The organism is Luteimonas wenzhouensis, from assembly GCF_007859305.1.
GTDB classification, from domain to species: domain Bacteria; phylum Pseudomonadota; class Gammaproteobacteria; order Xanthomonadales; family Xanthomonadaceae; genus Luteimonas; species Luteimonas wenzhouensis.
Genome location: NZ_VOHE01000001.1, coordinates 283,446 through 398,788 on the forward strand (window position 1 = coordinate 283,446; position 115,343 = coordinate 398,788).

The 115,343-nt window shown below is 72.0% G+C and carries 87 protein-coding genes, 3 tRNA genes and 1 pseudogene (1 of these 91 only partly in view); 41 read left to right on the forward strand and 50 right to left on the reverse strand.

Annotated features, from left to right (window positions below; all coding sequences use genetic code 11):
• The 3 genes from FQY79_RS01270 to FQY79_RS01280 form a co-directional block, all read left to right on the forward strand.
• Positions 1–776: the 3' portion of a mechanosensitive ion channel family protein gene (locus FQY79_RS01270; RefSeq protein ID WP_146310016.1), read on the forward strand. 412 nt of this gene lie to the left of the window's left edge; only the last 776 of its 1,188 coding nucleotides appear in the window; its start codon lies beyond the left edge, outside the window; the stop codon is at positions 774–776.
• Positions 773–1,936 (forward strand): phospholipase A, encoded by a 1,164-nt coding sequence (locus tag FQY79_RS01275; protein WP_027071794.1) that lies wholly within the window; start codon positions 773–775, stop codon positions 1,934–1,936. The genes FQY79_RS01270 and FQY79_RS01275 overlap by 4 nt, the downstream gene beginning before the upstream one ends.
• Before the next feature lie 162 nt (positions 1,937–2,098).
• Entirely contained in the window at positions 2,099–3,364 is a 1,266-nt protein-coding gene (locus FQY79_RS01280; RefSeq protein ID WP_146310018.1) for a phospholipase D-like domain-containing protein, read from the forward strand.
• A gap of 20 nt (positions 3,365–3,384) precedes the next feature.
• Here the strand turns inward: FQY79_RS01280 and FQY79_RS01285 are convergent, their stop codons facing one another.
• The 3 genes from FQY79_RS01285 to FQY79_RS01295 all read right to left on the reverse strand — a co-directional run bounded on the left by FQY79_RS01285 (position 3,385) and on the right by FQY79_RS01295 (position 6,786).
• Positions 3,385–4,020: a glutathione S-transferase family protein gene (locus FQY79_RS01285; RefSeq protein ID WP_146310020.1), complete on the reverse strand. Its 636-nt coding sequence runs from the start codon at positions 4,018–4,020 to the stop codon at positions 3,385–3,387.
• Positions 4,021–4,122: 102 nt separating this feature from the next.
• Positions 4,123–5,643, reverse strand: a complete 1,521-nt coding sequence (locus tag FQY79_RS01290) for a fumarate hydratase (RefSeq protein WP_146310022.1) — start codon at positions 5,641–5,643, stop codon at positions 4,123–4,125.
• A gap of 33 nt (positions 5,644–5,676) precedes the next feature.
• Complete coding sequence (locus FQY79_RS01295) at positions 5,677–6,786, reverse strand: LacI family DNA-binding transcriptional regulator (protein WP_146310024.1); 1,110 nt, start codon at positions 6,784–6,786, stop codon at positions 5,677–5,679.
• A gap of 93 nt (positions 6,787–6,879) precedes the next feature.
• Here FQY79_RS01295 and FQY79_RS01300 point away from each other — a divergent pair, with 93 nt between their 5' ends.
• From FQY79_RS01300 to FQY79_RS01330, 7 genes are all read left to right on the forward strand, one after another.
• Positions 6,880–7,932 carry a sugar phosphate isomerase/epimerase family protein gene (locus FQY79_RS01300; protein WP_146310026.1) on the forward strand — a complete coding sequence of 351 codons (1,053 nt, stop codon included), beginning with the start codon at positions 6,880–6,882 and terminating at the stop codon, positions 7,930–7,932.
• Positions 7,933–7,975: 43 nt separating this feature from the next.
• Positions 7,976–9,199 carry an MFS transporter gene (locus tag FQY79_RS01305; protein ID WP_146310028.1) on the forward strand — a complete coding sequence of 408 codons (1,224 nt, stop codon included), beginning with the start codon at positions 7,976–7,978 and terminating at the stop codon, positions 9,197–9,199.
• Between the two features lie 10 nt (positions 9,200–9,209).
• A complete protein-coding gene (locus FQY79_RS01310) occupies positions 9,210–10,334 on the forward strand; it encodes a Gfo/Idh/MocA family protein (protein WP_146310030.1) in 1,125 nt (374 codons plus the stop codon).
• 115 nt (positions 10,335–10,449) lie between these two features.
• On the forward strand, positions 10,450–11,304 hold the full coding sequence (locus tag FQY79_RS01315) for a sugar phosphate isomerase/epimerase family protein (RefSeq protein ID WP_146310032.1): 855 nt from the start codon (positions 10,450–10,452) through the stop codon (positions 11,302–11,304).
• A 37-nt stretch (positions 11,305–11,341) separates the two neighbouring features.
• Entirely contained in the window at positions 11,342–12,040 is a 699-nt protein-coding gene (locus FQY79_RS01320) for a 3-keto-disaccharide hydrolase (protein ID WP_146310033.1), read from the forward strand.
• Positions 12,037–13,716 carry a GMC family oxidoreductase gene (locus tag FQY79_RS01325; protein WP_146310035.1) on the forward strand — a complete coding sequence of 560 codons (1,680 nt, stop codon included), beginning with the start codon at positions 12,037–12,039 and terminating at the stop codon, positions 13,714–13,716. The genes FQY79_RS01320 and FQY79_RS01325 overlap by 4 nt, the downstream gene beginning before the upstream one ends.
• Positions 13,716–14,486 carry a gluconate 2-dehydrogenase subunit 3 family protein gene (locus FQY79_RS01330; RefSeq protein ID WP_222434228.1) on the forward strand — a complete coding sequence of 257 codons (771 nt, stop codon included), beginning with the start codon at positions 13,716–13,718 and terminating at the stop codon, positions 14,484–14,486. The genes FQY79_RS01325 and FQY79_RS01330 overlap by 1 nt, the downstream gene beginning before the upstream one ends.
• Positions 14,487–14,544: 58 nt before the next feature.
• On the opposite strand, the gene FQY79_RS01335 is transcribed toward FQY79_RS01330, so the two are convergent.
• The 4 genes from FQY79_RS01335 to FQY79_RS01350 are packed head-to-tail and all read right to left on the reverse strand — an operon-like array spanning position 14,545 to position 18,437.
• Positions 14,545–15,327: a 3-keto-disaccharide hydrolase gene (locus tag FQY79_RS01335; protein WP_146310037.1), complete on the reverse strand. Its 783-nt coding sequence runs from the start codon at positions 15,325–15,327 to the stop codon at positions 14,545–14,547.
• A complete protein-coding gene (locus FQY79_RS01340) occupies positions 15,327–15,902 on the reverse strand; it encodes a gluconate 2-dehydrogenase subunit 3 family protein (protein WP_027071804.1) in 576 nt (191 codons plus the stop codon). Before FQY79_RS01340 ends, FQY79_RS01335 begins: the two co-directional genes overlap by 1 nt.
• Positions 15,902–17,587, reverse strand: a complete 1,686-nt coding sequence (locus FQY79_RS01345; protein ID WP_146310039.1) for a GMC family oxidoreductase — start codon at positions 17,585–17,587, stop codon at positions 15,902–15,904. Before FQY79_RS01345 ends, FQY79_RS01340 begins: the two co-directional genes overlap by 1 nt.
• 31 nt (positions 17,588–17,618) lie before the next feature.
• Positions 17,619–18,437 (reverse strand): hydroxypyruvate isomerase family protein, encoded by an 819-nt coding sequence (locus FQY79_RS01350; RefSeq protein WP_246122982.1) that lies wholly within the window; start codon positions 18,435–18,437, stop codon positions 17,619–17,621.
• Positions 18,438–19,029: 592 nt separating this feature from the next.
• Here FQY79_RS01350 and FQY79_RS01355 point away from each other — a divergent pair.
• From FQY79_RS01355 to FQY79_RS01370, 4 genes are read left to right on the forward strand one after another with little or no spacing between them, the layout of a single operon-like run.
• Entirely contained in the window at positions 19,030–19,287 is a 258-nt protein-coding gene (locus tag FQY79_RS01355; RefSeq protein ID WP_146310040.1) for a helix-turn-helix domain-containing protein, read from the forward strand.
• A gap of 3 nt (positions 19,288–19,290) precedes the next feature.
• Complete coding sequence (locus FQY79_RS01360; RefSeq protein WP_146310042.1) at positions 19,291–21,000, forward strand: SulP family inorganic anion transporter; 1,710 nt, start codon at positions 19,291–19,293, stop codon at positions 20,998–21,000.
• Positions 21,001–21,048: 48 nt separating this feature from the next.
• Complete coding sequence (gene thiD / locus FQY79_RS01365; protein ID WP_146310044.1) at positions 21,049–21,870, forward strand: bifunctional hydroxymethylpyrimidine kinase/phosphomethylpyrimidine kinase; 822 nt, start codon at positions 21,049–21,051, stop codon at positions 21,868–21,870.
• Positions 21,867–22,721, forward strand: coding sequence for an alpha/beta hydrolase family protein (locus FQY79_RS01370; RefSeq protein WP_146310046.1), 855 nt, complete (start codon positions 21,867–21,869; stop codon positions 22,719–22,721). The genes thiD and FQY79_RS01370 overlap by 4 nt, the downstream gene beginning before the upstream one ends.
• Here FQY79_RS01370 and galE read toward each other — a convergent pair.
• Complete coding sequence (gene galE / locus FQY79_RS01375) at positions 22,709–23,722, reverse strand: UDP-glucose 4-epimerase GalE (protein ID WP_146310048.1); 1,014 nt, start codon at positions 23,720–23,722, stop codon at positions 22,709–22,711. The genes FQY79_RS01370 and galE overlap by 13 nt on opposite strands.
• A gap of 189 nt (positions 23,723–23,911) precedes the next feature.
• Between galE and FQY79_RS01380 the strand changes: the two genes are divergently transcribed.
• The 7 genes from FQY79_RS01380 (at position 23,912) to FQY79_RS01410 (ending at position 31,470) form a co-directional block, all read left to right on the forward strand.
• Positions 23,912–25,201 (forward strand): nucleotide sugar dehydrogenase, encoded by a 1,290-nt coding sequence (locus FQY79_RS01380; protein ID WP_146310050.1) that lies wholly within the window; start codon positions 23,912–23,914, stop codon positions 25,199–25,201.
• Between the two features lie 20 nt (positions 25,202–25,221).
• Complete coding sequence (locus FQY79_RS01385; RefSeq protein WP_146310052.1) at positions 25,222–26,229, forward strand: NAD-dependent epimerase; 1,008 nt, start codon at positions 25,222–25,224, stop codon at positions 26,227–26,229.
• Between the two features lie 92 nt (positions 26,230–26,321).
• The gene (locus FQY79_RS01390) at positions 26,322–26,942 is read left to right on the forward strand and encodes an XrtA/PEP-CTERM system exopolysaccharide export protein (protein ID WP_146310054.1); all 621 of its coding nucleotides are present in this window, start codon (positions 26,322–26,324) and stop codon (positions 26,940–26,942) included.
• Positions 26,942–28,525 carry an XrtA system polysaccharide chain length determinant gene (locus FQY79_RS01395; RefSeq protein WP_146310056.1) on the forward strand — a complete coding sequence of 528 codons (1,584 nt, stop codon included), beginning with the start codon at positions 26,942–26,944 and terminating at the stop codon, positions 28,523–28,525. Before FQY79_RS01390 ends, FQY79_RS01395 begins: the two co-directional genes overlap by 1 nt.
• Positions 28,526–28,563: 38 nt before the next feature.
• The gene (locus FQY79_RS01400) at positions 28,564–29,298 is read left to right on the forward strand and encodes a P-loop NTPase family protein (protein WP_146310057.1); all 735 of its coding nucleotides are present in this window, start codon (positions 28,564–28,566) and stop codon (positions 29,296–29,298) included.
• Positions 29,299–29,314: 16 nt separating this feature from the next.
• Complete coding sequence (locus FQY79_RS01405; protein ID WP_146310059.1) at positions 29,315–30,619, forward strand: porin family protein; 1,305 nt, start codon at positions 29,315–29,317, stop codon at positions 30,617–30,619.
• The gene (locus FQY79_RS01410; RefSeq protein ID WP_146310060.1) at positions 30,616–31,470 is read left to right on the forward strand and encodes an acyltransferase; all 855 of its coding nucleotides are present in this window, start codon (positions 30,616–30,618) and stop codon (positions 31,468–31,470) included. Before FQY79_RS01405 ends, FQY79_RS01410 begins: the two co-directional genes overlap by 4 nt.
• A gap of 142 nt (positions 31,471–31,612) precedes the next feature.
• Here the strand turns inward: FQY79_RS01410 and FQY79_RS01415 are convergent, their stop codons facing one another.
• The 3 genes from FQY79_RS01415 to FQY79_RS01425 form a co-directional block, all read right to left on the reverse strand.
• Positions 31,613–32,839 (reverse strand): pyridoxal-dependent decarboxylase, exosortase A system-associated, encoded by a 1,227-nt coding sequence (locus FQY79_RS01415; protein WP_146310062.1) that lies wholly within the window; start codon positions 32,837–32,839, stop codon positions 31,613–31,615.
• Positions 32,840–32,927: 88 nt separating this feature from the next.
• Positions 32,928–34,205, reverse strand: a complete 1,278-nt coding sequence (locus tag FQY79_RS01420) for an O-antigen ligase family protein (RefSeq protein ID WP_246122965.1) — start codon at positions 34,203–34,205, stop codon at positions 32,928–32,930.
• A 60-nt stretch (positions 34,206–34,265) separates the two neighbouring features.
• Positions 34,266–35,810, reverse strand: coding sequence for an oligosaccharide flippase family protein (locus FQY79_RS01425; RefSeq protein WP_146310064.1), 1,545 nt, complete (start codon positions 35,808–35,810; stop codon positions 34,266–34,268).
• Positions 35,811–36,010: 200 nt separating this feature from the next.
• Here FQY79_RS01425 and FQY79_RS01430 point away from each other — a divergent pair, with 200 nt between their 5' ends.
• Positions 36,011–37,135, forward strand: coding sequence for a glycosyltransferase (locus tag FQY79_RS01430; protein ID WP_146310066.1), 1,125 nt, complete (start codon positions 36,011–36,013; stop codon positions 37,133–37,135).
• 13 nt (positions 37,136–37,148) lie between these two features.
• On the opposite strand, the gene FQY79_RS01435 is transcribed toward FQY79_RS01430, so the two are convergent.
• Positions 37,149–39,929, reverse strand: a complete 2,781-nt coding sequence (locus FQY79_RS01435) for a right-handed parallel beta-helix repeat-containing protein (protein WP_146310068.1) — start codon at positions 39,927–39,929, stop codon at positions 37,149–37,151.
• 192 nt (positions 39,930–40,121) lie between these two features.
• Here FQY79_RS01435 and FQY79_RS01440 point away from each other — a divergent pair, with 192 nt between their 5' ends.
• Entirely contained in the window at positions 40,122–41,117 is a 996-nt protein-coding gene (locus tag FQY79_RS01440; RefSeq protein ID WP_186759680.1) for a polysaccharide deacetylase family protein, read from the forward strand.
• Positions 41,118–41,133: 16 nt separating this feature from the next.
• Positions 41,134–41,910 (forward strand): J domain-containing protein, encoded by a 777-nt coding sequence (locus FQY79_RS01445; protein WP_146310071.1) that lies wholly within the window; start codon positions 41,134–41,136, stop codon positions 41,908–41,910.
• A 44-nt stretch (positions 41,911–41,954) separates the two neighbouring features.
• Here the strand turns inward: FQY79_RS01445 and FQY79_RS01450 are convergent, their stop codons facing one another.
• The 5 genes from FQY79_RS01450 to FQY79_RS01470 form a co-directional block, all read right to left on the reverse strand.
• The gene (locus FQY79_RS01450; RefSeq protein ID WP_146310073.1) at positions 41,955–43,541 is read right to left on the reverse strand and encodes a class I adenylate-forming enzyme family protein; all 1,587 of its coding nucleotides are present in this window, start codon (positions 43,539–43,541) and stop codon (positions 41,955–41,957) included.
• Complete coding sequence (locus FQY79_RS01455; RefSeq protein WP_146310075.1) at positions 43,538–43,798, reverse strand: acyl carrier protein; 261 nt, start codon at positions 43,796–43,798, stop codon at positions 43,538–43,540. The genes FQY79_RS01450 and FQY79_RS01455 overlap by 4 nt, the downstream gene beginning before the upstream one ends.
• Before the next feature lie 110 nt (positions 43,799–43,908).
• Positions 43,909–45,306: a TIGR03013 family XrtA/PEP-CTERM system glycosyltransferase gene (locus FQY79_RS01460; RefSeq protein ID WP_146310077.1), complete on the reverse strand. Its 1,398-nt coding sequence runs from the start codon at positions 45,304–45,306 to the stop codon at positions 43,909–43,911.
• 215 nt (positions 45,307–45,521) lie between these two features.
• On the reverse strand, positions 45,522–47,156 hold the full coding sequence (locus FQY79_RS01465; protein ID WP_146310079.1) for a right-handed parallel beta-helix repeat-containing protein: 1,635 nt from the start codon (positions 47,154–47,156) through the stop codon (positions 45,522–45,524).
• A 233-nt stretch (positions 47,157–47,389) separates the two neighbouring features.
• Positions 47,390–48,166: a glycosyltransferase family 2 protein gene (locus FQY79_RS01470; protein ID WP_146310080.1), complete on the reverse strand. Its 777-nt coding sequence runs from the start codon at positions 48,164–48,166 to the stop codon at positions 47,390–47,392.
• A 110-nt stretch (positions 48,167–48,276) separates the two neighbouring features.
• Between FQY79_RS01470 and FQY79_RS01475 the strand changes: the two genes are divergently transcribed.
• From FQY79_RS01475 to FQY79_RS01490, 4 genes are all read left to right on the forward strand, one after another.
• On the forward strand, positions 48,277–48,810 hold the full coding sequence (locus tag FQY79_RS01475) for a serine O-acetyltransferase (RefSeq protein ID WP_146310082.1): 534 nt from the start codon (positions 48,277–48,279) through the stop codon (positions 48,808–48,810).
• 185 nt (positions 48,811–48,995) lie between these two features.
• A complete protein-coding gene (locus FQY79_RS01480; RefSeq protein WP_146310084.1) occupies positions 48,996–50,192 on the forward strand; it encodes a glycosyltransferase in 1,197 nt (398 codons plus the stop codon).
• Positions 50,193–50,254: 62 nt separating this feature from the next.
• On the forward strand, positions 50,255–51,553 hold the full coding sequence (locus FQY79_RS01485) for a glycosyltransferase (RefSeq protein WP_146310086.1): 1,299 nt from the start codon (positions 50,255–50,257) through the stop codon (positions 51,551–51,553).
• A complete protein-coding gene (locus FQY79_RS01490; protein ID WP_146310088.1) occupies positions 51,550–52,875 on the forward strand; it encodes a nucleotide sugar dehydrogenase in 1,326 nt (441 codons plus the stop codon). Before FQY79_RS01485 ends, FQY79_RS01490 begins: the two co-directional genes overlap by 4 nt.
• A 357-nt stretch (positions 52,876–53,232) precedes the next feature.
• Here the strand turns inward: FQY79_RS01490 and FQY79_RS01495 are convergent, their stop codons facing one another.
• From FQY79_RS01495 to FQY79_RS01510, 4 genes are all read right to left on the reverse strand, one after another.
• A complete protein-coding gene (locus FQY79_RS01495) occupies positions 53,233–54,105 on the reverse strand; it encodes a serine aminopeptidase domain-containing protein (RefSeq protein ID WP_051322772.1) in 873 nt (290 codons plus the stop codon).
• Entirely contained in the window at positions 54,102–61,367 is a 7,266-nt protein-coding gene (locus FQY79_RS01500; RefSeq protein ID WP_186759682.1) for a non-ribosomal peptide synthetase, read from the reverse strand. Before FQY79_RS01500 ends, FQY79_RS01495 begins: the two co-directional genes overlap by 4 nt.
• 29 nt (positions 61,368–61,396) lie before the next feature.
• Positions 61,397–68,821, reverse strand: a complete 7,425-nt coding sequence (locus tag FQY79_RS01505; protein WP_146310091.1) for a polyketide synthase — start codon at positions 68,819–68,821, stop codon at positions 61,397–61,399.
• Positions 68,822–68,914: 93 nt separating this feature from the next.
• Positions 68,915–69,676 carry a 4'-phosphopantetheinyl transferase family protein gene (locus FQY79_RS01510; RefSeq protein WP_146310093.1) on the reverse strand — a complete coding sequence of 254 codons (762 nt, stop codon included), beginning with the start codon at positions 69,674–69,676 and terminating at the stop codon, positions 68,915–68,917.
• 115 nt (positions 69,677–69,791) lie between these two features.
• Between FQY79_RS01510 and FQY79_RS01515 the strand changes: the two genes are divergently transcribed.
• Complete coding sequence (locus FQY79_RS01515; protein ID WP_146310095.1) at positions 69,792–70,487, forward strand: class I SAM-dependent methyltransferase; 696 nt, start codon at positions 69,792–69,794, stop codon at positions 70,485–70,487.
• A gap of 81 nt (positions 70,488–70,568) precedes the next feature.
• Here FQY79_RS01515 and FQY79_RS01520 read toward each other — a convergent pair.
• From FQY79_RS01520 to FQY79_RS01570, 11 genes are all read right to left on the reverse strand, one after another.
• Positions 70,569–70,645, reverse strand: a tRNA-Arg gene (locus FQY79_RS01520).
• Between the two features lie 78 nt (positions 70,646–70,723).
• Positions 70,724–70,816: transfer RNA gene (locus FQY79_RS01525), tRNA-Ser, on the reverse strand.
• Positions 70,817–70,896: 80 nt separating this feature from the next.
• Positions 70,897–71,106, reverse strand: coding sequence for a carbon storage regulator CsrA (gene csrA, locus FQY79_RS01530; protein ID WP_146310097.1), 210 nt, complete (start codon positions 71,104–71,106; stop codon positions 70,897–70,899).
• 155 nt (positions 71,107–71,261) lie between these two features.
• Positions 71,262–73,916, reverse strand: coding sequence for an alanine--tRNA ligase (gene alaS / locus FQY79_RS01535; RefSeq protein WP_146310099.1), 2,655 nt, complete (start codon positions 73,914–73,916; stop codon positions 71,262–71,264).
• Between the two features lie 195 nt (positions 73,917–74,111).
• Complete coding sequence (gene recX / locus FQY79_RS01540; RefSeq protein WP_146310101.1) at positions 74,112–74,603, reverse strand: recombination regulator RecX; 492 nt, start codon at positions 74,601–74,603, stop codon at positions 74,112–74,114.
• Positions 74,600–74,848 carry an antibiotic biosynthesis monooxygenase gene (locus FQY79_RS01545; protein ID WP_246122966.1) on the reverse strand — a complete coding sequence of 83 codons (249 nt, stop codon included), beginning with the start codon at positions 74,846–74,848 and terminating at the stop codon, positions 74,600–74,602. Before FQY79_RS01545 ends, recX begins: the two co-directional genes overlap by 4 nt.
• Before the next feature lie 253 nt (positions 74,849–75,101).
• Positions 75,102–76,142 carry a recombinase RecA gene (gene recA, locus FQY79_RS01550; RefSeq protein ID WP_186759732.1) on the reverse strand — a complete coding sequence of 347 codons (1,041 nt, stop codon included), beginning with the start codon at positions 76,140–76,142 and terminating at the stop codon, positions 75,102–75,104.
• 160 nt (positions 76,143–76,302) lie between these two features.
• Positions 76,303–76,944, reverse strand: coding sequence for a transcriptional repressor LexA (lexA, locus tag FQY79_RS01555; protein WP_146310107.1), 642 nt, complete (start codon positions 76,942–76,944; stop codon positions 76,303–76,305).
• A gap of 47 nt (positions 76,945–76,991) precedes the next feature.
• Positions 76,992–78,677, reverse strand: a complete 1,686-nt coding sequence (locus FQY79_RS01560) for an ABC1 kinase family protein (protein ID WP_146310109.1) — start codon at positions 78,675–78,677, stop codon at positions 76,992–76,994.
• A 28-nt stretch (positions 78,678–78,705) separates the two neighbouring features.
• Positions 78,706–79,209, reverse strand: coding sequence for a CinA family protein (locus FQY79_RS01565; protein ID WP_425463163.1), 504 nt, complete (start codon positions 79,207–79,209; stop codon positions 78,706–78,708).
• A gap of 201 nt (positions 79,210–79,410) precedes the next feature.
• Positions 79,411–82,080 (reverse strand): TonB-dependent receptor, encoded by a 2,670-nt coding sequence (locus tag FQY79_RS01570; RefSeq protein ID WP_146310112.1) that lies wholly within the window; start codon positions 82,078–82,080, stop codon positions 79,411–79,413.
• 290 nt (positions 82,081–82,370) lie between these two features.
• Here FQY79_RS01570 and FQY79_RS01575 point away from each other — a divergent pair, with 290 nt between their 5' ends.
• From FQY79_RS01575 to katG, 5 genes are all read left to right on the forward strand, one after another.
• The gene (locus tag FQY79_RS01575) at positions 82,371–83,819 is read left to right on the forward strand and encodes a GGDEF domain-containing protein (RefSeq protein ID WP_246122967.1); all 1,449 of its coding nucleotides are present in this window, start codon (positions 82,371–82,373) and stop codon (positions 83,817–83,819) included.
• 131 nt (positions 83,820–83,950) lie between these two features.
• Complete coding sequence (mutS, locus tag FQY79_RS01580; RefSeq protein WP_146310803.1) at positions 83,951–86,506, forward strand: DNA mismatch repair protein MutS; 2,556 nt, start codon at positions 83,951–83,953, stop codon at positions 86,504–86,506.
• A gap of 198 nt (positions 86,507–86,704) precedes the next feature.
• Complete coding sequence (locus FQY79_RS01585; RefSeq protein ID WP_146310116.1) at positions 86,705–87,328, forward strand: DUF937 domain-containing protein; 624 nt, start codon at positions 86,705–86,707, stop codon at positions 87,326–87,328.
• A gap of 103 nt (positions 87,329–87,431) precedes the next feature.
• Entirely contained in the window at positions 87,432–88,628 is a 1,197-nt protein-coding gene (locus FQY79_RS01590) for a BaiN/RdsA family NAD(P)/FAD-dependent oxidoreductase (protein WP_146310118.1), read from the forward strand.
• A 145-nt stretch (positions 88,629–88,773) separates the two neighbouring features.
• A complete protein-coding gene (katG, locus tag FQY79_RS01595; RefSeq protein WP_146310120.1) occupies positions 88,774–90,990 on the forward strand; it encodes a catalase/peroxidase HPI in 2,217 nt (738 codons plus the stop codon).
• Positions 90,991–91,068: 78 nt separating this feature from the next.
• On the opposite strand, the gene FQY79_RS01600 is transcribed toward katG, so the two are convergent.
• The 7 genes from FQY79_RS01600 to ffh form a co-directional block, all read right to left on the reverse strand.
• The gene (locus FQY79_RS01600; RefSeq protein WP_146310122.1) at positions 91,069–91,485 is read right to left on the reverse strand and encodes an RNA-binding S4 domain-containing protein; all 417 of its coding nucleotides are present in this window, start codon (positions 91,483–91,485) and stop codon (positions 91,069–91,071) included.
• Positions 91,486–91,580: 95 nt separating this feature from the next.
• Positions 91,581–92,000, reverse strand: a complete 420-nt coding sequence (gene rplS, locus FQY79_RS01605; RefSeq protein ID WP_146310124.1) for a 50S ribosomal protein L19 — start codon at positions 91,998–92,000, stop codon at positions 91,581–91,583.
• Between the two features lie 144 nt (positions 92,001–92,144).
• Positions 92,145–92,894 carry a tRNA (guanosine(37)-N1)-methyltransferase TrmD gene (trmD, locus tag FQY79_RS01610; protein ID WP_146310126.1) on the reverse strand — a complete coding sequence of 250 codons (750 nt, stop codon included), beginning with the start codon at positions 92,892–92,894 and terminating at the stop codon, positions 92,145–92,147.
• Positions 92,895–92,985: 91 nt separating this feature from the next.
• On the reverse strand, positions 92,986–93,498 hold the full coding sequence (gene rimM, locus FQY79_RS01615) for a ribosome maturation factor RimM (protein WP_146310128.1): 513 nt from the start codon (positions 93,496–93,498) through the stop codon (positions 92,986–92,988).
• 33 nt (positions 93,499–93,531) lie between these two features.
• Positions 93,532–93,789 carry a 30S ribosomal protein S16 gene (gene rpsP, locus FQY79_RS01620; RefSeq protein ID WP_146310130.1) on the reverse strand — a complete coding sequence of 86 codons (258 nt, stop codon included), beginning with the start codon at positions 93,787–93,789 and terminating at the stop codon, positions 93,532–93,534.
• Positions 93,790–93,885: 96 nt separating this feature from the next.
• The gene (locus tag FQY79_RS01625; protein WP_146310132.1) at positions 93,886–94,689 is read right to left on the reverse strand and encodes an aminotransferase class IV family protein; all 804 of its coding nucleotides are present in this window, start codon (positions 94,687–94,689) and stop codon (positions 93,886–93,888) included.
• A 47-nt stretch (positions 94,690–94,736) separates the two neighbouring features.
• Entirely contained in the window at positions 94,737–96,107 is a 1,371-nt protein-coding gene (gene ffh / locus FQY79_RS01630; protein WP_146310133.1) for a signal recognition particle protein, read from the reverse strand.
• Positions 96,108–96,192: 85 nt separating this feature from the next.
• Here ffh and FQY79_RS01635 point away from each other — a divergent pair, with 85 nt between their 5' ends.
• Positions 96,193–96,981 (forward strand): cytochrome C assembly family protein, encoded by a 789-nt coding sequence (locus FQY79_RS01635; protein ID WP_146310135.1) that lies wholly within the window; start codon positions 96,193–96,195, stop codon positions 96,979–96,981.
• A gap of 16 nt (positions 96,982–96,997) precedes the next feature.
• On the opposite strand, the gene FQY79_RS01640 is transcribed toward FQY79_RS01635, so the two are convergent.
• A complete protein-coding gene (locus FQY79_RS01640) occupies positions 96,998–97,618 on the reverse strand; it encodes a hypothetical protein (protein ID WP_146310137.1) in 621 nt (206 codons plus the stop codon).
• 129 nt (positions 97,619–97,747) lie between these two features.
• On the opposite strand from FQY79_RS01640, the gene FQY79_RS01645 reads away from it, so the two are divergent.
• Complete coding sequence (locus tag FQY79_RS01645) at positions 97,748–98,899, forward strand: PLP-dependent cysteine synthase family protein (protein WP_146310139.1); 1,152 nt, start codon at positions 97,748–97,750, stop codon at positions 98,897–98,899.
• 11 nt (positions 98,900–98,910) lie between these two features.
• Here the strand turns inward: FQY79_RS01645 and radA are convergent, their stop codons facing one another.
• Complete coding sequence (radA, locus tag FQY79_RS01650; RefSeq protein ID WP_146310141.1) at positions 98,911–100,287, reverse strand: DNA repair protein RadA; 1,377 nt, start codon at positions 100,285–100,287, stop codon at positions 98,911–98,913.
• 100 nt (positions 100,288–100,387) lie between these two features.
• Here radA and FQY79_RS01655 point away from each other — a divergent pair, with 100 nt between their 5' ends.
• Both FQY79_RS01655 and FQY79_RS01660 read left to right on the forward strand, forming a co-directional pair.
• Complete coding sequence (locus FQY79_RS01655; RefSeq protein ID WP_246122968.1) at positions 100,388–102,076, forward strand: GMC oxidoreductase; 1,689 nt, start codon at positions 100,388–100,390, stop codon at positions 102,074–102,076.
• An 88-nt stretch (positions 102,077–102,164) separates the two neighbouring features.
• Positions 102,165–102,240: transfer RNA gene (locus FQY79_RS01660), tRNA-Thr, on the forward strand.
• A 124-nt stretch (positions 102,241–102,364) separates the two neighbouring features.
• Here the strand turns inward: FQY79_RS01660 and ispH are convergent.
• The 5 genes from ispH to murJ all read right to left on the reverse strand — a co-directional run bounded on the left by ispH (position 102,365) and on the right by murJ (position 109,538).
• Entirely contained in the window at positions 102,365–103,315 is a 951-nt protein-coding gene (ispH, locus tag FQY79_RS01665) for a 4-hydroxy-3-methylbut-2-enyl diphosphate reductase (RefSeq protein ID WP_146310143.1), read from the reverse strand.
• Between the two features lie 129 nt (positions 103,316–103,444).
• Positions 103,445–103,948: a signal peptidase II gene (gene lspA, locus FQY79_RS01670; RefSeq protein WP_146310145.1), complete on the reverse strand. Its 504-nt coding sequence runs from the start codon at positions 103,946–103,948 to the stop codon at positions 103,445–103,447.
• A gap of 73 nt (positions 103,949–104,021) precedes the next feature.
• Positions 104,022–106,814, reverse strand: coding sequence for an isoleucine--tRNA ligase (ileS, locus tag FQY79_RS01675; protein WP_222434235.1), 2,793 nt, complete (start codon positions 106,812–106,814; stop codon positions 104,022–104,024).
• 56 nt (positions 106,815–106,870) lie between these two features.
• Positions 106,871–107,824 (reverse strand): bifunctional riboflavin kinase/FAD synthetase, encoded by a 954-nt coding sequence (locus tag FQY79_RS01680; RefSeq protein ID WP_146310150.1) that lies wholly within the window; start codon positions 107,822–107,824, stop codon positions 106,871–106,873.
• 112 nt (positions 107,825–107,936) lie between these two features.
• Positions 107,937–109,538, reverse strand: a complete 1,602-nt coding sequence (murJ, locus tag FQY79_RS01685; RefSeq protein WP_281289282.1) for a murein biosynthesis integral membrane protein MurJ — start codon at positions 109,536–109,538, stop codon at positions 107,937–107,939.
• 197 nt (positions 109,539–109,735) lie between these two features.
• Here murJ and rpsT point away from each other — a divergent pair, with 197 nt between their 5' ends.
• Complete coding sequence (gene rpsT / locus FQY79_RS01690; protein WP_146310152.1) at positions 109,736–110,008, forward strand: 30S ribosomal protein S20; 273 nt, start codon at positions 109,736–109,738, stop codon at positions 110,006–110,008.
• Between the two features lie 103 nt (positions 110,009–110,111).
• Here rpsT and cgtA read toward each other — a convergent pair whose 3' ends face one another.
• The 4 genes from cgtA to FQY79_RS01710 form a co-directional block, all read right to left on the reverse strand.
• Positions 110,112–111,185: an Obg family GTPase CgtA gene (cgtA, locus tag FQY79_RS01695; protein ID WP_146310154.1), complete on the reverse strand. Its 1,074-nt coding sequence runs from the start codon at positions 111,183–111,185 to the stop codon at positions 110,112–110,114.
• A gap of 166 nt (positions 111,186–111,351) precedes the next feature.
• Entirely contained in the window at positions 111,352–111,612 is a 261-nt protein-coding gene (gene rpmA, locus FQY79_RS01700; RefSeq protein WP_146310156.1) for a 50S ribosomal protein L27, read from the reverse strand.
• A gap of 12 nt (positions 111,613–111,624) precedes the next feature.
• Positions 111,625–111,933 (reverse strand): 50S ribosomal protein L21, encoded by a 309-nt coding sequence (gene rplU, locus FQY79_RS01705; RefSeq protein WP_146310158.1) that lies wholly within the window; start codon positions 111,931–111,933, stop codon positions 111,625–111,627.
• 77 nt (positions 111,934–112,010) lie between these two features.
• The gene (locus FQY79_RS01710) at positions 112,011–112,976 is read right to left on the reverse strand and encodes a LysR family transcriptional regulator (RefSeq protein ID WP_146310160.1); all 966 of its coding nucleotides are present in this window, start codon (positions 112,974–112,976) and stop codon (positions 112,011–112,013) included.
• Between the two features lie 104 nt (positions 112,977–113,080).
• On the opposite strand from FQY79_RS01710, the pseudogene FQY79_RS01715 reads away from it, so the two are divergent.
• Positions 113,081–114,109, forward strand: a pseudogene (locus FQY79_RS01715) (aldo/keto reductase); the annotation flags it as partial.
• A 134-nt stretch (positions 114,110–114,243) separates the two neighbouring features.
• Entirely contained in the window at positions 114,244–115,260 is a 1,017-nt protein-coding gene (locus FQY79_RS01720; protein ID WP_146310809.1) for a zinc-binding alcohol dehydrogenase family protein, read from the forward strand.
• The last annotated feature ends 83 nt before the right edge of the window (positions 115,261–115,343 follow it).

The window sequence follows — 115,343 nt, forward strand, 5'->3', positions numbered from 1 at the left end:
TCCTGTGCGGCGTCCTGATCGCGCTGGACCTGCTCAACGCCACCGCGCTGGTCACCGCGGTGCTCGGCTCGGCCGGCGTGGTTGGCCTGGTGGTGGGCTTTGCGTTCAAGGACATCGCCGAGAACTACATCGCCGGGATCCTGCTGAGCCTGCGCCAGCCCTTCTCGCCCGGCGACCTGGTGGTGATCGACGGCAACGAGGGCCGGGTGGTCGCCCTGCACTCGCGCGCCACCATGCTCATGACCCTGGACGGAAACGAACTGCGGCTGCCCAACGCGCTGGTGTTCAAGGCCATCATCCTCAACTACACCCGCAACCCCAAGCGCCGCTTCGACTTCAGCGTGACCATCGATCCGGCGCAGTCGATCCGCCAGGCGCAGGCGCTGGCCCTGGAACAGATCCGGACCGTCGACGGACTGCTGTCCGACCCCGGTCCGTCCTGGAGCGTGCGGGAGTTCGCCCCCACCGGCACCGTGCTGCAGTTCTTCGGCTGGGTCGACCAGCGCCACAGCGACCTGGGCAAGGTGCGCAGCGAAGCGATCCGCCTGGTCAAGGCCGCCTTCGCGCGCGCCGGGATCGAGCAGCCGCGCGTCGTGTACCACGTGCGCATGGCGCGCGAGGATGCGCGCGACGGAGCCGCCGCACTGCACGAGCCGGCGCATTCGGCCGGCGCCGACACCTCGGTCAACCGCGACATCGACCAGCAGCTCGCCCAGGCCCGCCAGGCCGCCGAGGCCGGCGACGACCTCCTGGAACCAGGATCCGACCCCCGATGAACACCACCACGCTCCGAATCGTCCTGGCGCTGGCGCTGGCTCCGGCCGCTGCGCCGGCCTCCGCCCAGGAAGGCGGCGCCGAGCCGACCCTGGCCAGCTGCGCCGCGGTCGAGGCCGCCGCCGCGCGCCTGGCCTGCTACGACCGGCTCGCCCAGCGCACCGCCGAAAGCACGGAGGAAGCCGACCTGGCCGCCGCCCGCGCGCGGGAAGCGCTGCAGGCCACCACCGCCGCGGAAGCCGCGCCCGGGCGAGATCCTGACGCCCGCACCGACGACCTGTTCGTGCAGGACGAGGCGATCGGCCGTGCCCTGGCCAATGCCGGCCGCGGCTCGCTGCTCGACAGCCGCTGGGAGCTGGCGCGCGACTCCAAGCTCGGGATCTTCAACTTCCGCGTCTACAAGCCGGTGTACCTCATGCCGGCGTTCTGGACCTCGCGGGTCAACGACATGCCCACGTCGGAGAACCCGCGCAACACCGTGACCGAGCCGATGCAGCTCGACGCGCTCGAGACCAAGTACCAGCTCAGCTTCAAGACCAAGGCGGTCGAGAACCTGTTCGGCGACAACGGCGACATCTGGCTCGGCTACACCCAGTCCTCGCGCTGGCAGGTGTACAACGCCGAGCAGTCGCGCCCGTTCCGCGAGACCAATTACGAACCGGAAGTGCTGCTGGTGTTCCGCAACGCCTACCACCTGCTGGGCTGGAGCGGGCGCATGGCGGCGGTGGGAATCAACCACCAGTCCAACGGCCGCGGCGAGCCGCTGTCGCGCAGCTGGAACCGGATCATGTTCAACATCGGCCTGGACCGCGACAACTGGGCGCTGATGCTGCGGCCCTGGATCCGCGTCTCGGACGGCGACGACGACGACAACCCCGACATCGAAGACTACATCGGACGTGGCGACGCCACGCTGACCTACGTGCGCGGGCGCAACGAGTTCTCGCTGATGGCGCGTCATTCGCTGCGCGGCGGGGACCGCTCGCACGGGGCGCTGCAGTTCGACTGGGGCTTCCCGATCCACCGTTCGCTGCCGATGCGCGGCCGGCTTCAGCTGTTCCATGGCTACGGCGAGAGCATGATCGACTACAACCACAAGGCGACCTACGTCGGCCTGGGCGTGTCGCTGCAGGAGTGGTTCGACCCGCGCTGGGGCCTGTAGGAGCGGCTTGAGCCGCGACCGAAGGGCCACGCATCCATGTCAGCCGGCTCCCAGGGTCGCGGCTGAAGCCGCTCCTACAGCGGGGGTCTGGGGTTTCACGCGGCCGAGAGGGGCGGGGCCGCAGACTGCCGGGGCATCCTCCCGCGCCCTGCCCGGAGCCCCATGTTCTGGACCATCGCCGTGACCGTCGTGCTCACGGTCCTTGCCGTGGTGCTGGCGATGAACTTCGCCACGCCCGAAAAGAAGATCGACCGCAAGGTCGTGCACCGCCACGCCGTGGCCGACCCGCAGTTCCGGCGCGAGATGTCGGTGCTGCTGGGTCCGGCGATCGCGCCGGGCAACCGGGTCACCGCGTTCCAGAACGGCGACCAGATCTTCCCGGCGATGCTCGAGGCGATCCGCGGCGCGCGGCGCACGATCAACATGGAGACCTACATCTACTGGTCTGGCGACACCGGCCAGACGTTCGCCGACGCGCTGTGCGAACGCGCCCGCGCCGGCGTGGCCGTGCACCTGGTGGTGGACTGGGCCGGCAGCATCCGCATGGACGACGACCTGCTCGGGACGATGCAGGACGCCGGGGTGCGGGTGGAACATTACCGCCCGTTGCGCTGGTACAACCTGGGCCGGCTCAACAACCGGACCCACCGCAAGCTGCTGGTGGTGGACGGCCGGGTCGGCTTTACCGGCGGCGTCGGCATCGCCGACCAGTGGAGCGGCCATGCCCAGGATCCCGACCACTGGCGCGAGACCCATTTCCGGGTCGAGGGCCCGGTGGTGGCGCAGCTGCAGTCGGCCTTCAACGACAACTGGATCAAGACCACCGGCGAACTGCTCAACGGACCCGACCACTTCCCACCGCTGGAGCGCGCCGGCGACATGGACGCGCACCTGTTCATCGCCTCGCCCGCCGGCGGCAGCGAAAGCATGCACCTGATGTACCTGCAGGCGGTGGCGGCCGCGGTGCGCAGCATCGACCTGTGCGCGGCCTACTTCGTGCCCGACCACCTGATCGCCCAGGCGCTGCTGGCGGCGCGCCAGCGCGGGGTCCGCGTGCGCGTGCTGCTGCCCGGGCCGCACATCGATTCGGAAACCGTGCGCCTGAGTTCCCGCGCCTCGTGGGGGCCGCTGCTCGAGGGCGGCGTCGGAATCCACATCTACCAGCCGACCATGATCCACGTGAAGCTGCTGGTCGTGGACGAGGAGCTGGTGTCGGTGGGGTCGACCAACTTCGACATCCGCTCGTTCCGGCTCAACGACGAGGCCAGCCTCAACGTGTACGACCGCGGATTCGCCGAAGCGATGACCCGCGTGTTCGAGGAGGATCTTGCGAGGTCGACCCGCTACACCCTGGACGACTGGAACGCCCGCACGGCCAGGGAACGCTTCGCGGAGGCCGTGGTGCGCCCGCTGCGCTCGCAGCTGTAAGCGCCGGCCACGGCCGCCGCTCAGGTCCAGTCGGTCAGTCCTTCGCGCCGGTAGACCTCGGCGAACGAGGGCAGCGCCTTCATCCGCGACGCATGCGCCGCGAGCGCCGGCCAGGTATCGGTGGGCCGTGGCATGTTGCGCGACCAGCGCATCAGCATGGTGAGCACGAAGTCGGCGGCGCTGCGCCGGGCGCCCAGCAGGTACGGCCCGTTGGCCGCCAGGTGCGCGTCGACCTGCTGCCAGGCCGCTTCGATCTCCGCCATCGCCCTGGCCTGCACCGCCGCCACCTGGTCCTCGCCGGCCGGTTCGTGCGGATAGAACCAGCGGCGGTACGCCGGCATCAGGGTGTAGGCGCAGAACAGCATCCAGCGGTACCAGGCGCCGCGCTCCGGCGTGCCGGCGGGCGGCGCCAGGCCGGCCCCGGGGTGCAGGTCGGCCAGGTGCATGGCGATCGCCACCGATTCGGTCAGCACCAGGCCGTCCATGACCAGGGTGGGCACCCTGCCCTGCGGATTGATCGCGAGGTACTCCGGCGACTTCTGTTCGCCACGGTCGAAGTCAAGCAGGCGCAGCTCGTGCGGCACGCCGAGTTCGACCAGCAGCCAGTGCACCACCAGCGAGGCGGTGCTCCTGGATCCGTAGAGGATGGTGGACATGCGGGATCTCGCCGGAAAGGAGCGGCCGAGTATGAACCCGTGCCGCGGTCGCCGCATGTCCCGGAGGGTGGGCGCGGAACCGGCCGGCCCCGCACGCGCCGATCAGGCGATTTCCACCACCGGGATCTTGCCGATCCGTGCCTGCCACTGGCGCGGGCCGCTGCGGTGCACCGACTCGCCGCTGGCATCCACCGCCACGGTGACCGGCATGTCCTTGACCTCGAACTCGTAGATCGCCTCCATGCCCAGGTCCTCGAACGCGACCACGCGGCTGGCGCGGATCGCCTTGGAGACCAGGTAGGCCGAGCCGCCGACCGCCATCAGGTACACCGCCTTGTTGTCGCGGATCGCATCGATCGCCGCCTGGCCGCGCTCGGCCTTGCCGACCATGCCCAGCAGGCCGGTCTGCTCCAGCATCTGCCGGGTGAACTTGTCCATGCGGGTGGCGGTGGTCGGGCCGGCCGGGCCGACGACCTCGCCCTGCACCGGATCGACCGGGCCGACGTAGTAGATGAAGCGGTTGGTGAAGTCCACCGGCAGCGTCTCGCCGCGGCCCAGCATGTCGACCATGCGCTTGTGCGCGGCGTCGCGGCCGGTCAGCAGCCTGCCGTTGAGCAGCAGCACCTCGCCCGGCTTCCAGCCCGCCACTTCCTCGCGGGTGACCGTGTCCAGGTCCACGCGCCGCGCGTTCTGCGGGCTGTAGGTCAGCTTCGGCCAGTCCTCCAGCGAGGGCGGGTCGAGCGCCACCGGGCCGCTGCCGTCGAGGGTGAAGTGGGCGTGGCGGGTGGCGGCGCAGTTGGGGATCATGGCCACCGGCAGGTTGGCCGCGTGGGTCGGGTAGTCCTTGATCTTGATGTCCAGCACCGTGGTCAGGCCGCCCAGGCCCTGGGCGCCGATGCCCAGCGCGTTGACCTTCTCGTACAGTTCCAGGCGCAGCTCCTCGATCCGGTTGGACGGGCCGCGGGCGACCAGGTCCTGGATGTCGATCGGCTCCATCAGCGCTTCCTTGGCCAGCAGCATCGCCTTCTCGGCGGTGCCGCCGATGCCGATGCCGAGCATGCCCGGCGGGCACCAGCCGGCGCCCATGGTCGGCACGGTCTTGAGCACCCACTCGACGATGGAGTCGGACGGATTGAGCATGGCGAACTTCGATTTCGCCTCCGAACCGCCGCCCTTGGCGGCGACGGTCACGTCGACCTTGTCGCCGGCGACGATCTTCACGTTCACCACGGCCGGCGTGTTGTCGCGCGTGTTGAGGCGCTTGCCGGCCGGATCGGCCAGCACCGAGGCGCGCAGCTTGTTGTCCGGATGGTTGTAGGCGCGGCGCACGCCTTCGTTGATCGCGTCCTCGATCGAGCCGGTGAAGCCCTCCCAGCGCACGTCCATGCCCACTTCCAGGAACACGGTGACGATGCCGGTGTCCTGGCAGATCGGACGATGCCCTTCGGCGCACATGCGCGAGTTGATCAGGATCTGCGCCATCGCGTCCCTGGCCGCCGGGGATTCCTCGCGCTCGTACGCGGCGGCGAGGTTGCGGATGTAGTCGACCGGGTGGTAGTAGCTGATGTACTGGAGCGCGTCGGCGATCGACTGGATCAGGTCGTCCTGCTTGATGACGGTCACGGCTGGCTCGCGGATGGCGGGGAAACGCCCATTTTAGCCGCGCGGCGTCCCCCGGCCGCCCCCGCCGCCGGGCCTGGCGCGGATCGAAGCGTTCCGCCGCCCGGATGCCGGCGACGACGCGCGGCGCCGGGCGTCGGCACGGCCGGCAGGCGACGCGGTCGAGCCGCGCACCACCAGGCGGAAGTCCAGGGTCTGCTGGTACGGCACTTCGGACGCATCGAGGATCGCGAGCAGCAGCTTGACGGCACGCGCGCCGATCTCGTGCATGGGCTGGCTGATGGTGGTCAGCGGCGGGCTCAGGTAGCGCGAGGAGGCCAGGTCGTCGAAACCGACGATCGAGAAGTCCTCGGGCACCCGGATGCCCCGCTCCCTGCACGCGGCCAGCATGCCCAGCGCCATCTGGTCGCTGAAGCAGAACGCCGCGGTGGCCACCGGCGCCGGGTCCAGCAGGGCCGTGGCGGCGACATGGCCGGACTCCACCGAGAAGTCGCCCGGCGCGACCACCAGCTCGTGCAGGCAAGCGTGCGCGCGGGCCGCGGCGCGGGCGCCCTCCAGCCGCTGCCGGTGCAGGGGATTGTCGGGCGGCCCGCCCACCACCGCGACGCGCCGGTGCCCCAGCCCGTACAGGTGCTCCATCGCGGCGCGCGCCGCCGCGGCGTTGTCGATGTGGACGCTGGGGATACCCAGGGCCGGGTCGAATTCGCAGCCGTTGACCACCGGGGCGCCCGGCCCGCGGCGGCCGACGATCGCCCGCGCCGTCGGCGGCAGCCGGTGTCCCAGGACGATCATGCCGTCGGCCTCGTTGCGCGGCAGCATCTGCGCGTAGCGCTCCTCGCGCTCGGGCTGGTGCTGGGTGTCGCCGAGCAGGACGGCGTAGCCGGCCGCCTGTGCGGCCTCCTCGGCGCCCTTGAGGATCCGGGCAAAAAACGGGTTGCCGATGTCCGGGACCGTGATCAGGATCCGGCCGCTGCGCTGGGTCTTGAGGGTCCTGGCCACTGCGTTGGGCACATAGCCCAGCGCGGCGGCGGCCTGCTCGATGCGCTCGCGGGTCGCCGGCAGGACCTTCTCCGGCCGCGACAGCGCGCGCGACACCGTGCCGGCCGAGACGCCGACGTGCCTGGCGATGTCATAGATGGTTGCCATCGATCCTGTCCGGCCGCTCCCTGCAGTGCACAACGCCTCCTCCGATCATCGCATGCTAGGATGATGCAATCGATTGCATCGTGGGCGGATCGCATGCGGACACTCCAGGGCCCGGCGCTGTTCCTGGCGCAGTTCATCGGCGACGAAGCCCCGTTCGATCGCCTCGACACGATGGCCGCCTGGGCCGCCGGACTCGGCTACCGCGGCGTGCAGGTGCCGACCAGCGTGGCCCGTATCTTCGACCTGGAACGGGCCGCGCAGAGCCAGGACTACTGCGACGAGGTGACCGGCATGCTGGCCGCGCACGGGGTCCGGATCACCGAGCTGTCCACCCACCTGCAGGGCCAGCTGGTGGCCGTGCACCCGGCCTACGACGCCCTGTTCGACGGCTTCGCCCCCGAAGCCAGGCGCGGCAACCCGGCCGCGCGCCAGGCCTGGGCGGTGCAACAGCTGAAGCTGGCGGCCCGGGCCAGCCAGCGCTTGGGCCTCAGCGCCCACGCCACCTTCTCCGGCGCCCTGGCCTGGCCCTACTTCTATCCCTGGCCGCAGCGCCCGGCCGGGCTGGTCGATGAAGCCTTCGCCGAGCTGGGCCGCCGCTGGCGCCCGATCCTCGACGCCTTCGAGGAGTGCGGGGTGGACCTGTGCTACGAGATCCACCCCGGCGAGGACCTGCACGACGGCGCCACCTTCGAGCGCTTCCTCGACGCGGTCGACCACCACCCGCGGGCCAAGATCCTCTACGACCCCAGCCACCTGCTGCTGCAGCAGATGGACTACCTGGGCTTCATCGACCGCTACCACGAGCGCATCGGCATGTTCCACGTCAAGGACGCCGAGTACCGCGCCGATGCGCGCAGCGGAGTCTACGGTGGCTACCAGGACTGGATCGACCGGCCCGGGCGCTTCCGCTCGCTGGGCGACGGCCAGATCGACTTCAAGGCGGTCTTCTCCAAGCTGGCCCAGTACGACTTCCCGGGCTGGGCGGTCGTGGAGTGGGAGTGCTGCCTCAAACACCCGGAGGACGGCGCGCGCGAGGGTGCAGCCTTCGTCCGCGAACACCTGATCCGCGTGACCGGACAGGCATTCGACGACTTCGCCGGCAGCGGCGCCGACCGGCAGGCGCTGCGCGGCATGCTGGGGCTTTGAATCAACGCCGCCTGGTCCGGACGGCGAGCTTGGAGGGGAAGTGATGACGGCCACGATGCCGCGCCTGGGCGCGATGATGTTCCTGCAGTTCTTCATCTGGGGCGCGTGGTTCGTGACCCTGGGCACGTACCTGGTCAGCGGCCCGCTCCAGGCGAGCGCCAGCCAGGTCGCCACCGCCTTCCTCAGCCAGTCGGTCGGCGCGATCGTGGCGCCGTTCCTGGTGGGGCTGATCGCCGACCGCTACTTCGCCGCGCAGCGCATTCTCGCCCTGCTGCACCTGGCCGGCGCGGCACTGATGTGGGGCGCGTCGACGGCCACCAGCTTCCCCGCGTTCGCCGGCTTCGTGTTCGGCTACATGCTGCTGTTCATGCCCACCCTGGCCTTGGCCAACAGCGTGGCGATGCGGCACATGCAGTCGCCGGAGAAGCAGTTCCCGCCGGTGCGGGTGGCCGGCAGCATCGGCTGGATCGTGGCCGGGCTGCTGATCGGCTGGCTGGGCTGGGAACAGACCCGCAGCCTGGAGCTCACCTTCCGGATGGCCGCCATCGCCTCGGCGGTGCTGGGCCTGTACGCGCTCACCCTGCCCCATACCCCGCCGCTGGCGCGCGAGCGTGACGCGAAGCTGGGCGAGATCCTCGGCCTGGACGCGGCGCTGCACCTGCTCAGGTCGCGCGCCTATCTGGTGTTCTTCCTGGCCTCGATCGCGATCTGCATCCCGTTGTCGTTCTACTACAACTTCACCAACCCCTTCCTCAACGACGTCGGCGTGCGCGGCGCGGCCGGGCTGCAGTCCCTGGGCCAGATGTCGGAAGTGCTGCTGATGCTGGCCATGCCGTTCCTGTTCGTGCGCCTTGGGGTGAAGGTCATGCTGGCGGTGGGCATGGCCGCGTGGGTGCTGCGCTACGTGATGTTCGCCTTCGGCGACGCGGACGCCGGTTTCGCCCTGCTGGTCATCGGCATCGTGCTGCACGGCATCTGCTACGACTTCTTCTTCGTCACCGGCCAGATCTACACCGACGCGCGCGCCGGCCAGGCGTTCCGCAGCAGCGCGCAGGGCTTCATCACCCTGGCCACCTACGGCGTGGGCATGCTGATCGGCACCTTCCTGTCGGGCGCGGTCGTGGAGCACTACACCACCGAGGCGGGCCCGGACTGGCAGCAGATCTGGCTGTTCCCGGCTGGCGTCGCCTTCGTGGTGCTGGTCGCCTTCCTGTTCCTGTTCCACGACCGTCCGGCGGCTCCGCCCGCCGCGGCGGCGCCGCATTGAGGGCTATCGCATGGGCACGCTGGGAGTCGCGATCGTCGGCGCCGGAATGATCGGCGCCGTCCACCGCCGCGCCGCGGTGCTGGCAGGGGCGGTGGTGCGCGGCGTGGCCGCGTCCTCGCCGGAGCGCGCGCGCGAGGTCGCGCAAGCCTGGGGCGCGGGCCGCGGCTACGCCGGCATCGAGGAGGTGGTGGCCGATCCGCAGGTGCAGGTGGTGCACATCTGCACCCCCAACCACCTGCACCGGGCGATGGCCGAGGCCGCCCTGGGCGCCGGCAAGCACGTGGTCTGCGAGAAGCCGCTGGCGACCACCCTGGAAGATGCACGTGCGCTCGCCGCGCTGGCTGCGTCCTCCGGGCTCGTGGCCACCGTGCCCTTCGTCTACCGCTACCACCCGGTGGTGCGCGAGGCGCGGGCGCGCATCGCCGCGGGCGACCTGGGGCCGCTGCGCCTGATCCACGGCAGCTACCTGCAGGACTGGCTGCTGGACCCGGCCAGCAACAACTGGCGGGTAGACCCGGCCCTGGGCGGCGCTTCGCGCGTGTTCGCCGACATCGGCTCGCACTGGTGCGACCTGGTGGAGTGGGTGGGCGGCGAGCGCTTCGCCGAGGTCAGCGCGGTGTTCGAGACCGTGATCCCCGAGCGCGGGGCGGCCACCGGCAAGAGCTTCGCCACGCCCGCGGCCGGCGGCGAGACCCGCGCGGTGTCGAGCGAGGACGTGGCCGCGGCCATGTTCAAGACCCGCGAGGGCACCCTGGCGACGCTGACGGTGAGCCAGGTGTCGGCCGGGCGCCGCAACCGGCTGTGGTTCGAGATCGACGGCGCGAAGGCCAGCGTGGCTTTCGACCAGGAAGACTGCGAACGGCTGTGGATGGGGTTCCCCGACCAGCGCGAGCAGGTATTCGTGCGCGGCCCCGGCGCCGGCAGCGCCGAGCAGCGGCGGCTGTCGATCCTGCCCGCCGGCCATGCCCAGGGCTACGCCAACTGTTTCGAGGCCTTCGTCGCCGACACCTACCGCGCCATCGCGGGCGAACGGCCCGAGGGCCTGCCGACGTTCGAAGACGGCCTGCGTTCGGCCCTGATCGTCGACCGCGTCATCGCATCGGCCGGCACGCGCGCGTGGACGCCGATCGCCTGACCTGCCGCGGCGCGCCGGGCTCCCGCCCGGCCGCGGCGATGCCGCCCGGACGTGGCGCCCCATGCACCGCGCGCCGGATTCCATCCAACGCCACTGCAGTCTCCGGAGGACCACCATGACGATCCATCTCCTGCGCCGGATCGCGGCCGCCGCACTCCTGCTCTGCGCCGCCCTGCCCGCCTGCGCCCAGCAGGCCGGTGCCGCTGCCCCCATCGCCGTGCAGATGTACACGCTGCGCAACATCGAGTCGCTGGAGGAACGGGTGCGGATCGTCCATGGCGCCGGCGTCCGGGCCGTGGAGACGGTCGGCACCCAGGACGTGTCCGCCAGCGAGCTCAAGCAGCTGCTCGACCGCTACTCGATCCGGCCCATTGCCGCCCACGTGGCGCTGTCCGAACTGCGCCGCGACCTCGATGGCGCGGCGGATTTCCACGCCGCGATCGGCAACACGGTCCTGGTGGTGCCATGGCTGGAAGAGGCCGACCGCCCGGCCGATGCCGAAGGCTGGCGTGCGCTGGGCGCCGAGCTGGGCGGGTACGCCGCGCGACTGGCGGCCCGCGGCATGCGCCTGGCCTACCACAACCACGATTTCGAACTGGCCGAGTTCGACGGCAGGACCGCGCTCGACCTGATCTTCGAAGGGGCCGGCCCCGCCCTGCTGCTGGAACTGGACCTGGCATGGGTGGCGCGCGCGGACCGCGACCCGGTCGCGCTGCTCGAGCAGTACCAGGGGCGCGTGTTCGCGGTGCACGCCAAGGACAACGCAGCGCCCGGAGAGGGCGCCGAGGAATGGGGATTCGCGGCCCTGGGCCAGGGCGTGCTGGACTGGGAAGCGATCCTCCCCGCGGCGGCGCGCGCCGGCACCCAGTGGTACATCATCGAACACGACCATCCCCTCGATCCCGCCGCCGTCGTCGCGACCGGCGCGGCCTACCTCGGGGAACGCCTCGCCGCGGGCGAGGGCCTGTAGGCCTGCTCCCGGACCCGCAGCCGGAAGGAGAACCACCATGGACACCAGGCACCGGCTGTATGCCCTGCTGCTGGCGCTCGCCGGCTTCGGCGCATCCGCCGCCGACAACCAGTTGACCGCGGAAGAGCGCGACCAGGGCTGGCAGCTCCTGTTCGATGGCGAGGACCTGTCGCAGTGGCGCAACTTCAAAGGCGAGGGGCTGAGCGACAAATGGGTGGTCGAGGACGGCGCCATCAAGCTCAGCGGCCCGGGCGGCGGCGACATCCTCACCAGGGCCCGCTACCGGGATTTCGACCTCAGGCTGGACTGGAAGATCTCCGAGGGCGGCAACAGCGGCATCTTCATCCTGGCCGACGAAACCGGCGAGCGCATCTACTCGCACGCGCCTGAAATCCAGATCCTGGACAACGAGCGCCACCCGGACAACCAGCTCGACACCCACCTGTCCGGCTCCCTGTACGACATGATCGCCTCGCCACCGGCCTCGCACAGGCCGGCAGGCGAGTGGAACCAGGTGCGCATCCTGCTCGACCGCGGGCAGCTCACGGTCTGGCAGAACGGGGTGCAGACGGTCTCGGTGCGGATCCATGGCCCGGAGTGGCAGCGGCTGGTGGCCGCCAGCAAGTTCGCCAACTGGCCGGGGTTCGCCGCCAACGACAGCGGCCATATCGGCCTGCAGGACCACGGCGACGTGGTGTGGTTCAAGAACCTCAAGATCCGGGAGCTGGAGCGATGAGCGACCCTGTCTACCCGGTGCTGGTGGTCGGGTCGGGCGCCGGCGGCGCGATGGCGGCATACGAGTTGACCCGGCACGGCCACGAGGTGCTCATGCTCGAGGCCGGCCGCGATTACGATCCGGTCACGGAAACACCGATGTTCCGGCGCAATGCCGACGCACCGCTGATGGGCGCCGCCACGCCGGACAAGCACTTCGGCTTCTACGACGCCACCGTCGACGGCGGTTGGCAGGTGCCGGGCGAGCCCTACACCACCGCCGAAGGCAGCGAGTTCCTGTGGTGGCGCTCGCGCATGCTGGGAGGCCGCACCAACCACTGGGGCCGCTATTCGCTGCGCTTCAGCACACACGACTTCAAGGGGAAAAGCCGCGACGGACTTGGCGCCGACTGGCCTTTCGACTACGACGAGATCGCACCCTGGTACGACCGGACCGAGGCCCTGATCGGCGTGTGCGGGACCAATACCGGCCTGGACGACATGCCGCCCTCGTCGGAAGGCGTCCTGCAGCCGCCGCCCAGGCCGCGGATCCCGGAACTGCTGATCGCCGCCGCGGCGAAGAAGCTCGGCATCCCGGCGGTGCCGATGCACCGGGCGGTCCTGACCAGGCCGCTGGACGATCGCGCGCCCTGCTTCTACGCCACCCCCTGCGGCTACGGCTGCTCGATCGGGGCCGCGTTCCAGACCACCACCTCGCTGCTGCCGATGGCCCGGGCCACCGGCCGCCTGCGCATCGTCACCGACGCGATGGTGAACACCGTGACCACCGATGCCGACGGCCAGGTGACGGGCGTGGCCTACATCGACAAGAAGACCGGCACCGAACGGCAGGTGGCTGCGAAGGTGGTGGTCCTGGCCGCCAGCGCCTGCGAGTCGGCACGCATCCTGCTCAATTCGAAGAGCGCCAGGCACCCCAATGGACTGGCCAACTCCAGCGGCCAGGTCGGCCGCAACCTGATGGACTCGACCGGCGCCAGCCTGTCGGCGCTGGTCCCCGCGCTGATGAACCGGCCTCGCTACAACGAGGATGGCCACACCGCCAACCACCTGTTCATCCCCTGGTGGGGACACGAGGCGCAGGCCAGGGGCGAGCTGGACTTCCCGCGTGGCTACCACTTCGAACTGGGCGGGCGCTTCGGCGAGCCGGGCGCCCATGCCATCGGCGGCCTGCAGGGCTATGGCACCGCGCTGAAGCAGGAGGTACGCGCCTACTACGGCGCTTTCGTGTCGCTTGTGCTGCGCGGCGAGATGCTTCCAAACGAGCACTGCTACATGGACATCGACCCGCAGGTCACCGACCAGTGGGGCATCCCGGTGCCGCGTTTCCACTGGCGATGGTCGGAGCATGAACTCAGGCAGGTCGCGCACGGCCTGAAGACCGCCAAGGCCATCCTGGAAACCATGGGTGCGAACGTCGGCGAACTGCCCGCTCCGGAAGAAGCGATCGCCAGGGGCGGCGAGATCATCCACGAAGTCGGCACCACGCGGATGGGCGAATCGCCCAGGGATTCGGTGACCAACCAGTGGGGCCAGACCTGGGACTGCCCCAACCTGTTCGTGATGGATGGCGGCGTGTTCGCCTCCAATCCGCACAAGAACTGCACCCTGACCATCATGACCCTCGCGATGCGCAACAGCGCCTGGCTGGCGGGCCAACTCAAGGCGGGGAGGCTGTGATGCGAACACCACGCGAGGACCGGCCCATGCCGGCCGATACCCACGACGGCGCGGCCGCCTACGCGAACCGGCTGACCCGGCGCGAGTCGCTGAAGCTGCTGGCCGCACTGGCGGCGAGCGCGATGCTGCCCGCGGCACCCGCGGAAGGGACCGCAGGCGCGCTGGCGGACGACGGGCATTGGCCGGAGCTCGACCTGCCGCCCGTGACGGCCGCGGGGTACGGCACCGATCCGGACCTGATGACGCCGGAGGCGCCATGGCCGCTGACGCTGACGCCGCCCCAGCTCTCGCTGCTGGCAGTGCTGTCGGACATCATCGTGCCGGCGGAGGGCCAGTCGCCGTCGGCGTCCGCGGTGCAGGTCCCGACGGTGATCGACGAATGGGTGAGCGCGCCCTACCCCGACCAGCAGCGCGACCGCGTCACCATCCTGTCGGCCCTGGCCTGGATCGACGACGAAGCCGCGCTGCGCTTCTCGCGGCCATTCGCGTCGCTGGACACTGCGCGGCAGCTGGCGATCATCGACGACATCGCCTACGACAACCACCAGACCCCGCGGCGGTTCCAGCGCATCGCCAGGGCCTTCGCCCGGCTGCGCGAGCTGGTCCTGGCCGCCTACTTCTGCACGCCCGAAGGCATGGAGGACATCGGCTACCTGGGCAACGTCGCCATCGCCGGGGACTACCCCGGACCGACGCCGGACGCGTATCGCCATCTGGAGATGGTGCTGTCGGAACTGGGACTGAGCGAGTTCGCCTATCCCGTGGACTAGCCGTCGCCGCGCGCGCCGGTCCGGCGGCCTGCCCGGCCGCCGGCCCCCGCGCGGGGCTTCAGCGCGCCTGGAGTTCCCGCACCCAGATGTTGCGGAAGCTGACTTCGGAGCCGTGATCCTGGAGGTAGATCGGCGCGCAGCCGTGCGGGGCGTAGCTCGGCGCGCCGCGGTACTCCGTGGTGCCGGCGATGACGGTGTCGTCCTGCACCAGCACGCCGTTGTGCAGCACGGTGATGCGCGCCGGGGCCAGTAGCCCGCCGCCGTCGGAAAAGCGCGGCGCCTTCCAGATGATGTCGTAGGCCTGCCACTCGCCCGGCGGGCGCGAGGCGTTCACCAGCGGGATCGCCTGCTTGTAGATCGAGGCCGCCTGGCCGTTGGCGTAGGTGGGGTTGTCGTAGCTGTCGAGCACCTGCAGTTCGTAGCGTTCCTGCAGGAAGATGCCGCTGTTGCCGCGGTCCTGTCCGTCGAATCCGCGGGTCCCGGCCGGCGTGCGCCACTCGATGTGCAGCTGGATGTCGCAGAAGTCCCGGCGGGTGCGGATGCCCCCGGTGCCGGGCACGACGGTCATCGCGCCGTCGGCCACCTTCCACGGGGCGTCGCCGCCCCGCTCCGATTCCCACGCCGCCAGGCCGGAGCCGTCGAACAGCACCACCGCGTCCGAGGGCGCCGCCCCGACGGGCGTGGCCACGACCGGCGGCACCGGCGTCCAGGCCTCGGTCTTTTCCGGATCGGCGGACGGGTCGTGGGCCAGTGCCACCGCGGCCGCCAGCACGCCGCCGGCCAGCACGCCGGCGCGCACGGCCGCGGCCCTGCGGCACGGATGGAAAGAGGCCGCGCGCATCACCGCGTCGCCCATGCCGGCGTGCCCGGCTCGTAGGGCAGGTCGCCGTCGTAGTGGCCCGGCACCGGGTCGTAGCGCAGCACCTGGGTCGCGCCGACCTCCGAGGTGAAGAAGCTGAAGATCACCAGCTGCTTGATCATCGTGAACCAGTGCACCCCGCCCGCGCTGCCCGACCCGTCGGCGGACACCCAGGCCCCGCGGGCACGCTCGGCGGCCTCGCGGTCCGCTTCGGTGAGCAGCTGCAGGCGGTCGGCCTGCGGCAGGGACAGGAAGCTGCCGCCGGCGCGCCGGTCCAGCTCGACCAGTCCTGCGCGGAACGCGGCCTGGTCCTCGGGGCCGTAGCAGTCGGTGACGAAGCGCGCCATGAACGCGCCCACCTCCGCGTCCTTCGCCCCGGGCGTGTCGGTGCGCGGGATGATCGCCTCGGCGATCTCGTCGAGCAGCGCCACGTCCCGTGCGCCGAAGGCGGTGGCGCCCGGTTCCGCCGGCGCCTGCGCCACGAGGAGGGCCGGATTGCCCACCATCGCCACGCCGGTGGCGGCCGCGATCATCTTCAGCAGTTCACGACGTTCCATCACAGGTTCCCCGCCTTGAGTTCGCGCACCGCATGGTCGGCGGCGCGCGCGGTCAGCGCCATGTAGGTGAGCGACGGATTGACGCAGCTGGCCGAGGTCATGCAGGCGCCGTCGGTCACGTACACGTTCGGCGCGTCCCACACCTGGTTGTGCGCGTTGAGCACCGAGGTCTTCGGGTCGCGGCCCATGCGCGCGGTGCCCATCTCATGGATGCCCCGGCCGGGGGCGTAGTTGCCCTCGTAGGTCCGCACGTCGCGCACGCCCGCCGCCTCCAGCATCTCGGCGGCATCGGCGGCCATGTCCTTGCGCATGGCGCGCTCGTTGTCGCGGATCGAGACGTCCATCGCCAGCACCGGCAGGCCCCACTTGTCGCGCACGCTGTGGTCCAGGCGGATGGTGTTGTCGTGGTAGGGCAGCATCTCGCCGAAGGCAGTCATGCCGATGGTCCAGGCGCCCGGGGTGCTCAGCGCCTCCTTGAGCCCGGTGCCGATCCCCAGTTCGGCCACGGCCCGCGACCAGCCCTCGCGGCCCGCCCCGCCCTGGTAGCCGAACCCGCGCAGGTACTCGCGCCGGTCGTTGCCGACGTTGCGGAAGCGCGGGATGTAGAAGCCGCACGGCCGGCGTCCGGAGTAGTACCGGTCCTCGTAGCCGTCGACCACACCCTGAGCGCCGACCTCGAAATGGTGGTCCATGACGTTGTGGCCCAGTTCCCCCGACGAGGAGCCCAGCCCGCCTTCCCACACGTCGGTGGCAGAGTTCATCAGGATCCAGGTCGAGTTGAACGCCGACGCGTTGAGGAAGATGACCCTGGCCGTGTACTGGTAGGTCAGGCCGGTCTCGGCGTCGATGATCTCCACCCCTCGGGCACGCTTGCGGTCCTTGTCGTACAGCACTTCCTTGACGATCGAGAACGGCCGCAGGGTCAGGTTGCCGGTCTTCATCGCCGCCGGCAACGTGGCCGACTGGGTCGAGAAATAGGCCCCGAACGGGCAGCCCAGGATGCACTTGTTGCGATACTGGCAGTTGGCCCTGCCCTGCTCCGGCCGCGGCTCGGTGATGTTGGCGGTGCGCGAATGGATCAGGCGGCGGCTGCCGCCGAAGGCCTTGAGGATGCGCGCGGCCACGTCCTTCTCGACCACGTTGAGCGGGACCGGCGGCAGGAACTTGCCGTCCGGCAGCACGTCCAGCCCCTCTACCGTGCCGGCGATGCCGGCGAAGGTCTCCACGTAGTCGTACCAGGGCGCCAGGTCCTCGTAGCGGATCGGCCAGTCGACGGCGATGCCCTCGCGCGCGTTGGCCTCGAAGTCCATCGGCGAGAAGCGGTAGCTCTGGCGTCCCCACAGCAGCGAGCGGCCGCCGACGTGGTAGCCGCGGAACCAGTCGAAGCGCTTGACCTCCACGTAGGGGCAGTCGGTTTCGTCGGCCCACATGCCGTCGGTGCTCTCCGACAGCGGGTAGTCCCGGCGCAGCACCGGGTGCGCTTCCTTCATCGCCTGCGTGGGCACGTTGCGGTGCGGATAGTCCCAGACCTCCTTGTGCGCGTTGACGTAGTCCTTGATGTGCTCGATGTTGCGGCCACGCTCGAGCATGAGCACCTTGAGTCCCTTCTCGGCCAGTTCCTTGGCGGCCCAGCCGCCGCTGATGCCCGAGCCGACGACGATCGCGTCGTAATGGTTGTTCGCCATGTATGACTGATTCCTGGAAGTGGGCCGATGGTTACACGTCGCAGAGGCCGATGGCTTCGCGCAGGGAGGCGACCGGATCGGGTGCCGAGGGCATGAACTCCTGCGCGATGTATCCGTCGAAGCCGGTGTCGCGGATCGCGCGGCAGATCGCGGGGTAGTTGAGCTCCTGGTCCGGCCCGATCTCGTGCCGGCCCGGCACGCCCGCGGTGTGGTAGTGCACGAACCAGCGGTGGTGGCGGCGGATGGTGGCGATGATGTCGCCCTCCATGATCTGCATGTGGTAGATGTCGTAGAGCAGGCCGAAGTGGTCCGACCCCAACATCTCGCACAGCGCCACGCCCCAGGCCGAGCGGTCGCAGAGATAGTCGGGATGGTCGACCCGCGAGTTCAGCAGTTCCATCACCAGCCTGACGCCGCGCTTCTCGGCATGGCCGAGGATGCGCTTGAGGCCGGCGGCCGCGTTGGCCATGCCCTCGTCCGGGTCCATGCCGGCGCGGTTGCCGGAGAAGCAGATCAGGTTGCGGTAGCCGGCGTCGGCCACCAGGTCGATGTGGCGGGTGTAGCGCGCCACCAGTTCATCGTGGAAGCGCGTGTCCGCGAACCCCTTCTCCAGCCCGAGTTCGGCGCCGTTGCACATCGAGCTGTCCACGCCGTGCGCCTTGAGCACGGGCCAGTCGTCCGGGCCGACCAGGTCGATGGCGGCAAAGCCGATCTGCCTCACCGTGCGGCACAGCGCGTCGATGGGCATCCGGGCGAACGTCCAGCGCGCCACGGAGTGCCTGAGATTGCCCTTCAGCGGCTGCCCGGCCGTGGCGGGCGACGCGGCGAGCGCGGGTGTCGCCAGCCCCACGGCGCCGGCCGTCGCGGCGCGCAGCACCTCGCGCCTGGTGAATCGATCACTCAAGGCAGCCTCTCCCGAATGGCCCGCGGCGCCCACCAGGCGCGGCTGCGTCGCGCCGCGCGCCGGACCCCAGGACCGGCCCGGCACGATACGGCTTGCGGCAACGATGCCCAAGCCGGCGGCCGACAGGTTCGTGAAGCCCGGCGCCGACGGACGCGCTTGGATTCCGCGTGCGGCGGGCGGGCGGGTTTGCGGGGGTCCCGATCATCCACCGGCCTCCCAACCAGTGACGCGATTCTGCGCGGATGCAATCGATTGCACGATAACAACCACGACACTGATTGCAAGCCTTCGCGGCCCCGCGGCGCAGCCTGTCCGGGCCCGGCCGACGGTGCGGCACCGCAGCATGCGCGGGCGGCCATTGCGGGATCGCGTGGACACGCCGGGCGAAGGGTCCGGCCTGATCCACCATCAGCGGCCCGATGCGCCGTTGCGGCGGGCGGCGGCGGATCCAGTGATGCCTGAGACATCAATAATAACATTTGATAATTGACTTGAACCTGCTTAACCTCTATCATTGCGGCGTGAGACCCCTGCTGCCATGATGACGTCCGCCCAACTCCGCGCCGCACGTGCCCTGCTCGGCATCGACCAGCGCCGCCTGGCCGAACTGTCGGGGGTGTCGCTGCCCACGATCCAGCGCATGGAGGCCAGCGAGGGCACCGTGCGCGGCGTGGTGTCCAGCCTGACCAAGGTGGTCGAGGCGCTGGACGCGGCAGGGGTGGAACTGATCGGCGACGACCAGCCCAGCAGCGGCCGCGGACGCGGCGTGCGACTCAAGCAACGCACGGGCGCCTGAGCGATGTCGCGGTTCGACCTCCCCCGCTACCTGCGCCAGTTCGAGCCCAAGCTGCTCACCGTCATGCGCGAGGGCTACGGACTGGCGGCGCTGCGCGCGGACGCCGTGGCCGGCCTCACCGTGGCGATCGTCGCCCTGCCGCTGGCGATGGCGCTGGCGATCGCGTCGGGTACCACGCCCGCCGTGGGCCTGCACACCGCGATCGTCGCCGGTTTCCTGATCTCGGCGCTGGGCGGATCGCGGGTCCAGATCGGCGGGCCCACCGCCGCGTTCATCCCGGTCGTGTTCGTGGTCATCCAGCAGCACGGGATGGGCGGCCTGATCCTGTCCACGCTGATGGCGGGCCTGATGCTGGTCGCCGCCGGTCTGCTGCGCCTGGGCACGCTGATGCGGTACATGCCGCAGCCGGTGATCACCGGCTTCACCGCGGGCATCGCCGTGAGCATCTTCTCCAGCCAGGTCAAGGACGCCCTTGGGCTGGAGATGGGCGAGGTGCCGGCGGAGTTCGTGGCGCGGTGGCAGGCTTATGCCGCGCACGCCGGCACCCTGGAGCCGGCCGCGCTCGTGCTGACCGTGCTGGGGCTGGCGATGATCCTGGGCCTGCGGCGCTGGCGTCCGTCCTGGCCGGGGTTCCTGATCGCGCTGGCCGTGTGCACCGTGGCCGCCGGCGCGCTGGCGCTGCCGGCCGAGACCATCGGCAGCCGCTTCGGCGACCTGCCGGCCACCCTGCCGCAGTTCCAGCTCCCGCGGATCCCGTTCGAGCGCACCCACGAACTGCTGCCCAGCGCCTTCACCATCGCGTTCCTGGCCGGGGTGGAGTCGCTGCTGTCGGCGGTGGTCGCCGATGGCATGACCGGCGGGCGCCATCGTTCCAACGCCGAACTGGTCGCACAGGGCGTGGCCAATGTCGGCTCGGCGCTGATCGGCGGCCTGCCCGCGACCGGTGCGCTGGCACGCACCGCCACCAACGTGCGCGCCGGCGGGCGCACCCCGGTGGCCGGCATGCTCCACGCCGGCTTCCTGCTGCTGTTCATGCTGCTGCTCGCGCCGCTGATGCGCTACGTGCCGCTGGCGGCGCTGGCCGCGGTGCTGCTGGTGGTGGCCTGGAACATGGCCGAGGTGGAGCAGTTCCGCAACACGCTGTCGGCGCCCTGGGGCGACCGCATCGTGCTGCTGGCGACCTTCTTCCTGACGGTGCTGTTCGACCTCACCGTCGCGATCCAGGTCGGCGTGGTCCTGGCTGCCCTGGTGTTCATGGTGCGGATGGCGGACGCGGTGGAGATGCGCACCGAAGCCGAGGTGCCGCCGGACGACGAAGCCGCCGGCGAGGAAGGCTTCGCCCAGCGCGCCCACCTGCCCGACGGGGTGGAGGTCTACCGCATCGGCGGCCCGCTGTTCTTCGGCGTGGCCGACCGGATCGGCAACCTGCTTGACGGCCTGCCGCAGAAGCCGCGGGTGCTGATCCTGCGCATGCGCCAGGTGCCGGTGATCGACGCCAGCGGCGTGCACGCACTGCGTTCGCTGGCCGCGCGCTGCCACCGCAAGGGCATCGCGCTGATCATCTCCGGCCTGCAGGCGCAGCCGAACCGGGTGATCGCGGGCATGCGCCTGGAAAAGGCGCCGGGCGAGGTGTATTTCGCCTCTTCCTTCGAACCGGCGCTGGCCAAGGCCCGCGCCCTGCTGGCCGAGCGGCCGCGCGACGCGGCGCGCTGAGGCGCCGCGCGCCTCCACGCGCGGCGCGCGGCGCGGCACAATGGCGCCATGGATCCAGCGGCTACCCCCTCCCCTTCCCCCGCCTCCGCGCTGACCATCGCCGGCTCCGACTCCGGCGGCGGCGCCGGCATCCAGGCCGACCTGCGCACCTTCGCCGCGCACGGCGTGCACGGGCTGTGCGCGATCACCGCCCTCACCGCCCAGCACACCCGCGGCGTGACCGCGGTGCACGTGCCTCCGGCCGGCTTCCTGCGCGCCCAGATCGACGCCTGCTTCGACGACTTCCGGGTCGGCGCGGTGAAGCTGGGCATGCTGGCCAGCACCGACGTGATCCACGCAGTGGCCGACGCGCTCGAGGCGCATGCGCCGGCCTACGTGGTGCTCGATCCGGTGATGGTGGCCACCTCCGGCGCGAAGCTGCTCGAGGACGAGGCGCTGGAGGCGCTGCGTACGCGGCTGGTCCCGCGCGCCCACCTGCTGACGCCGAACATCCCCGAGGCCGAACTGCTCACCGGCATGCGCATCGGCGACGCCGCCGCGGCCGAACGCGCGCTCGAGGCGCTGCGCGCGATGGGCGGCGGCGCGGTGCTGCTCAAGGGCGGGCACCTGGACGAGGGCGGAGAGGTGGTGGACCGCTACGCCGACGGCGCGGGCCAGGCCACCCTGCGCCATCCGCGCCTGGACCTGGAGGGCCACGGCACCGGCTGCACCCTGGCCGCCGCCGTGGCGGCGGGCCTGTGCCTGGGGAAGGCGATGCCGGTGGCGGTGGCCGACGCCGTGGACTACGTCGGCCGCGCGCTGCGTGGCGGCATCCGGCCGGGCCGCGGCCCGATCCTGGTGCTGGACCACTTCGGGGCCGCCGCCCGATGACCGGGGCGCCGCCGCTCCTGGAGCGGCCGGTCCGCGCCCGCGACGACCACCGCTGGACCCTGTTCGCGCGCATCCCGCCGGCACCGCGCCAGGCGCTGCTGTGGCTGCCGGCGCTGGGCGTGGCCGCGCGCCATTACCTGCCCTTCGCAGATGCCCTGGCCGGGCACGGCGTCGCGGTATTCCTGCACGAATGGCGCGGCAACGGCTCGAGCAGCCTGCGCGCCCGGCGCGGCAGTGACTGGGGCTACCGCGAACTGCTGGTACAGGACATCCCCGCCAGCCAGGCCGAGATGGACCGCCTGCTGCCATCGGCCACGCCCCTCGTGCTCGGCGGCCACAGCCTGGGTGGCCAGCTCGCCTGCTGCCGCCTGGCGCTGGCGCCAGGCACGGCGGACGCGCTGTGGCTGGTGGCCAGCGGCGCGCCCTACTGGCGTACTTTCCCGATGCCCACGCGGGCCTGGTTGCCCTTCGCCTACCGCTTCCTGCCGTGGCTGGCGCGGATGCACGGACACCTGCCGGGGCGGCGGATCGGCTTCGGTGGCAACGAGGCGGCGGGCGTCATCGCCGACTGGGCGCGGACTGCGATCAGCGGCCGCTACGCCGCTACCGGGCTGGCGCGGGACCTGGACGCGGACCTGGGGCTTCTGGCCCATCCGGTGCGCGCGGTGGTGCTCGCGCGCGACTGGCTCGCCCCGCGCGGCTCGCTCGACTTCCTGCTCGGCAAGCTGGGCCGGCCGAAGGCCGAGGTCGCCTGCTTCGACGACCGGCGCCTGGGCGCGCGCGCCGACCACTACGCCTGGATGAAGACCCCCGGCGCGGTCGCCGGCTGGTTGGCGGCTCAGCCGGCGTAGCCGCGCGGATTCATCTGCTGCCAGCGCCAGGCGTCGCGGCACATCGCGTCGACGTCCAGCGCGGCCTTCCAGCCCAGCAGCGCCTGCGCGCGCGAGGGATCGGCGTACACCTCGGCCACGTCGCCGTCCCGGCGGCCGACGATTTCGTACGGCACCTCGCGCCCCGAGGCGCGCTCGAAGGCGCGCACCAGCTGCAGCACGCTGACCCCCGCGCCGGTGCCGAGGTTGACGGTGAAGCCGCGGCCGGTGCGTTCCAGCGCGTCGAGCGCATCGGCGTGGGCACGGGCCAGGTCGACCACGTGGATGTAGTCGCGCACGCCGGTGCCGTCGACCGTGGGCCAGTCGCCGCCGAAGATGCGCAGGCGCTCCCGCCGGCCCACCGCGACCTGGCAGATGTAGGGCATCAGGTTGTTGGGAACACCGGCCGGGTCCTCGCCGATCAGGCCCGAAGCGTGCGCCCCGACCGGGTTGAAGTAGCGCAGCACCGCGGCCTGGAAGCCGGGGTCGGCGGCGCACAGGTCGGCGATGAGCTGCTCCATCACCAGCTTGGTGCGGCCATAGGGGTTGGTGACGCGCAGCGGCGCGTCCTCGGTCACCGGCACCCGGTCGGGGTCGCCGTAGACGGTGGCCGACGAACTGAACACCAGCCGCTGCGTGCCCGCCTCCTGCATCGCCCGCAGCAGGTTGAGGGTGCCGGTGATGTTGTTGTCGAAGTAGTCCAGCGGCCGCTCGCAGGATTCGCCCACGGCTTTGAGCGCGGCGAAGTGCAGCACCGCGTCGAAACCGCCGCCCGCCAGCAGCGCGGCGGTGGCCGCGCGGTCGCGCAGGTCCACCTCGTGGAAGGGCAGCGACTTGCCGGTGATCCGCTCGAGCCGCTCGAGCACCGCCGGCGAGCTGTTGCACAGGTTGTCGGCCACGACCAGGTCGTGGCCGCGGGCGGCCAGTTCCACGCAGGTATGGCTGCCGATGTAGCCGGCGCCGCCGAACACCAGGATGCGCATGCGAAGGGTCCTTGCTGGGTCGCGCCCATTATCGCCATGCCGGGAGGCGGCCGTCGCGGCGGCGCGCGCTGGCCTGTCGCGGCCGCATCCTGCGTTGTGCAAGGTCACACGCAGGGATCGGGGAATCCGCGGCCGGATGGCCGGGGCCGGTCCGCTAGACTTGGCCCGCCACCCACTTCCGGACCCCGGATGACCGCACCCCTCCCCGACCGCAACGACATCCGCATCGCCGTCATCGGGCTGGGCTACGTCGGCCTGCCGCTCGCTGCCGCCTTCGGCCGCCGCTACCCGACGGTCGGCTTCGACATCGATGCCACCCGGATCGAGCAGCTGCGCCGCCACCACGACCACACCCTGGAGATGGACGAGGAGGAACTGCGCGCCTCGGTCCACCTCCAGTGCACCAGCGACCCGGCCGACCTGGCCGGCTGCGACGTGTTCATCGTGACCGTGCCCACCCCGATCGACGAGTTCAAGCGCCCCGACCTGCGCCCGCTCGAATCGGCCAGCCGCACCGTCGGCGCGGCCATCGCCCGCGGCGGGGTCGCGATCTTCGAGTCGACCGTGTACCCCGGCGCGACCGAGGAAGTCTGCGTGCCGATCATCGAGCGCGAGTCCGGCCTGCGCTACAACGAGGACTTCTACGCCGGCTACAGCCCCGAGCGCATCAACCCGGGCGACAAGGAGCACCGGCTGGAGAACATCCTCAAGGTGACCTCCGGCTCCACCCCCGAGGCCGCCTACTTCATCGACGCACTGTACGCCAGCGTGGTCACCGCCGGCACCCACAAGGCCTCGAGCATCCGCGTGGCCGAGGCGGCCAAGGTGATCGAGAACACCCAGCGCGACGTCAACATCGCCCTGATCAACGAACTGGCGCTGATCTTCGCCCGGCTAGGCATCGACACCCACGAGGTGCTCGAGGCCGCGGGCACGAAGTGGAACTTCCTGCCGTTCCGGCCCGGCCTGGTCGGCGGCCACTGCATCGGCGTGGACCCCTACTACCTCACCCACAAGGCGCAGCAGATCGGCTACCACCCGGAGGTGATCCTGGCCGGGCGCCGGATCAACGACAGCATGGGCGCGCACGTGGCCCAGCGCGTGGTCAAGCTGATGCAGCAGCGCGGCCTGCGCACCACGGGGGCGCGGGTGCTGGTGCTGGGGCTGGCGTTCAAGGAGAACTGCCCGGACCTGCGCAACACCCGGGTGACCGACATCATCGACGAACTGCGCAGCTACAGCGTCGAGGTCGAGGTGCACGATCCCTGGGTCTCGCCGGCGCAGGCGCGGCACGAGTACGGCATCTCGCCGGTCGCCGAGCCGGCGCCCGGCAGCTACGATGCGGTCATCCTGGCGGTCGCCCACCGCGAGTTCGTGGCCATGGGTGCCGAGGGCGTGCGCGCCCTGTGCCGGCCCGGCGCGGTGGTGTTCGACGTCAAGCGCGTCCTGCCCCGCGGCTGCGCCGACGACTGCCTCTGACACCCCACGGAGTTCCCCGCATGCGCGTGCTCGTCACCGGCGCCGCCGGCTTCATCGGCTCCCACCTCAGCCAGCGCCTGGTCGCGCGCGGCGACGAGGTGCTCGGCTTCGACAACCTCAACAACTACTACGACCCTGCGCTCAAGCAGGCGCGGCTGGACCGGCTGCTGCCGCTGCCGGGGTTCTCCTTCGTCAAGGGGTCGCTCGAGGACCGGGGCACGGTCGAGCGCGCGTTCGCCAACTTCCGCCCGCAGCGGGTGGTGAACCTGGCCGCGCAGGCCGGGGTGCGCTATTCGCTGGAGAACCCGCACGCCTACATCGACAGCAACATCGTCGGCTTCACCAACATCCTCGAGGCCTGCCGCCACGGCGGCGTCGAGCACCTGGTGTACGCCTCCTCGAGCTCGGTCTACGGCGCCAACCGCAAGCTGCCGTTCGCGGTCGAGGACAGCGTCGACCACCCGGTGAGCCTGTACGCGGCGACCAAGAAGGCCAACGAGCTGATGGCGCACACCTACAGCCACCTGTTCGGCCTGCCGACCACCGGCCTGCGCTTCTTCACCGTGTACGGCCCCTGGGGCCGGCCGGACATGGCCCTGTTCCTGTTCACCCGGAACATCCTCGAGGGCAAGCCAATCGACGTGTTCAACCACGGCCGGCACACGCGCGACTTCACCTACATCGACGACATCGTCGAGGGCGTGGTCCGGACCCTGGACCGGGTCCCGGGCCCGGACCCCGACTACGACCCGCTGGCCCCCCATCCGGGCTCGTCGAGCGCGCCGTGGCGGGTCTACAACATCGGCAACCACCAGCCGGTCGAGCTGCTGCGCTACATCGAGGTGCTGGAGGAATGCCTGGGCCGCAAGGCCGAGCGCAACCTGCTGCCGATGCAGCCGGGCGACGTGCCCGACACCTGCGCCGACGTCAGCGCCCTGGAGCGCGATACCGGCTACCGGCCGTCCACCCCGATCGAGACCGGGGTGCGCAACTTCGTGGACTGGTACCGGGCCTACCACAGGATCTGAGCGCGCCCGCGGGGGACTCGCCCGCCGATGTCCGCGCCCGGGGCGTTCCTGCGTTTGTCTGCGTATCGGAAACACACCCGGGGGACCCACCCATGCGCACGCTCCGCCTCGTCGCGGCCATCCTGTTCCTGTCCGTCCTCGCCGCCTGCGCCACCGGCGCGCGGCAGTCCTCCGCCCCGCCGCCGCCGGTCCCGACCCTGGTCGACGACTACCTGATCGGGGTCGACGACGAAGTCCAGGTCTCGGTCTGGCGCAACCCCGAACTCGGCATCACCGTGCCGGTGCGCCCCGACGGCAAGATCTCGGTGCCGCTGGTCGGCGACGTGGTCGCCGGCGGGCGCACGCCCAACGAGGTCGCCGCCGACATCCAGGAGAAGCTGGGCGCCTACGTGCGCGACCCGCAGGTGGCGGTGATCCTCACCCAGCTGCGCAGCCACGAGTACCTGTCGCGGGTGCGCGTGACCGGCGCGGTCCGCCAGCCGGTGTCGATCCCCTACCGCCAGGGCATGACCGTGCTCGACGCGGTCCTGGCCGCCGGCGGCGTGACCGAGTTCGCCGCGCCCGATCGCGCCGACCTGTTCCGCCGCAACGACGACGCCAGCACCACCACCTACGCGGTGCGGCTCGACCGGATCCTGAACCGCGGCGACCTGTCGACCAATTACTCCGTCGCCCCGGGCGACGTCATCACCGTTCCGGAGCGCACGTTCTGATGTCATCCACTTCGCTCCCCGCGCCCCGCGCGCCGCTCCAGGCGCGCAAGGTCGATGCCCCGCAGCCCGACGAGCTGCTCGTCATCCTGTTCAAGGAGGCGCGCAAGCGGGTGGTCGCGATCGCGGCCACCTTCGCCGCGGTGATGCTGCTGACGCTGTTCGTGGGGCTGCAGATCATCCCCCGCAACTACACCTCCTCGATCACGATCCTCGCCCAGGACAGCGACATCATCCAGCCGCTGCTCGAGGGCCGCGCCGTGCCCACCGGCGTGTCCGACCGCGCCGGCCGGGCGCGCCAGATCCTCTACAGCAAGCGCGTGCTCGACCGGATCATCGAGGTCGGCGGCTGGGACGAGCAGAAGATGAGCGCGATCCAGCGCGACAAGCTGATGGAGGACATCCGCAACAACACCGTCATCAGCATCCCGCGCGGCGACCTGGTGCAGATCGACTACCGCGACACCGACCCGGAACGCGCGTTCCTCGTCGCCGACGCCTTCGGCACCCTGTTCATCGAGGAGACCCTCGCGGCCAAGGCGCGGGAAAGCCGCGAGGCCTACGAGTTCATCGACAAGCAGGTCAACGAGTACCACGCCAAGCTGACCGAAGCCGAGCGGAACCTGCAGGATTACCGCTCGCGCAACGCCGACGCCCAGCCGGGGAGCGCCGCGGACGTCAATGCCCGCATCACCTCGCTGCGCAGCCAGGTCGAGCAGGCGCGGATGGAGCTGCTCGAGCAGCAGTCGCGGGAGGCCTCGATCGCGGCGCAGCTGTCGGGCGAGTCCGCGGTGACCGCCGCGCACACCCGCGAGAACCTCTACAACACCCAGCTGATCGAACTGCGCGCCGAGCTCGACCGGCTGATGCTGACCTACACCGAGCGCCATCCCGACGTGGTCCGGGTGCGCCACCAGATCGAGGACGTGCAGCGCGCGCTGGCCGCCGAGCAGCAGCGGCGCTCCCAGGGCGGCGGCGGCCTGCAGTCCGAGGACGCCCAGCTCAACCCGCTGTACAACGAGCTGCGCAGCCAGCTGGCGCAGGCACGGCGCGAGGCGGCGGCAATCCGTTCGCGCATGGGCGTGGCCCAGTCCCTGCTCGACCAGGAGCTCGACCGCAGCCGCCGCATCGCCGCGTCCGAGAGCGTGCTGGCCGAGCTGACCCGTGACTACGAAGTGAACCGCGAGATCTACCAGGACCTGCTGCGCCGGCGCGAGAACGCGCGCGTGTCGATGGGCCTGGACCAGGAAAACCGCGGCCTGACCCTGCGCGTGCAGGATCCGGCGACGATGCCGCTGCGGCCGAGCGGGCTGCGCTTCATGCACATCGCCGCCGCGGGCGCGGTGCTCGCGGTCGGGCTGCCGATCGGGCTGCTGGTGCTGCTGGCCCGCTTCGACCCCAGGGTGCGCTCGCCGCGCCAGATCCCGCAGCGCACCGGCTACCCGCTGCTGACCGTGATCCCGGCCTACCCGACCCCGGGCGAGCGCAGGCGGCAGTCGTTCCGGCTGGTGCTGAGCGGGGCCATGGTCTGCAGCGTGTTCGTGGTCTACGCGCTGGTCTTCGCCCTCAAGGTCGCTACCTCGTGAGGGCCCGCATGCAACTCGATTCCCGCCAGGACAGCCAGATGAATGCAATCCCAGACGACGCGGCCGAGCCCCGCGGCCCCGCGACGTCGCGGTCGATCGTCCGCGCCACGGAGCCGCAGGCACTGACCACCCGCGCCCTCGAAGAGCGGCGCCTGATCCACCGCAACGATTCGGCACGGGTCCAGGCCGATGCGTTCCGCGACCTGCGCACGCGCCTGCTGGCCCTGCGCGGCGACACCAACTTCGTGACCCTGGTGGCGCCGGTCGCCGCCGGCTGCGGCGCCAGCTTCGTGGCCCGCAACCTGGCCGCGGCCTTCGCCTTCGACGAGACCAAGATCGCGACCCTCGTCGACTGCGACGCGCTGCACCCCGCGCAGCACACGGCTCTCGGCCTGGACGCGGCCGGCGGCGGGCTGATGGACTACATCGAAGGCACCGCCAGCGACCTGCAGCAGGTGCACTACCGGACCGGCCTGCCGCGCCTGTACCTGGTGCCCGGCGGCAGCGTGCGCGAGATCACCGGCGAGTCGTTCTCGTCGCTGCGCATGCGCACCCTGATCGATTCGCTGCGCAGCAGCCACTCCAACCGCTACGTGGTCCTGGACAGCCCGCCGGTGCTGCGCTCGCCGGACGCGCGGATCCTGTCCGACCTCGCCGACCTGGTCGTGCTGGTGGCCGGTTACGGGCGCGTGACCACCGACCAGATCGAGAAGGCCGCCTCCAACTTCGACCCGGAGAAGCTGGCGGGCGTCGTCTTCAACGACATCCACTGACGCCACGGACAGTCCCATGAAGACCCGCCCCATCCGCACGACCCTGCTCGCCGTCGCGATGGTGGGTACCGTTCCCGGGACCGCGCACGCGGTCCGGATCGACTACACCATCGAGGCCGGCGTTGAACGCGACGACAACGTGACCCTCGCGGCCCAGGACCAGGTCGAGGAGACGATCGCCCGCGCCGGCTTCGGCTTCGCGCTCGAGGAGGAAACCTCGGTCCTGCACGCCAGCGTGGTCGGGCGGGCCGACCATCGCCGCTATGGCGACGCCTACGGCAGCATGACCGACCGCATGCTGGAAGGCCGCCTGGCCTGGCACGCGGTGCCCGAGCGCCTGACCCTGGTGGCCGAGGATTCCTACGGCGTCGAGACCATCGACCGCACCGCACCCGGCTCGCCGGACAACCGGCAGCAGGTGAACGTGTTCGCGATCGGCCCCGACCTGCACTTCGGGCTGGGCCCGGCGCAGCGCGGTATCGCGGAGTTCCGCTACATCAACAGCAATGCCGAGGTCACCGACCAGTTCAACTCCGACCGGCTGCTGGCCTCGGTGGCCATGGTCCGCGCGCTCGACCCGACTCGCGAGCTGTCCTGGAACGTGCGTGCGCAGGAGGTCGACTTCGACGACGACTTCGTGGCCCGCGACCACCGCCGCTACGAAGCCTTCGTGGGATACGCCCACCGGCTGCGCCGCTTCGACATGCAGGTGGACGCCGGCTGGGCCCACCTCGACTATGACGACGGCCAGACCCGCAGCGAACCCCTGCTGCGCGCGGAGTTCGGCTGGGCCGGGAGCGAACGCAGCCGGGTGTCGCTGGCGCTCGCGAACCAGTTCTCCGACGCCGCCGCCGCCGCGCTCGACCGCATCGGCGAGGGCGGCGGGATCCCCGGTTCGGTCGGCACGGGCACCTCGACCATCAACCCCTATGCGTACCGGGAACGGTCGGCGGCGCTGCGCTACGAGTTTACCGGGGTGCGCCTGAGCGCCTCGCTCGGCGGCTTCGTGCAGCGGCTCGACTACGTGGACCAGGCCGGCGCCAACGAGGAGGGCCGCGGCATCGCCGCCGGACTGCGCTACCGGCTGCGCCCCGACCTGGTGTTCAGCACGGCGGCCAGCGTGAGCCGGATCGAGTTCGGCGCGCCCGAGATCCGGACCGAGACCGACCGGCTGTACACGATCGGCCTCGACAAGGCGTGGAACCGCCACTGGCACAGCAGCCTCACCGTCTCGCACTACCAGCGCGACTCCAGCCTGGCCGGGGTCGACGAGTTCGACCAGAACGTCGTCTATCTCAACCTGAGCTACCGCAACCGATGACCGTGGCCACGGACAAGCCGCGCGCCTCGCTGCGGCACTGGCTGGCCACCTCGCCGCACCCGTCCGCGGCGCTGGCGAGGCGCTTGCGCGGCGGCCTGCGCGGGTTCACGCTGCCGGCGCCGCGGCTCGTGGTGCGACCCTACCTGTGGCTGTTCCTGGGACTGCGCGCGCTGGTGTTCGGGTTCCGCCGGCTGTTTATCGCCGAACCGTTGTTCAAGGCCTATTGCACCCGGCTCGGCCGCAACGTCACCACCGGCATCTACGTGCCCTGGATCCAGGGCAAGGGCGACCTGGAGGTCGGCGACGGGGTCCACGTCAGCGGCAAGCTGTCGGTGGCCTTCGCCGCCCGATTCGCCGCCCGCCCGCGGCTGGTGATCGGCGCCGGCACCGACATCGCCCACGACTGCCGGATCGTGGTCGGCAAGGAAGTGCGGATCGGCGCGGGGGTGGAGCTGGCCGGCGGCGTCACCATCCGCGACTCGGGCGGCCATCCGGCCGATCCGGCGCGCCGCGCGGCGGGGGCCCCGCCCGACGAATCCGACGTCAAGCCGGTGGAGATCCAGGACAACGCCTGGATCGGCTCCAATGTGCTGATCCTGCCCGGCAGCGTGGTCGGCGAAGGCAGCATCGTGTCGGCGCATTCGGTGGTGGCCGGGACGGTCGCGCCCTACACCATCGTGGCCGGCAACCCGGCGCGCCGCGTCGGCACCCTCGTTCCGCCGCCCGGCCGGGCCCACCTGGCGCCGCCGGCACCGCCGACGCTGCGCGCGGCCGGCGCCAGGCCGGCACCGGCCGCGGCAGACGCGGACGCCGCCGCCCCGGGCAAGCGGAGCCAGGCCACCGGGGCCTGACCCACGCCGTCCACCGCGTCGCCAGCCCCGAACGTCGCGCCGGTGTGCCCGGCCTGCACGGCCCGGTCGCCGGCGCCGACTGCAGGCCGAGGAATGCCCCGCGTCCGGGGGCAGGTTCCTTCGGGCCTGTCTGGCTTCCGGTTCAGACCAGCGCTTCGGCCACGTCGGGATGGCTGAGGAACCCGCGCGGGCTGGCGCTGCGGCCGTAGGCGCCCGACTGGAAGACCACCACCAGGTCGCCGGCCTCCGCCCGGTGCAGTTCCATGCGGTCGGCCAGCAGGTCCATCGGCGTGCACAGCGGGCCGACCACGCTCGCGGTTTCGGTGCCCAGGTCGGTGCGGTTGATCGCGACCGGGTAGTTGCGCCGGATCACCTGGCCGAAGTTGCCGGTCGCCGCCAGATGGTGGTGCATGCCGCCATCGACGACAAGGAACACCTGCCCGCGCGAAACCTTGCGGTCGACCACCCGGCTGACGTAGAGCCCGGCCTCGCCCACCAGGTAGCGGCCGAGTTCGATCACGATGTGCGCGCCCGGCCAGTCGGACGGCAGCCGCTGCGCCAGTCCGCCCAGGTTGTCGATCACGGGCCCGAGGTCGAGCGCCGCCTCGCCCGGCGTGTACGGGATGCCGAAACCGCCGCCGAGGTTGAGGCTGCGCACCGGGGCCGGCAGCAGGTCCTGCCACTCCAGCGCCTGCTCGTAGCACCTGCGCTGGGCCTCGACGATTGCGGCGTGGCGCAGGTTCTGCGAGCCGGCGAACATGTGGAAGCCTTCGAAACCGAGGCCCGCGACCGCGATCTCGCGCAGCAGCTCCGGCACCAGTTCGGCATCGACGCCGAACTGGCGCGCGCCGCCGCTCATCTTCATCCCCGAGGCCTTGAGCTCGAACGGCAGGTTCACCCGCACTGCGACCCGTGGCTTCAGGCCGAGGCGTTCGCCGGCACGCGCAAGCACGCCGATCTCGCGGAACGACTCGACGTTGACCAGGATCCCGGCGGCGACCGCCTGCGCGAGTTCGGCATCGGACTTGCCGGGCCCGGCGAAACTGACGCGCTCCGGGGCCATTCCGCTGTCGAGCGCGACCCGCAGTTCGCCGGCCGAGGCCACGTCCAGTCCGTCGACGAGACCGGCGACGTGGCACACCAGCGCCGGCATCGGGTTGGCCTTCATCGCGTAATGCAGTTGCACCCCGGACGGCAAGCGCTCGCGCAGCCCGCGCACGCGCGCGGTGACGCGGGCGCGGTCATACAGGTAGCACGGCGTGCCGCCGACCGCCGCCACCACCCGCGACAGTGGTTGCCCTGCGACCAGCAGTTCGCCGTCCGCATCGCGCTGCCACGCCCCCGCGGGGTCTCCCGTCTCCGCTTTCACGTCCACACCACTCCGTCAGGCGACGGCGCCGGGCGCCGCCGCGGTTGTACACCGATGCCGCCGCGCGGCGCGCGGCGGCGACCGGCCCTCAGACCAGGGCCAGCAGCACCTTGACCACCACGAACAGCCCCGCCGCCGTGGCCACGCCGATGACCGGCCAACGCCCCAGGTGTTCGCGCAGTTCCAGCGCGGGCAGCTGCGGATGGCGGTCGCGCACGCCGCAGAAGTGGGCCACCACCACCGCCGCCAGCAGGTACAGCAGGATCACGTAGCTGCGGCTGAGGAAGAAGGCCGCGGTGAAGAAACCGACCAGCGAGGCCAGCAGCGTCAGCGCGATGCGCCAGTCCTCGTACCACTCCCACGCCTGCTCCTCCTCGCCCTCCACGTAGCCCGGGTCGTGGCGCAGGATCCGGACCATCATCCAGAAGCAGTAGCCCACAAAGGCCAGCCACACGGTGAGCCCGACGATCCCGTTCTCGGCCAGTACCAGGACCAGCGAGTTGTGGGCGGTGAGGTAATGGTACTCGGTGAACCGGCCGGTGCCGACCCCGAACACCGGGCTCGACTGGAACATCAGCAGGCCCTCGTACCAGGCCTCCACGCGCCCCAGCGCGGATTCTTCCTGGACGTCGATCTCGCTCACCCGCGAGGGCATCAGCAGCAGGCCCACCAGCGCGGCCCCGGCCAGGGTCCCGGCCGCGAACACGCCCCGGCGCACCAGCACCCAGATCCCGATCATCGCGATCACCGACAGCAGCGCGCCGCGCGAATGGGTCAGGTACACGCCATACAGCAGCAGCAGGCACAGCGACCACCAGAACAGCCGGCGCAGGCCCATCAGCCCGCCGCGCGAACCCAGGTAGGCGGCCATCGGCATGCACAGCACGAACAGCATGCCCAGGTCGTTGGGATCGCTGAAGATGCCCAGGTACTGGATACGGCCGTCGCCCACCAGTTCGGCGCCGGTCCAGCCGACCCCGGTCGCGGCCTGGCCGGCGCCGTGCAGGGCCAGGACCGAGGCCGACAGCGTGAACACCGCCATCGCCGCCACCACCCGTTCGCGCGAGTCGAGCGCATTGGCCAGCAGGAAGAACGAGACCACGATCGCCGCGAACTCGCTGAACTGCTGCAGCGCCCCGCCGCTCCAGCCGGTGAGCAGCACCGACAGGCAGGTCACCGCCAGGAACGCCAGCAGCAGCAGGTACTGCGGCGCGTCGAAGCGCTTGTTGCGCGAGAGCAGCCACACCCCCAGCCCCAGCACCAGCGCCAGCGGCAGCAGCGGCACTCCGGCCAGCGGCCATTGCGGGTACTCCTGGGGCCGGATCAGCACCAGCAGCAGGTAGACCATGATCAGGACGAAGAGCACGGCCTCAGCTCCTCCCCGGACCGGCAGGCCGGCGCGACGCCGGCACGGACATGGCGACCATCACTGCAGCCCCGTGGCCCAGCGCCGCAGCGGTCCGGACACGCGTCCGTGGACCGCGGGATAGCGCTCCAGGAACTCGAGCAGGTGGGCCACGTCGGACGCGCGCCAGGCGTCGAACACGACCGTGGCGGCGAGGAACAGCAGCGCGAACACGACCCCCGCCACCAGTTCGGTCCACATCCCGGGCATCGCCAGCACCAGCGCGCACGCGAGCGCGCCAGCCAGCAGCGCGCAGCCGCCCAGCCGCAGGAATTCGCGCCATGGGATGCGCAGCGCCAGGCGCCGCGAGATCAATGCCGCGACCAGCGCGAAGACCAGCAGCCGCGAGGCGGCGTGCGACGCGATCGCGCCTGCCAGGCCCCACCGTGGCACCAGCGCGAACGCGAAGCCCGCGGTGATCACCAGCGACAGCACCGCGAACACCACCCGCATGCGCTGGTTGTCGGTGGTCGAGAGCAGCGAGTTGAAGGCGGCCTCGCCCAGGGTCAGCCCGCCAACCACCACCATCACCCGCAGCGCGAACACGACCGCCTCGTACTGTTCGCCGTACATCAGCAGCACGCCCGGGCGCGCGACCAGCACCCCGACCCCGATCAGCAGCAGCCCCATGAACAGGCAGTAGCGCAGGCAGTTGGCCATGATCTCGTTCACCCGCGCAGTCCCGCCCTCGCCGAACCCGTGGGCCATGACCGGCATCATCACCGTCACCAACCCCGAGGCCAGCAGGTCCACGCCACCGCGGCTGAGCGCGGCCGCGATCGCGAAGAAGCCCACCTCCGCGGTGCCGACGGTGGCGTTGAGGAGGTAGGTCTCGATCGACATGTGGCTGAAGGTGTAGGCCAGCACCAGCACCACCGTCCACAGCAGGTGGCGCCGCACCTGGGCCTCGAGGGCCGGATCGGGCGGATCCATCCGCGCGCGCATGCCGCCCTTGCGCAGCATGGTGCGCGAGATCGCCATGTGCCCGGCGCTGACCAGCACGAACGCGCACAGGTAGGCGATGAGCGGCGCGCGCAGCGCCACCAGCACCAGCACCAGCACCAGGTTCAGGAAACTCATCGCCACCGTGGCCCGCGCCTCGACGTCGAAGCGGCCGTAGCCCTTGGCGATGGAGGCATCGAAGATGTAGACCGCCTTGGACAGCCCCGCGGCCAGCGCCACCAGCACGAACCAGGCCAGCGGCCCCTCCCAGCCGTCGGGCGCCAGCCAGCGCGCGGCGACGATGAACCCGAGCGCCACCAGCACCATGCACGCGACCTGGCGCCGCAACAGCCAGCCGTGCACCCGCCGCGCCGCGTCGGGCGACTTGCGCCCGAGCGATTCGGACACGAAGCGGATCGAGGTGGAAGTGAGGCCGTTGTTGGCGATTGCCAGCAGGATGCCCGCCATCCACACCACGTAGGCGTAACGCCCGAAATCGTCCGGCCCCAGGTGGCGCGCGATGACGATGCTGACCAGCAGGCCGACCGCGTAGGTGACGTAGGTCGATCCCATGATCATCACCGCCGCGCGGATCGCCGCGGCACCGCTGAACTGCTGACTCATGAAGCGCCCTGTTTGGATGGCTCCGCCCCCCGTTGGCGCCAAGCGCCCGCGACCGCGGCCTGATCACAACAACGAGATCCACGCGCGCCTGCGGCCACCCCGGGGGGCCCCGTGGCCGGTCGGCCGCGCGTCCTGCGTAACAAGGGCTGGCCACGACCCGCGCGCGGCCGACGCCCTCCATCCCTGGCAACCCGGTTCGCATGGATCGTCCCCGGCTCCACGGCATCGTGCATGTCGTCAATTCGCTCGACTTCGGCGGCCTGGAACGCGTGGTGGCCGACCTCGCGATCGAGCAGCGCACGCGCGGGATGGCGGTGAGCGTGTTCAGCATCTGCGAGACCGGGGGCTTCCGCGACGCGCTGGAGGCGGCCGGGGTGCCGGTGCTGGTGGGCGGCAAGCGCCGGACCCTGGACCTGGGCGTGCTGCACCGGCTGCGCCGCGCGACGGCCGACGCCGACCTGGTCCACAGCCACAACTTCGTGCCCAACTACTACGCGGCCACCGCGCTGTTCGGGCGCCGGTCCCCGCCCGTGCTGGTCAACACCTGCCACAACATGGGCACCCGCCTGGACAACCGGCGCCTGCGCACGCTCTACCGCTGGTCGCTGCGCCACACCGCGCGCGTGGCGATGGTCGGAGAACAGGTGCGGCGGCGGTTCGTCGACGACGCGATCGTGCCGCCAACGCTGGCGGCGACGGTGCTCAACGGCATCCCGGTGCAGCGCTTCGACGGCGGGGGCCAGGCGCGCGAACGCGCCCGTGCCCGGCTCGGGATCGAGCCCGGGGTGCCACTGCTCGGCTGCGTCGGCCGGCTGGTGGGGCTGAAGAACCACCGCCTGCTGCTGGGCTGCCTGCCGGCCCTGGCGGCCACCCACCCCGGGGTGCGCCTGGTCCTGGTCGGCGACGGGCCGCTGGAGGCGGCGCTGCGGATCGAGGCCCGCGCGCTCGGCGTGGCCGACCGGGTACTGTTCGCGGGCGCCCGCGACGACGTGCCGGCCCTGCTGCCGGCGCTGGACGTGTTCGTGCTGCCCTCGCTGACCGAAGGCCTGTCGATCGCCCTGCTCGAGGCCTGCGCCGCGGGCCTGGCGGTGGTGGCATCGGACGTGGGCGGGAACCCCGAGATCGTGCGCGACGCACAGACCGGGCGGCTGTTCGCCAGCGGCGACGGCGACGGCCTGCGCAACCTGCTCGACGAGCTGCTCGCCGACGCAACGCAACGCGCCCGCCTGGGCGCGGCCGCGCGCGACTGGGTGCTCGGCCACGCCTCGGTCGGGGCGATGGCCGACGGCTACGAGCGCCTGTACCGCGAGGCGCTCGCCGCCTGACCGGTGACCCGCCTCAGCCGTTGGCCACCCGCCGCTGCGCGGCGTCCGCCACGCCATAGCCCGGGCGCGGCACCAGGTAGTCGCGGTACTGCCCGGGATCTCCGTCCAGCCCTGCCTCGGCGGCCTTGGCGATGTTGTAGGCCTCGCGCGCACTCACGTAGTGCAGCTTCCACTCGCGGCCGTCGTTGTAGCGGGTCTCGAGGTAGGTGTGGGCCTCGTCCATCGCCTTGCCGAGCAGCGCGTCCATGTCCTCGTCCTCGGCGCCGTGGGTGTGGATCTTGACGAAGATCCATTCCGGCCGGCCCTCGACGTGGATGCCGGTCTGGACCCAGGCATCGATGCGGTCGCGGGTGGCCGGCGCCACCGCGCGGATGTCCGAGTTCTCGATCCGCGGCAGCAGCCCCCACTTGCGCGACTTCCAGCGGAAGCCCAGCGGCCCCTGGATGATCATCAGGTCGCCCTCGCTCCGGCCGCCCACCTTCACCCGCGGCCCGGTCTCGTGCGACCTCGGCCGCGCCGGGTCGTCCTTGGCGTAGTAGATCCGGTTCACCGTCCGGGTCTGGCAGGGGTCGGGCGCGGCCGGCAGGGTGAAGTCGGCGTAGCAGCCGGTTTCGCGCAGCACGGTCAGTTCGTTGTCCACGCCGCAGTGGCGGCCCGTCGGATGGCTGTTGTCCAGCGCCCAGTTGCCGTGGATGAACGCCCAGCGCGGCTGGCCGGTGGCCGGATCGCGTGGCAGCGCGTCGTGGCGCGTGGCCAGCAGTTCGGTGAATCGGGCAAGCGTCTGGCGCAGGTTGTCCTCGGTGTCGTTGTCGTGGTGGAGGTGGATCTCGATCTCCCCCAGTCCCTGCCGGCACAGCTCCACCAGCGCGTCCAGGTGCTCCTCCCGGTATTCCTCCTCGGGGTAGAAGAAGGTGTGGACGGGGGGCCGGCCGTCGGCGTCGCGGTGCCCTTCGCACAGCTTCGGCAGGTCGCGGCGCCAGCGCTCCACCCGCGCGCGCTCGCGCTCCAGGCCCGGCGTGCCCCAGCCCGGCTCGTAGTGGTCGACGAAGCAGAACAGCAGGTGCCGGGTGGTGCCCGGCGGCACCGGCGCGCGCCAGTCCTGGCGCATCCAGGCGAACAGCCAGCCGGTCACGTTGCGCCTGCGCGCCACCACCAGGGCGGGAACGAGGACGGCCAGGGCGAGCAGGCCCGCCCCCAGCAACGCCAGCCGCATCGGCGTGATCCAGCCGGCGGCGCGTGGCCATGCGTTTCCAAGCCGGGCCAGTCCCGACAGCGTGACGATGGCGGTGTCGTCCGCCAGCTCGCGCAGCCCGTCGCGGGATGCCGGATGGCCCGGCGGGATCCTGTGCGCGACCGGGGCGGCCGCGGCGGCCGCCCCGGCGCCCGCCTCGTATGCGCCGATGGTGGGCGCGGTCGGCGAACGCCCCTCGCCCTCGATGTCCTCGCCCAGGCCCGGCAGCGGCGTGCCGGCGCCGACCACGGCGCTCCCGTCCAGCGGACGGCCGCGCGCGTCGACCTCGACCGCCGCCTGCACGCTGTGCACGTCCACGCCCATGGCCTGGCGCCAGCGCTCCAGGCTGGAGACCGGCAGCGCCAGCGGCGAGTCCGGCCGGTGGTCGAAGAAGCGGCACGGGCGCGACCCGCGCGGGTAGGCGTTGTAGTCCATCCGCGGCGCGCCGGCCAGCGCCGACAGCCCGCCCAGCTCGGGCGACCAGCGGATCTCCACGCAGTTGCCGCCGTCCTGCACCACCAGGTTGTTCACCACGGTGGCCCCGGTGTTCGGCGGCCGCCCGGCCTCGCCGTGCCAGTCCTGGAAGACGATGCCGAAGAACAGCGCCGCCTGGCCCTCGCGCGCGGCGTCGATGATGGTGTTGTGCGCGACCACCGTGTCGAGGGTGGCGTACAGGCCGATGCCGGCGTAGCGGGTATTGCGCACCACGTTGTTGCGGACCACGCCGCGGATCGCCTCGTGGTAGCCCGGGTTGGCCTCGAGGTCGAAGAAGTCGACGCTGGTGTCGAAGCCGGCGAGGATGCCGGCGTCGCCGGTGTTCTCGATCCGGTTGCGCTGGACCACCACGTCGCGCGCGCCGCCCTTGAAGTACAGGCCGGTGGTGGCGGTGTCGTGGATGTAGCTGTCCTCGACCACCATGCCGTCGCCGTTGACGTTGTCGATGCCGTCGGCGTTGCTCGGGTCGCGACGGCCGGTGCCGTGGATCTCGACGCGACGGATGGTCACGCGGCGCGAGCGCGGGGTGATCTTGATCCCGTCGCGGCCGGTGTCGCGGACCAGCAGATCCTCCAGCACCACGTCCGAGGCACCGGCATCGCTGTCGGGGCCGCCCTGGTACCAGTTGGTCTGCAGCATCACGCCGTAGTAGTGGCCACCGCTGATCTCGAGGTTGGACAGCACGCTGCCGGAGGCGTCCGGGTCGATCTGCACGGTGACCGAGTCGGGTGTGTCCAGGTCGCAATGGATGTGGGCCCGCCCGCCGCCGGGCGCCGAGCGCAGGGTCAGCCGCACCCGCAGCCGCACGTCGCACTCGTCGTAGCGCCCCTGTCCCGGGCGCGCGTCCAGTTCGACCACGTCCCCGGGCGAGACCAGCCCCCACTCGGGGTCGATCACGCGCCGGATGGTCCGGAACGGGCGTTCGGCCGAACCGTTCCCGTGGGTGTCGCTGCCGGCGCCCGAGACGTGCCAGGTGCGGGCCGCGGCGGGAGCGGCCCAGGCGGCGGCGCACGCCACCAGGCAGGCGAGCAGCAGGCGGCGGGATCGGTGGTGTGTTGGCGTGGTCATGCGGCGCGGGTGCTCCGGAGGGTTGCGCGTGGATGCCGGCACCCGTGGCGCCGCTTCCCTGGGAACTGGAACGCGATCGGGTGGCGCCGGCGGACACGGCGTCCGCCCATGCGGGCTTTCCGCGTATACCCCGGACGGACGACACGCCCCGGCGACCGGCGCCGGCGCACCGCAGGGGGACGGAGGACGGCCTTGAAAAAGCGCATCGCGGCCAGGATCCTGGCGCTCAGCGGCCTCGGCCGCCTGCTCGCGGCGGTGGCACCGCCGTCGGGGATCCTGATCCTCAACTACCACCGCATCGGCGACGGCAGCAGCTCGCCCTACGACCGCGAGCTGTGGAGCGCGGACGCCGAGGCCTTCGACGCGCAGATGGCGCGCCTGGCGCGGGACTGCGACGTGATCTCGCCCGCCGACATCGACACGGTGGCCGGGCGTCGCGGTCGCCACGTGCTGGTCACCTTCGACGACGGCTACCTGGACAACTACGAGGTGGCCTACCCGATCCTGCGCCGGCACGGCCTGCCCGCCACCTTCTTCATCGCCACCGGCTTCATCGACCGCCCGCGCCTGCCCTGGTGGGACGAGATCGCCTGGCGCATCCGCACCACCGCGGCCGCGCGGCTGGACCTGCGGCCATGGCTGCCCGAACCGCTGGCCCCGACACGCGGCCCCGACGCCGCCATCGGCGCGATCCTTCGAGCCTACAAGGCGCTTCCGGCCGACGAGGCCGCCCGCATGCTCGAACGCCTGCGCGCCGAAACCGGCCAGGAGACGCCCGAACGCGTCGACGGCCTGTGGATGGACTGGAACCAGATCCGGGAAATGGCCGCCGGCGGGATGACCATCGGCGGCCACACCGTCGACCACCCGGTGCTCTCGCGCCTGCCGCTCGAACGCCAGCGCGATGAGATCGAGACCTGCGCGGCGCGGATCCTTGCCGAGACCGGCCGGCCGATGCACTACTTCGCCTATCCGGTAGGCAGCACCTGGGCGTTCGACGAGGGCACCCGCGCATGCCTGGAGGCGGTGGGCGTCAAGCGCGCGTTCTCGTACTACGGCGGCCACGCGGCCGTGGACTCGCCGCGCTTCGATACCCCGCGCATGGCGATGGAGCGCTACGTCGGCATGCACGACCTGGGCGCCATGCTCTGGATGCCGCGCCTGTTCTGCAAGTTCGATCCCGCCTGAAGCGCTGGCGGCGGGCATGAGCGCGCAGATCGACTTCCTCGCCCTGTACCGCGAGCTCGGGATCGACCCGACCTGCTCGCCCGAGGCGTTCAAGCATGCCTACCGGCGGCGCGTGTCCGAACTGCACCCCGACCGCGGCAGCGAAGGCCACGCCGGCGAGGAGGCGTTGAAAGTACTCAACCTGGGCTACGCGGCGGCGCTCGAGTTCTTCCAGGCCCACGGCCGCTTCCCCGGCGCACCACCCGCCCCGGCCGCGGCCCGCCGCCCGGCGCCCGCGCCGTCGGCGGGCGCCGCAGCGACGGCGCGTCCGCCCCGCCGCGACGCCGGGACCGCCCCGCCGGCCGGGGTGGCGGCCTCCGCAACCACGGCGCCGGGCCAGCGGCGCTGGCTGAGTGGCGTGCTGGTGGCCCTGGTCGCGCTGGTGCTGGCCGCCCAGCTGGCCGGTCGCGGCGACGAAGGGACCGCCGCGCCCGCGGACGCCGCACGCGCGGGCGCCGCGGCCCCGGACGCGGATGACACGGCCGCCGGCGCCGTTCCGGCCCTGTGGATCGGCATGAGCGCGCGGGAGGCGCTGGACGCCCTGGGCACGCCCACCGACACCACCGAGGACGGCAGGCTGTGGCACTACGGCCCTTCGTGGATCCGCCTGTCCTGCCGCGAGGTGGTGGACTGGTACAGCTCCCCGCTCAAGCCGCTCGGCCACTCGCCCATGCATCCGGACGGCGATCCGGACCCGCTGGACGCGGAACGCGGCATCGCCTGCCTGGAGCTCGATCCGGCGGCGCATCGCTGACGCCGGGGCCACGCGACGGATGGCCGGCGCGGGGACCCGGACCGTCAGGCCGGCGCCTCGTCCTCCTCCGGCAGCGCGCGCCCCTCGGCCTCGGCCTGGAGCACGCTGCGGCGGATCTTCCCGGTGCTGGTCTTGGGCAGCGAGTCGCGGAACTCCACCGTGCGCGGGACCATGAACTCCTCCAGGTGCGCGCGGCAGTGGGCGAGGATCGCGCGCGCGTCGGGCGCATCGCCATCGCGCACCACGATCGCCTTGAGCGCGTGGCCCATCACCGGGTCGGGCACGCCCACCAGCGCCGCCTCGCGCACGCCGGGCAGCGCGTACAGCACGTTCTCGACTTCCTTGGGGCTGACCTTCTCGCCGCGGGTCTTGAGGATGTCGTCCTTGCGGCCGACGAAGTACAGGAAGCCCTCCTCGTCCATCCGGAACAGGTCGCCGGTGTGCAGCACCTTCTCCCAGGGATAGCGGCCCGGGCGCAGGGTCTTGGCCGTGGCCTCCTCGTTGCGCCAGTAGCCCTGCATCACGTGGCCGCCGCGCACCACCAGCTCGCCGATCGTGCCGGGCGGCACCGGACGGCCCTCGTCGTCGGCCACCCACACCTCGGTCCCCGGGATCGCGATGCCGACGCTGTCCGGGCGCCTGGCCAGCTGCTCGGGCGGCAGCCAGGTGCAGCGCTTGGACTCGGTCATGCCGTACATCGAGTACACCTTCGCGTTCGGGAACAGTTCCTGCAGCTTGAAGATGTGGGCAGGCGGCAGCGCCGCGGCGGTGTTGGTGATGTAGCGCACGCTCTGCGCCCAGGCCGGGTCGAAATTGCGGATCTGCACGATCAGGGCGGCCATGGTCGGGACCAGCGGGAATCCGGTCACTTTCTCCGCGGCCAGCAGCGGCAGCACCTTCTGCGGGAACGCGAACGACTTCTCCAGCACCAGGGTGGCGCCCATCTTCACGCACATCAGCAGCTGGTACAGGCCGTAGTCGAACGACAGCGGCAGCACGCTCAGCACCACGTCGTCCTCGTTCGACTCGAGGTAGGTGGTGATCGAGCTGGCGGCGTGCTCGATGTTCTTGTGCGTCATCATGACGCCCTTGGGGTTGCCGGTGGACCCCGAGGTGTAGACCAGCATGGCCAGGTCGATGTCGATCCCGGCCGGGCGCGCCGCGGCGCAGCCCGGGGCGGCCACGGCATTGAACGCGTCCCACGGCACCGCCGCCGCCGGCGCATCGCCCGGCAGGCCGTCCACCACCACCACCTTGCGCACGCTCGGCGCGCGCGCGGCGGCGGCGAACGCCACCGCGGCCAGGCTGGCCTGGGTCACCAGCACCGAGGCCTCGCAGTTGTTGAGCACGAAGGCCAGCTTGTCGGTCTTGGTGGTCGGGTTGATCACGCTGAACACGCCGCCGGCGCGCAGCGTGCCGAAGATCGCCACCGCGGTCTCGACGCGGTTGTCGAGGAACACCACGCAGCGCTCGCCGTTGGCGAACGCGGCGTGTTCCACCAGTCCGTCGGCAAAGCGGCTGGCCGCGGCGTCGAACTGGGCGTAGCTGGTCCTCGCCCCGGCCTGGACGATCGCGGGATGGTCCGGCCGCCGGGCCGCCGCCAGGCTCAGGTGGTGCTCGTAGCGGTTCATGCGGCGGTCCCGGCCCCGTCGAGCTTGCGCTCGGCATAGGCGGCGATGCCGGCGATGCTGCCCAGGTTCTCCGGCAGCACGTCCTCGTCGTCGACCACGAAGCCGAACGTCTCCTCCAGCCAGGTCACCAGGGTCAGGACCCCGATCGAGTCGATGATGCCCGCTTCGAGCAGGTCCATCTCGGGGGTCGGGTCGGTCCCGTCGCCGGGGAAGTTGGCGACGATGAATTCATGGATGAGCTCTTGCGTGGAGGCCATGCGGATGTCTGGTCTGGGAGGGAGGGCACGGGCGGCACGCCGGCGGGCGGATGCGCCGAGCCCGGATTGGAACAGATTGTGGGCGGGGACGGAACCGCGGGCGGGCGCGCTCAGCGCGCGCCGCGCCTGAACAACACGACCTCGACCGTCTGCAGCAGGATCATGAAGTCGAACACCAGGCCGTGGTTCTTGACGTAGAACAGGTCGAACTTCAGCTTCTCCCGCGCATCGTCCACCGAGGCCCCGTAGGGATAGCGCAGCTGGGCCCAGCCGGTCAGCCCCGGCTTCACCGAGTGGCGGACGTTGTAGTAGCGGATCTGCCCGTTGAGCTGGTCGACGAACTGCGGCCGCTCCGGCCGCGGGCCGACGAAGCTCATGTCCCCGGCCAGGACGTTGAACAGCTGCGGCAGCTCGTCAAGCCGGGTCATGCGGATGAAGCGGCCCACGCGGGTGGTGCGGTCGTCGTTGCTCTTGGCCCAGACCGGCACCCCGTCCTTCTCGGCGTCGGTGCGCATGCTGCGGAACTTGACCAGGTCGAAGGTGCGCCCGCCCTCGCCCACCCGGGTCTGGCGGTAGAGGATCGGCGATCCGGATTCGAGCCAGACCGCCAGCGCCACGGCCAGCATCACCGGCCAGGCCACCAGCAGCAGCACCAGTGCGGCGGCGATGTCGAAGGCGCGCTTGGTGATCCGGCGCGGGAAGGAGTGGTCGAAGCCGCCGGAGAACACCAGCGTGGACGGGTCCGCGATCTCGAGCTTGATCAGCCCCGCTTCGCGCTCGAAGAACGCGGGGAGGTCGACGATCGACACGCCCATCTGCGCACACTGCAGGATCTGCTCCATCGGCAGGCCGCCACGACGCTCGTCCGGCGCGACCACGATCTCGTGGGCGTGGTGGTGCAGCGCGGCCTGGTACAGGGTGCGGCCTTCCAGCGGCACCAGCAGCCCGGGCGCGACCACCTGCGGCTGGCCCTCGATCGGGATGAAGCCGATCACGGTGAACGCCTTGCGGTCGCTGCGCCGCCGCAGCCGGCGGTTGATCAGGTCGGCGTTGTTGCCGGCGCCCAGGATCAGGATCCGGCGCTTGAACGCCTCGACCCCGAACAGCCCGTACACCAGCAGGCGCAGGGTGCAGATCAGGACGAAGCCGATCGCCAGCGAGATCGCCAGCACGCCGCGGCCGATGTAGGTGGCCGGTACCAGGTAGTACAGCACCAGCAGGCCGACGCCGCCGAAGGCGAAGCCCAGGCCGATGCGCAGCATCAGGTCGATGCGGTTGTGCCGCACGTGCGGCTGGTAGAGGCCGAACGCCGCCATGGCGCCGGTGACGAACAGCGCCACCAGCAACGTACGCACCGGCGCGGTCTCGACGAACAGGCCGCGGCTGGCGGGATCGTCGATGAAACGCAGCCAGACGGCCACCGTCACCGACAGCAGCAGCACCGCCAGTTCGAGCAGCCACAGCAGCCGGACGGTGCGGTTGGCCCGGCTCGCGAACGCGCCCCTCATGGGGCCTCCCCACGGCGGTCGATCCGCCGATTTCCGGTCCCGCAGCGATGGTGTCCTGGGTACATGCCTGCCTCGCCCCCCGTTGCGTAGCTTCCAGCGACCCACGGGCCGGCCGGGCCGTTCCGTGGTCGCAGGATCCAACGCATTCCGCGCCACCGGCAGGACACGCCGGCGGACGCGGGCGGGGGCGCAGGCGCAGGCGGCGCGGCGCCGGGTCAGTGGCGGGCGCGGTGCTCGCGCGGTCGCGACTGGCGCTCGTACCAGTCGCGCAGCCGGGACCACAGGCCCAGGACCGGTGGCGCGATCCGCACTGTGGCCGGCAGCGCCGCGGCCGGGCGCGCGGGTGCCGGCGCGGCGGCGGCGGCCGGGGCGGGCGTGGCCGCAACCGGCCTCGCCGGAGCCGCCGCCGACCGCGGCGCGGCCGCCTGCGCGATGGACGGCGGCGCCAGCGGTTGCGAGCCGGTGCTGCGACGCCCCGATGGCGGCGAGGTAGGCGGCGGCGGCGATCCACCGCCCACCTCGTCGGCGCCCAGGTCGTACGGGGCCCTGCGGGCCTGACCGTCGATGTCGTCGGTCACCTCGGCCAGCACGGTCCCGGCATCGATCGCCGGGCTGCCTGCGGGCAGGTGGCCGTCGGCGGTCACGCTGTAGTTCGCCTGCTTGCTGTTGGCATCGACGTTCAGCGCATTGCGCCACTGCGACAGGTTGCCCTGGCTGAAGGCCGTGGCCGGCCGGTTGTCGCGGAAGACGCAGCCGTTGCCGTAGCCGTTCCAGTCGGTGCCCGGGGAACCGCTCAGGCCCGACAGCCCGCCCAGCTCGTTCGAGTACCGGATCTCCACGCAGCGGTTGTTGCTCTGGATGATCAGGTTGTTGACGACCTTGGGATTGACGTTGGCAGGCCGCTTGGCTTGGGGTTCCCAGTCCTGGAAGGTGACGCCGAAGTAGATCGCCGAGTGCCCGCCGCTCGCCGCGTTGACGATCGTGTTGTTGGCCACGACGGTGTTCTTCGAGGCATACAGGCCGATGCCCGCGTAGCGCGTGTTGCGCACGACGTTGTTGCGCACGATGCCGTCGATGGCCTCGTAGTAGTCCGGGTTCACCCGCAGGTCGAAGTACTCCGGGCTGGTGTCGAAGCCGGCGAGGATGCCGGCGTCGCCGGTGTTCTCGATCCGGTTGCGCTGGATCACCACGTTGCGGGCGCCGCCCTTGAAGTACAGGCCGGTGGTGGCGGTGTTGTGGATATAGCTGTCCTCGACCACCATGCCGTCGCCGTTGACGTTGTCGATGCCGTCGGCGTTGCTGTCGTCGCGACGGCCGGTGTTGCGGATCTCGACCCGGCGGATGATGGCGCGGTTCGACTTGGGCGTGATCTTGATGCCGTCGCGGCCGGTATCGCGGATCAGCAGGTCCTCCATCACCACGTCCGAGGCGCCGGTCGCCGACGCGGGGCCGCCCTGGTACCAGTCGGTCTGGAGCATGATTCCGTAGTAGTAGCCGCCGCTGATCTCCAGGTTGGCGATGCGACTGCCGGAGGCGCCCGGATCCACCTGGATGCCGACCGAGTTGGCGGTCGACGTGCTGCAGGCAATGTGGGCCCGCTGGCCCGACGGCGAGCGCAGGGTCAGCCGGTGGCGCAGGCGCACGCACTCGTTGTAGGTGCCGTTGAGGACGGTGACGGTGTCGCCGGCGCGCGATGCCGAGATGGCGCGGCCGATGGTCCGGTAGGGACGCGCGCTGCTGCCGTCGGCGCTGGAATCGTTGCCGGAGGTGGAGACGAAGAGTTCGGCCGACCACGCCGGGGCGCTGGCCAGAGCCAGGACCAGGGCGGTCGTCAGGGTGCTGCGTGGCATCGGGGGAATCCCTCGGGCTGTGGCTGTTGCGAGTGCGTTTTCCCCCTGGTTTCCGCGCACCGGCCTCTCGCCCGGCGCACGGCCCGGCGAAATGTGTCACGGCAAAGCTGAACGCGCGAGCCACGGGCGCAAAAGGCCGCCTGCAGCCGCCAGCGCGTACCGGGCTCACGACCCGGGTGTGACCGGGCTCACGCGGCTGCGCAGGCGCCCGGCCGGCCCGGACGGCGGACCCGTCAGATCCGCTTGCGCACCGCCTGGGCCGCGTAGTGGGCGAAGTACCAGCCCGCGCGCACGATCCCCAGCCGCTCGCTCTCGCGGTAGATCCGCCACTGCCAGCGCGCCGCGCGCAGCTTGTTGGCCGACAGCGACCCCGGGCGCACCAGGTACGAGGCGAGGATCCGTTCGGGCGGCGCGCACACCGCCTGTCCCGCCATCCGCACCACCTGCAGCCAGAACGCGTAGTCCTCGTGGCCCATCCGGCTGAAGCGCGGCTCGCCGATCGCGCGGTCGTAGATCCCGGTCAGGTTGCCGATGCAGTTGCCCTTGAGCATCCGCGCGTAGCCCGCCCGTGGCGGCGGCCGGACCCGCGACAGGACCCGTCCCGCCGCGTCCACGCGTTCGTACGCCGCGTAGCCGACCGCGGCCCCTTCCGTGCGCATGGCCGCCAGCTGGATGGCGAGCTTGTCCGGGTACCAGCGGTCGTCACTGTCGAGGAAGGCGATGTAGCGTCCCGTGGCGGCCTCGATGCCGGCGTTGCGGGCGGCGGCGACGCCGGCGTTGCGCGGCTGCCGGATCGGCACCACCCGCGGGTCCTCCGCGGCCAGGCGCTGGACCACGTCCCAGGTGCCGTCGGTGGAACAGTCGTCGACCACCAGCAGTTCGACGTCGGCGTGGGTCTGCGCCAGCGCCGAGCGCATGGAGGCCTCCAGCGTCGCGGTCGCGTTGTAGGCGGGCATCACCACGCTCACCCGGTCCATCCGCAGCTTCCCCTGTCCGGTCGTCCACCTCATGAACGCGGAATGCGGGCGGAACCGGGCACGCGCACGGCGCCCGCGGCCGGAAACCGCGGCGCGATGCGTTCACTGGGGGACGCGTTCCGGCCACCGCCGGCGGGAGAAGCATGCTGTTCGTCGACGATCTCAAGGCCAAGTCCAGGTGGTGCTACGGCGACGACCGTCCGCGCAACCTGCTCAAGACGCTGCTCACCGACGGCACCTTCGCCATGGCCTGCTACCGCGCCATGCAGTGGTCGCAGCGGCACCGGCTGGCGCCGCTGGCGATGCTGTTCAACAAGCTCAACGCCTTCTTCGGCCAGTGCATCATCGGCCGCGGCGCCGAGTTCGGGCCCTGCTTCGTGCTGATCCACAGCCAGGGCGTGGTGATCAACGGCAGCGTGCGCGGCGGCGCGCACGTCTACGTCGAGCACCAGGTGACGATCGGCGCGGAGAAGCAGGCCTCGCCGGTGCTGGGCAGCCACGTGTTCCTCGGCGCGGGCGCCAAGGTGGTGGGCGCGGTCGCGCTGGGCGACTACTGCCGCGTCGGCGCCAACGCCGTGGTGGTGCACGACGTCCCGGCGGGGGCGACGGTCGGCGGGATCCCGGCCCGCGTCCTGCGCCAGCGCGAGCCCGGCCCGGGCGTCGGCGAACCGGGCTGACCGCCGCGCCGCGCTGTCCGGATCCCGCGCATGGCGACGTTGTCCGGAGACAGCGATGCCGTTGGCGTGGACACGCGCCAGCGTCGCGGCGGCACCGCCATCGCGCACCACGCCGCGCCGCCCCGGCCGGAACCCGCCCACCCTGCGCCGCCGCGCCCCGGCGCGGCGTCCACACCCCGCACCGCATGAGAATCCTCGCCCTCACCAACCTCTACCCGAACCCGCTGCAGCCGCACCGGGCCGCGTTCAACCGCCACCGCTTCCGGTTCCTCGCCGAAACGAACGAACTGCGGCTGGTCGCGCCGGTGTCCTGGCGCGAGGAATGGGCGCTGCGCGGACGCGGCGCGAAGATCCCCCGGGGGCGCCGCACCACCTGCGACGGCATCCCGGTCGAACATCCGCGCTACTGGTACACGCCCGGCGTGCTGCGCAGCCAGTACGGGCGCTTCTTCCAGGCCAGCGTCGCCGGGGCGTTCGCGCGCGCGGTGCACGAGCTGGCACCGGACGTGGTGCTCGCGACCTGGGCCTATCCCGACGGCTGGGCCGCGGTGCGACTGGCGCGCCGCCATGGGCTGCCGGTGGTGGTGCTGGTGCACGGCAGCGACGTGCGGCGGATGGACGAATTCCCGGCCCGCGCCCGCGGCACCCGCGAGGCGCTGCGCTCGGCCGACGGGGTGATCGCGGTATCGGCCGACCTGGCCGCGCGCGTGGTCGCGCTGGGCGCCGAGCCGGACCGGGTCGCGACCATCCTCGACGGCGTCGACCGCAGCCTGTTCCACCCGGGCGACCGCGACGCGGCCCGGCGCGGCGTCGGTTTCGACGACGGCCGGCGCCACCTGCTGTTCATCGGCAACCTGCTTCCGGTCAAGGGCGTCGACGTCCTGTTGCAGGCCTGCCAGGCGCTCGCCGCGCAGCGCGACGACTGGTGCCTGCACCTGGTGGGCGACGGCGCCGAGCGCGCGCGCCTGGAGGCGCAGGCGCAGTCCCTGGGGCTCTCCGGGCGCGTGCGCTTCCACGGCAGCCGCGCCCACGCCGAGCTGCCGGCGTGGCTGCGCGCGGCCGACCTGTTCGTGCTGCCCAGCCGTTCGGAGGGCATTCCCAACGTGCTGCTGGAAGCATCGGCCTGCGGGACGCCCTACGTGGCCAGCGACGTCGGCGGCATTCCCGAGATCGCCTCGCTGGGCGCCGGCATCCTGGTCCCGCCCGAGCAGCCCGCGGCGCTGGCCGAGGCGATCGGCCGCGGCCTCGACGCGCCGCCGCCGGCACCGGCCACCGGGCCGCGCGACCGCCGCGAGGCCGTGGCCGAGATCGCGCGTTTCCTCCGCCACAGCGCCGACCGCGCGCGCGTCTCGCGCCTGCTGTCCCCATCCGCCGCCGGTTGACGTTCGAACGGACAGACCCTTCGGCAAGGGCGCACCGCGCCCGCGCATCCGCGAGCACACCCATGCCCGACACCAGCGGCCAGCCGCGCCTGAAGATCCTGTTCCTGCACAAGCAGATCCTGTTCCCGCGCGACACCGGCGGGAAGATCCGCGTGCTGAACCTGCTCAAGCACCTGGCGCGCTGGCACGACGTGACCTACGTATGCAACCTGCGCCGGGGCGAGGAAGCGTTCCTGCCCGAGATGGAGGCGCTCGGCATGAAGGTCGAGGCGGTGCCGGGCGAGGTCTCCCCGCACGGCAGCGCCGGCTTCTACCTCGGCGCGCTCGCCAACCTCGCCTCCTCGCGTCCCTACGCCGTCGACCGCAACTACGATCCCGCGCTGCGGCGCCGGATCGCGGACCTGCTGCGCCGCGAGGCCTTCGATCTGGTGATCTGCGACACCGTGCAGATGGTGCGCCACCTCGCCGGGCTCGAACTGCCGCCCTCGATCCTGTTCCAGCACAACGTGGAGGCGCAGATCCTCGAGCGCCACGCGGAGGTCACCAGCGGCGCCCTGATGCGCGCCTACATGCGCAACCAGTACCGCCGCATGGCCGCGTTCGAGGCCGCGTGCGGCAACCACTTCGACCACGTGATCGCGGTCAGCCGCCAGGACGCGCGGATCTTCGCCGAGCGTTATGGCTGGCGCGACGTCGACGCGATCGACACCGCGGTCGACACCGAACTGTTCGAGCCGCGTCCCGGGGACGAGGTCGAGGGCCGGGTGATGTTCCTCGGCTCGATGGACTGGCTGCCCAACCAGGACGGCATGCGCTGGTTCTGCGAGGAGGTCTGGCCGCGCGTGCGCGAACGCCGTCCCGACGCGACCTTCCAGATCGTCGGCCGCAACCCGCCGCCGTCGGTGCGCGCGCTGGCCGAGCGCCCCGGGATCGAGGTCACCGGTTCGGTGCCGGACGTGCGCCCCTACCTGGCCGCGGCCTCGGTGGTGGTGGTGCCGCTGCTCGTCGGCGGCGGCACCCGGCTGAAGATCTACGAGGCGATGGCGATGGCACGGGCCACGGTCAGCACCACGATCGGCGCCGAGGGCCTGCCGGTCGAGCCCGGCACCCATTACCTGCAGGCCGACGATCCGGAGGCGTTCGCCGCCGACGTGCTGCGCCTTCTCGACGACGCGGATCTGCGGCGCCGGATCGGCGACGCCGCCGACGCCTTCGTCCGCGCGCACTACGGCAGCGAGCCGATCGCCCGCCAGTTCGAGGCGATCTGCCTGGACGTGCTCGCGCGCGTCCGCGAGCGCGGCAGCGTGCGCCGGGCCACGCCCCACCCTTTCCTTTCCAGTAGCGAGCCACTGAAATCATGAGCAATGTTGCGGTGTTCGGCCTGGGCTACGTCGGTTGCGTGACCGGCGCCTGCCTGGCCAGGGACGGTCACTCCGTCATCGGCGTCGACATCGACGCGGACAAGGTGGCCGAGATCAACGCCGGCCAGGCCCCGATCCGGGAAAACGGCCTGGACGAGCTGGTCGCCGGGCAGGTGGCCGCCGGCCGCCTGGCCGCCACCACCGACACCGCCGAAGCGGTGGCGAAGTCCGAGATCGCGATGATCGCGGTCGGCACGCCGTCGATGGACGACGGCAGCGTGACCACCCACGTGCTCGAGGCCGTCATCCGCTCGATCGGCAAGGCGCTGCGCGCCGCGCCCAAGTCCTACCACGTGGTGATCCGCTCGACCCTGCTGCCGGGCCTGCTGGAGACCCAGATGCGGCCGGCGCTGGACGAGGAGCTGGGCCCCGGCTTCCCGGCCGAAGTGGTCCTGTGCAACAACCCCGAGTTCCTGCGCGAGGGCTCGGCGCTCAAGGACTACTACCACCCGCCGTACGTGCTGGTCGGCGCGGAGGACGAGGCGCACGCCCGGCCGGTGCTGGACCTGTACGCCGCGGTTGAGGCCGGCAAGCACGTCACCGACCCGCGCACCGCGGCGCTGGTGAAGTACGCCTGCAACAACTTCCACGCGGTCAAGGTGGCGTTCGCCAACGAGATCGGCGCGGTCGCCAAGGCGATGGGGGCCGACGGCCACGCGGTGATGCGCCTGGTCTGCGAGGACACCAAGCTCAACATCTCGCCGGCCTACATGCGCCCGGGCTTCGCCTTCGGCGGCTCCTGCCTGCCCAAGGACCTGCGCGCGATCAACCGTTTCGCCGAGCACGCGGCGCTGCGCCTGAACCTGCTGCCTTCGGTGATGGCCTCGAACGAGAACCAGCTCAAGCGCGCGCTGAAGATGGTGCGCGACGAGGGCAGCCGCAAGATCGGCCTGGTCGGCCTGAGCTTCAAGAACGGCACCGACGACCTGCGCGAGAGCCCGATGGTCGAGATGGTGGAGACGCTCACCGGCTGGGGCTACTCGGTGAAGATCTACGATCCCAACGTCAGCCTCGGCCGCCTGCGCGGCCGCAACCTGAGCTACATCGACCGCCACCTGCCGCACCTGGCGCAGATGCTGGTGTCGGAACCGGAGGAAGTCCTCGAGCACGCCGAGCTGCTGCTGCTGTGCACCGACGTGGCCAACGCCCACGACTGGCGCGGGCAGGCGAAAGGCCGGGTGTTCGACCTGCGCACCGACCTCGCCCGTCCGGTCGAGCCGGCGCCCGAGGCGCCACGACAGCGGGCCGTCGCTGCCGCCTGAGCCGCGGCGCACAGACCGGTCCCACCTTGCGCGCCCCCGGAACGGGGGCGCGCCGGCATCCGGCCAGGCGATTCCGGGGCCGGCACCGGGTCCTGGCCGCAGGCGGTCAAGCGCCTGAGACCGCACCGATCGCCGTCGCGCGTCGATGCACGACGCATCCGGGCGTCCCCGCCGGGCGGCGGTTTGCTGCCGCGCGGGGCTGGCTCCACCAGCAGACGGCTGCCCGGTCGCACGGCGATGCGGGCCGCCCCGGGCCGTCCACCCGTTCGATCCGGAACCTCGTGGCGCGGGATCGCGGATGTCCGCCGGGAGCAGGCCGCGCCCGACGCGGGGCGCTCGCGGATCAATCGCCGCGGATCAATCAGGGAAGCGCGCCTGCATCCAGTCCTGCAGGCAGGCGAACAGCTTCTCGCGGTGCCTGCGCACGTAGAAGGTGTGGTCGCACTCGGGCCAGTACTCGGTGGCCATGTTCGACGAGCGCATCACCGGGCCGAAAGCCTCCAGCGCCTGGCGGCGGTGGTTGTGGTACGAGGCCACCCCGCCGGTATACAGCAGCAGGACCTGGCAGCCGCGCGCGTCCAGCGCCAGCAGCCGCCTGCTCGCCTCGTCGCGCGTGGGGAAGTCGCGCAGGTCGTCGTTGCCGACCGCGCGCGGCGGCTCGCGCCGCGGCACCAGGCGCCGCCACAGCGCCCGCAGTACGCGCAAGGGATTGAGCAGGCGCGGCAGGTAGTGGCGCAACTTGTGCCCGCGGGTGCGGTAGCTGACCCCGTCGAGCAGGACCAGTCCGGCGACCCGGGGCTCGAGCGGCGCGATGTTGAAGCTGTCGTCGGCGCCCGAGCAGATGCCGCCGAGCACGAACCGGCGCACGCCGGCCTCGCGTTCGAGCAGGGCCATCGCCGCGCGCACCTCGTCGCGCTTGCGGTTGTCGCTGTGCTGGCTCGACAGCGGGCTGTCGCCCAGCCCCGACTGGTCGAAGCGCAGCACCACGTAGCCCTCCGCGGCCAGGCGGCGCGCCATCTGCACGTAGAGCCGGAACGGCCCCATGCGGTGCACCAGGCCGGCGTTGAGCAGGATCAGCGCGGTCGCGCGCGGGGCGCGGCCGGCCGGGAGCGTCGCGACGCCGACCAGGCCGTCGCCGAAGCGGTGGACGCGCTCCTCGTAGCCGCGGTCGGACGGCGCGGACGTGTCGTGCGCCGCTGCGGGCAAGGGCACGGCGGCATGGAGGTTCATGCGGGCATCTCCTGGATCAGGGCGGCGACCTCGGCCACGCTGCGCCGCGGGAACACCTGCGCCTCGAACCGCGAGGCATCGTCCCAGTCGGGCATGTCGGAGGCCTGCAGCACCACGTGCGTGGCCTCGAGGCCGGCCTCGCGCTGGGCGGCGACGAAGGCCTCCGCCCCGTCCATGGCCTCGGCCCAGGTCACCACGGTCACACGGCTGCCGGCCGGCAGCACGGCCTGGCGGAAATCGAGCGCTTCCAGCGCGGCCGGCAGCCCGGGCGACAGGTCGAAGCCCAGCAGTTCGTCCGCGGCCACCGGAGCCCGGCCTTCGCGCAGGTAGCGCCCTGCCGCGGTCAGCTGGACGCGGTGCTGGCCGCGCCATCGCGCCAGCAGCCGCGCGCCCGACAGGCACGGATCCCACAGCACCAGGTCCACGGCCTGGCCGCGCGCCAGCGCCGCGTGCAGCACCGGCAGGCTGGCGCTGCGCAGGGCGAGGATCCTGGGGTCGCCGCCGATGAACGCCTGCGCCCGGCCCAGGTCGCCGGCCATCCCCTCGAGGGTCAGCTCGGCCGAATCGCCCGCGGACTCGCCGCTGCCGTACCAGTCGAAGCGCAGCGCCTGCCCGCCGGACGCGGCCAGCGCGTCGCACACCGTCCACAGGGCGCGCTGGCAGACCACGCCTTCCTGCAGCAGGGGCGCGGGCACCAGCAGCGGACGCCCGGCGCGGGCGTCGGCCCTGGCATGGTGCATGCCGAACAGCCGCCGCGGCGCGTCGCCGAAGTACAGCGCGCGCTCGCCGCGCACGACCTGGGCGACGGACGGGGGCGGCACCGCAGCGGGCGCCGGCACGGCCGGCGCCGGCGCACCGGGCAGCGACTGCAGTGGCAGTTCGGCGGCGAGGTGGGCCAGGGTCTGGGTCGCCAGCGGCATCAGCCGGATGCGGTGTCCGGTCTCGCGCGCCACGCGGCTGGCCATCTTCGCCGCCAGCATCGAGTGGCCGCCCAGGTCGAAGAAGTTGTCCTGCGGGCCGGCTTCCACGCCGAGCAGCGCGGTCCACAGCTCGGCCAGGTACTGCACGCGCGGGTCGGCATGGCGGCCGCCACCCGTGGCCGCCGCGGCCGGCGTGGCCTGCGCCGGCGCCGGCAGCGACTTGCGGTCGACCTTGCCGTTGGGCAGCAGCGGCAGTGCGTCCATCGCCACCACGTGCTGCGGGACCATGTAGGCCGGCAGCGTGCGCCGGAGCGCGGCCTGCAGCGCGGCCTCGTCGGGGCCGGCACCGGCACGCGCCAGGTACACCACCAGGCGCTGGTCGCCCGGTTGGTCTTCGCGCACCACGGCCACCGCGCGCGACACCCCCGGCTGCGCCTCCACCACCGCCTCGATCTCGCCGAGCTCGATGCGGTGGCCGCGCAGCTTGACCTGGAAGTCCATCCGGCCCAGGTGCTCGATCACGCCGTCCTGGCGCCAGCGGGCGCGGTCGCCGGTGCGGTACAGGCGCGGCGGCAGGCCGGTGTCGTGGTCGACCGGGGCGACGTGGTCGGGAATGAACTTCTCGGCGGTCAGTTCCTCGCGGCCGAGGTAGCCCAGGGTCACGCCGGCGCCGCCGATGCACAGTTCGCCCGCCACGCCCGGCGGGCAGACCTGGCCGCGCGCGTCCAGGACCCACACGGTGGTGTTGGCGATCGGCCGCCCGACGTGGATGTCGGGGGCGTCGCCCGGCGCGGCCTCGATCCGGGCGCAGGTGGACCACACCGTGGTCTCGGTGGGGCCGTACACGTTCCACAGTTCCGCCCCCGCCGCAAGCAGGCGCGAGGCCAGTTCGGCCGACATCGGCTCGCCGCCGCACAGCGCGCGGAACTTCCCCTGCGCACGCCAGCCCGCGTCCAGCAGCAGGTGCCAGGTGGACGGCGTGGCCTGCAGCACGGTGACCGATTCACGTGCGAGCAGCGCGGCGAGCTCGTCGCCCTCGAGCGCCTGTTCGCGCGCGGCCAGCACGATCGTCGCGCCCACCGCCAGCGGCAGGAACAGCTCCAGCACCGAGATGTCGAACGAGGTCGTGGTGACCGCGAGCAGCACGTCGTCCGCGTCCAGGCCGGGCGCCTCGCGCATGCTGTCGAGGAAGTTGAGCACCGCGCCGTGCGGCACCGCCACGCCCTTGGGCTTGCCGGTGGAGCCGGAGGTGTAGATCACATAGGCGGCCGCCTCGCGCCCGACCGGGTCGGCGGCGTCGTGCACGGCCGCGGCCGCGTCGATCACCGCCGCATCCGCGTCGAGCAGCACCAGCCGCCCGCGCTCCAGCCCCAGCGGATCGGCCAGCGCGCCCTCGGCCACCACCTGGGCCAGGCCGGCGTCGCTGGCCATGTAGGCCAGGCGGTCGGCCGGATAGGCCGGGTCGAGCGGCACGTAGGCCGCGCCGCAGCGCCATGTCGCCAGCAGCGTGGCGAGCAGGTCGGGCGAGCGCTCCAGGCACACGCCGACCCGGTCTCCCGGCCGCACGCCGCGCGCGCGCAGGGCGCCGGCGATGCGCGCGGCGCGCGCGTGCAGCTGCGCGTAGGTCAGCGCCGTCGTGCCGAAGCGCAGCGCCACCTGGTCCGGCGTGCGCGCCGCCTGCGCGGCGAGCAGGCCATGGGCCGAGCGGTAGGGCGGCAGCGGCCGGGTGGTGGAGTTCCACTCGGCCAGGCGCGCGCGGTCGGACGGGGACAGCAGGTTGGCATCGCCGATGGCCTGGGCCGGGTCCTGGCACAGCGAGCGCAGCAGCGCCTCGAAGCGCTCGGCGATCGCACGCGCCCCCGCGGCGGTGATGATGTCGGCGTTGTAGCCCATCGCCCCCGACAGCCCGGCCGGATGCTCCAGAAACCAGATGCCCAGGTCGTTGGCCATCCCCTTCTGGAACATCAGCAGGTGTTCGTGGGACAGGTCGCCCCAGTTGAGGTTCCTCGCGCGCACGTCCTGGAACGAGAACACCGCCTGGTACACCGGCGAGCGCGAGGGATCACGCGGCACCTGGAGTTCGCGCACCAGCCGTTCGAACGGCAGGTCGGGATACTCGAACGCCTCCACCACGCCGGCCTTGACCTCCTCGACCAGGCGCAGGAACGGCATCGACGGGTCGAGCCTGCGGCGCAGCGGCAGCAGGTTGACGAAGAAGCCCATCACCTTCTCGAGGGCCTCGGTGGGGCGGTTGCGGAACGGCAGTCCCACCACCAGGTCGTCCTGGCCGCTGAGCCGGTGCAGCAGCACGTAGTAGGCCGCCAGCAGGGTCATGAACAGCGTGGCGCCGGCCCGGGTTCCGACCTGGCGCAGGGCCTCGGTGGTGGCCAGGTCCACGTGCACCCAGTCGGTGCCGCCGGTGCCGCTGGCCTTGGCCGGCCGCGGCAGATCCTCGGGCAGGCGCAGCGGTTCTGTCGCACCGTCCAGGTGCCGCTTCCAGAACTCCAGGTGGCGGTCCACCGCCCCGCCCGCGAGCGCGTCCGCGCGCCAGGCCGCATATTCGGTGTAGGTGGTCTCCAGCGGCGGCAGCGGCGAGGGCCGGCCGGCGGCGAAGGCCTCGTACAGCGCCGACATCTCGGTGTAGAGGATGTCGAACGACCACCCGTCCCAGATCACGTGGTGGGTCATGAAGTACAGGACGTGGTCGTCCTCGGCCAGCCGGTACAGCCGGGCCCGGAACAGCGGCGCGCGGTCGAGCTGGAACGGCACCGCGGTCTGCGCCTCGAGGTCGTCGTACAGCGCACGCATGCGCGCGTCCTCGGGCAGGTGCGACAGGTCGAGCGGTGGCAGCAGCGGCACGTCGACCTCGTCGAGCACCTTCTGCCGGGGGCCATCGTCGTCCTCGACGATGATGGTGCGCAGCGCCGGCTGGCGACGCACCATCTCGGCGAAGGCGCGGGCGAAGGCCTGCTCGTCCATCGGCCCGCGCAGGCGGTGCGCCGACGGGGTGTTCCAGGTCACGCCGCCCGGCTCGATCTGCTCGAGGATCCACAGCCGCTCCTGCATCGGGGTGAGTGGCGCGGTGGATGGATCGGCGAGCTTCGGGATCGTCGGCGCGGCGGCCTGCGCGACGCCGGCGCGGGCGCGCAGCAGCTCGCTGAGCTGGCGCGCGGTCGGCGCGTCGAACAGCTGGCGCAGTGACACCGTGGTCGCCAGTTCGCGCCCCAGGCGCGCGCACAGCTGCGCGGCCAGCAGCGAGTGCCCGCCTGATTCGAAGAACCCGTCGTCCATGCCCAGCTGCGGGCGGCCGAGGATCTGCCGCATCGCGCCGAGCACCTGCGCCTGCAGCGCATCCTCGGGCGGCGTGACCGCCGCCGGCACTTCGGGCTGGGCCGCGGCGATGGGCGCCGGCAGCGACTTGCGGTCGACCTTGCCGTTGGGCAGCAGCGGGATCGCGTCCAGGCGCACGAAGTGTTGCGGCACCATGTAGTCGGGCAGGCTTGCCCTGAGGTGCGCGACCAGATCGGCGTCGGACGCCCCATGCCCCGGTGCCGGCACGACATAGGCCACCAGGCGCACGTCGCCCGGCCGGTCCTCGCGCGCCATCGCCACCGCCCGCGCCACGCCCGGGTGGACGAGCAGCTGGCTCTCGATCTCGCCCAGTTCGATGCGGTAGCCGCGCACCTTGACCTGGAAGTCGAGCCGGCCCATGTGCTCGAGCTGGCCGTCCGTGCGCCAGCGGCCGCGGTCACCGGTGCGGTACAGCAGCGGCTGCGCGATGCCGGTGCCGAAGCCACGGCTGGCGTCGGCGAAGGCGTCGGGCAGGAAGCGTTCGGCGGTCAGCTCCGGGCGCGCCAGGTAGCCCAGGGTGACGCCTTCGCCACCGATGCAGATCTCGCCCGGCACGCCCAGCGGGCATGGCTGGCCGTGCTCGTCGAGGATCCAGACCTGGGTGTTGGCGATCGGGCGGCCGATGTGGATGTCCGGCAGCGCGCCGGCGGCGGCCGGCTGCACGCAGGTGGCGGTCGACCAGACCGTGGTCTCGGTCGGCCCGTACAGGTTCCACAGCTCGCCGCAACGCGCCAGCAGCGCCTGGGCCAGGTCCGGCGGCAGCGGTTCGCCTCCGCACATCGCCTTGAAGCCGGCGCTACCCTGCCAGCCGGCCTCGAGCAGCAGGCGCCAGGTGGCGGGCGTGGCCTGCATCGCCGTGATGCCGGCCTCGCGCAGCAGGTCGACCAGGGCCAGGCCGTCGATCGCGCTCTCACGCCCGGCAAGCACGATCTCGCCACCCACGCTCAGCGGCAGCATCAGTTCCAGCACCGCGATGTCGAACGACAGCGTGGTCACCGCCAGCAGGCGGTCCTGCGCGTCCAGCCCGGGCTCGGACTGCATCGAGGCGATGAAGTTCGATACCGCCCGGTGCGGCACCACCACGCCCTTCGGGCGGCCGGTGGAGCCGGAGGTGTAGATGACGTAGGCCGGGGACTCGGGATCGGCCGCGCCGGCGTCGCGGCCCAGCCGCGTGGCCGGCAGCGCCTCGAGCTCGTCGGCCAGGGCATCGAGCGCCAGCACCGGCCGCCCGCGCAGGTCGAAGCGCGCGGCATGGGCCTGCTGGGTGACCAGCGCGGCCAGGCCGGCATCGCCGGCCATGTAGGCCAGGCGGTCCGCGGGGAAGCCGGGGTCGAGCGGCACGTAGCCGGCGCCGGACTTCAGGATGCCCAGCAGTGCGGCAACCATGTCGGTGCCGCGGTCCATGGCCAGACCGACCAGGGCGCCCTTCTGCACGCCGTGCCCGCGCAGCAGGCGGGCGATCCGGTTGGCACGCGCTTCGAGTGCGGCGTAGTCCAGGCAGCCGTCCGGAGCGCTCAGGGCGAGGCGCGACGGTTCCCGGTCGCACTGCCGTTCGAACAGCTCGTGCATCCGGCACTCGCGGTCGAACGGCGTCGGCGCCGGCTGCAGCGCGGCCAGCTCGGCGAACAGTGCGCAATCCACCAGCGGCAGCCGCGCGATGGGCTCGTCGGGCGCCTCGCAGGCCTTGCGCAGCAGGCACTCGAACGCCGACAGCCAGCGGCGCACGGTCGCGGCATCGAACAGGTCGGTGTTGTACTGGGTTTCCAGCCGCAGCCGCCCTTCCACCTGCACCGCGTTGATCGACAGCTCGAAGTTCTCGTAGCTGCGCGGGTTGGTGGTGAAGTCGAGCTCCAGGCCCGGGAAACCGCTGCGCTCCTGGTCCAGCGCCTGGTCGATGTTGAACATCACGCTGACCAGCGGCAGGCGTGCGGGATCGCGCGCCATGTGCAGCTTCTTGAGCAGCGTGCCGAAGGTGTAGCGCTGGTGTTCGATCGCGTCCAGCAGCAGGGTCTGCGCGCCATCGAGCACGTGGGCGAAGCTCTGCTCGGGCGCGAGCTCGAACTTCAGCGGCAGCAGATTGACGCAGTGCCCGACCAGGTGCTCGTGGCCGTCCACCGACTGTCCCGCGGCCGGGATACCCACCACCACCTCGGATTGCCCGGCCACGCGCGACATCAGGGTCGCGAACGCACCCAGCAAGGTGGCGAACAGGCTGGCACCGCGGCGCGCGCCCATGCGCCGCACCGCGGACACGAGCTCGGCGTCGAGCACGTAGTCCTCGCGCCGCGAGGAGAAAGTGCGCCGGGCCGGTCGCGGCCGGTCGGTGGGAAGGTCGAGCACCGGCGGGGCGCCGGCGAACCGGGACAGCCAGTACTGCTCGTCCTCGACGCTCCCCGGCGAACCGGGGCGCATCGCCTCGGCCAGTGCGTAGTCGGCGAAGCTCTCGGCCGGCGGCAGCGCGGAAGCGGCCTCGTCGCCGCGCGCATAGGCCGTCCCCAGCTCCCGCACCAGCACCCACCACGACCAGCCATCGCACACGATGTGATGCGCGTGCATCAGCAGCACGTGTTCCTGCGGCGACAGCTTCAGCAGCTCGGCCCGGAACAGCCGCCCCTGGGCGAGGGCGAACGCGGTCTCCACGCCGGCACGGCGGCGCTGGGCCAGCGCGGCCTCGCGCCCGGCCTGCGGCAGCTGCGACAGGTCGACGACCTCCAGCGGCAGCGGCGCCGGCTCGAGCACGCAGAACGTTTCCCCGTCGGGACCGAAACTGGCGCGCAGCGCGTCGTGGCGGTCGACCACCAGCTGCAGCGCACGCTGGAGCCGGGCCACGTCCAGCGGCCCGCGCAGCTGCAGCGAAACCGACTCGTTGTAGGCCAGCGACGCGTCCTCACCCAGCTGCGCCGCCAGCCACAGCTCGCGCTGCGGCTCGGTGGTCGGGACCACCCGCGCCAGCGCCCCGCCCGCGAACGGGTCGTAGTCGACCGCGCTCACGTTCCTCCCGCGCCCGTCCGCCATGCCGTTCAGGCCTCGACCTTCAGGTAATGTCCGGGCTCGCCCGGGCTCGGGACGTACCACGCCGGCCGTCCCTCCGGATCCCGACCCAGCCTGGCGCCGGGGACCACCGGCCGCGCGGCGTCCATGACCTTCCCCGGCGGAACCGCCGCGCGCGGCAGCAGCTCGGCCTCCTGCAGCTCCAGCACCGACTCCTTCCACGCCTCGGTGATGGCCCGGAATTCGGCCTCGCCATGCGCGGTGGTGAAGAAGCAGGGGAAGTTGTCGAGGATATGGATGCCGCGGCTGCGCATCATCGCGAACAGCAGGTCCTGCAGCGGGTAGTCTTCCTCGAAGTGGGTGCGCCACAGCGAGGCGAACTGCTTGACCCGCACCGGTGCGCCCACCTGCTCGGCGAACGCGTTGAGCTCGGCGGCCATGGCCGCGGTGCGCTCGTTGAGCCGCTGCTGCAGCGCCGGGCCCTCCTGCTGCATGTGCAGCAGCGAGGCGTGCGCGGCCGCCAGGGTCAGCGGATGGCGGACGAAGGTGCCGGCGAAGTAGGTCACGCCCACGGTCGGCGTGGAGGCGTCGCCGTACTGCCAGGACCCGCCGTCGAGCGCGTCCATGAACTCGCGCTTGCCCGCGATCACGCCGATCGGGTAGCCGCCGCCCACGACCTTGCCGTAGGTGGCGATGTCGGCGCGGATGCCGAACAGCGCCTGGGCGCCACCGGGATGCGAGCGGAAGCCGGTGATGACCTCGTCGAAGATCAGCGCCGCGCCTGCCTGGGCGGTGATCGCGCGCACTTCCTTCAGGAACTCGACCGGCTGGAAGTCCGGGCGGCGGCTCTGCACCGGCTCGACCAGCACCGCGGCCAGCTCGTGCGCGCGCTCGCGGATGACCTGCAGCGTCTCGGGCGTGCCGTAGTCGAGCACCAGCACGTTCTCCGAGGTGTTGCGCAGGATGCCCGGGGCGGCCGGCACCGAGCGCAGCTTCTTCGTGCCGCGCACGATCACCTCGTCGTTGATGCCGTGGTAGGAGCCCGAGAACACCACGATCTTCTCGCGCCCGGTCACGGTGCGGGCGATGCGCATCGCGCCGAGTACCGCTTCCGAACCGGTGTTGCACAACGCGGCGCGATCCTGCCCTGTCAGCTCGCACACCAGGCGGCAGACTTCGCCGGCCAGCGGATGCATCGGGCCGATCTCGTAGCCCGCATCGATCTGGCGCTTGACCGCCTCGACCACGAAATCGGGCTGCCAGCCGAACAGGCTGGTGCCGAAGCCGTTGAGCGCATCGACGTACTCGTGGCCGTCGATGTCCCACACCCGCGGGCCCTTCGAGCGCTCGACCACGATCTGGTACACGATCTCCTTGGTCAGCGGTCGGAAGCCCGTGACCACACGCGGATCGGCCATGTGCGGGCGGTGCTGCCGGGCGTAGGCCTTGGACTTCGGCGTGCGCTCGACGTAGCGGCGGATGAAGGCATCCAGGCGCGCGCGCTGGTGCGGGTTGAGCTCGGCGCCGCCGGCGGTGTCGATGCGGGCGATCGCGCCAAAGGCCTTCTTGACGTCGTAGCGGTTCGGCGCGGCATCCTCGTCGCCGGTCCGGGCGTCCGCTTCGGCCGCGACCGGCGAAGCCGCGGCCGCGACGGGCACCACCGGTGCCGGCGCGGTCTGTGGCTGCGCGGGCGACGCGGCGGCGGCCCCCGGCACGCCGGGCGCGGCGCCGGCCAACAGCGCCAGCTGCTGCTGCATCAGCTGCATCTGCTGCGCGATCAGGCTGCGCAGGCCATCGCCGTCGGCCAGCGGCGGCATGGGCGCGGCGAACGCCGCCGGGGCCGCCACCACCGCCGGCATCGCCGCGGCGGCCACGGCCGGTGCCTGTGCGACCGGGGCAGGCGCCGGCACCGCGGCGGCAGGCGCGGCCTCCGGCGCGGCCTCGGGCGGCAGCTGCGCATCGAGCGCGGCCACCAGGCGGTCCAGGCTGGCGTACTCGCCCATCAGCTGGCGGAAGCTGATCTTGACCCCGAAGGTCTTCTGCAGCTGCAGCGCCACCTGGGTCAGCATCAGGCTGTCCAGGCCCAGTTCGATGAAGTTGGCATCGCCATCGGCGTCCGACAGGTCGAAGCCGGCCACGTCCTCGAACACTTCCTTGAGCTGCCCGGACAGGCGCGGACGACGGTCGACGGGGGGCGGGGCGGGAGGGGCGACGACGGACATCAAGGGCTCCGGGGCCGCGCGGGCGGCGATGGCGGGGTGGGGAACGACGTTGCTGGCGGCTGCGACCGCCGGCTCTACCCAATAACGCGATTTCTCGAACGGATAGGTCGGCAGGCGAACCCGCAGGCGTCGCCGGCGGCGGTCGAGCACCGCCGGATCGAGCGCCACGCCGCTGGCCCACAGCTGTCCAAAGGCCTCCAGCAGGGCCACGTGTTCGCCCTGCGGCTCCGCCCCCAGCGAGGCCACGGCGGCCACCTTCTTCTCCTGCAACAACGGCTGCTGGCGCACCAGGGAGACCAGCGTGTTGCGCGGACCGACCTCGAGCAGCGCCCGGCCGGAGCCGGCTTCGAGCAGGCGCGCGGCGGCGGCCGAGTAGCGCACCGGCTCGCGCAGGTGGCGGGCCCAGTAGTCGGGCGAGGTGGCCTCGCCCGCCCCGAGCCAGTCGCCGGTTGCCGTGGAAACGATCGGGATCGACGGCGCCTGCAGCGCCAGGGCCGCGACCTCGGCCCGGAACGGCGCCACGGCGCCGTCCATCATCGCCGAGTGGAACGCGTGCGAGGTCCGCAGCAGGCGGCAGGCGACGCCCTCGCCTTCCAGCCGCTGCTGGAACCCGGCGACCTCCTCGTGCGGGCCGGCCACCACGCAGGCGCCCGGCGCGTTCTCGGCCGCCAGCGACAGCGTCGCCGGCAGGCGCGGCTGCAGCGCGTCGAGCGGCATGCGCACCGACAGCATCGCGCCGGTCGGCTGCGCCTGCATCAGGCGGCCGCGGCGCGCCACCAGGCGCAGCGCGTCGGGCAGTTCGAACACGCCGGCCAGGGTGGCGGCGACGAACTCGCCCACGCTGTGGCCGACCATCGCCACCGGCTGCAGGCCCTGCGCCATCCACCAGCGCGCCAGCGCGTATTCGATGGCGAAGATCGCCGGCTGCATGATCGAGGTCGGCAGCAGCGCCTCGGCGTCGTCGCCGAACACGAGCCCGCGCAGGTCCAGGCCGGGCTCGTCGGCCAGCACCGCGGCGCAGGCATCGAAGGCCTCGCGGAATGCGGGCTCGCGCGCGTGCAGTTCGCGGCCCATGCCCGCGTACTGGCAGCCCTGGCCGGGGAACAGGAACACCACCCCGCCCTCGCGCGCCGGCTTGCCCTTGAGTGCGGCCGAGGCGAGCTCGGCGCTGCGCAGGCGCGCCACCGCGTCCGCGGCATCGGCGGCCACCACGGCCAGGCGGTGCGGGAACCTCTTGCGGCCCACCGCCAGGGTCCAGGCGACGTCGGCGAGGTTCGCCTGCGGCTCGGCCTCCAGGTGCGCGGCGAGCCGCGCGGCCGATTCGGCCAGCGCCGCCGGCGTGCGCGCCGACAGCACCAGCAGCTGCGGTCCTTGCGCGGCATCGGACGGCGGAATCTCCGGCGGTTCCTCCATCACCACGTGGGCGTTGGTGCCGCCCACGCCGAACGAACTCACGCCCGCGCGGCGGGGCGACATGCCTTCCGGCCATGGCAACAGCTCGCCGCTGGGGCGGAACGGCGTCGCGGCGAAGTCGATCACCGGATTCGGCCGGCTGAAATGCGCGGTCGGCGGGATGAGGCCGTGCTGCAGCGCGTACGCGCTCTTGATCACGCCGGCGGCGCCGGCGGCCATCAGGGTGTGGCCGATGTTGCTCTTGACCGAGCCGACGATGCAGAAGCCGTTGTCGCGCGTGCCGAGCCTGAACGCACGGGTCAGGCCCTCGATCTCGATCGGATCGCCCATCGGCGTCGCGGTGCCGTGGGTCTCGACGTAACCGATCGTGCGCGGGTCGACGCCGGCGTCGGCGTGCGCCATCGCGATCACCGCCGCCTGGCCTTCGCTGCTGGGCGCGGTGAAGCTGGCCTTGCCGGCGCCGTCGTTGTTGATCGCCGCGCCGCGGATCACTGCATACACCGGATCGCCGTCGGCCAGCGCGTCGGACAGGCGCCGCAGCAGCACCACCGCGGCGCCGTCGCTGAACACCGTGCCGGTGGCATCGGCGTCGAAGCTGCGGGTGCGGCCGTCGGCCGAGAGCATCCCGCCTTCCTGGTACAGGTGGCCGCTGGCCACCGGGCAGGTGATGGCGATGCCGCCGGCCAGGGCCATGTCGCAGCGCCCGCCGCGCAGGCTGTCGACCGCCTGCACGATCGCCACCAGCGAGGTCGAACAGGCCGTGTGCACGCTGACCGCCGGGCCGGTGAGGTTGAGCTTGTGGGCGACGCGGGTGGCGATGTAGTCCTTCTCGTTGCCCAGCATCACCTGGAACGCGCCCAGCCGTTCGACCAGTTCCGGGTGCGCGGATACGTTGCGCTGGAAGTAGCTGGCGTTGTACATGCCGGCGAACACGCCGACCGGCACCGTGGTCGCATCCGGCACGTGGCCGGCGCGTTCGATGCACTCCCAGCACAGCTCCAGGAACACCCGCTGCTGCGGGTCCATGAGCTCGGCCTCCTTCGGCGCGATGCCGAAGAACGCCGCGTCGAAGCGGTCGTAGCCGTCGAACACGCCGCGCGCCGGCACGTAGGCCGGGTCGGCGCGCAGCGAGGCGGGAATCGACGGATCAAGCGTGTCGGCGCTGAAGCGGGTGATGCCGTCTCGGCCCTCGCACAGCGCCTGCCACAGCGCTTCCACCGAGGCCGCGCCCGGGAAGCGCCCGGCCATGGCCACGATCGCGATCGGCTCGTCGTCGTTGCGCCGGCCGCGGGCCAGGCGCGCCGCCAGCGGGTCTTTCGCCCCGCCCTCGATCTCCGCGGCCAGCAGCGCCGGGGTCGGCGCCCGGAAAAGCGCGGTCGGCGGCACGTCGCCCACGCCCTCGCGGCGCGCGGCCTCCAGCACGCGGATCGCGAGCAGCGAGGTTCCGCCCAGTTCGAAGAAGCTGTCGTCGCGGCCGAGGTCCTCGAGGTCGAGCACGTCGGCGAAGATCCGGCACAGCGCGGCCTCCACCGGCGTGCGCGGCGCCGCGTACGGACCCGCCCACTCCGGGCGCCCGCGCCCGGGCCTGGGCAGCGCCTTGCGGTCGAGCTTGCCGTTGGGCGAATGCGGCAGCGCGTCGAGCTGCACGTAGCCCACCGGCACCATGTAGTCGGGCAGCTCGGCCGCGAGCTGCCGGCGCAGCGCGTCGACGTCGACCGGCGCAGCCGGATCCACCGGCGAGAAGTACGCCACCAGGCGCTTGAGCCCCGGCACGTCCTCGCGCGCCAGCACGCCGGCCTCGCGCACGCCCGGGAACGCCATCAGGCGCGCCTCGATCTCGCCCAGCTCCACCCGGAAACCGCGGATCTTGACCTGGAAGTCCTGGCGGCCGAGGTACTCGATGCTGCCGTCGGGCAAGCGCCGGCCGAGATCGCCGGTGCGGTACATGCGTGCATCGCCGCCGGCGTGCGGATCGGGCAGGAAGCGTTCCGCGGTCAGGTCCTCGCGCGCGAGGTAGCCGCGTGCGACCACCGGGCCGCCGAGGTACAGCTCGCCCACCGCGCCGTCGGGCAGCGGGCGGCCCTGGGCGTCGAGCACGTATACGCGCGCGTTGGCGATCGGCCAGCCGATGCCCGGCAGGCGCGGCCATGACGCCGGATCCGGCCCGAGCTGGAGCGCGGTCACCACGTGGGTCTCGGTCGGCCCGTAGTGGTTGTGCAGGCGGCAACCCGGCAGGTGCTCGAAGAAGCGTACGATCTTGGGCTCGATTCGCAGCTGTTCGCCGGCGGTGATCACCTGGCGCAGCGCGCAGTCGAGCGGCGCGCCTGCCGGCAGCGTGGCCAGGTGCCCGTCCAGGCCCTCGGCCAGCATCTGCAGCGCGAAGTACGGCAGGAACATGCGCTCGATGCGCGAGCGCACGATGAACTCGAACAGCTTGCCCGCGCTCAGGCGCGTGTCCTGGTCGATCAGGTGCAGTTCGCCGCCGTTGGCCAGCGTGGCGAAGGTTTCCTGGAAGGCGACGTCGAAGCCGAGCGCGGCGTACTGCAGGGTGCGCAACGGCTGGTCGTTGCCGGGCTCGCGCAGCTGCCACTGGACCAGGTTCACCAGCGGCCCGTGTGGCATCGCCACGCCCTTGGGCTTGCCGGTCGAGCCCGAGGTGTAGAGCACGTAGGCGAGGTTCGCGGCGCCGACCGGGCATTCATCCGCGTCGAGGTCGCGGGCATCCAGCGACGCCCAGGTCGCAGCGTCGGCGACCATGTCCACCACCGCCAGCGACGGCGGCAGTTCGCCCAGCACCTCGCGCGCCGGGTGTTCCATGCCGGCCATGGTCAGCAGCACGCGCGGCGCGGCGTCGGACACGGTGTAGGCCAGGCGTTCGGCGGGATAGGTCGGGTCCAGCGGCACGTAGGCGCCACCGGCCTTGAGCACGGCCAGCAGGCCCAGCACCACCTCGATCCCGCGCTCGACGTAGATCGCCACGCGCTCGTCCGGACCCACGCCCAGCGCGCGCAGACGGCGCGCCAGGCGGTTGGCCTGCGCGTCGAGTTCCGCGTAGGTCAGGCGGTGGTCGCCGTGCACCAGCGCGGTCGCGTCGGGCGTGCGCGCGGCCTGGGCCTCGAACAGCCGGTGCACCGCATCCACCGGCGGGACATCCACCGCCCTGGCCTGGTCCCGCGCCAGCACCACGGCGGCCTGGGCCGCATCGAGCAGCGCGGGGGCCTCGATCCCGGCCTCGGGCGCGTCGACCAGCGCGCGCAGCAGGTTGCACCAGGCGTCGAGCCACTGCCGCGCGGCCTGCTCGTCCAGCAGCGAGGTCGCGAACCACAGCGCCACCGGGATCGGTCCGTCGTCGCCGGCGCTGCCCAGCCCCAGCCCCACCAGGGTCGCACCGTCGCGCGGCGCCAGCGCTACGCCGTCGGCGAACATCGCCTGCCAGGCGCGCGCGGCCTCGCCTTCGGCCGCCAGTTCCGATGCATGCGCGCGCGCCTGCGCCAGCGCCTCGCCGGCCAGGGCGATGCCGTCGGCCAGGGTCGCGGCCTGCCCGAAGCGCAACCGCAGCGGCAGCGCGGTGCCATCGGAGCCGAGCCGTTCGACCACGAGGTCGGCCTGGGTCGAGAGCCTGCGCAGGAGGATCGCGAATGCCGCAAGGCAAAGGGTGCCGATCGCGTCGCCTGCGCCCCCGGCCGATGCCCGCAGCCGCGCTGCCAGTGCGGCATCGATGGCGCATTCCACCCGACCGGATCCGCCGGCATCGCCTGCGGTCGTCAATCCAATCGACTCCGGCGCATCGGCCAGTGCCCGCTGCCAGTATCCAGACATCCCGTCCATCGATCCGCATTCCCGTTCCGGCATCCGCCGGTTCCTGCACTGCAAACGGGATCAGGGACGGCACAAGGCCAGCCCGGCACGCGCTCAGCGGTCCGCCAGCGGCTCCAGCAGGCAGGGGGCAGCGTCGGGCACCGAGGCCAGGGCCAGCACCCAGCCACGCCCACCGTCCAGTGCCTGCAGCCGGACCGCACGCCCGCCGAACACGGGACCGGGCAGCGGCAGCGCGACACCTTCGGGAGCCTGGAACCGGTCCATTTCCAGTTCCAGCCCGATCCCCGCGGCCTTGAGCAGGGCCTCCTTGCGCACCCAGAGCCGGAGCAGTGCGTGACCGCGCGCGTCGGCCGCGGCGGGCAGCGCGCGGCGCTCGAGCGGGTGCGCCACCCGTTCCTCCAGTTCGGGCATGTCCCGGGCCCGGTCGGCAGGTTCCAGGTCGACGCCGACCGGACCGGTGGCGGTCAGCGCCAGCGCTGCCCGCTCGCCGGCGTGGCTGAGGCTGGTGTGCAGGCGGGCATCGGCCAGGCAGGGGCGGCCGCGTTCGTCGCGCGCCAGCTCCACCCGGGCCGGCGGCAGCCCCAGCAGCTCGGCGATCCACAGCCGCTGCAGGGCGTAGGCCGCGAGCAGGGCGTCCCGGTTGCCGGGGATCCGCTGCCGCGTCGCGCGCGCCGCGGCCTCGGCGCCGACCAGCGCCTCGATCCCCTCGAGCAGCGGCCGCCAGGCCCCGAGGTCGAACACCGCCACCGCAACCCCGGTCTCCAGGTTGATCCGCCGTCGCGCACCGGGCCTGCGGGCGAACGCCAGCGCGAACGGGTGCTGCTCGGACGGTTGCGGGGCACGTTGCCAGGGCATCGCACGGCATCGTCGCAGCCGCCGCCTGGGGCGGCAAGCGCCGCCGGCGGGGGATGGACGAACCGGCTGCCGGGCCACGCCGGTCGTGGCTTGCGCGGCGCGCTAAGATGGAGCGATGGAACCATCCGACCTCGTCGCGCTCTTCGACCAGCAGGCCGCCGGCTACGACCGGCAATGGGCGAAGACCGCGCCCATTCGCGACTGCCTGTACTTCCTGCTCGAACCGTTGCTCGCCCCGCTTCCGGCCGAGGCCCGCGTGTTGTGCGTGGGAGTGGGCACCGGCCAGGAGATGGCGCACCTGGCGGCGGCCCATCCCGGCTGGTCGTTCACCGCGGTGGAACCTTCCGGCGCGATGCTCGAGGCCTGCCGCCAGCGCGCGGACGCGGACGGATTCGCGACGCGCTGCCGTTTCCACCACGGCTTCCTCGAGACGCTGCCGGCCGATGCCCCCTACGATGCGGCGACCTGCTTCCTGGTCTCGCAGTTCATCACCGCGCGCGCCGAACGGGTGCGGTTCTTCTCGGGCATCGCTTCGCGGCTGCGGCCTGGCGGCCTGCTGGCCAGCACCGACCTGGCCGCCGACACCGCCGCGCCCGGCTACGACGTGCTGCTGCCCGCGTGGCTGCGGATGATGGCCGCCGCCGAGGTGGCGCCCGAGGCGATCGAACGCATCCGGCTCGCCTACTCGACCGACGTGGCGGTGCTGCCGCCGGGACAGGTGGAGGCGATGCTCGCCGACGCCGGGTTCGACGCGCCGACGCGCTTCTTCCAGGCCGGACTGATCCACGGCTGGATCTCGCGCAGGCCCTAGGGCGCCGCCGCGCCGCGGACGCGGCCGGCCTGCACGCGGGCATGAAAAAACCGGCCCTGGGGCCGGTTCTTCATTGCTGCTTGGCGCGCCCGGAAGGATTCGAACCTCCGACCCCCAAGTTCGTAGCCTGGTGCTCTATCCAGCTGAGCTACGGGCGCGTGGCAGAAGCGGAATTGTGCCGACTCGGATGCCCTGTCGTCAATGCATGCCCGACGGATGTCCGCGTTGGCCGGAACTGGCGGAGACTGAGGGATTCGAACCCTCGATGGAGCTTTTGACCCCATACTCCCTTAGCAGGGGAGCCCCTTCGGCCTCTCGGGCAAGTCTCCGGAAAGCTCGTCGTGCGGCGCGGATGCGCTGCACGACAGGGGGCGAAGGATACCGGAGCCGCCACCCGTGCGGCAAATCCTCAGCCCCCCGTGCCCGCGTCGGGCTCGCGCTGGCCTTCGTCGCCCTCGCCGCGGCGGATGCGCTGGTAAATCTCTTCGCGGTGCACGGCCACGTCCTTCGGCGCCGTGATGCCGATGCGCACCTGGTTCCCCTTGACGCCGAGGACGGTCACGGTGACCGAGTCGCCGATCATCAGGGTCTCGCCGACGCGGCGGGTCAGAATCAACATCTTGGAAATCTCCGTTGGCCAGTGGCCAGGTCCTGAAACGCCACCGGCCACAGGCTTCGAACTGCGGCCAACATTCGTTTCAAACTGAACAAACGTGAAGCATGTAGGGGACCGGTCTCCCGGTCAACCGCAACAAGTCATGGCCGGTTCCCACGTCAGCCCGGGCTCAGCTTGCCCGCGACCCACGCTGGAACCTCGGCCAGGGCTTCTTGCAGCCCGGGGCCGTCCTGGCCACCGCCCTGCGCCATGTCGGGCCGTCCGCCGCCCTTGCCACCAATGCGACCGGCGACGAAGCCCACGAGTTCCCCTGCCTTCACGCGCCCCATCACGGCGCCCGCGACCCCGGCCACCAGCGCGACCTTGCCGTCGCTGACGCCCGCGAGCACGATCACCGCGTTCCCCAGTTGCTGCCTCAGGCGGTCCATCGCATCACGCAGCGCCTTGGCGTCCAGCCCTTCCAGGCGCGCTGCCACGACCTTGGCGCCGTCGACGTCGACGGCGCGCTGCGCAAGGTCCGCGGTCGCCCCGCTGGCGGCCTTGGCCTTGTGCAGCTCGATCTCCCGCTCGAGCCGCTTCTGGCGCTCGAGCAGGGCCTTGAGTTTATCAGCGACGTCGGCCGTGGTGCCGCCCAGCAGCCCGGCGGCATCGCGCAGCCGGCGCTCTTCCTGGGCGACGTGGTCCAGCGCGGCCTGCCCGGTGAGCGCCTCGACGCGGCGCACGCCGGCCGACACGCCCCCTTCGGACACCAGCTTGAACAGGCCGATCTCGCCGGTGCGGCCGACGTGGGTGCCGCCGCACAGCTCGACCGAATCGCCCATCGCCACCACCCGCACCCGCTCGCCGTACTTCTCGCCGAACAGGGCGATGGCACCGGCGTCCATCGCTTCCTGCATGCCCATCTCGCGGATCACCACCGGATGGTTGGCGCGGACCTCGGCATTGACCCGGCGCTCGATCTCGGCCAGCTCCTCGGCGGTCACCGGCTGGAAGTGGGAGAAGTCGAAGCGCAGGCGGTCGGGCGCGACCAGCGAGCCCTTCTGCGCGACGTGGGTGCCCAGCAGCCCGCGCAGGGCGCCGTGCAGCAGGTGGGTGGCGCTGTGGTTGAGCACGGTCGCGGCGCGGCGGGCGGCGTCGACGCTGCCGGAGACCGTGTCGCCGCGGCGCAGGACACCGGCCTCGAGCCGGCCCGAGTGGCCGTGGAACTGGCCGGCGAGCTTCTGCGTGTCGGCCACCGCGAAGCGGGTGTCGAGCCCGTGCAGCTCGCCGGTGTCGCCGACCTGGCCGCCGGACTCGCCGTAGAACGGGGTGCGGTCGAGGATCACGATCGCCTCCTCGCCGGCCTGGATCGACTCCACCGGGCGGCCATCGCGCAGGATCGCCAGCACCGACAGGCCCTCGGCCTGGAGACGGTCGTAGCCAAGGAAGGCCGTCGGCTGGAGCTGCGCGACCAGGTCGGCGGGCAACTGCACGCCGCCGCCGAACTTGCCGGCCGCGCGCGCGGTCTCGCGCTGCTTCTCCATCGCCGCGTCGAAACCGGCGGTGTCCACTTCCATCCCGCGTTCGCGGGCGATGTCCTGGGTGAGGTCGAGCGGGAACCCGTAGGTGTCGTAGAGGCGGAACGCGTCCGCGCCCGGGATCACCTTGCCGCCGCTGCGCTCGACGATGTCGTCGAAGATCCGCATGCCGGCGTCGAGGGTCTCGGCGAAGCGCTCCTCTTCGGCCAGCAGCGCCTTCTCCACCAGTTCCTGCTTGGCCGGCAGTTCCGGGTACGCCTCGCCCATCAGGGCCGAGAGCGTGGCCACCAGGCGGTGGAAGAAGGGCTCGCGCGTGCCCAGCATCCAGCCGTGGCGCAGCGCGCGGCGGATGATCCGGCGCAGCACGTAGCCGCGGCCTTCGTTCGACGGCAGCACGCCATCGACCACCAGGAAGCTGCAGGCGCGGATGTGGTCGGCGATCACCCGCAGCGACTTGTTCTGCAGGTCCCGGGTGCCGGTGAGCGCGGCGGCCTCGCCGATCAGGGCCTGGAACAGGTCGATCTCGTAGTTGCTGTGCACGCCCTGGAGCACGGCGGCCAGCCGCTCCAGGCCCATGCCGGTGTCCACGCACGGCGCCGGCAGCGGCACCAGGGTGCCGTCGGGCTGGCGGTCGAACTGCATGAACACCAGGTTCCAGATCTCGATGAAGCGGTCGCCGTCCTCGTCGGGCGAGCCCGGCGGGCCGCCGGCGTAGCCGGGGCCGTGGTCGTAGAAGATCTCGGTGCAGGGGCCGCAGGGGCCGGTGTCGGCCATCTGCCAGAAATTGTCCGAGGCGAACGGCGCACCCTTGTTGTCGCCGATGCGGATAATCCGGTCCCCGGGCAGGCCGACCTGGTCGCGCCAGATCGCGTAGGCCTCGTCGTCGGTGTGGTAGACGGTGGCCAGCAGGCGCTCGGGCGGCAGCTTCCAGACCCCCGTCAGCAGTTCCCAGGCCCAGGCGATGGCTTCCTTCTTGAAATAGTCGCCGAACGACCAGTTGCCCAGCATCTCGAAGAAGGTGTGGTGGCGCGCGGTGTAGCCGACCGAATCGAGGTCGTTGTGCTTGCCGCCGGCGCGCAGGCAGCGCTGGACGTCGGCCGCGCGCGGGTTGGCGCGCTTCTCCGCGCCCAGGAACACGTCCTTGAACTGGACCATGCCCGAGTTGGTGAACAGCAGGGTCGGGTCGTTGGCGGGCACGAGCGGCGCGGAAGGCACGATCTCGTGGCCCTTGCCGCGGAAGAACTCGAGGAATTCGCTGCGGATGCGCGCGGTGGTGTACTGGCTGGACGTGGTCATGACGGGCCTGGGGGACGGCCGGGCGGTCTGGTCCTTCCCGCGACACTCCGACACGAGGCCCATGGCCAGGGCAGACAACCCGGTAAAGCGGCCAGATTAGCAAACCCGCCGCCCGCAGTCGCCGGGGCTGGCCTGTCGCGACGGGCCCGGGCGCGCGTGGCGACTGCCCGCGAGCCGTCCGGCCTGCCCTGCGGGCTAGACGTCCGGGTCGAACGGGTCGAACCGGGTCGCCGCGCGGATGGCCTCGCCGTCGAATCCGCGCCGGGCGAGCAGGTCGGCGGCCTTGCGCCGCTGCGCCAGGTCCCTGGGGCCTTCCTCGCCGAACCGCCGACGCACCAGGTCGCGCGCAAGCTCGATCCAGTCGCCCTCGAACGTTGCCATGGCCAGCTCGATGGCCTCGCCGTCGAGCCCATGGGTGCCGAGTTCGGCGCGGATGTGGCGGGGACCGTAGCCGGCCGAGGCGCGGCTGCGCACCAGCGATTCGGCGAAACGCGCATCGTCCTGCCAGCCGGCCGCGGCCAGTTTCTCCACCGCCGCCCTCGCCTCCTCGGGCTCGACGCCGCGGGCGCCCAGCTTGCGGATCAGTTCCCGGCGCGAGTGCTCGCGCCGGGTCAGCAGGCCGAGCGCGCGCTGGACCGGGGTTTGCGGCTGGCGCGGGCGCCGCCGCTTCGGCGCGTGGTCGCTCATGCCGCCGGGGCGAGCCCGTGCCCACCCACGGGACGGGTCTCGGTGTGCTGGCCGAAGGCGGCGATCAGCGGCTTGCCGCGGGCGATCGCGCCGCGCACCGCGGGCAGCGCCAGCGAGGCGCGGTAGCGCCCGGCACTGTCCCGGCCCTCGGTGATCCACACCACGTCGGGGTTGCCGGGGCCTTCGGCCACCACGTCGCTGAGGCGGCCCGGCGTCGAATCCATGTTCTCGAGCAGGATCGCCACGGTTTCATCGCGCCGGCCCGTCCGGGCCCTGGCGCTTCCGATCAGTCCGTACATCTCCCCGCCCTTCGCGCCCGCGTCCCGGGCCCGTCGGCCATGATCACGCCGACCGCCGCTGCCGGCACGTGGCATCGCGCCGGCCGGGACGCCACGCCGCCGATCCGGAAACACCCCGGCCCACATGCCGCGACCCGTCCCCGGCACGAGGGAGGGTCGCGGGAGGAGGCCGTCCCTGGCCGCGAAGTCCTGACAGGCCTCAGCCGGCGCCGGCACCGGCATCGTCATCCTCGTCGCGCCGCGCTTCGGCAGGCTGGAACTTCTCGCGCAGCTCGGCCTCGAGCTTCTTCGCCAGCTCGGGATTCTCGCGCAGGTAGTTGCGCGCGTTCTCCTTGCCCTGGCCGATGCGCTCGCCGTTGTAGCTGTACCAGGCGCCAGCCTTGTCGACGAGCTTGGCTTCCACGCCCATGTCGATCAGCTCGCCCTCGCGGCTGATGCCCTCGCCGTACAGGATCTCGGTGATCACCTGCTTGAACGGGGGCGCCATCTTGTTCTTGACCACCTTGATCCGGGTCTGGTTGCCGATGATCTCGTCGCCCTTCTTGATCGCGCCGATGCGGCGGATGTCCAGGCGCACCGAGGCGTAGAACTTGAGCGCATTGCCGCCGGTGGTGGTCTCGGGGCTCTGGCCCGGCATCATCACCCCGATCTTCATGCGCAGCTGGTTGATGAAGATCACCATGCAGTTGCTGCGCTTGATGTTGCCGGTGAGCTTGCGCAGGGCCTGGCTCATCAGGCGCGCCTGCAGGCCGGGCAGCTGGTCGCCCATCTCGCCCTCGATCTCGGCCTTGGGCGTGAGCGCGGCCACCGAGTCGACCACCACCACGTCGACCGCGTTCGAGCGCACCAGCATGTCGGCGATCTCCAGCGCCTGCTCGCCGGTGTCGGGCTGGGAGACCAGCAGGTCGTCGATGTTGACCCCCAGCTTCTGCGCGTAGGTCGGGTCGAGCGCGTGCTCGGCATCGATGAACGCGGCGGTGCCGCCGGCCTTCTGGCATTCGGCGATGGTCTGCAGGGTGAGCGTGGTCTTGCCCGAGGACTCGGGACCGTAGATCTCGATCACGCGGCCCTTGGGCAGGCCACCGATGCCCAGCGCCATGTCCAGCATCAGCGAACCGGTACCGACGACCTCGGCCGGTTCGACGCTGCCGTCGCCCATGCGCATCACCGAGCCCTTGCCGAACTGCTTCTCGATCTGGCTCAGGGCCGCGGAAAGGGCGCGCTTCTTGTTCTCGTCCATCGTGCTGGTCCTTGTCATGTTGAATTCGTGTTGGATGCATCCTTGCAGGCGCCCATCGCAAAAGCTGCGACGTGGGCGCCACGGCCGATCCTGGCGCCGCCCGGGCGGTGCGGCTGCCGGGCCAGGACGGCGGGCGCCGTGGGAAAACCCCGCACGGCGGTCACCGGTTTGGCCTCACCAGGCCGCAGTACAGGCCCTCGATGGCGAAGTCCTGGTCGGGCAGCACCTCGATCGGGGCGTGGTCGGGGTTGCGCGGCAGCAGCCGGATGCGGTCCTTGCCGATCTTCAGCAGCTTCACGGTGATGGCATCGTCCACCCGCGCCACCACGATCTGGCCGCTGCGCGCGTCGCGGGTGCGGTGCACGCCGATCAGGTCGCCGTCGAAGATGCCCTCGTCGATCATCGAGTCGCCCTTGACCTTGAGCAGGTAGTCGGGTGCCGGCGAGAACAGCACGCGGTCGAGCACGACGAAGTCGTCCGAGCCGATGTCGGCGCCGATCGGCAACCCCGCCGCCACCTGCCCGAGCACCGGCAGACGCAGGGCGTCGTCGTTGCCGGACGGCAGGTCCAGCGGCCGCTGCGCGGTGGCGACCGGCCGGGTCAGGCGGATGCCGCGGGCACGGCCCGGGACCCGCTCGATCGCGCCGGCGGACTCCAGCGCCTCGAGGTGGTACTGGGCGGCGCGGACGCTGCTGAAGCCGAGGGCCCGGGCGATCTCGGCCTGCGAGGGCGGCACGCCCTCGGCCTCGATCCGCTCCGCGATCAGTTCGAGGATGGCCTGCTGGGTATCGGTCAGCGTCATGATTAGTAGTAATACTACTAACCGGCGCCCCGCGCAACCGCCCCGTCCTATTTCCGGCGCCCGCCCCGCCAGATCGAGAACAGCACCCAGAGCCCGCCCGCCGCAGCGCCGATGAAGCCGATCGTGCCCAGCACCCGCAGCCCGCTGCTGCTCACCCCGCCGGCGCTGTTGAGCACGATCGAGGAGCCGACGATCAGGGCCGCGGTCACCACGCCCAGGGTCAGCCGGCTCACCGCGCGGTCGACCTGGTCGCCGAAGGCCTTGAGCGCGTCCACCTCCACCTGCACCCGCATCCGCCCGCGCCGGGCCGCGCGCAGCAGGCGGTGCAGGTCGCGCGGCATGTCGCGCAGCAGGTCGAAGGCGTTGAGGGCCGCGCGCCTGCCGCGCCGGGCCAGCATCGACGGCCGGTAGCGCGCCAGCAGGGCGCGCTCCAGGAACGGCCGCGCCTCGGTGGCCATGTCGAAGTCCGGGTCGAGGCGGCGGCCCAGGCCCTCCAGGGTCAGGAAGGTCTTGATCATCAGCGCCAGGTCCGGCGGCAGGACCAGTGCGTGGCTGCGCAGGATCGCGGCCACGTCGCCGAGCATCGCCCCGATCCGCAGGTCCTTCAGCGGCACCCCGCGGTACTGGGCGACGAAACGTTCGACCGCTTCCTGCAGGCGCGCCTCGTCGATGTCGGGGTTGTCGCCGGTCCATTCGACCAGCACGTCGGCCACCGCCTCGGCGTCCTGGTCCACCAGCCCGTGCAGCAGGCGCACGATCTGGAACCGGCGTGGCTCGGACACGTGGCCGACCATGCCGAAGTCGATCACCCCGATCGCGCCGCCGGGCATGTAGAAGATGTTGCCGGGGTGCGGGTCGGCGTGGAAGAAGCCGTCCTCGAGCACCATCTTGAGCACGATCCCGGCCCCCGTGCGTGCCAGCTCCGCGCGGTCGAGCCCGGCGGCGTCCACTGCCGCCAGGTCATTGCCGGGAATGCCCTCCAGCCGTTCCTGGACGTTGAGCCGCTCGCTGGTCCACTGCCAGTAGACCTTCGGCACCACCATCCGCGGATCGCCCTGGAAGTTGCGCGCGACGCGCTCGGCGTTGCGGCATTCGGCGGCGAAATCGAGCTCGCGCAGCAGCGACGCGGCGAACTGCCGAAGCATCTCCGCCGGATGGAACCGGGCCAGCTCCGGCATCTGCTTCTCGACGATCACCGCCACGTGGCGCAGCAGGCGCAGGTCGGCTTCGACCACCTCGCGGATGCCCGGCCGCCGCACCTTGAGCACCACCGCGGTGCCGTCGTGCAGGCGCGCGGCATGGGCCTGCGCCAGCGAGGCCGCCGCCATCGGCACGTGCGCGAGTTCGGCGAACACGCTATCGGGATCGGCGCCGAGGTCCTCCTCCAGCTGCGGGCGGACCCGTTCGAAGTCCACTGCCGGAACCGCGTTCTGCAGCGCCGAGAGCTCCTCGATCCAGCGCGGCGGCAGCAGGTCGACGCGGGTGGCGAGCACCTGCCCGAGCTTGACGTAGGTCGGGCCCAGGTCCTGCAGGGCGGCACGCACGCGTGCGGCGGTGTCGAGCTGCAGCAGGCCCGCTTCCACCGCGTGCCAGTGCACCAGCCGCCCCGCCCGCTCCAGCGCGCCGGCCAGGCCGATGCGGCGGGCCACGTCGCCGAAGCCGTAGCGCACCAGGACCCGCGCGATCTCCTGCAGGCGCCCGAGGTCGCGGACCGTGCCCAGCGCCTCCCACATCAGCCTGCGCCCCCGGCCGCCATCGCCGCTACTCCAGCACGCGCCCGACGCCCGCCAGCGCGGCGGCCACGGTCTGCCGGCGCACCGCCTCGCGGTCGCCGGCGAAGTGGAACAGCTCGGCGCGGGCGTAGTCGCCGCGGCGCTTCCACGCGATCCAGACCGTGCCGACCGGCTTGTCCGGGCTGCCGCCGCCGGGGCCGGCGATCCCGGTCACCGCCACCGCCACCGTGGCGCCCGAATGCACCAGCGCGCCGGAGACCATCTCGATCGCGGTCTCGCGGCTGACCGCACCGTGGACCTCGAGCGTGTTCGGATGCACGCCCAGCATCGCCTGCTTGGCCTCGTAGCTGTACACCGCCATGCCGCAGTCGAACCACTCCGACGAGCCGGCGATGTCGGTCACCACCTTCGAGATCCAGCCGCCGGTGCAGCTTTCCGCGGTCGCCAGCATGTGGCGGCCGGCGCGCAGCCGTTCGCCCACGTCCACCGCGATGCGGTGCAGCGCCTGGTCGTCGGGAACCTGTGTGGCCATGGGCATCGCCGGGACGGGAGGGTCCATTGTCTCCCAAGATCGCGGCGCTGTCGGCAGGGGGTCGCGGGCCGGTGGGCGGCCCGTCGCGGGGCGCGGTCGGCTCGCCGCCGCGGACCCGGCCTGCCCGGCGCCATGCAGCGGCGGAGCGCGAAAAAAGCCCGCCCACCTCCCGGTGCGCGGGCGGGACCGGTCGCCTGCGCCTCAGTAGCGCACGCGCAGGGTCATGCCGTACATGCGCGGCGCGCCCAGGAACGCGTTGTACGTGTTGAACGGGTTGCCCGGATCCGGGAACAACGCCTGCAGCGGGCCGTCGAAGCCGACCTGGACGTATTCGGTGTCGGTGATGTTGGTGCCCCACAGCTCCAGCATCCAGCGACCGTCGCTGCGGCCGATGCCCAGGCGCGCGTTGACGATGCTGTAACCGTCCTGCTCCTTCTCCACGTCCAGGTCCGAGCCGGTGTTGTAGTCGCCCATGAACTTGGCGCCGATGTTGAACCGGCCCACCAGGTTCGAGGCCATGTCCCATTCGTAGGTCACCGAGGCCGAGCCCGACCACTCCGGGGCGAACGGCATGGTCGAGCCGGGCAGCTTGTACAGCGCGCCGGACTGGCTGGCCGGCGTGCGCTCGACGAAGTCGCCGCCCGGGATGTCGTCGCCGAAGGTCGTGTCGGCGTACATCAGCCCGCCCTGCAGCATCAGGCCGGGCACGGCGGCCGGCTGCCACAGCAGTTCGGCGTCCAGGCCCGATGAGGTCACTTCGGGGATCGAGCGGACCACGAAGCTGGTGCCCAGGAAGCTGTTGAGCTGGAAGTCCTCGTATTCCTGGTGGAACAGGGTCGCGTTCAGCACCAGGCTGCCGCCGGCCCAGTTGGTCTTGGCACCGAGCTCGTAGCTGTCGACGAACTCGGCCGGGAACGAGGTGTCCACCACCGGCTGGATGCCCGCGCCGCTGATCGACCGGCCGTCGGACGACTGCACCCGGTCGAGGTTGAAGCCGCCGCCCTTGTAGCCGCGCGCGGCCGAGACGTAGGTCATCACGTTCTCGTTCCAGCGATAGGCCGCCTTGAGCGTGCCCGACCACTCCTTCTCTTCGCTGTCCTGGAAGGTATCGCCGCCGAGCAGGTTGCCGTTGGCGTCGCGCCGCATCACGTGCAGCGGGTTGGTCCAGGGCAGGCAGCTGTAGCCGACGATCTGTTGCGCAGCGCCGCCGATGATCGCGGCGCGGGTGTCGGCGTCCAGCATCGCCAGCCCGGGAATCCTCTGCATCAACGCACCGCCCACGCGCGCGGCCGGGTCGGCCAGCATCGCGCCGCAGCCGACGCTGCCGTTGGGGTTGCTGTAGCGCGAGGCCAGCTCCTTGTCCTCGCGCGTGTAGCGCAGGCCCAAGGTCACATCGAGCGCATCGGTGGCGTGCCAGGTGTTGTTGGTGAACAGCGCCAGGCTCTTCGCGTTCTGGTGGTAGCGGTCGTGCGCCCCCAGGCCGGCGAAGTTGGTCCCGAACGGCTGGCCGCTGACCTGCGACAGGAACAGGTGCGGGTCGTCCATGTCGACCGGCATCGGCGCGAGCTGCGCGGCCAGGCTGCCCAGCACCAGCTGGGTGATCAGGGTCGAGACATAGGGCTCGTACTGGGCGCCGACGCGGTAGGTCTCGGTGCGGTCGAGGTCCTCGTCGGAGTAGAACAGGCCCACCATCCAGTCAACCCGGTCGGTCGAGCCGGTCAGCCGGAGTTCCTGGCTGAAGGTCCTGAAGCCGGTGAACGATTCGTCCTCGCTCGGGTTGCGGTAGAGGACGTCGGCCGTGCTGAAGTCGTAGTCCAGGCCGTTGATCGACTGCCAGTCGCGCAGGCCGGTGATCGAGGTCACGGTGGCGTCGCCGGCCCAGCCGGTGTTCCAGTTGATCTCGAGCGAGACGCCCTTGTCCTTGATGTCCTGGGTGGTGGGCCGGTTGCTGTAGGCCACCCGGTCGAACGGATCGGAACCCGGCAGGGCCACCGCCGGCCGGCCGCCGTTCACCGCGGCGAGCACCAGGGCGCTGCTGCCCACCACCGTCTGCACCGCGGTGCAGCAGTTCTCCTCGCGGCTGGTGTAGTCGGCCGAGAACAGGATGTCGAGCGAATCGGCCGGCTCGAACAGGAGCTTGCCGCGCAGGGTGTGGAAGTTCTGGTCGTAATCGTCGGCTTCCGCGCGCGGTCCCGCGCCGCGCTCGACGTGCATCCAGCCGTCGCGCTCGCGCTTGGCCGCGTAGATGCTGAAGGCGGCGTTCTCGCCAAGGGCGTCGTTGTAGCTGCCGGCCAGGCCGGTTGCCCCGTAGTTGCCGACGGTGACCTCGCCCTCCACGCTCTGGGTGTAGCTCGGGCGGCGGGTGACCACGTTGATCACGCCGGCCGAGGTGTTCTTGCCGAACACCGTGCCCTGCGGGCCCTTGAGCACCTCGATCCGCTCGACCTGGCCCAGGTCGCCGAAGCCGACGCTGTTACGCGGCCGGTACACGCCGTCGATGACGATACCCACCGACGACTCCAGGCCGACGTTGTCGCCGACCGTGCCGATGCCGCGGATGCGCGCGGTGGTGATCGCCTCGCTCTGGGTGCTGGTGACGGTCAGGCCGGGCACCAGGATCTGCATGTCCTTGATGTCGCGCACGCCGGTGTCCTGCAGCAACTGCTCGTCCAGCGCGGTTACCGAGATCGGCACGTCCTGCAGCGCTTCCTCGCGCTTTTGCGCGGTCACCGTGAGGGTGGCCAGGGTCTTCGCTTCGTCCTGCCGCTGCCCCTCCGCGGACTCCTGGGCGAACGCCGGCACGGCCAGGGAGGCGATCGCCGAGAGCACCGCGATGGCCAGGGTATTGCGCTGTGGATGGCGTGCAGCCATGTGTGGTCCCCCCAATGATGAATGGCAAGACGTGGATACGACGCAGCCCCTTGGCCCGTACTCCGGGACTCGGGACGGATCGGCCCGCGTGGGGGGACTGGCCGCTGTCCGTCATGACAGTTGCGAACGAAAACCTAACACAAATCCCCGGTTTGGGAAGGGCCGTCCGGGCGTCCTGCGCCCGGCGCTCCGGCAGGCGCCCGCCGGAGGCGACCGCGGTGGCGACCTTGCCACCGCGTTCGCCGGCGCCACTTTCGACGGCCGCCCCCCGCCGGCGCACAATAGCGTCCGTGAACGCCAGCCCCCCCACCGTACGACCGCCCGCCGCCCCCCAACGCCCCCGCCGGGACACGCGCCTGGCCGAGGACTGGGAACGGCGCCTGGGCGCGGTCGCGCCCGTGCGTGGGCTGCTGGAGGAGATCCGCGCCGACGGCCTGGCCGTGCTCGCCGACCACTTCTACGGCGACATGCTCGACGACCCCCGCGCCGCCCGCTACCTCAGCCCGGAACAGGTGCGCGAACGGCTCAAGCCGTCCCTGCAGCGCTGGCTGCGCGACCTGCTGGCCGCCGGCATCGGGGACCTGGACACCCTGTACGCCCAGCAGCAGCACGTCGGCCACGTACACGCCCGCATCGGGGTCCCGGTGGACCTGGTCTACCGCGGCGGCCGCATGCTCAAGGACGGACTGCGCGCGGCGATCCGTGCCCGGGCCGACGGCGAAGCCGCGGCGCTGGAGGCGATCGAAGCGGTCGACAGCCTGCTCGACATCGCCTTCGAGACCATGACCCGCGCCTATGCCCGCTCGCGCGAGGACGCCGGAGCGGTCGACGGGTCGTTCCGGCTGTTCTCGCTGATCCAGAACATCGGCACCGAGCGCGAGCGCCAGCGCGCCTTGCTGCTGGCCTGGGAGAACGCGGTCCTGTACGCGCTGACCGCCGAGCAGCCCGGCCCGACCCAGGCCCTGCTGATCAGCCGCTCGGAGTTCGGCCTGTGGTTCCTGCACAAGGGCCTGGCCAGCTTCGGCGACACCGCCGAGACGCGCGAGGTGGCCGCCATCTCCGGCCGCATCGACCAGGCCCTGCACGAACGCCTGCCCGGCGCCGACGCGGCCGCGCGGCGCGCCCTGCTGGAGGACCTGCGTGCCTGGGCCGAGGAGATCCGCAGCCTGGTGGGGATGCTGTTCGAGGGCATCGGCGACCTCGAGTCGGGCCGCGACGCGCTCACCCGCCTGCTCAACCGCCGCTTCCTGCCGACCATCCTGCGGCGCGAAATCTCGCTGCACGCCAACACCGGCCGCCAGTTCGCGGTGCTGATGCTGGACCTGGACCACTTCAAGGCCATCAACGACACCCACGGCCACGAGACCGGCGATCGCGCCCTGCAGCACGTGGCCGCCCTGCTGGTCGACAACACCCGCGGCAGCGACTACCTGTTCCGCTACGGCGGCGAGGAGTTCGTGGTGGTCCTGGGCTCGGTGGGCGAGACCGAGGCGCTGGGTATCGCCGAAGGCCTGCGCCGCGCGATCGCCGAGTCGCCGCTGACGCTCGCCGACGGCGGCCGGCTGGACCTGACCGCCAGCATCGGCGTGGCCCTGCAGGACGGCCATCCCGACTACGAGCGCGTGCTGGCGCGCGCCGACGCGGCCATGTACCAGGCCAAGCGCGGGGGTCGCGACCGGGTGGTGCTGGCCGTCAAGGGCATGCCCGAGCCGCCGGGCGCGCGCGCGTTGCGCTACTGACCTGCCCGCGCCGGCGCGCCGGCATACACTTGTCGCTTCCGTCCTTCCCTTCCGCCGAGGCCGTCTCGTTGCAGCGCCCCGACCCCGACCGTTCCCCGACCCCGGGCAAGGCCACCGAACACACGCCGCTGATGCGCCAGTACTTCGCCGCCAAGGCGGAGCATCCGGACGTGTTGCTGTTCTTCCGGATGGGCGACTTCTACGAACTCTTCTACGACGACGCGCGCAAGGCCGCGCGGCTGCTGGACATTACCCTCACCCAGCGCGGCAGCTCCGGTGGGCAGCCGATCCCGATGGCGGGCGTGCCGCACCATTCCGCCGAAGGCTACCTGGCGCGCCTGGTGGCGCTGGGCGAGTCGGTGGCGATCTGCGAGCAGATCGGCGACCCGGCCACCAGCAAGGGCCTGGTCGAGCGCAAGGTGGTGCGGATCGTCACCCCCGGCACGGTCACCGACGAGGCCCTGCTCCACGAGCGCCGCGACACCCTGCTGCTGGGGCTGGCGCGCGGCAAGTCCGGATACGGCCTGGCCTGGGCCGATCTGGCCGGCGGGCGTTTCCTGGTCAACGAAGTCGCCACCGACGAGCAGCTCGAAGCCGAGTTCGCGCGCCTGGAGCCGGCCGAGGTGCTGCTGCCCGACGAGGAAGGCTGGCCGGCGTTCCTGGCCGATCGCAGCGGCGTGCGTCGGCGCCCGCCGTGGCTGTTCGATCCCGATTCGTCGCGGCGCCAGCTGCTGCGCTTCTTCGGCCTGCACGACCTGTCCGGCTTCGGCATCGAGGACAGGCCGCTGGCGGTGGCCGCGGCCGGCGCGCTGCTGGGCTACGTCGAGGAGACCCAGAAGCAGCGCCTGCCGCACCTGACCTCGATCGCGGTCGAGAGCGGCGACGGTGCGATCGCGATGAACGCGGCCACCCGCCGCCACCTCGAACTCGATACCCGGGTCGACGGCGAGACCCGCCACACCCTGCTCGGCGTGCTCGACTCCACCGTCTCGCCGATGGGCGGGCGCCTGCTGCGCCGCTGGCTGCACCGGCCGCTGCGCGACCGCGAGGTGCTGCGCCTGCGCCACGACGCGGTCGCGACCCTGGTCGACCACCGCGCCGACGAGGCGCTGCGCGAGCGATTCCGCGCGCTCGGCGACCTCGAGCGCATCCTCTCGCGCATCGCCCTGCGTTCGGCGCGGCCGCGCGACCTGTCCACGCTGCGCGACGGCCTGGCCATGCTGCCGGCGCTGCGCGAGGTGCTGGCGCCGCTGGATTCGCCGCGCCTGCGCGAACTCTCGGAGCAGATCGGCGAGCACGCGGCCGAGGCCCACCTGCTGGCCCAGGCCCTGGTCGAGCAGCCGCCGGTGCTGGCGCGCGACGGCGGCGTGTTCGCCGATGGCTACGACGCCGAGCTCGACGAACTGCGCCAGCTCAGCAGCAGCGCCGACCGCTTCCTGGTGGAACTGGAGGCGCGCGAGCGCGAGGCCACCGGGATCCCGACCCTCAAGGTCGGCTACAACCGCGTGCACGGCTACTTCATCGAGATCAGCAAGGGCCAGTCGGCGAAGGCGCCCGCGCACTACACCCGGCGCCAGACCCTGACCGGCGCCGAGCGCTACATCACCGAAGAGCTCAAGCAGTTCGAGGACAAGGTGCTCTCGGCGCGCGAGCGCGCCCTGGCCCGCGAGCGGCTGCTGTACGAACAGCTGCTCGACGCGCTGAACGCCAGGCTCGAGCCGCTGCGCCGCTGCGCGGCGGCGCTGAGCGAGCTCGACGTGCTGGCCGCCTTCGCCGAGCGCGCCCAGTCGCTGGACTGGTCGCGCCCGCTGCTCACCGCCGAGCCCGGCATCCGCATCGAGCGCGGCCGCCACCCGGTGGTCGAGGCGGTGCGCGAGGAACCCTTCGAACCCAACGACCTGGTGCTCGGCGAGGACCGCCGCATGCTGGTGATCACCGGCCCGAACATGGGCGGCAAGAGCACCTACATGCGCCAGAACGCGCTGATCGTGCTGCTCGCCCACATCGGCAGCTTCGTGCCGGCGGCGTGCGCGGAGATCGGCCCGATCGACCGCATCCTCACCCGCATCGGCGCCGGCGACGACCTCGCCAGGGGCCAGTCGACCTTCATGGTCGAGATGGCCGAGACCAGCTACATCCTGCACCACGCCACCGACCAGTCGCTGGTGCTGATGGACGAGATCGGACGCGGCACCTCGACCTACGACGGCCTGGCCCTGGCCGAGGCCTGCGCCCGCCACCTCGCCGCGCGCAACCGCAGCTACACGCTGTTCGCCACCCACTACTTCGAGCTGACGTCGCTGGCCACGCCCGGCAGCGGCATCGCCAACGTGCACCTGGACGCGGTCGAGCACCACGACGCGAACGGCAACGACGTGCTGGTGTTCATGCACGCGGTCAAGGACGGCCCCGCCAACCGCAGCTTCGGCCTGCAGGTGGCGGCGCTGGCGGGGCTGCCGAAGGCGGTGATCCGCGATGCGCGGGCGCGGCTGGCCGAGCTCGAGCAGCGGTCGCAGGACTCGCCGCCGGCCGCGCCGCTGTCGCCGGAGCGGATCGAGGAGCCGCAGCAGTTCGGGCTGTTCCAGTCGTCCTCGGCCGCGCTCGACGCACTGGCGGCGATCGATCCCGACGAGCTGACCCCGAAACAGGCGCTGGAGGCGCTGTACCGGCTCAAGGCCCTGGCCTGAGCCGGACCCCGGCGTTCCCGGCGGAGATCGGGCCGCCGGCGGCGGCGCGGGCCCGATCGTCCGGGCACGGTGCGTCCCGCCCGCGCCAGCGTGGCGCCTGCGGCCGGTGCCCGGCACGAGGACCCCTGGCGCCTTCCGGGCGGAGCGAAGCGCTACAGTAGGCGCCCCGCGCAGCGCGCGCGTCCCCGGAGAAGTGCGATGTCCAGTTCCCTGACCGAGCAGCTGTTCCAGCAACTCCAGGGCGCGCCGCTGCAGCAGATCGCGCAGCAGCTGGGCGCCGGGCAGGACCAGACCGCCACCGCCGTGGGCGCCGCGCTGCCCCTGCTGCTCGGCGCGCTCGGCCGCAATGCCAGCCAGCCGCAGGGGGCCGAGGCGCTGTTCGGCGCACTGCAGAAGGATTTCTCCGGCGCCGGCGACCTCGGCGGCCTGCTCGGCGCCGTGCTCGGCGGCGCGCAGTCGCGGCAGACCAACGGCGCCGGCATCCTCGGCCACGTGCTCGGTGGCCAGCTGCCGCGCGCGGAGGCCGGCCTCGGCCAGGCCACCGGCCTGGGCAACGACAAGGCCGGGCAGCTGATGCGCATCCTCGCGCCGATCGTGCTGGCCTTCCTCGCCCGCCAGGTGTTCCAGGGCAAGGGCGAGGCGCAGGCGGCCGATCCCCAGGCGCTGGGCTCGATCCTGGGCCGTGAACAGCAGCAGGTCCGCCAGCAGGGCGGCCTCGGCGGCGGGCTGCTGGGCGCGGTGCTCGACCAGGACGGCGACGGCGAACTCGGCCTCGGCGACCTGCTGAAGATCGGCGGCGGACTGCTGGGGGGCAAGCGCTGAATCGGATGTCGATGCAGGCCCGGCGTGCGTCCATCGGTGCCGGCGCGCCCCCCTCCTGGCCTCCCCCCGCGAGCGGAGGGAGGAGAACCACGCCGCCGATCGCATGAGCGCCGGGCTGCCTCCATCCGTAGACGTCGTGGTGATCGGCGCCGGCGCGGCCGGCCTGATGTGCGCGATCGCCGCGGGCGCGCGCGGGCGCCGCGTGCTGGTGCTCGACCACGCCAACAAGGTCGGCAAGAAGATCCTGATGTCCGGCGGCGGGCGCTGCAACTTCACCAACACCGGCACCTCGCCCGCCAACTTCATCTCGGCCAACCCGCATTTCTGCAAGTCGGCGCTGGCCCGCTACACGCCCGCCGATTTCATCGCGATGGTCGACGCGCACCGCATCGCCTGGCATGAGAAGGAGCTCGGCCAGCTGTTCTGTGACGAGTCCTCGAAGCTCATCGTGCGCATGCTGCTCGACGAAGCGGCGGCGGTGCAGGCGCAGGTGCGCACCCATTGCACGGTCGAGGAGATCGTGCACGATGGCGACCGGCGCTTCCGCCTGCGCACCACGCTCGGCACGCTGGAATGCGAATCGCTGGTGGTCGCCACCGGCGGGCTGTCGATCCCCAGCATGGGCGCGACCGGCTTCGGCTACGAGATCGCGCGCCGGTTCGGCCACGCCGTGCTGGCCACGCGGGCCGGGCTGGTGCCGCTCACACTCTCCGGCAAGCACCTGGAACGGCTGCAGGACCTGGCCGGCGTGTCGCTGGAGGTGGACGCGCGGTGCAACGGCATGGCCTTCCGCAACCGCATGCTGGTCACCCACCGTGGCGTCAGCGGGCCGGCGATCCTGCAGATCTCCTCCTACTGGCAGCCCGGCGACGACCTGCGCCTGGACCTGCTCCCCGACCGCGACATCCTGGACTGGCTGTCCTCGCGCCAGCGCGAACGCCCCGACGCCGAGTTGCGCAGCGTGCTGGCCGACGTCCTGCCCCGCCGCTTTGCCCAGCGCCTGTGCGAGGTCTGGCTGCCCAGCCGGCCGCTGAAGCAGTACGGGCCGGGGCAACTGCGGGAGGTGGCCGCCCTGCTCCAGGCATGGCCGCTGGTGGCCAGCGGCACCGAGGGCTATCGCACCGCCGAAGTCACCCTGGGCGGCGTGGATACCGACGGCCTGTCCTCGGCAACGATGATGTCGAAGCACGTGCCGGGCCTGTTCTTCATCGGCGAGGTGGTGGACGTGACCGGCTGGCTGGGCGGCTACAACTTCCAATGGGCCTGGGCATCGGGCCGGGCCGCGGGACAGGCCTGCTGATCGCGACGATCGAGGCAGTGCATCGCCGCAGGTGTCGATAGAGGGCACCAATCGCCCCGTTCACATCATTCGATTTCCCTAACCGACGACCGCCTTCTAACTTGGGCGCACGCACCCACCACTACCCAGCCGGGGAGATCGCGCCATGTCGTCCGAAGCCAAGTGCCCCTTCCACACCGCCGCGGCCGGCGGCACCACCAACCGCCACTGGTGGCCGAACCAGGTGCGCCTGGAACTGCTGAGCCAGCACTCGGAGAAGACCAATCCGCTCGGCAAGTCGTTCAACTACCGCAGGGAGTTCCGCAAGCTCGACTACGCCGCGCTGAAGAAGGACCTGCACGCGTTGATGACCGATTCGCAGGACTGGTGGCCGGCCGACTTCGGCAGCTACGTGGGCCTGATGATCCGCATGGCCTGGCACAGCGCCGGCACCTACCGCGTCGGCGACGGCCGCGGCGGCGGTGGACGCGGCCAGCAGCGCTTCGCCCCGCTCAATTCGTGGCCGGACAACGTCAGCCTCGACAAGGCGCGCCGACTGCTGTGGCCGATCAAGCAGAAGTACGGCCAGAAGATCTCCTGGGCCGACCTGATGATCCTGGCCGGCAACGTCGCGCTTGAGCATGCGGGCTTCCGTACCTTCGGCTTCGGCGCCGGCCGCGAGGACACCTGGGAGCCCGACCAGGACGTGTACTGGGGCCGCGAGACCACCTGGCTCGGCGGCGACGAGCGCTATTCGCGCGGATCCGAGGGCGTGCCCAAGGCGAAGGACGACAGCGTGCTGGTGTCCGAGGACGACGCCGACGGCAAGGTCCACGGCCGCGACCTCGAGAATCCGCTGGCCGCGGTCCAGATGGGCCTGATCTACGTGAACCCGGAAGGCCCCGACGGCAATCCCGACCCGCTGCTGGCCGCGCACGACATCCGCGAGACCTTCGGCCGCATGGGCATGGACGACGAGGAGACCGTCGCCCTGATCGCCGGTGGCCACACGCTGGGCAAGACCCACGGCGCCGGCCCGGCCGACCACGTCGGCCCGGATCCCGAAGCCGCCGACCTGGAGATGCAGGGCCTGGGCTGGGCCAACAGTTTCGGCACCGGCAAGGGTGCCGACACCATCACCTCCGGCCTCGAGGTGACCTGGACCAGCACCCCGGCGCAATGGAGCAACGACTTCTTCAGGTTCCTGTTCGACTTCGAGTGGGAGCTGACCAAGTCCCCGGCCGGCGCGCACCAGTGGGTGGCGAAGGATGCCGGGGCGATCATCCCGGGCCCGACCCCGGATTCGCCCCGGCGCAAGCCGACCATGCTGACCACCGACCTGGCGCTGCGCTTCGATCCGGTCTACGGCCCGATCTCGCGCCGTTTCCGCGACGATCCGCAGGCCTTTGCCAACGCGTTCGCCCGCGCCTGGTTCAAGCTGGTCCACCGCGACATGGGCCCGAAGTCGCGCTACCTCGGGCCGGAAGTGCCGGCCGAGGACCTGGTCTGGCAGGACCCGCTGCCCAGGCCCGTGCACCACCCGACTCCGGCCGACATCGCCCAAGCGCGGACGAAGATCGCCGCCGCCGGCATCCCCGCCGGCGACCTGGTGGCGCTGGCCTGGGCCTCGGCCGCGACCTTCCGCGGCGGCGACAAGCGCGGCGGCGCCAACGGCGCGCGCATCCGCCTCGATCCGCAGCGCGGCTGGCAGGCCAACCAGCGCGCGATCCAGGTCCTGCCCAGGATCGAGGCGCTGCAGAAGGAGACGAAGCTCTCGCTCGCCGACCTGATCGTGCTCGCCGGCGGCGTCGGCATCGAGCAGGCGGCGGCCGCGGCGGGGTTCCCGGTGGAGGTCCCGTTCACCCCGGGCCGCGTCGACGCGACCCAGGAGCAGACCGACGTCGAGTCGTTCACCCACATGGAGCCGTTCGCCGACGGCTTCCGCAATTACCTCAAGGCCGCATCGGAAGTGCCGGCCGAGCACCTGCTGGTGGACCGCGCCCAGCTGCTGACCCTGACCGCGCCGGAGATGACCGCGCTGGTCGGCGGCCTGCGCGTACTCGATGCGAACTGGGACGGCAGCCGCCACGGCGTGTTCACCGACCGCCCCGGCACGCTGACCACCGACTTCTTCGTCAACCTGCTCGACATGGCGAACGAGTGGAAGCCGGCCGGCCACAACCTGTACGAGGGCGTCGACCGCCGGACGGGGGCGAAGAAGTACACCGGCACCCGCGTCGACCTGGTGTTCGGCTCGAACTCGGTGCTGCGCGCGCTCGCCGAGGTGTATGCCTCGTCGGACGGCGCGGAGCGGTTCGTCAACGACTTCGTCGCGGCCTGGGTGAAGGTGATGAACCTGGACCGCTTCGACCTGCTCGACTGACGCAGGCCGCGTCGCCCGCCACGGAAGACGCCGGCAGCCGCCGGCGTCTTTCCTTGCGCGGCCGGGCGCGACCTGCCGCTACAGCGCGTCGATGTCGCCCAGCGCGCGCAACAGGCGGCGGGCGCGCTTGTCGGGACGCGACTGCGGCGGACGATAGCCGTCGCGCGCGGCCCTGCGCAGCCGGGCCGCCTCCTCGCGGGCGAGGCGCGAAGCCTCGTGCTCGCGGTACAGCGCCTGCGCCACCGGCGCCGGCCCGCGCTGGTCCGACAGCCCCAGCACCTCGACCTCGAACACGTCCTCGCCGCGCACCACGCGCAGCGCGTCGCCCACGCGCACCAGCCGCGAGGGCTTCGGCCGCTGTCCGGCGACCTCGACCTTGCCGGTCTCCACCGCCTGGCGCGCGAGCGGACGGGTGCGGAAGAAACGCGCCGCCCACAGCCAGACGTCGATGCGCACGCCGCGCAACGCTCCTGCCTCGGAAGGGGGTTCCACCATGCGCAGTGCTCCTGCGGGGGAATGCCTGAATGCGGACGGCCGCCCGGAGGCGGCCGTCGACGGGCGGGCGCGGCGGTGCCGCGCGGGCCCCTGCCTTACTCGGCCGCCTCGGCCTTGGCGGCGGCGGCGGCGGCGCGCGCCTTGGCGTTGCCGGCCAGGTCTTCCTTGATGCGCGCCTTCTTGCCCTCCAGGCCGCGCAGGTAGTACAGCTTGCCGGCACGGACCTTGCCGCGGCGCTTGACCTCGACCGAGTCGATGGCCGCGCTGTGGCTCTGGAACACGCGCTCCACGCCGTAGCCGTGGGAGATCTTGCGCACGGTGAACGAGGAGTTGAGGCCGGCGTTCTTCCTGCCGATGACCACGCCTTCGTAGGCCTGGATGCGCTCGCGGTTGCCTTCCTTCACCTTTACGTTGACGACGACGGTGTCGCCGGGGCCGAAGTCGGGGAGCTTGCGCTGGACCTGCTCGCTTTCGAACTGCTGCAGCAGGTTGTTCAGGGAGGGCTTGGTGGTCATGGTGGTGTCTCGATGGAGCCTGTTGGATTAGTTGTAGGCGTGGTGCACGCGGACGCACGCTCTTGGCACGGGACCGGCCGCAGCAGGTCAGCCAGTCATTGTAGCCGGAAAACCCGGCCGCACGCCACGCCCCCGGCCCCGCTTTCAGTCCCCGGCCGGCCCCTCCCCCGGCTGGGCGGCCAGCCAGGCCCGCTCCTCGGGCGACAGGTCGGCCGCGGCCAGCAGGTCCGGGCGCCGCCGCCGGGTGCGCAGCAGCGACTGGCGCCGGCGCCAGCGGGCGATCTCGGCGTGGTTGCCCGACAGCAGGACCTCGGGCACGGTCCCCAGTTCGTGCTCGACGGGGCGGGTGTAGTGCGGGCAGTCCAGCAGGCCGTCGGCCTCGAAGCTGTCCTGGGCCGCCGACCCGGCATCGTTCAGGGCCCCTTCCTGGAGCCGGGCCACGGCGTCGACCACCACCGCGGCAGCCAGTTCCCCGCCCGAGAGCACGTAGTCCCCGATCGACAGTTCCTCGTCCACTTCGGCCTCGAGCAGGCGCTCGTCCACGCCCTCGTAGCGGCCGCACAGCAGGACCAGGCGCGGCCGCGCCGCCAGTTCCCGGACGATGGCCTGGGTGAGCGGCCGGCCCTGCGGGCTGAGGTAGGTGACCCGGGCCGGGGCCGGATCGGCCGCGCGCGCGGCCCGGATCGCGGCCCGCAGCGGGTCGATCATCATCACCATGCCCGGCCCGCCGCCGAACGGCCGGTCGTCCACGCGGCGGTAGTTGCCTTCGGCGTAATCGCGCGGGTTCCAGCCGTGGAGCGACAGCAGCCCGCGCTCGCGGGCCCGGCCCACGACGCCGAAGCCCGCACACTGGGCGACGAACTCGGGGAACAGGCTGATCAGGTCGATGCGCATGTTCGGGGTCCGGGAACGGGGGGACGCGGCGCCGGGAACGGGCCTGGCCGGGACCCCGGCGAGGATGCCAGGGCCGGGCGCGGGGCGCGGTTCAGAACTCCGGATCCCAGTCGACCGTGACCTGGCCGGCGTCCAGATCCACCGCGAGGATGTAATCGGGCTGCACGAACGGCACCATCCGCTCGCGTTCGCCGTGCACCACCATCACGTCGTTGGCCCCGGTGGAGAACAGGTGCGAGACCACGCCCAGGTCGACGCCATCGGCGTTGACCACGCGCAGGCCTTCCAGGTCGACCCAGTAGTACTCGCCGGGCCGCGGCGGCGGCAGCGCCGAGCGCGGCACGTACAGCTCGGCGCCGAACAGCGCCTGGGCGGCGTCGCGGTCCTCGACCCCGGGGATCTGCGCCACGATGCCCTTGGCGGTGGCGCGTCCGCGGATGCCCTCCAGCTCCCGCTCCAGGCCCTGGGCAGTGCGCAGCAGCAGCGGCCGGTAGCGCAGGACCGCCCCGGGCGGGTCGCTGAAGGATTCGAGCTTGACCTCGCCGCGGACGCCGAACGCGCCGCGGATCCTTCCCATGAGGATGCGGCGCCCGGGATCGTTCATGCCTGCAGCGGCTGCGCGGCGCGCAACCGGGCGTCAGGCGGCCGGGGCGGCCTTGACGGCTTCGCGGTACAGCGAGCGGACCTTGTCGGTCAGCTGGGCGCCGTGCTTGACCCAGTGCTCCACGCGGGCGGTGTCGATCACCACGCGCTGCTCGGCGCCCTGCGCCACCGGGTTGTAGTAACCCACGCGCTCGATGTTGCGGCCGTCGCGGGCGCTGCGCGAATCGGTGACGATGATGTGGTAGAAGGGGCGCTTCTTCGCGCCGCCGCGGGTGAGGCGGATCTTGACCATGGTGCGGTTCCGGTGTTGCCCAGTCGCCAGGATGGCGAGGTAAGCCGGCAAGTTTACGCCATGGCGCGGGTCCACGGAAACCCCGGGGGTGGCCGTTCACCCGGCGAGCGGCCGCCAGGGCTGCGTCGCCAGGGCCCCTGCCAGGGTCTGCATCAGCGCCGGGTCCGGGCGAAGGCTGGTCCCGTCGATGCCCGCCAGCGGCCAGATCCCGTTGGCGTTGGCCGCGAACGCCGCGCGCAGGCCGCCCAGCGCGCGGGCCTCCACCGGCGCGTGGCGCTGCGCCACCCCGGCCTCGTCCAGCCCGGCCTGCAGCAGCCGCTCGGTGGTCCCGCGCAGGGCCTCGCCCCGGGGCCAGACCACCTGGTGGCCGTCCCAGAAGCCGATGTTCCACGTCGAGCCCTCGCTGATCCGTCCGCGCGCGTCCACGAACAGGGCGTCGTCAGCGCCCTCGCGCAGCGCGCGCCGGCGATAGTGGAACTGCGGGAACAGACCCACATGCTTGACCTGCGGCAGCGGGCGCTGGAAGGCGAACGTCTTCACCCGGACCGGCTTCGGGTCGGCCTGTCGCGGCGGGTTGACCGACACCAGCAGTTCGACCGCCTGCGGGCGGTCCGGGCGGGACGGATCGAAGCCGGGCGCGAACGCGGTGACCCGCACGCTGGCGTCGTCCATCCCCGCCAGGTCGAGCGCGGCGAGGATCGCGCCGCGGACGCGGGCCTGGTCGAGGCCGCCGTCGAACAGTTCGCGGTTGCCCGCGTCCAGCCGCTGCAGGTGCAGGTCCAGGCCCTGCACCGCGCGCCCGCGCACCTGCATCGAGCTGAAATGGCCATAGCCGGCCAGCGCCAGCGCGCGCAGTTCGTCGGCGGTGGCCTGGCGGCCGTCGATGCAGGCGGTGCCCATGGCCCCATTGTGCGCGATCGCCACGTTCGCGGCGACGCAGGCGGTGCTCAGCGGAACGGCATCCGGCCCATGCCGCCCATCATGCCCTGCAGCCCGCGCATCATCCCCTTCATGCCGCCGCGCGAGAGCTTGCCCATCATCTTCTCCATCTGCTGGTACTGCTTGAGCAGCTTGTTGACGTCGGAAGGATGGGTGCCCGAGCCGCGGGCGATGCGGGCGCGGCGCGAGCCGTTGAGCAGGGCCGGGTTGCGCCGCTCCTTCTTGGTCATCGAGTTGATGATCGCGATCATCCGCGGCACTTCCCTGCTCTGCTGCACCTGCTGCTTGAGATGCTCGGGGATCTGGCCCATGCCCGGCAGCTTCTCCATCAGGCTGCCGATGCCGCCCATGTTCTGCATCTGCTCGAGCTGGTCGCGCATGTCGTTGAGGTCGAACTTCCGGCCCTTGGCGACCTTCTCGGCCAGCTTCGCGGCCTTGTCCTTGTCGACCTGCTGCTCGACCTGCTCGACCAGCGACAGCACGTCGCCCATGTCGAGGATGCGGCTGGCGACGCGGTCGGGATGGAACACGTCCAGGCCGTCGGACTTCTCGCTGGTGCCGACGAACTTGATCGGCTTGCCGGTGATGTAGCGCACCGAGAGAGCGGCACCGCCGCGCGCGTCGCCATCGGTCTTGGTCAGGACCACGCCGGTCAGCGGCAGCGCCTCGCCGAACGCCTTGGCGGTGTTGGCCGCGTCCTGGCCGGTCATCGCGTCGACCACGAACAGCGTCTCGGCCGGGTTGGCGACCGCGTGCAGGGCCTTGATCTCGGCCATCATCGCCTCGTCGATCGCGAGGCGGCCGGCGGTGTCGACGATCAGCACGTCGGCGAACGACTTGCGCGCGTCGGCGATCGCCGCGCGCACGATGTCCTCGGGTTTCTGCCCGGCGTCGGAGGGGAAGAACAGCGCGCCGTTCTGCCCGGCCAGGGTCCTGAGCTGCTCGATCGCGGCCGGCCGGTACACGTCGGCGGACACTACCATCACCTTCTTCTTTTTCTTCTCCTTCAGGTGCCGGGCAAGCTTGCCCACGGTGGTGGTCTTGCCCGCGCCCTGCAGGCCGGCCATCAGGATCACCGCCGGCGCCGGCACGTTGAGGTTGAGATCGGTGGCCTGCGAGCCCATGACCGCCGCCAGCTCGTCGCGCACCACCTTGATCAGCGCCTGGCCCGGAGTCAGCGACTTGAGCACCTCCTGGCCGACCGCGCGCACCTTGATCCGCTGGATCAGCGCCTGCACGACCGGCAGCGCCACGTCCGCCTCGAGCAGGGCGATGCGCACCTCGCGGGTGGCCTCGCGGATGTTCTCCTCGGTCAGCCGGCCACGGCCGCGGAGGCGGTCGATGGTGCCGGACAGGCGCTGGGTGAGCGATTCGAACATGGCGGCGGGCGTCGCGGGAACGGAACCGCGGATTATAGCCGCCGGCCCGCTTCGGCCCGCCGCGCGTTCATGCGAAACTTCGGCGATGGCCGTTGTCGCCCTCTCCTCGCTGTTCTACCTGCTCGCCGCCTGGCTGGTGATGCGCCGGCTGCAGGTGCAGCGCGAGGCGGGGGCCGGCTCCTGGCTGCTGACCGCGCTCGCGGCGATCATGCTCCACGCCCTGTTCCACGTGCTCGCTTGGCGCGCGGGCGCCGGCGTGGACCTGCACTTCTTCTCCGCGCTGTCGCTGGTGGGGCTGGGCATGGCCGCGCTGACCACCCTCTACGCCGCCGCCGGGCACATGGGGGCGCTGGGGGTGGTGGTGTTCCCGGTGGCAGCGCTGTGCCTGCTGGGCGACGCACTGGCCGGCGGGTCGAGCGCGCGGGCGCTGGGCTGGCGGCTGGAGCTGCACGCCTGGCTGGCGCTGCTGGCCTACGCCACCCTGGCCATCGCCGCGCTGCTGGCGATGATGCTGTGGCTGCAGGAACGGGCCCTGCGGCGGCGCGAGTTCCACGCCTGGCTGCGCCTGCTGCCGCCGCTGACCGAACTCGAATCGCTGCTGTTCCGGACCATCTGGGCGGGCTTCGTGCTGCTCTCGGCCACCCTGCTCACCGGGGTGCTGTTCGTGCACGACTTCTTCGCCCAGCACCTGATCCACAAGTCGGTGCTGAGCGCGCTGTCCTGGCTGGTGTTCGGCGCCCTGCTGCTGGGCCGCTGGCGCCGCGGCTGGCGCGGCGCCAAGGCGGTGCGCCTGACCCTGGTGGCGATGGCGCTGCTGGTGCTGGCGTTCTTCGGCAGCAAGTTCGTGCTGGAACTGCTGCTGCGGCGGGTCTGACGCCGCGCCCGCGGGTTCAGGGGTCCGGCGCGACCGCGCCGGGCATCGCCACCCCCGCAAGTTCGCCGATCCACGCCTGCCGGTTGGCCTTGAGGTCTTCGGCGATGAAGCGACGCGTGCCATCGAATCCATAGCCGCGCCGGCTGATGCCCAGCATCAGGACCCCGCCCTCGATCCGTTCGTACCGGTAGGCGTTCCATTCGATGATCGGGTCGCCGTCGCCGGTCCTGCCGGGGAGCACGAAGTCGAGCAGCGCACCCCCGCTGTCCTCGTTGATCACCAGATCGTAGTTGACGGTCGGATCGGTGCGCTGGAGTTCCCGCAGTTCGAGCAGTTTGTGCATCGCCGCCTCGACCGGGGTGGCGTCGACGGCGAGCAGGTCCAGCAGCAGCATCTGCCGGTAACGCTCCAGCGTCTGTCCCGCGGGCAGGTATTCCTGGCGGAATATGGCCGGCGGCCTGGCCGCGCTCCAGGCGAGCGCGAATTCGATCCCGTCCAGCCGCAGCGGGCCGGGCACCGACAGGTGGTCCACGGGCGGGTCCGCGGCCCGGGCCGGCAGGCCCAAGGCCAGCACCAGGCCGAGGATGGCCGACGCCCATGCGCGCGCACGCCGCGCGCGGCTGCTTCCATTCGACATGCCTGCATCTCCCTATGCGACCGCCGGAAGCATCTCCCACGCGCCCGGCCATTGCAAGGCCGTCGCGCGGGCCGGCCGGCCCCTTGGGAATGGGCGAAAATGGCCCATCCCCCCGCTGCAGCCGACGCCATGCCCTTTCCCGACGACCACGGCCGCCTGGCCTGCAACCGGCACCACGCCTGGACCTCGGCGGCGATCCGCCGGATCGAAGCCGACTTCAACCGTTCCGCCGACACCCACCTGATCCCGCTCTCGCTGCCCGGCTTCCCCGGCATCGACATCTACTTCAAGGACGAGTCCAGCCATCCCACCGGCAGCCTCAAGCACCGGCTGGCGCGCTCGCTGTTCCTGTACGCGCTGGCCAACGGCTGGCTGCACGAGGGCAGCACGGTGGTGGAAGCCTCCAGCGGTTCGACCGCGGTGTCGGAGGCCTACTTCGCGCGCCTGCTGGGGCTGCCGTTCGTGGCCGTGATCCCGGCCTCGACCTCGCCCGAGAAGATCGCCGCGATCGAGTTCCACGGCGGCCGTTGCCACCTGGTGCGCGACCCGCGCGAGATCGCCGCCGAATCGGCGCGGGTGGCACGCGCGAGCGGCGGCCACTTCATGGACCAGTTCACCTACGCCGAGCGCGCCACCGACTGGCGCGCCAACAACAACATCGCCGAATCGATCTTCCGCCAGATGGAGCACGAGCCGCACCCGGTCCCGGCCTGGGTGGTGTGCAGCGCGGGCACCGGCGGCACCAGCGCGACCATCGGCCGCTACGCCAGCTACCGCGGCTTCCCGACCCGGGTGCTGTGTGCGGACCCCGAACACTCGGCCTTCCATGCCCACTACTCGGCCCACGTGGAAGGCCGCGCGGCGCCGGAGGCCGCCGCGCCGCCCTCGCGCATCGAAGGCATCGGGCGCCCGACCGCCGAGCCGAGCTTCGTCCCCGGCTGCGTCGACGCGATGGTGAAGGTGCCCGACGCGCTGGCGCTGGCCGCGATGCGCTACGTCAACCGCCGCCTGGGGCGGCGCGTGGGCGGCTCGACCGGCACCAACTTCGTGGGCGTGCTGCGGGTGGCGCAGGCGATGCGGGCGCGGGGCGAGGACGGATCCATCGTCACCATCCTGTGCGACGGCGGCGAACGCTACGAGCACAGCTACTACAACCCGGACTGGTACGCGGCCGAAGGCATCGACATCGAGCAGGCCGACCGGGTGATCGCCGAGGCGGCCGACGGGGACGGTCCCCTGCCCGACCTGCAGCCGGTCTCGCGCCACCCACCCCGCGCCTGAGCGGGCGCGGCTCAGGCGTACTCGAGCGCGTCGGCCAGGCGCTCGACGGCGACGACCTCCATGCCCTTGTAGCTGCGCGCCTTGGGCGCGTTGGCACGCGGCACGATGGCGCGCACGAAGCCGTGGGTCGCCGCTTCCTTCAGCCGTTCCTCGCCGTTGGGCACCGGCCGGATCTCGCCCGACAGGCCGACCTCGCCGAACGCGATCGTCTTGTCCGCCAGCGGCGTGTCGCGCAGCGAGGACAGCACCGCCAGCAGCACCGGCAGGTCGGCCGCGGTTTCCTGCACGCGGATGCCGCCGACCACGTTCACGAACACGTCCTGGTCGCCGGTCATGATTCCACCATGCCGGTGCAGCACCGCCAGCAGCATCGCCAGCCGGTTGCCCTCCAGGCCCACCGTCACCCGGCGTGGATTGGACAGCGGCGAGGCGTCCACCAGCGCCTGCACCTCGACCAGCAGCGGACGGGTGCCCTCGCGCGTGACCATCACGCAGCTCCCGGGCTGGGCCACGCTGCCGCCGGAAAGAAAGATCGCCGACGGGTTCGGCACCTCCTTCAGGCCCTTGTCGCCCATGGCGAACACGCCCAGCTCGTTGACCGCGCCGAAACGGTTCTTGAACGCGCGCAGCACCCGGAAGCGGCTGCCCGAATCGCCCTCGAAGTAGAGCACCGCGTCGACCATGTGCTCGAGCACGCGCGGGCCGGCGATGCCGCCCTCCTTGGTCACGTGCCCGACCAGGAACACCGCGGTTCCGGCTTCCTTGGCGTAGCGCACCAGCCGCGCCGCGCTCTCGCGCACCTGGCTGACCGAACCGGGGGCGGCGGTTAGCGACTCGGTCCACAGGGTCTGCACCGAGTCGGCCACGATGATGCGCGGGCGCAGCTGCGCGGCCTGCTCGAGAATGCGCTCGATGCCCGTCTCGGCCAGCGCGTTCAAGCCGTCCAGGGGCAGCCCGATGCGCGCCGCCCGGCCGGCCACCTGGGCCAGCGACTCCTCGCCGGTCACGTACAGCCCTGGCAGCGTGCCCGCCATCGAGGCCACCGCCTGCAGCAGCAGGGTCGACTTGCCGATGCCCGGGTCGCCACCGACCAGCACCACCGCCCCGGCAACGAGGCCGCCACCGAGCACGCGGTCGAACTCGCCGATGCCGGTGGACACGCGCACGTCCGCGCCCTGCTCCACGTCCCTGAGCGCGGTGACCTTCGGCGGATCGACCTTGCCGGCCCAGCCGGCGCGACGCGCCGCCGGCGACCTGGCGGAGGCGGCGGGCTCCAGGAGGATCTCCGAGAGCGTGTCCCAGGCGCCGCATGCGCCGCACTGTCCCTGCCACTTGCTGAAGTCCGCGCCGCACTCGCCGCACACGAAGGCTGTCCGGGCCTTGGCCATATCCGCGTTCTGAGTATCTGGTCCGGTGCCCAGCGTAGCCCAGCGGCGTCGCTGCCGCTGAGACGCGCCATCGACCACGCACGTCACGAGGAAGCAGGTAATGATCCAGGATTTCCGTTCGGCCTCCTGTCCCGACGCGTTGGCCGCGGACGTGTGCATCATCGGCGCCGGACCGGCCGGGATCTCGCTGGCGATGGCGCTGGCCGGATCGCCCTGGACCGTCTGCCTGCTCGAAGGCGGCGGCACGCGGGCCGAGGCCGCCAGCCAGGCGCTGTACGAAGGCGAATCGGTCGGGCCCTACGCCTTCGACCCGTCCACGTCCCGCCTGCGCGCACTCGGCGGCGCCACCCAGATCTGGGGTGGCGGCTGCATCCCGCTGGCCGCGAGCGAGATGGCGGCCCGCGACTGGGTGCCGGGCGGGGGCTGGCCGATCGGCCGCGAGGAGCTGTCGCCCTACTACGAGCACGCCAACCGGCTGTGCGCGATCGAGCCCGGCGCGATCGAGGACGGCGCCTACCGCTTCGACGGTGCGCCGTCGATGCCGCCCGCCTCCCCGCTGCAGCCGCGCACCAGCCGCTCGAGCAGCATCGACTTCAGCACCTACCGCGAGCAGCTGCACAAGGCGGCGGGCGTGACCGCGCTCCTGCACGCCAACCTGCTGCGCCTGCAGGCGACGCCGCAGGCCAACGCCGTCGGCAGCGCGCTGATCGGCAGCACCGACGGGCGCCGCGGCGTGGTCCGGGCGCGCTGCTTCGTCCTGGCCGCCGGCGGCCTGGAGAACGCGCGCCTGCTGCTGCTGTCCGACGACGTGGCGCGCAACGGGCTCGGCAACGACCACGGCCTGGTCGGCCGCTTCTTCATGGACCACCCTCGCTGCCGGCTGGGGACGCTGCGGCATCCGGACATCGCGCGCGCCGTCCACCGGTACGAGCGGGCCCAGGGCCGGGCCGCCACCCCCGCCTTCCACCACCTGTGCCTGACCGAGGACGCGCAGCGCGCGCACCGCCTGCTGCACGCGCGGGTGCGCCCGTTCAGCATCGAACGCGATCCGCCCGAGGGACTGGCGGCCATGCGCGCGCTGCGGGCGGCGCTGCGCCGCCCGCCAGAGCGGGACGAGGCGGCGCAGGTGGAGGCGCGGCTGCTCGATGCGCTCGAGCACGACGTGCCGCAGCGCCAGACCATCGGCGAAGGCCGGCCCGGGCCACTCGCGCTGCGCAGCGTGCGCCATGCCGACGACATCGTCCGCGCCGCGCTGCGCAAGCTCGCGCGGCGCCCGGTGGTGGACGCCGACCGGGCCGAACTGGTCGGCTACTTCGAACAGGCGCCGAACCGCGACAGCAGGGTCGCCCTGGCCGACAGTCGCGATGCCCTCGGCCTGCGCCGGATCCGCGTCGACTGGCGCATGAGCGCCCAGGACGAGGAGAACATCCGTCGCGCCTCGAGGCTGATCGGCGACGCGCTGGCCGCGGACCTGGGCGCGCGCTTCGAACCCGCGGGCTGGCTGGCCGATCCGGCGGCGCCGCTTCCGTTGCACGACACGGCCCACCACATGGGCACCACGCGAATGTCCGACTCCCCCGCCACGGGCGTGGTCGACCCCCAGTGCCGGGTCCATGGCATCGACAACCTGTACGTGGCCGGCAGCTCGGTCTTCCCCACCGGCGGCTGGAGCTTCCCGACCCTCACCATCATCGCCCTGGCCCTGCGCATCGGCGACGAACTGCTGCGCCGGCTGCCGGACATGCCGATGGTGGATGCGATCCCGGCACCGGAGCCCGTCCCCGCCTGACCGCCATCCAGGCCGGCCCGCCATCGCGGCGCACGGGGCCCGGTCCCTTTGACCGTGCCGCGCCCAGCCCCTAGAATCTGCGACCCTTGCCGGAATAGCTCAGTTGGTAGAGCGGCGCATTCGTAATGCGTAGGTCGTAGGTTCGAATCCTATTTCCGGCACCAGGCACCAGACCCCGGCAGGCGCGGCTTTCCGGGGTTTTTTTCATGCCCTCGATTTCATGCCCCTGAGCGCATCGGACGCGCGGTTCCGGCGGGCGCGTCCCGCACCCGCGCCTCGCGCGGCCGGTCAGTCGACCAGCTGCAGCCGCAGTTCCTTCGGCAGGGCGAAAACCATGCTCTCGGGCTCTCCCTCCAGTTCCCGGACCGCGCCGGCACCCAGTTCGCGCAGGCGCGCCAGCACGCCCTGGACCAGCACGTCCGGGGCCGAGGCGCCGGCGGTGACGCCGATGTGGCGGCGTCCGGCCACCCACTCCGGATCGATCTCGGCGGCGCCGTCGATCAGGTAGGCCTGCACCCCGTCGCGTTCGGCCAGTTCGCGCAGGCGGTTGGAATTGGAGCTGTTGGGCGACCCGACCACCAGCACCAGGTCGCACTGCCGGGCCAGCTCGCGCACCGCGTCCTGGCGGTTCTGGGTGGCATAGCAGATATCGTCGTTCTTCGGCCCCTGGATCATGGGGAAGCGGGCCCGCAAGGCGGCGATGATCTCGCGGGTGTCATCCACCGACAGCGTGGTCTGGGTGGTGTAGGCCAGGTTGTCCGGCTGTTCCGGGTCGAGCCAGGCCACGTCCTCCAGGTCCTCGACCAGGTAGATCCGCCCGGCGCCCGCCTCGGCCTTCCACTGCCCCATCGTGCCCTCCACCTCGGGGTGTCCGGCATGTCCGATCAACACCACGTCGCGACCGGCGCGGCAGTGGCGGGCCACCTCCAGATGGACCTTGGTCACCAGCGGACAGGTGGCGTCGAACACCTTGAGTCCGCGCCGCTCGGCCTCCTCGCGCACCGCCCGGGACACGCCGTGGGCGCTGAAGATCACGGTGCTGCCGTCGGGCACCTCGTCCAGCTCCTCGACGAAGATCGCGCCGCGGCGCTTGAGGTCCTCGACCACGAAGCGATTGTGGACCACCTCATGGCGCACGTAGATCGGCGCCCCGAGGGTCTCGATGGCGCGCTTGACGATCTCGATCGCGCGATCGACGCCGGCGCAGAAACCGCGGGGATTGGCGAGGACGATGTCCATGGCGGGCATTCTAGCGCTCCGGGCCGGAACCCGGGCGCAACGCGCCGCCGCCCACCGGCCCCGACGCGCCGTCCGGCGGCATCGCCGGCCGCGGCGACGGCGGCACGCGGCGGCGCCGGGAGGCCCGGGTCAGTCGCGCCCGACGTTGGCCCGACCCTGGAACAGGCCGAACAGCACGATCCCGATCGCCCCGCCCACTACCGCGCAGTCGGCAACGTTGAACGCCGGCCAGTAGTAGTCGCGCCAGTGCCACTGGATGAAATCGACCACATGGCCGTGCAGCTGGCGATCGATCACGTTGCCCAGCGCGCCGCCGACGACCAGCGAGAACGGCAGCGCGGTGCGCCAGTCGCCGCGCGGCGTGCGCGACAGCCAGAACGCGAGCAGGCCGCTGATCCCGACCGCCAGCACGGTGAAGAACCACTTCTGCCAGCCGCCGGCGTCGGCCAGGAAGCTGAACGCGGCGCCGGTGTTGTAGGTGCGGTACCAGTTCCAGAAGCCCTCGATCACCGGGATCGCGGTGTACTCGGGCAGGCTGGTCAGCACCCACCACTTGGTCAGCTGGTCGAGCAGGACCACGACCGCCGACAACAGCAGCCATGACAGGGCGTTGGGGCGCGGGCTCGGGCTCATGCCGGATCTCGAAGATGGGCCAGGTGCGACGGGGCCATGCCCGTGCGGACGCATGCGGGCGCGGCGGCGCGGGTCAGAACCACCTGCGGTCCTCGCCCGGGCCTTCGACGTTCGACACGCAGCGCCCGCACAGCTGCGGGTGCGCCGGGTGCGTGCCGACGTCGGCGCGATGGTGCCAGCAACGCACGCACTTGGGCTTGGCCGTCGGCCGGGCGATGACGCGCGACTCCTCGCCGTCGAGCGGCAGCACGGTGACGTCGCCGCTGATCAGGAAGAAGCGCAGCTCGTCGACCAGCGGCGCCAGCCGGATCTGGTCGGCGGTGCCTGCGTGCAGTTCGATCTCGGCCTCCAGCGCCGCGCCGATCTCGCCGCTTGCGCGCATCGGTTCGAGCACCTTGGCCACGTGCTCGCGCAGCGCCAGCAGGCGCTCGAAGTCGTTCGGCGACAGCGGCGCGTCGGCCGGCAGCGGCGCCAGCCCTTCGTACCAGGTCGCCATCAGCACGTTGTCCTCGCGCGCGCCGACGGCGGGCGGCGGCAGGTAGCCCCACATCTCGTCGGCGGTGAAGCTGAGCACCGGTGCGATCCAGCGCACGAAGGCCTCGGCGACGTGGTACATCGCGGTTTGCGCACTGCGTCGCCCGCGCGAGTCCTCGCGCATGGTGTAGAGCCGGTCCTTGGTGACATCCAGGTACAGCGAACCCAGGTCCACGCTGCAGAAGTTGAGCAGCAGCTGCACGATCTCGGCGAAGTCGTAGCGCGCGTAGGCATCGACGATCCGCTCCTGCGCCTCCCACGCCCGGTGCACGATCCAGCGGTCGAGCGCGAGCATGTCCGCGGCCGGGCACAGGTGGCGAGCCGGTTCGAACCCGTTGAGGTTGCCCAGCAGGAAGCGCGCGGTGTTGCGGATGCGGCGGTAGGCGTCGGCGTTGCGCTTGAGGATCTCCTGCGACAGCGACATCTCGTTGCTGTAGTCGGCGCTGGCGATCCACAGGCGCAGGATGTCCGCGCCCAGCGTCCTCATGATGTCCTGCGGCTCGATCCCGTTGCCCAGCGACTTGGACATCTTGCGGCCATGCTCGTCCACGGTGAAGCCGTGGGTCAGGCACTGGCGGTACGGCGCGGCCCGGTCGATCGCCACGCCGGTCAGCAGCGAGGACTGGAACCAGCCGCGGTGCTGGTCGGAGCCTTCCAGGTACAGGTCGGCCGGCTTGCCGAGGCCGCGCTCGAGCAGCACGCCTTCATGGGTGACGCCCGAGTCGAACCAGACGTCGAGGATGTCGGTGATCTTCTCGTACTGGCCGGCCTCCTCGCCCAGCAGCTCGGCCGGGTCGAGCGTGTACCACACGTCCACGCCTTCCCTTTCCACCCGGTCGGCCACCTGGCGCATGAGTTCGCTGCTGCGCGGATGCGGCTCGCCGGTCTCGCGGTGCACGAACAGCGCGATCGGCACGCCCCAGGTGCGCTGGCGCGAGATCGTCCAGTCGGGCCGGCCCTCGACCATGCCGGTAATGCGCGCCTCGCCCCAGGCCGGGAACCAGCCCACGCCCTTGATCGCCGCGAGCGCATCGCGGCGCAGGCCGGCCTGGTCCATCGAGATGAACCACTGCGGCGTGGCCCGGAACGCGATCGGCGTCTTGTGCCGCCAGCAGTGCGGATAGCTGTGCTCGAGATTGCGCAAGGCCAGGAGCGCGCCGCTCGCGCGCAGCACCTCCACGATCACGTCGTTGGCCTTCCAGATGTGCAGGCCGGCGAGCGCGACGCCATGCGCCGCCGGCGTCGAGGGCAGGTACACGCCGCGGCCGTCGACCGGGTTGAGCTCGGCCGCCCCGTACTTCTCCAGCAGGCCGTACTGCCTGCCCACCGCGTAGTCCTCCTGGCCGTGGCCGGGCGCGGTATGCACGGCGCCGGTGCCGTCCTCGGCCGAGACGTGGTCGCCGAGCAGGACCGGGATGTCGCGCTGGTCATAGAAGGGATGCGCGAACAGCAGGCCCTCGAGCTTTTCGCCGGTCGTGCGGCCGAGCACCTTCGTCTCTTCGACCCCGTAGCGCCTCAGCGCGCCCTCGGCCAGCGCGTCGGCCAGCACCAGCCAGCGGCGCCTGCCGCCGCGGGCCGGCCCCTCCACCAGCGCGTACTCGAGCGCGGCGCCCATCGAGATCGCCAGCGAGGCCGGCAGCGTCCACGGCGTGGTGGTCCAGATCACCGCGGCGACCTCGACCTCCTCCGGCACCTCGACCCCGAACGCCCGCGCCACCGCCTGCGGGCTGCGCGCGGCATAGGCCACGTCGACCGCCGGCGAGACCTTGTCGGCGTACTCGATCTCCGCCTCGGCCAGCGCCGAACCGCAGTCGAAGCACCAGTGCACCGGCTTCACGCCGCGGGTCAGGTGGCCGTTGTCGACGATCTTGGCCAGGGCGCGGATCTCGTTGGCCTCGAAGCGGTAGTCGAGCGTCAGGTACGGGTTCTCCCAGTCGCCGATCACGCCCAGGCGCTTGAAGTCCTTGCGCTGCAGGTCGATCTGCGAATGCGCGTACTCGCGGCACTTCTGCCGGAATTCGACCGGATCGAGCCTGGTCCCGACCTTGCCGTACTTCTTCTCGATCGCGATCTCGATCGGCAGCCCGTGGCAGTCCCAGCCCGGGATGTAGGGCGCGTCGAACCCGGCCAGGAACTTCGACTTGACGATGATGTCCTTGAGGATCTTGTTGACCGCGTGGCCGAGGTGGATCGCGCCGTTGGCGTACGGCGGGCCGTCGTGCAGCACGAACAGCGGCCTGCCCTTCGCGTGCTCGCGCAGGCGCGCGTACAGGTCCTCGCGCTCCCAGCGCTCGAGCGTGGCCGGTTCGCGCCTGGGCAGGTCCCCGCGCATGGGGAACTGCGTCGCCGGCAGCAGGATCGTGGACTTGTAGCGCTGGTTGTCTTCGCTCACGCGGTGGCCTGCCCAGGAAGGTCTTGTTGGAGGATGCGGCGGGCCTCGCCGGCATCGCGGTGCATCTGCGCGACCAGGGTCGGCAGGTCGGGGAACTTCTCCTCGTCGCGCAGCCGCGCGACGAACTCGACCTCGATCCGGCGCCCGTACAGGTCGCCGTCGAAGTCGAACAGGTGGGCCTCGAGCAGCGGTTCGACGCCGCCCACCGTGGGCCGGGTGCCGAAGCTCGACACCGACGGCCAGGGCACGTCCGCCACACCGCGGACCCGGGTAGCGTAGATCCCGCGCAGCGCCGGCACCTTGCCGCCGAAGCGCAGGTTGGCGGTCGGATAGCCGAGCGTGCGGCCAAGCTGCTGCCCGCGCACCACCCGGCCGGACACCGCGTACGGCTTGCCGAGCAGGCGCGCGGCGAAGTCGAACCGGCCGTCCACCAGCGCCTGGCGGATGCGGGTGCTCGAGACCCGCGCGCCTTCCGCCAGCACCGGATCGATCTCCCCGGCGGTGAACCCCAGCCGCGCGCCCTCGGCCTGGAGCACCCCAAGGTCGCCGGCGCGGCGGTGGCCGAAGCGGAATTCCGGCCCGACCCAGACCTCGACCGCCGCCAGCCGGCCGGCGAGCAACCGGGCGCAGAAATCCTGCGCCGAGACCGCCGCCAGCCGGGCGTCGAAGCGCAGCAGGCCAACGACGTCCACCCCCAGCGCGGACAGGCCCTCGACCTTGGCCCGGGGCAGCATCAGCCGCGGCGGCGGCGCGGCCTGCGCGAAGTACTCGCGCGGCAGGGGCTCGAAGCTCAGCGCCACCGCCTCCACGCCCCGTTCGCGCGCACGCGCGACCGCATGCCGCACCAGCGCGCGATGGCCGAGGTGGAGGCCGTCGAACGCGCCGATGCAGACCACACTGCCGCTGGGGCACAACGCCCCGCCGTCGACGTCTCGGAACAGCCTGCTCATGGGTGCTCGGTTGGGCGCCCGGCCACCGGTGGACGGGCGCGCGCGATGCCGCGCCCGAAAAGTATAGCGGCGCCGGCCCGCGGCCACGCCGTGCGACGCGCATGCCCGCGCATCAGTGGCGCAGGTCGCGCGGGCGGATCCCCTGCAGCCACAGCGCCGCCGCGTACACCGCTGCGCCGCTGCCCACCAGCACGGCCAGCTTCCAGACCCGCTCGCTCCAGTGCCACCCGGTCCATCCGTCCCAGGCCGACAGCAGCGCCAGCACCGCGATCGCCATCGCCGCACTCGCCACCAGGAGCTGGCGCGCGAGCCGTCCCCAGCCCGGCTCCGGGCGGAACACGCCGGCCCGGCGCAGGTACCACCACAGCTGCAGGGCGTTGGTCCAGCCCGCGGCCGCGGTCGCCAGCGCCAGGCAGGCATGCGCGCCGGGCAGCGCCTTGAGCGCCGCCTGCAGGTCGCCGCCGGCCTGCGCCCAGGCCTCGCGCCCGGCCCCGGTCAGCGTCAGCGCCAGCGCCAGGAACAGCGCGATCGCCACCAGGTTCGCCAGCACCGCCGTCACCCCCGCCTTCACCGGCGTGCGCGTGTCCTGGCGCGAATAGAACGCCGGCGCCAGCACCTTCACCAGCAGGAAGGCCGGCAGCGCGGTGGACAGCGCCACCACCACCAGCTGCGCCATGCGGGTGTCGTAGGCGGTGAAGCGGCCGTGCTGGAACAGTGTGGCCACCAGGGCTTCCGCGCACAGCATCAGGCCCAGGCACGCCGGCACCGCGATCATCAGGCACAGCCGCAGGCCCCAGTCGAGCGCCTTCGAGTAGCCATCCGGATCGGCCGCGGCGTGGCGGCGCGAGAGGTGCGGCAGGATCACCGCGCCGATCGCGACCCCGAACATGCCCAGAGGGAACTCCAGCAGCCGGTCGCCCAGGTACAGCCAGGTCACGCTGCCGCCCACCAGCATCGAGGCGACCACGGTGTTGAGCAGCAGGTTGAGCTGGGCCACCGAAGACCCGAACAGGGTCGGCACCATCAGCGCCATCACCCGCCGCACGCCCTCGTGCCCGGCGCCCCAGCGGGGCCGCGGCAGCAGGCCCAGGCGCGCCAGCCAGGGCAGCTGGAAGCCCAGCTGCAGCACGCCCGCGGCCAGCACGCCCCAGGCCAGCGCCGTCACCGGCTGCTCCATCCGCGGCGCCAGCGCCAGCGCGGCGGTGATCATCGAGATGTTCAGCAGCACCGGTGACAGGGCCGGCACCGCGAAGCGCTGGTAGCTGTTGAGCACGCCGCCGGCCAACGAGGCCATCGAGATGAACAGCAGGTACGGGAAGGTGATGCGCAGCATCTCCGTGGCCAGCTGCCCCTGCGGCCCGTCCGCGTCGAAGCCGGGGGCGAACACGCGGATCACCCAGGGCGCCGCCAGCACCGCCAGCGCGGTCAGCGCCAGCAGCGCCGCCAGCAGGGTCCCGGCGACCCGGTCGACCAGCTCCTTGACCGCGGCATGGTCGCGCTGCTCCCGGTACTGGCTGAGCACCGGCACGAAGGCCATCGAGAACGAGCCCTCGGCCGAGAGCCGGCGCAGGAAGTTGGGGATCCTGAAGGCGACCAGGAACGCGTCCATGGCCGGGTTGGCCCCGAACACCGCCGCATAGACCTGGTCGCGGATCAGCCCGGAGACCCGCGAGACCAGGGTCATGGCGCTGAACACGGCGGTCGAGCGCAGCAGCCCGGCGCGGCGCGGCGCGGCCGCCGCGGCCCCCGGCGGGAGGGCCGGATCGGGCCGGCTCACGCGCGCCGCCCCGCCCCGCAGGCCGTGTTGACCCAAGTCACTGAATCCCCCATAATTTCCTGCTCCGTTTTCCCGAATCCCGGCGCCCGCCGGGATTCGACGTTCAATCCCATACCAGTTTCCAGGATCCCATCGTGGCCAACATCAAGTCCGCCCAGAAGCGCGCCAAGCAGACCGTCGTGCGCAACGCGCGCAACACGGCGCAGCGCTCGCAGCTGCGCACCGCCGTCAAGAAGGTGGTCAAGGCGCTCGACGCCAACGACGCCGCCGCCGCCGAAGCCGCCTTCGCTGTCGCCCAGCCGCTGCTCGACCGCTTCAGCTCGCGCGGCCTGATCCACAAGAACAAGGCCGCCCGCCACAAGAGCCGCCTGACCGCCCGCATCAAGGCGCTCAAGGCCTCGGCCTGAGCCGCGCCCCGGCGCAGGCGTCGCGAAGAACCCGGCCGAGGCCGGGTTTTTTGTGGCCTGGCGCCGCCGCGTCCGGGCCCTGACCCGGACCGCGAGCGCCGCCTCAGCGCGCATCGCCGTCCTCGCCATCCGCGGCGCCCTGCGACCGCGCAGCCTCGGCCTCCCCCCGGTCCAGCTCGTCCAGCCAGGCCTGCACCTTCAGCATCACCTCGCGCGTGCCCTCGCGGGCCAGGCCCGAGACGACGAACCAGGGCGCGGTCCACCCGAGTTCCGACACGATCCGCTCGGCCTGCGCGCGCGCGTCCTCGGCCGGCACCAGGTCGGCCTTGTTGAGCAGCAGCCAGCGCGGCTTGTCCAGCAGGCCGGCATCGAACTTCTCCAGTTCGCGCTCGATGGTGCGCACCTGCTCCACCGGGTCGCTGCCGTCCAGCGGCTCGACCTCCACCAGGTGCAGCAGCAGCCGGGTGCGCTGGATGTGGCGCAGGAACAGCGCGCCGAGACCCGCGCCGTCCGCGGCGCCCTCGATCAGGCCCGGGATGTCGGCGATCACGAAGCTGCGCGCCGGCTCCACGCTGACCACGCCCAGGTTCGGGTACAGGGTGGTGAACGGGTAGTCCGCGACGCGCGGCGTGGCCGCGGACACCGCGCGGATCAGGGTACTCTTGCCGGCGTTGGGGAAGCCGAGCAGGCCGACGTCGGCCAGCAGCTTGAGCTCCAGCCGCAGGCGCCGCTCCTCGCCCGGGGTGCCCGGGGTGGACTGACGCGGCGCGCGGTTGGTCGAGCTCTTGAAGTGCATGTTGCCCAGCCCGCCCTTGCCCCCGCGCGCCACCAGCAGGCGCTCGCCGTGGACGGTCAGGTCGCCGATCACCTCGTCGGTGTCGAGGTTGTGCACCACGGTGCCGGTGGGCACGGGGATGACCACGTCCTCGCCCCGCTTGCCGTACATCTGCCGGCCCATGCCGTTCTCGCCGCGCTGGGCCCGGAACACCTTCTGGTGGCGGAAATCGACCAGGGTGTTGAGGTTCTCGTCGGCCACCAGCCAGACGCTGCCGCCGTCGCCACCGTCGCCGCCATCCGGCCCGCCGAGCGGGATGAACTTCTCGCGCCGGAACCCCACGCAGCCGTTGCCGCCACTGCCGGCGATCACGGTGATTTCAGCTTCGTCGACGAGTTTCATGGGAATCGTTGCCCTGCCTGGGTCATGGCCGCCGGCCGTGGACCGTGGCCGTCGCGGCGAGTCTAGCGGCCGCCGGGGACGGCGGCGCGGCGGAGGCGCGCCTGTCCGTCCACCAACGAAAAGCCCCGCACGCGGCGGGGCCCTTCGTTCGCTGCGGGTGCGCGGCTCAGGCCTGCGGCACCACGCTCACGGTACGGCGCTTCTTCGGGCCCTTGATGCCGAAGTGCACGTGGCCGTCGACCAGCGCGTACAGCGTGTGGTCGCGGCCCAGGCCCACGCCCGGACCCGGATGGAACTGGGTGCCGCGCTGGCGGACGATGATGTTGCCGGCCTCGATGGCCTGGCCGCCGTAGATCTTGACGCCCAGGTACTTCGGGTTGGAGTCGCGGCCGTTGCGCGAGGAACCGACGCCCTTCTTGTGTGCCATGACTGCTTCTCCTTAACCCTTGATGCCGGTGATCTCGATTTCGGTGTAGTGCTGGCGATGCCCCTGCCGCTTCATGTGGTGCTTGCGGCGGCGGAACTTGATGATGCGCACCTTGTCGGCGCGGCCATGGCCGACGACCTTGGCGGTGACGCTGGCGCCGTTGAGCGCGTCGCCGAGCTTGATGCCGTCGCTGTCGCCCAGCATCAGGATGTCGTCGAAGGTGACCTCGCTGCCGGGCTCGGCCTCGAGCTTCTCGACGCGGAGCGTCTCGCCCTGCGCCACGCGGTATTGCTTGCCGCCGGTGACCAGTACTGCGTACATGTGGAGCCTCGTGGTTCTGTAGTTATTCTGGTGGCTGGCCGCCATCTAGGGCGGACAGAAGCGGAATTATAGGGGTTTCAGCGACTTGCGCGCAACCGGCCCCAACCATGCCCCGGGCCCGGCCGGGACAGGTCGGCGGCCCTGCCCCAGGGCGGATCGGCGAAGTGGCCGGCCAGGTGTTCGATGAACGCCCGCACCCGCGGCGGCACCAGGGTCCGGCCGGGCATGACCGCGTGGATGCCGCTGGGCGGCGGCGGGAAGCCGGGCAGGACCACCCGCAAACGGCCCTCCTCCAGGTCCCGGTGGACGTGCCAGAGCGAATGCAGCGCGATGCCCAGCCCCGCCAGGGCGGCCTCGCGCAGCACCTCGCCGTAGTTGCTCTCGAAGCGGCCGCGCACGCGCACCTCGAGCGGGGCGCCGTCCGGGCCGGTCAGGCGCCAGACCTCGCGCCCGCCGTCGCGGCCGGTCAGCAGCAGGCAGTCGTGCGAGGCCAGTTCGCCGGGTCCGGCCGGCTCGCCGCGCCGGCGCAGGTAGTCCGGGGCGGCGCACAGCACCCGCTCGTTGGCCGCCAGCTGGCGCGAGACCAGGCTCGAGTCGTCCAGCCGCCCGATCCGGATCGCCAGGTCGTACCCGGCGCCGATCAGGTCCACCACCCGGTCGTCCAGGTCGAGGCTGACCCGCAGGCCCGGGTGCCGGGCCAGGAACCCGGCCATGAGCGGCGCGATGTACTGGCGCCCGAACGAGGCCGGGGCGGTCACGCGCAGGGTGCCGGCCACCTCGCCGCCGCGCTGGCGCAGCCGGTCGCCCAGCAGCGCGAGTTCCTCGACCAGCGGCCGGCCCTCGCGCGCCAGGGCCAGGCCCTCGGGCGTCGGGTGCAGGCGGCGGGTGGTCCGGTGCAGCAGACGCACCCCGAGTTCGCGCTCGAGCCGCTTCAGGCGCTGGCTGGCCACCGCCACCGACAGATCCAGGTGCCGCGCCGCGGCGCTGATGGACCCGTGTTCGAGCACCTGCAGGAACAGGGCGATGTCGCCAACGCGGTCCATTTTCAACTCAGTATTGAAAGTGCTTTGCCAGTTTCTCCCTTTTTCGATGGAGCGCAAGCGCGGACAGTGCACTCCCGCCGCATGGCAGACGCAAGGAATCCCCCATGGAATACCGCACCCTCGGCAGTTCCGGACTGCACGTGTCCATCCTCGGCTTCGGCGCCGGTACCTTCGGCGGCAGCGGCCCGCTGTTTTCGGCTTGGGGCGACACCGGCGAGGCCGAGGCCCGCCGCCTGGTCGACATGGCCATCGACGCCGGCATCAACTTCTTCGACACCGCGGACGTCTATTCCGACGGTGCCTCCGAACGCATCCTCGGCGCGGCGCTCAGGGGCCGCCGCGACCGGGTGGTGCTGTCGACCAAGACCGGCCTGCGCCTGGGCGACGGGCCCAACGACGCCGGCGCGTCGCGCCACCGCCTGCTGCGCGCGGTGGACGACGCTCTGCGGAGGCTCGGTACCGACTACATCGACCTGCTCCAGCTCCACGCCTTCGACGCCCGCACCCCGCTGGAGGAGACCGTGGCGACGCTCGACGGCCTCGTGGCCGCCGGCAAGGTGCGCTACCTGGGCGTGTCGAACTTCTCGGGCTGGCGGCTGATGAAGGCGCTGGCGATCGCCGATCGGCGCGGCTATGCGCGCCCCGTCGCGCACCAGGCCTACTACTCGCTGGTCGGCCGCGACTACGAGTGGGAACTGATGCCCCTCGGGCTCGACCAGGGCGTGGACGCGGTGGCGTGGAGCCCGCTCGGCTGGGGCCGCCTGACCGGACGGATCGGCCGCGGTCGGTCGCTGCCGCCGGGCAGCCGCCTGCACGCCACCGCCGCGTACGCACCACCGGTCGATGACGAGCGCCTGTACCGCGTGACCGATGCGCTCGAGCAGGTCGCCGCCGACACCGGCAAGGCGATCCCGCAGATCGCGCTGAACTGGCTGCTGCAGTGCCCGTCCGTCGCCACCGTGCTCGTCGGCGCGCGCGATGCGCGGCAGCTGGAACAGAACCTCGGCGCCACGGGCTGGTCGCTGTCGCCCACGCATCGCGCGCTGCTGGACGCCGCCAGCGCCATCACGCCGCCCTACCCCTACTATCCGTACTGGAACGGGATGTTCACCGAACTCGCCCCGCCGCCCGTCCCCCCCCTCCCGGGAGGGCGCGCCATGAACGCGCGCCCAGTCCCCGAACATGCTGCCGGCGATGGCACCACGATGTGTGTCGACGACGTCCCCATCCTGGAACGTACCCGAACAGGAGATCCCCCATGAGCACCATGCAAGCCGTTGCCCTCACCCGCTACCTGCCGATCGACGATCCGCAGTCCCTGTTCGACTGCGAGCTCGACGTCCCCGCGCCCGGCCCGCGCGACCTGCTGGTGCGCGTCGAGGCGGTGTCGGTCAATCCGGTCGACACCAAGGTCCGCGCGCCCAGGCCGGAAGTGGAAACACAGCCGCGGATCCTCGGCTACGACGCCGCGGGCGTGGTCGAGTCGGTCGGCGCCGAAGTCGCCGGCTTCAAGCCGGGCGACGCCGTCTACTACGCCGGCGACATCACCCGCCAGGGCAGCAACGCGCGCTTCCAGCTCGTCGACGAGCGGATCGTGGCGCGCAAGCCCGGCAGCCTCGGCTTCGCCGCGTCCGCCGCCCTGCCGCTGACCGCACTCACCGCCTGGGAGCTGCTGTTCGAACGCATGGGCTACGCGTTCGAGGGCGGCGGCGACGGACGCGTGCTGCTGGTGATCGCCGGCGCCGGCGGGGTCGGCTCGGTGGCGATCCAGCTGGCGAAGCTGGCCGGCTTCAGCGTGGTGGCGACCGCCTCGCGCGAGGAAAGCGCGGCCTGGTGCCGCGATCTCGGTGCCGACCATGTCGTCGATCATCGCCAGCCGCTGGCACCGCAGCTGCAGGCGCTGGGCTTCGAGGCGATCGACGTCGCGCTCAACTTCGCCGACACCGACCGCTACTGGACCGAACTGGGCGAGCTGCTGGCGCCGCAGGGACGCGTCGGTCTGATCGTCGAACCCGCCGGCCCACTGCGCATCGGCGATCCGTACAAGGCCAAGTGCATCGGCATCCACTGGGAATTCATGTTCGCGCGGCCGAAGTTCGGGACCGCGGACATGGACCAGCAGGGCCGGATCCTGGCGCGCGTGGCGGAGCTGGTCGACGCGGGCCGCCTGCGCACCACGGCGCGCGAGACGCTGTCGCCGATCAACGCGGCCAATCTGCGCGAGGCCCACCGGCGGCTCGAATCGGGGCGCACGGTCGGGAAACTGGTGCTTGCCGGCTGGTAGTCCGCGGGCCGGCCATCCGGCGATCGCGTGGCGACTTGCCGACGGGCCGGGTCCGCGGCATGGTGGATACACCATACGCAAGC

Excerpts from the sequence above, each read along its gene's own strand:
- FQY79_RS01345 (WP_146310039.1), bottom strand. The coding sequence starts at position 17,587 with ATGGCGAACAACCATTACGACGCGATCGTCGTCGGCTCGGGCATCAGC.
- FQY79_RS01390 (WP_146310054.1), top strand. The coding sequence starts at position 26,322 with ATGCGCACGCTCCGCCTCGTCGCGGCCATCCTGTTCCTGTCCGTCCTC.
- FQY79_RS01585 (WP_146310116.1), top strand. The coding sequence starts at position 86,705 with ATGTCCAGTTCCCTGACCGAGCAGCTGTTCCAGCAACTCCAGGGCGCG.
- FQY79_RS01385 (WP_146310052.1), top strand. The coding sequence starts at position 25,222 with ATGCGCGTGCTCGTCACCGGCGCCGCCGGCTTCATCGGCTCCCACCTC.
- alaS (WP_146310099.1), bottom strand. The coding sequence starts at position 73,916 with ATGACCACGTCCAGCCAGTACACCACCGCGCGCATCCGCAGCGAATTC.
- FQY79_RS01300 (WP_146310026.1), top strand. The coding sequence starts at position 6,880 with ATGCGGACACTCCAGGGCCCGGCGCTGTTCCTGGCGCAGTTCATCGGC.
- recX (WP_146310101.1), bottom strand. The coding sequence starts at position 74,603 with ATGAGCGACCACGCGCCGAAGCGGCGGCGCCCGCGCCAGCCGCAAACC.
- rpmA (WP_146310156.1), bottom strand. The coding sequence starts at position 111,612 with ATGGCACACAAGAAGGGCGTCGGTTCCTCGCGCAACGGCCGCGACTCC.
- FQY79_RS01320 (WP_146310033.1), top strand. The coding sequence starts at position 11,342 with ATGGACACCAGGCACCGGCTGTATGCCCTGCTGCTGGCGCTCGCCGGC.
- FQY79_RS01425 (WP_146310064.1), bottom strand. The coding sequence starts at position 35,810 with ATGAGTCAGCAGTTCAGCGGTGCCGCGGCGATCCGCGCGGCGGTGATG.
- FQY79_RS01645 (WP_146310139.1), top strand. The coding sequence starts at position 97,748 with ATGCCCTTTCCCGACGACCACGGCCGCCTGGCCTGCAACCGGCACCAC.
- FQY79_RS01370 (WP_146310046.1), top strand. The coding sequence starts at position 21,867 with ATGACCGGGGCGCCGCCGCTCCTGGAGCGGCCGGTCCGCGCCCGCGAC.
- FQY79_RS01355 (WP_146310040.1), top strand. The coding sequence starts at position 19,030 with ATGATGACGTCCGCCCAACTCCGCGCCGCACGTGCCCTGCTCGGCATC.
- FQY79_RS01360 (WP_146310042.1), top strand. The coding sequence starts at position 19,291 with ATGTCGCGGTTCGACCTCCCCCGCTACCTGCGCCAGTTCGAGCCCAAG.
- FQY79_RS01325 (WP_146310035.1), top strand. The coding sequence starts at position 12,037 with ATGAGCGACCCTGTCTACCCGGTGCTGGTGGTCGGGTCGGGCGCCGGC.
- FQY79_RS01275 (WP_027071794.1), top strand. The coding sequence starts at position 773 with ATGAACACCACCACGCTCCGAATCGTCCTGGCGCTGGCGCTGGCTCCG.
- FQY79_RS01315 (WP_146310032.1), top strand. The coding sequence starts at position 10,450 with ATGACGATCCATCTCCTGCGCCGGATCGCGGCCGCCGCACTCCTGCTC.
- FQY79_RS01445 (WP_146310071.1), top strand. The coding sequence starts at position 41,134 with ATGAGCGCGCAGATCGACTTCCTCGCCCTGTACCGCGAGCTCGGGATC.
- FQY79_RS01460 (WP_146310077.1), bottom strand. The coding sequence starts at position 45,306 with ATGAGGGGCGCGTTCGCGAGCCGGGCCAACCGCACCGTCCGGCTGCTG.
- FQY79_RS01455 (WP_146310075.1), bottom strand. The coding sequence starts at position 43,798 with ATGGCCTCCACGCAAGAGCTCATCCATGAATTCATCGTCGCCAACTTC.
- FQY79_RS01410 (WP_146310060.1), top strand. The coding sequence starts at position 30,616 with ATGACCGTGGCCACGGACAAGCCGCGCGCCTCGCTGCGGCACTGGCTG.
- FQY79_RS01570 (WP_146310112.1), bottom strand. The coding sequence starts at position 82,080 with ATGGCTGCACGCCATCCACAGCGCAATACCCTGGCCATCGCGGTGCTC.
- FQY79_RS01305 (WP_146310028.1), top strand. The coding sequence starts at position 7,976 with ATGACGGCCACGATGCCGCGCCTGGGCGCGATGATGTTCCTGCAGTTC.
- FQY79_RS01485 (WP_146310086.1), top strand. The coding sequence starts at position 50,255 with ATGCCCGACACCAGCGGCCAGCCGCGCCTGAAGATCCTGTTCCTGCAC.
- FQY79_RS01710 (WP_146310160.1), bottom strand. The coding sequence starts at position 112,976 with ATGGACCGCGTTGGCGACATCGCCCTGTTCCTGCAGGTGCTCGAACAC.
- galE (WP_146310048.1), bottom strand. The coding sequence starts at position 23,722 with ATGCGCATCCTGGTGTTCGGCGGCGCCGGCTACATCGGCAGCCATACC.
- ispH (WP_146310143.1), bottom strand. The coding sequence starts at position 103,315 with ATGGACATCGTCCTCGCCAATCCCCGCGGTTTCTGCGCCGGCGTCGAT.
- FQY79_RS01505 (WP_146310091.1), bottom strand. The coding sequence starts at position 68,821 with ATGTCTGGATACTGGCAGCGGGCACTGGCCGATGCGCCGGAGTCGATT.
- FQY79_RS01465 (WP_146310079.1), bottom strand. The coding sequence starts at position 47,156 with ATGCCACGCAGCACCCTGACGACCGCCCTGGTCCTGGCTCTGGCCAGC.
- cgtA (WP_146310154.1), bottom strand. The coding sequence starts at position 111,185 with ATGAAACTCGTCGACGAAGCTGAAATCACCGTGATCGCCGGCAGTGGC.
- FQY79_RS01295 (WP_146310024.1), bottom strand. The coding sequence starts at position 6,786 with ATGGCAACCATCTATGACATCGCCAGGCACGTCGGCGTCTCGGCCGGC.
- radA (WP_146310141.1), bottom strand. The coding sequence starts at position 100,287 with ATGGCCAAGGCCCGGACAGCCTTCGTGTGCGGCGAGTGCGGCGCGGAC.
- ffh (WP_146310133.1), bottom strand. The coding sequence starts at position 96,107 with ATGTTCGAATCGCTCACCCAGCGCCTGTCCGGCACCATCGACCGCCTC.
- FQY79_RS01395 (WP_146310056.1), top strand. The coding sequence starts at position 26,942 with ATGTCATCCACTTCGCTCCCCGCGCCCCGCGCGCCGCTCCAGGCGCGC.
- FQY79_RS01430 (WP_146310066.1), top strand. The coding sequence starts at position 36,011 with ATGGATCGTCCCCGGCTCCACGGCATCGTGCATGTCGTCAATTCGCTC.
- FQY79_RS01310 (WP_146310030.1), top strand. The coding sequence starts at position 9,210 with ATGGGCACGCTGGGAGTCGCGATCGTCGGCGCCGGAATGATCGGCGCC.
- lexA (WP_146310107.1), bottom strand. The coding sequence starts at position 76,944 with ATGACGCTGACCGATACCCAGCAGGCCATCCTCGAACTGATCGCGGAG.
- FQY79_RS01470 (WP_146310080.1), bottom strand. The coding sequence starts at position 48,166 with ATGAGGTGGACGACCGGACAGGGGAAGCTGCGGATGGACCGGGTGAGC.
- katG (WP_146310120.1), top strand. The coding sequence starts at position 88,774 with ATGTCGTCCGAAGCCAAGTGCCCCTTCCACACCGCCGCGGCCGGCGGC.
- csrA (WP_146310097.1), bottom strand. The coding sequence starts at position 71,106 with ATGTTGATTCTGACCCGCCGCGTCGGCGAGACCCTGATGATCGGCGAC.
- FQY79_RS01590 (WP_146310118.1), top strand. The coding sequence starts at position 87,432 with ATGAGCGCCGGGCTGCCTCCATCCGTAGACGTCGTGGTGATCGGCGCC.
- FQY79_RS01635 (WP_146310135.1), top strand. The coding sequence starts at position 96,193 with ATGGCCGTTGTCGCCCTCTCCTCGCTGTTCTACCTGCTCGCCGCCTGG.
- FQY79_RS01490 (WP_146310088.1), top strand. The coding sequence starts at position 51,550 with ATGAGCAATGTTGCGGTGTTCGGCCTGGGCTACGTCGGTTGCGTGACC.
- FQY79_RS01680 (WP_146310150.1), bottom strand. The coding sequence starts at position 107,824 with ATGAGCAGGCTGTTCCGAGACGTCGACGGCGGGGCGTTGTGCCCCAGC.
- FQY79_RS01625 (WP_146310132.1), bottom strand. The coding sequence starts at position 94,689 with ATGGGCACCGCCTGCATCGACGGCCGCCAGGCCACCGCCGACGAACTG.
- FQY79_RS01510 (WP_146310093.1), bottom strand. The coding sequence starts at position 69,676 with ATGCCCTGGCAACGTGCCCCGCAACCGTCCGAGCAGCACCCGTTCGCG.
- trmD (WP_146310126.1), bottom strand. The coding sequence starts at position 92,894 with ATGCGCATCGACCTGATCAGCCTGTTCCCCGAGTTCGTCGCCCAGTGT.
- FQY79_RS01330 (WP_222434228.1), top strand. The coding sequence starts at position 13,716 with ATGCGAACACCACGCGAGGACCGGCCCATGCCGGCCGATACCCACGAC.
- rpsP (WP_146310130.1), bottom strand. The coding sequence starts at position 93,789 with ATGGTCAAGATCCGCCTCACCCGCGGCGGCGCGAAGAAGCGCCCCTTC.
- FQY79_RS01475 (WP_146310082.1), top strand. The coding sequence starts at position 48,277 with ATGCTGTTCGTCGACGATCTCAAGGCCAAGTCCAGGTGGTGCTACGGC.
- recA (WP_186759732.1), bottom strand. The coding sequence starts at position 76,142 with ATGGACGAGAACAAGAAGCGCGCCCTTTCCGCGGCCCTGAGCCAGATC.
- FQY79_RS01405 (WP_146310059.1), top strand. The coding sequence starts at position 29,315 with ATGAAGACCCGCCCCATCCGCACGACCCTGCTCGCCGTCGCGATGGTG.
- FQY79_RS01655 (WP_246122968.1), top strand. The coding sequence starts at position 100,388 with ATGATCCAGGATTTCCGTTCGGCCTCCTGTCCCGACGCGTTGGCCGCG.
- FQY79_RS01565 (WP_425463163.1), bottom strand. The coding sequence starts at position 79,209 with ATGGCCACACAGGTTCCCGACGACCAGGCGCTGCACCGCATCGCGGTG.
- FQY79_RS01600 (WP_146310122.1), bottom strand. The coding sequence starts at position 91,485 with ATGGTGGAACCCCCTTCCGAGGCAGGAGCGTTGCGCGGCGTGCGCATC.
- rplU (WP_146310158.1), bottom strand. The coding sequence starts at position 111,933 with ATGTACGCAGTACTGGTCACCGGCGGCAAGCAATACCGCGTGGCGCAG.
- FQY79_RS01400 (WP_146310057.1), top strand. The coding sequence starts at position 28,564 with ATGAATGCAATCCCAGACGACGCGGCCGAGCCCCGCGGCCCCGCGACG.
- lspA (WP_146310145.1), bottom strand. The coding sequence starts at position 103,948 with ATGAGCCCGAGCCCGCGCCCCAACGCCCTGTCATGGCTGCTGTTGTCG.
- rimM (WP_146310128.1), bottom strand. The coding sequence starts at position 93,498 with ATGAACGATCCCGGGCGCCGCATCCTCATGGGAAGGATCCGCGGCGCG.
- FQY79_RS01515 (WP_146310095.1), top strand. The coding sequence starts at position 69,792 with ATGGAACCATCCGACCTCGTCGCGCTCTTCGACCAGCAGGCCGCCGGC.
- ileS (WP_222434235.1), bottom strand. The coding sequence starts at position 106,814 with ATGCGCGGGGACCTGCCCAGGCGCGAACCGGCCACGCTCGAGCGCTGG.
- FQY79_RS01480 (WP_146310084.1), top strand. The coding sequence starts at position 48,996 with ATGAGAATCCTCGCCCTCACCAACCTCTACCCGAACCCGCTGCAGCCG.
- FQY79_RS01450 (WP_146310073.1), bottom strand. The coding sequence starts at position 43,541 with ATGAACCGCTACGAGCACCACCTGAGCCTGGCGGCGGCCCGGCGGCCG.
- mutS (WP_146310803.1), top strand. The coding sequence starts at position 83,951 with ATGCGCCAGTACTTCGCCGCCAAGGCGGAGCATCCGGACGTGTTGCTG.
- FQY79_RS01340 (WP_027071804.1), bottom strand. The coding sequence starts at position 15,902 with ATGGAACGTCGTGAACTGCTGAAGATGATCGCGGCCGCCACCGGCGTG.
- FQY79_RS01285 (WP_146310020.1), bottom strand. The coding sequence starts at position 4,020 with ATGTCCACCATCCTCTACGGATCCAGGAGCACCGCCTCGCTGGTGGTG.
- FQY79_RS01280 (WP_146310018.1), top strand. The coding sequence starts at position 2,099 with ATGTTCTGGACCATCGCCGTGACCGTCGTGCTCACGGTCCTTGCCGTG.
- FQY79_RS01435 (WP_146310068.1), bottom strand. The coding sequence starts at position 39,929 with ATGACCACGCCAACACACCACCGATCCCGCCGCCTGCTGCTCGCCTGC.
- rplS (WP_146310124.1), bottom strand. The coding sequence starts at position 92,000 with ATGACCACCAAGCCCTCCCTGAACAACCTGCTGCAGCAGTTCGAAAGC.
- FQY79_RS01380 (WP_146310050.1), top strand. The coding sequence starts at position 23,912 with ATGACCGCACCCCTCCCCGACCGCAACGACATCCGCATCGCCGTCATC.
- FQY79_RS01335 (WP_146310037.1), bottom strand. The coding sequence starts at position 15,327 with ATGCGCGCGGCCTCTTTCCATCCGTGCCGCAGGGCCGCGGCCGTGCGC.
- FQY79_RS01560 (WP_146310109.1), bottom strand. The coding sequence starts at position 78,677 with ATGTGGGAGGCGCTGGGCACGGTCCGCGACCTCGGGCGCCTGCAGGAG.
- thiD (WP_146310044.1), top strand. The coding sequence starts at position 21,049 with ATGGATCCAGCGGCTACCCCCTCCCCTTCCCCCGCCTCCGCGCTGACC.
- FQY79_RS01640 (WP_146310137.1), bottom strand. The coding sequence starts at position 97,618 with ATGTCGAATGGAAGCAGCCGCGCGCGGCGTGCGCGCGCATGGGCGTCG.
- FQY79_RS01720 (WP_146310809.1), top strand. The coding sequence starts at position 114,244 with ATGCAAGCCGTTGCCCTCACCCGCTACCTGCCGATCGACGATCCGCAG.
- FQY79_RS01495 (WP_051322772.1), bottom strand. The coding sequence starts at position 54,105 with ATGAACCTCCATGCCGCCGTGCCCTTGCCCGCAGCGGCGCACGACACG.